Raw genomic sequence first — 111,582 nt, 5'->3', positions numbered from 1 at the left:
TTGTATTTTCAATTTGTAGCATAAAGATTCCCCTTTTCAAACGGTAAACTGATTTTCTTTGTAAATATCTGAACTTTCTCTTTAATTCTAGCATTGTTTCACATTTAAATCGAATGACTGTTGCATCAAAAAAAGACTAGGCAAGCAGCCTAGTCCTTCTCCATATTTCATGCGCTTTTTTAGTATTTCCTTATGTATTGAATTAAACACTACAACTGTGAAGAAAAATTTGTTAAAAAAGCCTTTGCGAAAACTTCCTCATCATTATATACCTCCACTGACACCGCATCTTTACTGATTATCATCTCTTCAATTTCATAAACATGCAAATCCTTTATTAAAGGAATAGGGGGCATAAAGATAAAATTATTTTTATTATCGACTTCGATGTACTCACCCTTTAAGTTAGCACTTGCACCATACACGATTTCGCTCATGCCTAATGCTGATGCAAGTCGGTCATTATGAATCGAAACCTTTACTTTGTAAACTTCTTTGCCATTTAAAATTTTTTCATTAATCTTAAACCGAAATTGCAGTTCATTATTTTTAGTCAAAAAAGCTTCTGCATGACTATTTACAATCGAATCCTGACTGCTAATTGAACAGCCCGTAATCGCAAGCGAAAATGAGATGAAGATCAATTGAAGATAGCGAACCGCTTTTCTGCTCATGTATTCTCCTCCTTTTTCCTACCTTTTCCTTTTCAGATGATAGATAAACCTGAAAATCACAAAAAAATAAACTGACTTTTATGAGTCAGTTTAAAAAGGGGGAAATTGTTAGAGCAGCTTACATGTTCAATATAAGTGCTTATTTAATCAATACCCGGTTTTTTAAATCATTAAACCTAAAAATAAACTAATTATTAAATTTTTTTCACAGCACGTAAAACCTCATCAGCTGTTTTCATTTTTAAAGCATCTGCAGCAAGCTTTTCCATCTCTTTTTTATTTAGATTCCGAATTTGCGAACGTGCCTTTAATATGGAAGTAGCGCTCATTGAAAACTCATCTAGTCCGAGTCCTAATAACAACGGGATAGCCATTTCATCACCAGCCATCTCCCCACACATACCAGCCCATTTTCCTTCCTGATGAGCAGCATCAATAACCATTTTAATTAAACGCAATATTGACGGATTGTATGGCTGATATAAATAGGAGACCCTTTCATTCATCCGATCAGCAGCCATTGTATATTGAATTAAATCATTCGTTCCAATGCTAAAGAAGTCAACTTCCTTTGCAAATTGGTCGGCTAATACAGCAGTTGAGGGAATTTCAACCATAATGCCAACCTCAATATGATCACTGACCTTCTCCCCTTCACTTACTAACTTCTGCTTCTCTTCTTCTAAAATGGATTTTCCTTCACGAAATTCTTCAAGGGTTGCAATCATCGGAAACATAATTTTTAAATTGCCATATGAACTTGCTCGTAGCAATGCTCGCAATTGGGTACGGAACATGTCCTGCTGCTCCAAGCATAAACGAATAGCACGAAAACCTAAGAAAGGATTCAGTTCTTCAGGAAGGTTTAAGTAAGGCAGTTTTTTGTCTCCGCCAATATCAAGTGTTCGAACAACTACAGGTTTTCCGGACATCCCTTCTAATACTGACTTATACGACTCAAACTGTTCTTCTTCCGTCGGCAGCTGACTTCTCCCCATATATAAAAATTCAGTTCGATAAAGTCCGATACCCTCCCCGCCATTATTAATTACACCTTCAAGATCATTAGGCGTTCCAATATTGGCGGCAAGTTCAACAAAGGATTGATCAGCCGTGAACGATTTTTCATGAATAAGTTTCGCCCACTCTGTTTTCTGAATCTCATGATTTCTTAATTCTTTCTCATATTCAACAACTGCCTCAGGTGTCGGATTAATATGAACAAGCCCTTTTAATCCATCTACTATAAGTAAGTCCCCATTTTGAATGACTTTTGTAGATTCCTTCGTACCTACTACAGCAGGGATTTCTAAAGAACGTGCCATAATAGCTGAGTGAGATGTTCTTCCTCCTATATCGGTAGCAAATCCTTTGACAAATTGTCTATTTAACTGAGCTGTATCAGATGGCGTTAGATCTTCAGCAATGATGATAACCTCCTCTGCGATCAAACTTGGATTAACTATTTGAACACCAAGTAAATGAGAAAGCACCCTCTTTGTTACATCACGAATATCTGCCGCCCGTTCCTTCATGTATTCATTTTCCATTTGTTCAAACATCATCACAAACATATCTGCCGTTTCTTTTAACGCATACTCAGCACTTACTTGCTCATTTTTTATTTTATCTTCAATTGGATGTATAAGCTCTGGGTCACTCAATACGAGTAAATGTGCGTCAAAAATTGCAGCTTTATCTGCACCTAGTTTTTTAAGTGCATTATCACGGATAACTTCCAGTTCACTTTTAGAAGCTGATAGAGCTGATTGAAAGCGTGCAATTTCCTCTGTAGAATCTTTAATGTTTTTTTTCTCAAAAGACAGATCCGGTTCGACTAATCGATAGGCTTTTGCAATGGCAATTCCACTTGAAGCAGCTATTCCATTTAAGAAGCTCATTATTCTGCCAATCCTTCTTTTTTCAATGTTTCTTCTATGCCGGCAATCGCCTCCTGCTCATCACTGCCATCAGCAGAAATCTTGATTTCTCCACCTTGACCGATACCGAGAGACATAACACCCATTATTGATTTTAAATTAACAGTTTTCCCTTTATATTCTAAATGTATATCAGCATTAAACTTACTTGCTGTCTGTACTAATAATGTTGCTGGACGAGCATGAATACCAGTATCTGCTGTTACAGTAAATTGTTTTTCAACCATTTTCGATCAAACTCCTTTTCTTCTTTATGGATACGTGTATGTACACATATATCCATACTTCACGTATTATTTTTTCCAATGATTGTTATTTCATGTATAAAAAATCTCACACGTAATACACTTCCTATGTTTATATAGGTTTCTTAGAGGTTTTTCTAATTTCTTTTAACTCGCGTTTCTTCTCTTCGATTCTCTTGAGAAAGTGTGTTTCTTCCTGCTTTGTATAATGAAAACCACCATACCTCACTTTTTCATAAACAGAAATGATGTCACTCGTATCAAGCATTCCGACTCGATTCATCCATTCCGATAGTGATTCATATGATTGCCTTCCTAAATTCAGCTTTTTAGCAAAACGTTCAAGAGCAAATATTTCTTTACGAATCGAATCTGTCGGCGGGATTCTCTTCCTATTTTGAAAAATACCTGTCCTGTCTTTCATAAAAGAACTCTCAGTAAAAAAACCAGCAACTGGACCCATGTCACCCTCGTTTATTTTCTTCCTATTCCTTTTATAAATATAGAAAAAGAAGAATAGAAGGATAGCAATAAAAAGAATGGTTGCAATAACTGTAGGATCTAGAAAAGCATTCTGCCCTAGTTCATCCAGCTCAATAGGTGTTTCTTCTGATGCTTCTTGTTCTTCGCTGTCTATCAGCTCGGCAATCTTTTTCGACCAGTCCTGTGATTCCGCCCAGTTAAAAAAAGGCTTTGCAATGAACGTAATGATATAAACTCCTAGATTTAGCACTGAAAAAAATAGTGCTTTAAATACATTTCTCCCAACGGTAATAAGTAATCCGGCTGTCCCTATAAATAAGATAATCGATAAGAAGGGGAGAAAAAATTGCTTTTTGTTTTTAATTTTCGTATCTACATCAAGCCAGCGCCTTAGAAATCCACCGATGATAATAAATAATACTTGAGTGATCATCAAACCACCAATGGCTGCTATGTTTGCAGGAGAAGACGCTCCCCCCATAAAAAGGATAAATACCCCAAGGAGAATTGAAAATAATAACCATTTTCCCTGATTTTGTTTATCTTGTTCATTCACATGGGATATTGTCCGCCAAAACACTAAGAAACTAATGAGAAGGCTAAAAAAGATGGGAACCCCCAGGGAATGCCACACGATTAACATAGCAGGTAACAAAAGAACAAAAAATAGCAGCTTTCCCCTCTCTTTAAACATTTCCAGCAAAAAGAGAAAAACAAGGCAACTGGTGATCATGATAATAAAATAGAAAAGAAGCGACACTTTATTTCCATCTAAAGCATTTAACGCAAAAAAGACAAGTGCACCAAAAATAATTTCGATAATAAGTAAGTACATTACATTCCAAATGCTCTTTATCATCTCGCCACCCCCTCATACACTAGGGATTGCTTTAACTTAAGCACCGCATCCTTGTCATTCGGATAAAGCTCTAACAGGGTTGCTCCTCTTTTTTGGATTAAGCTGAATAATTCCTCCGAACGGGGTGAACTTTCCCCCCCGTGAATATGATAAGGCTGGGGGGCCAAGTGATGATAATAAAAAGACAGCATTTTTTCATAAGGATAAATAGATGGTTGTTGATCAACTATTGCCAGCGCCTCAAGAACTTTTTGCAGCTGCTCTTTGCCTGAGCCAGCAGGAATATAGTAAAAAGGGATTGTCCCTGCGAATCGCATATTAATACAAAGAGAATACGGGATATTTTGCTTCGTAAAAAAATAAGCCAATTCTGCCACACTGCTTAATAATTGTTCGAGCTTATTCGTAATCGCGTGTTTATCTGCTAAGTTAAGCGACAAATGCCAGCCCACCTCTGCAACACTATCAAAAACTTTTGTCTGCAATGTTTGCATTTTCGCACTTGCCTTCCAATTGATTCTTTTGAAGCTATCAGAATATACATACTCTCTCGTACCAGCAGGTGATAAGTAATCCTCATATAAAGAATGTGAAACAAATGATTCCCCAGGACGAGCGGAAAGGAATGAACGCATATTTATGACCGGGATTGGCAATGGATAAATGAGAGCCTCTTGCATGACTAAGCTCTTATATTCCAAAACCGTTTCTCCAAGACCGAAAAAATGCGGGATATGCCATTCGATTCTTCTAATCTTCGCAACTCCTCTTTTTCTCGTTGTAAAAGGAATCTTAAGCGTACTAATCTGATTATAATTCAGTGAAAAAGGGATATTTAACTCAAATTGTCCGGACCTCTTCTGCCCAAATCCATCTATTGGTTCGACATTATCATCAAAATAAATACGTACATTCCCTTTCATAATTGGATATCCTTTATTTGCAAACGTTAACACCCACTCCCCTTTTTCTTCCGGGAAAAATTTATTTCTCTGTAACGTATTTTCAAAATAAAGATGTTTACCTATATGTTTTAAATAAAATGAATTAGCAAAGATGAAAATCAATATCATTACCGCGGTTAAGAAAACAAGCCAGGATTGAAAATAGAAACTAGCAAAAAATAAAATTGTGGCCAATACCCCTGTAATCGATAAAGAATTATCTTCTACTGAATATTTTTCCCATTCCATATTAAGCTCCTGCTTCAACTGGAACTGGGACTGATTCAATCACTTCTTCAAGAACTTTTTCAGGCGTTTTTGTCAGTGACCCTTCAGTCGTTAAGAAAATCCTATGGCTTAAAACATATGGAATCATCTCTTTAATGTCATTGGGTATCACATATGTCCTTCCTTCTAAAAATGCTTTTCCCTGAGCTGCCTTCATTAAGGCTAATGCTCCTCTCGGACTGACACCTAATTCAATCGAAGGATGTTCTCTCGTCTTTCTTACAATCTGAAGTAAATAGGATTCAACCTCATCATTTACGCTAATTTCTTTTACTTGGTTTCTCATTTTTTCAATGTCGACACTTGTTACTATTGCCGACACCTCTTTAGCTTGATTCCCCCTCCTAGAGATTTGGAGCATTTCCCGCTCTTCCTCAAAGGTTGGATATCTCATCGATAGCTTCATAAAGAAACGGTCCAATTGGGCGACCGGCAGTGGAAATGTCCCTTGCTGTGATTCAACGGGGTTTTGTGTTGCTATAACCATAAATGGATCAGAAACAGGGATCGTATGTCCATCAATAGTCACTTGCTTTTCCTCCATCACCTCAAGCAAACTCGATTGTGTTCTTGGAGTAGCCCGGTTGATTTCATCCGCAAGGACAACATTAGCAATAATCGGACCGGGTTTAAATTCAAATTCCTGTTTCTTTGGATTAAAAAATTGGATTCCAGTTACATCACTTGGCAATACATCTGGTGTAAATTGAATTCTTGAAAATGCCCCATTCATTGTGTTCGCAAATGTTTTAGCCAGCATTGTTTTTCCGGTTCCAGGTACACTTTCCATTAAAATATGACCGTTAAATAATAATGAAATAACAAAAAGTTCAACCTCTTTTTCTTTTCCTATCATTACCTTTCTAATTTCCGCTTGAAGATTTTCTAAGTCTTTCATAGTCCCTCCTAGTAGGATTATTTTTCCACTAACATTAATATATAGTATTTTCTCCTTTTTTGAAAATTAAAAATACAATTATTTACGATAGGAAAAAAAAGGAGAACACCTAGATAAAAATCCTAGGTGCTCTCTCCTTTTTATACTTTCCAATTCTTCATATATTTCAAACAAACGCCAATATACCTAATCTAGTTAATGTTGCACCAATTGCAGTAACAACAGCCAATGCTTCATTTCCTATAATGATCATGACGGCTAAAGATAGCATCATAATCTGCTGGCAGTGTCTTTTCCATTAGAACAACTTATTAACTCCGCGGTGTTTCCATATATCTATAGAGGACAGCTCCACCCCTTTTAGCGATTCCCCTGAAATTTTTAAAATCTGCCCGTTTAACAAGCACATTTCGAACAGGAAGAAAATCCTCCTTAGAAACATAGTATTCCGTCAGCTCACCGTTCTTTAATTTATCCAATACTTCTTGTATGTGTTCTTCTTTCATTTCTATACACCTTTACATATATATTTACACTTCATTTTATCGCAATTTCATTAACGTGTAACCCCTCTTTCTTGAAATTAATATCTTCCGTATGAGCAAAATTTTGTCAGGATTTTGAAAAATAATACAAAAAAACACATTATTCTTTACGAATGAATAAAATTAGTGCAAACTGTTAGTAATCATTTTATTGAACTAATGATGAAAAGGAGAGAGGCATTTGAAGAGAGCAGAGGTTGGCAACATCATTGAATTTCGTGAAGGTTTACAAGGGATTGTCGAGAAGGTAAACGAAAATTCTGTTATTGTCGATTTATCCTATATGGATAATTACCGCGATCTTGAACTGGAACAACGAACGGTCGTTAATCATAAAAACTATAAAGTAATTAAAGAGGCTTCTTTGTAAAATGGTTTGAAAACGCATACAAAATTCTAATAAAAAGCAGCATTACGCTGCTTTTTATTTTTTATAGCAAGCTTTGCAATCTACTCCTTATCACGAGAAAGCTCTTTTAAAGATTTTACCTTCCCATGAGGGTTTTGTTCTTGCTTTCTTACTGTCCAAGCACGTTCTTTTTCACGTTTATTTCTCGTCACGTTCTCACCCCTTTCAATTCATTAATAGGATGAACATTTTTTGACCATTTTAATGTTGGAAATTTCACGAATGACCTTTTCCCTTCCATTTCAAGTTTTCTTTTTGTTAAAATAGGAATGTTAACACAGAAAAATAGAGGTTCTAACTTGCACAGGAGGAGTATTAGAAAGGGGTTTGTACGGTTGAAGAAACTTACAACCGATTTTCGACTTATAATCGGGTTACTATTAGCACATGTATTAATGTATTTTACTTTTCAAGACAAAGCTGTATTTTGGTATATTTTCACAGCGTCACTTTTGTTTTTAATAAGTTATTCCATTTTAAATGAAGAAGTAGAGGATCAATTGTCATTTTTTTCCTATATTTTATATGGAGCCCTATCAGGAATTCTTCTATACGGTATATTTTGGGTTGGGAACAGCTTATTTGAGCTGCTGAATCTCCCTTTTACAAAAGAAATTTCTAAATTATATGGACGATATTCACCTACTTTGCTTTGGCATTACATTGTTCTCATATTAATTGCTGTACCCGGAGAGGAAATTTTTTGGCGAGGTTTTGTCCAAAAAAGACTTTTGAAATTTACATCGATTCCTGCTGGTATTTTCCTGTCATCCATACTTTATGCGTCTGTTCATTTATACTCCACACACTGGATACTCGCATTCGCAGCTTTCATTGCAGGGATTTATTGGGGCTTTCTATATTCATGGAAGAAGAGCATGCCGCTCGTTATTGTTTCCCACTTACTATTTGATTTACTATTATTTCTCATTTTTCCGTTCTATTAGTACTTATTTATGAAAATAGGTTGTTGAATAAATGCAGGAATGTTAATGTATGAATCATAGGGGGACAAGCATTGTAACTCTTTTGTTACATTTTAAGTCTACTCTTTTGAAAGATTGAATTGTCACAACGGGAGGTAAACAAGATGAAAATAATTGCAAAATGGTTTCTTTTAACAGGTATACTTGGGGTCATTCTTACTGGATGCGGGACAAGTGAGGACAATAACAACGGATCAAATGGAGCTACCTCAACCGAAGACGTTGAACAGGTTGAGCAAAATGAAAATCAAGCAACAAATAATAATGAATCAGACGAAAACCAAAATGCTGAATCAGGCTTAGATGAAAATAATGAAGGTGTAAGTTCCAGAAGCTCCGAACAAAAGCTTCAATACCAGGAGAATGGTGAAAAGAAAGAAGAAACTGCTATTCTAAAGGAAAGCGATAATCAGAATTATTCATTATATGTGCTTCCTGGATATGAACTAACTGCAGAGGAGCCTAATAAAGATAGCCTATATTTATCTGAAGATGGGCAAGTATTTATGAGAATAGAAATGCTCCCAACTGATATGCAATGGGACACAATTGTTGAAAACACAAAAGCACAGCTTGCTGCAGTCAACGAAGAAGTAGAAACCATTGAAGTGCCAAGTGAAGATTTCTTTAAGGATTCGATCGCAATGGAAACTTCAACGGATGAGGATATCGTTACAGCATATATGATTAAAAACGTAGAGAAGCCTTTTAAATTTACGATTTTCACGAAAAAAGATTCAGATTACAAAGATGCTTTCCTGCAAATGGGTAAAACAATTGCCGCAGGTAAAGCTGAATAAAGAAATGTGCAAGCACCTCGATCACACCTACGTCGGGGGTAGGCTGCTCACGCTAGACACTTTAGGATAAAGACCCGAACTATTTCGGGTCTTTATTTTCTTCAAAAGGCTTCATCCATAATAAAACAATAAAAATAATGCTTATATAACCGAAAAGAGGATACAAGTAAGATAGTAATGTCCCATAATTAATAAAACTGATGAAATAGCAAATGACAAATATAATCATAACTGTGACAATACTCGGAATTGATATATACTTTCTCACCTGCCGTTCAACCCCAAACACATTCCCAATAACCGATGTAAATATTTCCCCATATATAATTAATACATAAATCCAGAAAAATGAAGAAGCAGCCGTCCTCATTATGACTCCCATCGGAATATCGTAGCTTTCAAGATTCGGGAGCATCACTAATGTCATATGAGTTGAAATAAGAATGATCGTTAAAGCTCCCCCTCCAAGAATTCCTCCCCACTTAATGGTCCGATCATCCTTTATTTCTGCTGCTACCGGCACTAAAACAGCTTGGGCTAATGTTAAATTAAGGGCAGCATATGAAAAAGGAGCAACAACTGCTTTCCAGCCATCTTCAGCAAAGGGGATAAATAATAGCTGTTCCATAAAGTTAGGAAGCTTCATTGAGAGAATCATAAGAAAAAAACTAAACGCTATCATCATTGGAACAACAAACGTATTGACTGCAAACAAGCCTTTAATCCCAACGACCATAACAATAATGGATAATCCAATCGTTAAAAATATTCCTAGACTCTTCGTAAGTCCCAATTGCTCCTCAAATACCGCACCTGCTCCGGCTAGCATCACAGCACATACACCTAACAGCATCAACAGCATGAGTACATTTATGATTGAACCAAAGAACCTTCCAAATAAATATTCATTTAATTCCTGATAGGATGTTGCCTGAATACGAGCTGCTATTCTCATTCCCTTCGAACCGAGAAAAATAAATATATAACCACTCATTAAAATTGATATGAAACCGATAAATCCAAACCGAGAAAAAAATTCAACAATTTCCCGACCAGTTGCAAACCCGGCACCGACTACCGTCCCTACATAGACGGCAGCAATTTGACAGGCTGCACCCCAGTTTGTTTTCACTAAAATCTCCTCCTTCCCAACCAATATATGAACATAAGATCAAACTAAGACGAGCTTTTTCATTTTGAAATCATTTCCAAAACAAAATACTTGAAAGTCAAAAAAGGTCAAAGTATAATGAGTTCATAAAGTCAAATATAGTCAAAGTCAAATATTATAGGAGGGTTTTCAAATGCTTTGTCAAAAATGTCAGCAAAACGAAGCCAATATTAAATTTAGAGTAAACATGAACGGAATAGAGAATAATCTACTTCTTTGCCAAAGCTGCTATCAAGAAGAAAAAACTAAGATTGGCACCTCCTTTGGTTCTAATTTGAGCGGCTTTTCAAACTTCAATCAAATGCCATTTGAACATTTCTTTCAACAAATGATGCCTTCTCAAGGTTCAATAGAAAATCAGCGTTCAACGGAAAATAAAAAGAACAATAAGCGCTCTGGAGGTTTTATTGATCAATTTGGACGGAACTTAACTCAGCTAGCAGGTTCAGGCTTAATTGATCCTGTCATCGGGCGGAACGAGGAAGTCAGCCGTGTAATTGAAATATTAAATAGAAGAAATAAAAATAATCCTGTATTAATCGGAGAACCTGGTGTTGGGAAAACAGCAATTGCTGAAGGACTTGCTCTGCTTATTTCAGAAGGAAAAGTACCGAAAAAACTATTGAACAAGGAAGTCTATTTGCTTGATGTGGCTTCTCTAGTTGCAAATACAGGTATTCGCGGTCAATTTGAAGAAAGAATGAAACAATTAATTAGTGAATTACAAGAAAGAAAGAATATTATTCTCTTTATTGATGAAATTCATTTACTAGTAGGCGCGGGCTCTGCCGAAGGATCAATGGATGCCGGAAATATTCTTAAACCTGCCTTAGCAAGAGGAGAACTTCAAGTTGTTGGGGCAACTACCTTAAAAGAATACCGCCAAATTGAGAAAGATCCTGCGCTTGAGCGCCGATTCCAGCCAGTCTATGTACAGGAGCCAACTGAAAAGGAAGCCATAAACATTCTTAAAGGTCTTCAATCAAAATACGAAGATTATCATGAAGTAGCCTTTACAGATGAGGCCATTCGTGCCTGTGTCCAATTGTCCAGCCGCTATATTCAGGATCGGTTCCTTCCTGATAAGGCGATTGATCTAATGGATGAAGCAGGCTCTAAGCTTAATCTAATTTCTGACACTACACCATCCGAACAAATTGAAGAACGATTAAATGAAATTAGTAAGCAAAAAGAGATTGTTTTAAAAGAAGAAAAATACGAGGAAGCAGCTAAACTTCGTGAAGAAGAAATAAAGCTTGAGAAAGCCTTAAACAAAAAGGATCATTCCTCACGTCCAGTTGTTGAAGTCAAACATATTCAGGAAATCATTGAAAAGAAAACTGGAATTCCTGTTGGCAAGCTAATGGATGATGAGCAAGCGAAAATGCAAAATCTTGAGGCAAATCTGTCACAAAAGGTAATTGGACAACAAGAAGCGGTTCAAAAAGTAACAAAGGCAATCCGCAGAAGCCGTGCCGGGTTAAAAGCAAAAAATCGTCCGATTGGATCCTTCCTATTTGTTGGTCCAACAGGTGTCGGGAAAACTGAGCTGACAAAAACACTTGCAGAAGAACTATTTGGTTCAAAAGACACTATGATTCGCCTCGATATGAGTGAGTATATGGAAAAGCATAGTGTTTCAAAAATAATTGGTTCACCGCCAGGATATGTTGGACATGAAGAAGCTGGCCAATTGACAGAAAAGGTTCGCCGTAATCCTTATAGCATTATTCTTCTAGATGAAATTGAAAAGGCGCATCCAGATGTTCAGCATATGTTCCTGCAAATTCTTGAGGATGGAAGATTAACTGATAGCCAAGGCCGAACAGTCAGCTTTAAAGATACTGTCATTATCATGACAAGCAATGCAGGTGTTCAGCACAAGGAAATTCATGTCGGATTTGCGATGAACAGCGAAGTAATGAAAGAAGCTAGTATTTTAGACTCCTTAGGAAATTTCTTTAAACCAGAGTTCTTAAACCGATTTGACAGCATTATCGAGTTTAAATCGCTTGAAAAGGAACATTTACTGGAGATTGTCGAGCTGATGCTAAAAGAACTTCAAGGAACATTGGACGAACAAAACATCCAGCTTTTGGTTACAGAAGATGTGAAGGAAACGCTAGCTGAGCTTGGATATCACCCTGCCTTTGGGGCTCGCCCATTAAGAAGAGTGATTCAAGATCAATTAGAGGATAAATTAGCTGATTTTATTATCGATCATCATGGTGAACAACCGCTTCATGCCGTTCTTCAGGATGGGGAAATAAAGATTCAGTTACTTCCATAAGCATATTAAATAAGGAAAAGGTCTGGGAACACTCCCAGACCTTTTTTTATAATTCTTTATCATTCACCGAGTTTAACCAGCTTTCAATAACCCCAACAACCGACTCTACACAGCCCTCATCAAATGGAGAAATTAAGTTTGCTTCTTTTACAAGGCCTGTAAATGCTTTGCTGCCTCCTAAACTGCAAAGGTGGACATAATCTTTCCACGCCTCTTCCTGATTATCTCTTGAACGCTTCCAAAATTGGAAGGCACAAATTTGGGCCAGCGTATAATCAATATAATAGAATGGTGAATTATAAATATGTGCTTGGCGCTGCCAGAAACCGCCATTTTCCAAATATTCATTGCTATCATAATCTTTATGCGGCATATATTTCTTCTCAATTTCACGCCAAGCAGACTTTCTTTCAGATGGTGTAGCCGTATGATTTTCATACACCCAATGCTGGAATTCATCAACCGCTACCCCATATGGAAGAAATAGTAATGCACTGCTTAAATGGGAAAATTTATACTTCTCTGTGTCCTCTTTAAAGAACTTTTCCATCCAAGGCCATGTAAAGAATTCCATACTCATTGAATGAATTTCACATGCCTCATACGTTGGCCAATTGTATTCCGGGATTTCAAAATGGCGGCTGGAATATACCTGGAAGGCATGCCCTGCCTCGTGAGTAAGAACATCGATGTCTCCAGAAGTCCCATTAAAGTTCGAGAAAATAAATGGTGCTTTGTAATTTTCAATAAATGTACAATAGCCCCCGCCAGCCTTGCCCTTTTTCGCAACAAGGTCCATTAATTCCTCTTCTCTCATATAGGAGAAAAATTCTCCAGTTTCTTTAGAAAGCTCATCGTACATGGTTTGTCCATTTTCAACAATCCACTCGGGGCTTCCTTTTGGTACAGCATTCCCTGTCTTAAAGTTAAAGGCTTCATCATAATATTTCAGCTTATCTAAACCGATACGCTCTCTTTGACGTTCTTTTAGCGCTGTCGCCATTGGCACAATAAATTCTTTCACTTGATCGCGGAATTTCGCCACCATGGAAGCATCATAATCTGTGCGCATCATACGCAAATAGGCAAGCTCAACGAAATTATCATACCCTAGTTTTTGAGCAATTTCCGTACGGACTTTTACTAGCTCATCATAGATTCGGTCAAGCTCATTCTCATTTTCGGCTAAAAATCCGAAGCGTGCCTCATTTGCTCGCTTTCTTACATCACGGTCAGTAGATTCTGCAAATGGTTCCATTTGGGCAAGCGTACGTTCTTCCCCTTCAAAATCAATTTTTGCTGAGGCAATTAATTTTGTATAATCAGATGAAAGTTTATTTTCCTTTTGCAGTAAAGGCACAATTTCTGGTGAGAAAGCCTTCAATTGTGCTTCAGCCAAAGCAAATAATTGACTTCCCCACTTCTCCTCTAACTCCGAGCGAAAAGCAGATTTAACTAGTTCTTCAGCATATCTTGTTACAAACCCTTCAATAACAGGCTGAATTTCATCCATATAATCCTGTTCTGCTTTATAAAACTCATCATTGGTATCAATTGAATGGCGAATATAACAGAGGTTGAACATCGTACCTACGTCATTTCGAATATCATTGATTTCTTTCATTACTTGATTTTGCGCATCTGCTGAAGACGCTTCACTAAACTTCTTAATCGCTGCTTCAAATTGTCTGCTGATCTCATCCATATTAGGACGAGTATATGTATAATTAGTAAAACTCATTCGATTGCCCCCTTATTACTCTAATTAAAAACCTACTTAAAGCATTTCGACAGCCGCAAATAATTTCCTGCAATAGGCTGCAAAATTATAAAAATTAAAAACACAGCCATTCGATGACCGTGTTTTACTCTGGTTATTATTCAAAGTTTGACTGTGATAATCCCAGCTTTTTCAGAATCGTAATCACTGATTCCTTTTCATCCTCCGAAAGTTCAGACATAAGCATATTAATTTGCTTAGCATGATCCGGAAATACATCCTCAATAAAGGACTTGCCCTTCTCCGTAATTTGAGCATACGTAACCCGTCTATCTTTTGGACAGGCCACTCTTTTTAACAGTCCCTTTTGTTCAAGCTTATCAACTACATACGTAATACTTCCGCTTGCTAACAAAATTTTACCGCCAATTTGCTGCAGCGGCTGATCTCCCTTATGGTAAAGAAGCTCCATAACCGCAAATTCAGTTGGATTAAGTCCATATGTTTGAATAAGCTTGTTCACATTTTCATTTACTGCACGATAGGCCCGTGACAGTACAATAAATAACTTTAATGATTGGTTGACTTGTTCAGAACTCATCTTTATCCAAATCCTTTTTTTTATAATGATGAATTAAATTATCTTGAATTCTAAATAAATTATAAAAAAACAAAGCGCACATGTCAATTTATAATGCTTTTTTTGAAAAGTTATTGTTTTTTTCAATATATTGATAAAATAAAACGAAAAATTCTTATTAATGATATACTATACTGGTATTAAAATTACAATATGGGGTTATTAAATGAAAAGACATAATTATAATTTCTTTTTATACATTATCATTGTTATTATTCCAACACTTATCAGTCTTTTATATTATTTTAATGAAGCAATTGGTCTAGATAATCAAGAGAGGAAAGAGCAAGCACGTTGGGTTGCATCCATTCATCAAAAAAGCTGGGATCAATTTATTGCTGAAACCGTAACTTCATTGGATATACTCGCGATAACTGCAGAAACTGTAGCAAAAACACCAGAAAAACTCGAGCCGCTTCTGCTCAAAACCCATTGGAAGGACCCACGATATGGCGGGATCTATTTACTTAATCCGAATGGAACAGTTATTACTGGCTCTAACTCCTTTTTACAGGATACAAATTTATCTAATAATGAATACATAAAGGAAATTAACCGCACAAAGGATCTTATTATTTCTGATCATCAGGAAACGCTGACAAACGGTCAGAAAGTCATTGGAATTGGGAAGCCTGTTTTAGACAGAAGTGGTCAAGTAGTTTCCATTCTTATCGCACATTTGCGAGTAGATTATGTTCAAAATATTATGAGAGTACTAACTCCTGACACTAAGCTTTCTGTCACCAATCCAAATGGGGCTATGATCATGGATATTAATATGGATGGTAGCGGTGAACTATCCAAAGATCGCTCAATTTCAATCCCAATAGATCGGGTCGCTTGGAATATTAAAGTCGAAGTACCGGAAAGAAACTTGAATGAACTAATAAAAAATGCAATTATGGTCATTATACAAATCATTTTTGGATTTCATATTCTATTTCTTTTCATTAAGTATTTAATGCTTAAAAGGCAAGCAGCAAAAGAGAAAAAGGAAAATGAGCTTCAAAAGCTTGAACTTGTTGGAACCTTAGCGGCAAGTACAGCACATGAAATTCGAAATCCGCTAACAGGGATTAAAGGGCTTGTTCAACTTTTAAGTGAAAAATATACAAATGAGCAAGATCAATACTACTTCTCAGTTATTAATGATGAAATTAACCGAATTAATGAGATTGTAAGCGAATTCCTTATTTTAGGGAAGCCTACCGCTCAAAAAACAGAAATCATGGATTTGCGAAAAATCATCATTGATATAGAACCATTAATCATTTCTGAAGCAAATTTAAACAATATTAAATATCAGTCAATGATTCCAGATATGCCGCTTCATATTGATTGCACGAAAGATCAATTAAAGCAAGTTTTGCTTAACTTAACAAAAAATGCTTTTGAATCAATGCATGCTGGAGGCTTGTTAACAATTAAGCTGATCGAGCTTCCGAACAAGTGCCATATTAAAATAACCGACACTGGAATAGGGATACCTGATGAAGCTCTCGGAAAAATATTCCAGCCATTCTACACTTCCAAGGAGTTTGGAACAGGACTTGGTCTTGTCGTATGCAAAAGGATCATCCAGTCATTTGGCGGAGAAATTCACCTGACAAGTAAAGTGAATATAGGAACACAAGTTGATATTTTTTTACCCCTCAAAAAATAGGAATAATCATAGAAGAAGAGCCAATTCTTTTGGCTCTTCTTCTTATTTAACGATCGACTTTTATTTTATATTTATTATTTAATATTCAAAATAATATTGAAAAAGATAGTTATCCTGTATTATATATATTTAGAGACCCAAAATTTATTTAAATCTTGTTTAAAGGAGTCCTGAATAATGAGCAACACTGCAGCCATTGCCCGTACAATGGCACAAAATCGTGAAACATCCTACAAAATATTATTTATCATTGGTGTTTGTCATCTTTTAAATGATTCCATTCAAGCAATTATTCCTGCTATGTTTCCAATATTGGAAAAATCTATGGGACTTTCATTTACGCAGCTTGGATTGATCGCTTTTGCGTTAAATATGGTTTCTTCAATACTACAGCCAGTGATAGGGATGGTGACAGATAAGAAACCAATGCCCTTTGCATTACCAATTGGTTTAACATTTACATTATGCGGAGTACTTGGCCTTGCACTTGCACCAGGTTTTGAATGGATTGTCATCTCCGTTCTTTTTATTGGTCTTGGTTCTGCTATTTTCCACCCTGAGGGTTCTAGAGTTGCCTATTTAGCAGCTGGTTCACGCCGCGGACTGGCTCAATCCATATACCAAGTAGGCGGAAATAGCGGGCAAGCAATGGCTCCACTGATTACTGCATTAATTCTCGTCCCTTTAGGGCAAATTGGTGCAGCCTGGTTTACTGCTGTTGCTGCTGTCGCTGTAGGTCTGCTCCTATATATTGCTTTCTGGTATGCAAAAACTTTAGAAACACCAAATGTATTGCAAAAAAAAGCAAACAAAAAAGAACGTGCAAATCAAAAAGGGCTTTCAAAGGCAGTATGGTTTTCATTAGTATTAATCCTCTTCTTAATCTTTGCACGTTCTTGGTATATATCTGGAATGACAAACTATTATGCCTTTTATACGATTGAGACATATTCCTTCTCAATCAAACAATCTCAAATTTTTCTTTTCACATTTTTAGTTGCAGGTGCACTTGGAACATTCTTCGGTGGTCCATTGGCAGACCGGTTTGGTAAAAAGCTAATCATATTCCTGTCTATGATCATTTCTGCACCATTAACGATTCTTATCCCATTTGTTCCGCCATATGCTGCTTTTTTTCTACTCTTACTTACAGGCTTTATTTTAATGTCGAGCTTCTCTGTCACGGTAGTATACGCCCAGGAGCTAGTCCCAGGAAAAATCGGCACGATGGCAGGCTTAACTGTAGGGCTCGCGTTCGGCATGGGAGCAATAGGCTCAATAATCATTGGTTATTTAGCAGATATGATTGGTATTTCAAACACAATGATTTTAACTGGTTTCTTGCCATTATTAGGCCTACTTACATTACTTCTTCCGTCAGATCAGAAGGTAAATGAGTGGAATTCTCAATAATAATGAGGGGATCCAAAAGGGTCTCCTCTTTTTCAATCTTAAGATAAAATTTTCGAAAAATTTTAACATTTCATCCGAAATATTGACGCTTATTAACATATAATAAAGTAAGTTATAACTATTTTTAATAAAAAGGAGGGAAAATAATGAATGGGGCTAATTATAGAGATTTTTATCAAAAGGCATTAATACCAATCGGATTAAATGACCTTTACCATTATAAAGAAACCTCAGGACAAAAGCATACAATCCCTACTCATTGGCTTATCGCACTTGAAGGGCGATTAAAAGATATAGAAAATGAATTTTACACCTGGATTGTTACCATCTATCCATCTGATTCCAATGGAAGTTTTTCGTGGAATACCTCTTGCTATACATCCTCCATTTATCATTGTATTCACCAAGCATACGAACATGCAAATGAATTAGTACACTCTGGAAAGAACGGCCAATTATTCACCAAAAATAAAAATGAAGATGTTAGTTAAAAATCTTTCCCTATCCATTTAAGATTTCCTCTTTTTAGCTATCTTTGTGAAAAAACATACATATAGGACTTACTCTACCGATTTTATTCCCCCATAAAAAACATCAATGACAAAATGAAAATGAATGGAACTTTTACAATCTTCTATTCGTACAAATAAACATGGAGGTGATTTATTTATGGAGTTTAGAAAACCAAGAAAGTCAGTTAAGAAGAAAATGAAAAAATTCGATTTCATTGACATTGGCATGGATTTAGTAGAACTTATTTATTTTTTGACAAGATTTATCGTAAGATCGATAGTAAAGCTGATAGATTAAAAGGAGCATCCACACAAAAGTGAATGCTCCTTTCGTTTATCTAATCTATTTGCTTCTATGCCAACCTAAAAACAATTCCATGTCCGCCTTTTGGATATTCCCATTTTATATTTTGATATGGGCATCCAATCCGGCAGCTCCCGCATTCATGACAGCCTTCATATCCAACCTGCATCCTTAAACCTTCCCACTTGTACACCTCTGCTGGACAGAAAATTGTGCATATCTTATCTGGACATTGCGTCATGCACACGTCATGATCTAATACTGTTAAATGCGATTTCTTATCTGCCTTAAAACGAATTAAATACTGTTTTTCCTCAATCGTTTTTGTTGACATTATTTCACCGCCTTCCATGCACGATACATATCTTGTAGTACCTTTAAAGTGCCTCTTTCGCCTGTTATGCTGCGCATGATTTGTTTCTGTTTCTCCCTCTTAGGCGTTCCATCTACGGTAAAAAATTTACTTGCTGCACGGTTCATCATCGGAACATAGTCCTTAAAGTATTGTGGATGATTTTCAAACGTATGTGCGGCGTCTTTATATTTTTCAAGATCCTTTATAATAAAGCTGTCATATAGTTTTTCCCTATAAAGATTTAAACTAGATTCACTAAAATCATTTCTGCTTTTCGCTTCAACAATGGTTTCAGCTGCCATTTTTCCAGATGCCATAGCCATATTAGAACCTTCTCTATGGATTGCATTTACCAGCTGTGCTGCATCCCCCACTAATAAAACACCATTCCCTGCTACTTTAGGAACAGAATGAAATCCTCCTTCTGGTATAAGATGGGCTAAATATTCAGCAGATTCTCCACCTTCAAGAAATGGTTTAATCATGGAATGCGTCTTTAAATAATCTAATAAATCATAGGGCTTTAATTTTGCTTTAATCATACTTGATAATGTTGTTCCTACACCGATATTAATACTTTCTTTATTTGTATAAATAAAGGCTGTACCAAGGTTCCCCTTCGTAGAATCCCCAAACAGCTCGATTGTACAGCCTTGGTTATCCTCTAAATTAAAACGGTCATTGATCTTTTCCTTCGGCAGATTAATCACTTCCATAACCGTTAAGGCTACTTCATCTGGGCGGAACTCATTATGGTAGCCAAGCTGCTTGCCAAGAAGTGAATTAACCCCATCAGCAAGGACCACAACATCTGCATATACTTCTCCATCTGGACGATCTGTTCTTACACCAATTACTTTCCCATTTTCCACTATACATTCAAGAACAACTGTTTCAGTAATTAACAATACCCCTTGCTCGATTCCTTTCTTTGCAAACCACTGATCAAATGGTGCTCGAAGGACTGTGAAGTTATTATATGGCTCCACACCCCATTCAAGACCTTTATAGCCAAAAGTAACAACCGATTCTTTATCCATCATCCAAAATCTTTGCTCAACAACGGGTCTTTCAAGTGGTGCTTCTTTCCAAAACTCTGGGATAATCTCTTCCATCTGCTGTCTATATAATACGCCTCCCATCACATTCTTACTGCCAGGATACTCGCCTCTCTCTATCTGCAGCACTTTTAATCCATTTTTTGCACAAGTATAAGCACAGGAAGTTCCAGCCGGGCCAGCACCTACAACGATGACATCAAATTTTTCAGACATAACTAACTTCACCGCCCTTTTCTTTACGCAATACTTTAAATTGTTCAATCAACTTAGGAACGATTTCCATTGCATCACCTACGATCCCATAAGTAGCCACATCAAATATCGGGGCATTAGGATCTTTATTAATGGCAATGATAAATTCTGAGTTCTTCATACCGACAACATGCTGAATGGCCCCCGAAATGCCGATGGCAAAGTAGATTTTTGGAGTAATCGTTTCACCAGTTTGCCCAACCTGAAGCTCATGAGGTAGCCATCCTGCCTCCACTACATCCCTTGTTCCCCCCACACTTGCTCCAATTGTATCTGCTAGTTCATGAATAAGCTGAAACCCCTGCAGGTCACCCATTCCCTTTCCACCAGCAACAACCACATGTGCATCAGCTAAGCTAGCCTTCTTTGTGATATCCTTCACAATTTTAAGCACTTTTGTGCGCATATCTTCCTCTTTTAAATCTATTTCTTCTTCAATTATTTTCCCTGTTCTATTCATATCACGTTCTAGTGCCTTCATTACCTTTGGTCTTACAGTAGCCATTTGTGGACGGTGCTTTTTACATAAAATCGTCGCCATAATATTTCCGCCAAATGCCGGTCGGCTCGCTTCAAGCAATCTCTTTTCTAAATCGACATCGAGCATCGTTGTATCTGCTGTTAATCCCGTACTTAAATCAGTCGCAACTGCACTTGCAAGGTCCTTTCCATTCGGAGTGGCACCATAGAGAAAAATCTCAGGTTTATACTTTTCTGCAAGAAGCATAATTCCTTTCATATAGGATTCTGTGCGGTAATCCTTCATAACAGGATGATCTACTACATATACCTCATCTGCCCCATATGCAATAACTTCGGGACAAAGAGACTTCACATTATCACCTAGTAATACGCCAGCCAAAGCAACTTCGAGCTTATCAGCAAGCTTCCTTCCTGCTCCTAATAGTTCTAAGGAGACCCCTTCAATTTCTCCATCATTTTGCTCTATGAATACCCAAACCCCACGGTATTCCTCTATCATGCAGACCCCTCCTTTATATAAATGATTCTATTATCGTGCTGTAAAGAATAGTTCCTTTTTATCCTGTAACAGTTCTATTAACTGACTAACTTGTTCATCAGAATTTCCTTCTAGTCTCTTTCCGCCTTCAGGTTTCGGAGGAGTGAACATTTTTCCGACAATTGTTGGTGAGCCTTTTAGTCCTAATTGTGGCCGATTGACATTTTCAAGATCATTAACCGACCAAATGATTGGCTCATACCTTGCTGCTTTAATCATATTTGGCATCGGAGAGTATTCAATCTCATTAATTTCCTTTCCAACCGTCATTAAGCACGGATAGTCAGCCTGTATTAATTGATAGCCATTTGCTAGTTTTCTCTTTAATAGAATCGTTTTTTCTTTTTCATTTAGTTCCGTGACCTCGATAACATTTGTTACCGGAGGAATATCCATTCTCCTAGCTATTCCTGGACCAACCTGCCCAGTATCCCCATCAATTGCATGAAGCCCGCATATAACTAGATCAGCAGGTTCCTCTTTTGCTATTCTTTCAAGTGCTTTGGATAAAGCGTAGCTTGTAGCTAATGTATCTGCTCCCGCAAATGCGCGATCAGAAATTAAATAGCCTTTATCAGCGCCAATTTCAATGCTTTTTTTGATGACAGCTGTAGCTTGAGGCGGTCCCATGGATAGAACAGAAATGGTGCATTCGCCAACCATTTTTTTAATTTTTACGGCCTCTTGTACTGCATGTGCATCATACGGATTCAATATTGCTGGTGCACTTCTTCGATCAAGGGTGTTTGTCTTTGGATTTATTTTAATAATCTTTGTATCTGGCACTTGCTTTACACAGACGACAATATGCATTAATATATTCCCTCCCGATATGCAATTTGAAAAACGCCTTTAACATGCTGGTGATTGAATAGGTGTCACCTTTAATTAAAACTAAATATGTCCAAGCTAACACCACCCTTTTGAAAACGCTTTCTTCTATGTAAAATTGCTGTGTATTACGATATATGTTTCGCAACACACGCATAGTACTAACATTTAATAAAATGGCTTATCCCATATTTTCATTTAATAATTTAAAATGGTTTCAAGTTTTTCAACAGTAAACATAAATATAGATAGACTAACAGACATGAGTTTTTGTCTTGGTGTTTGAGAATACTAAAAAGGAAATGTGAAGATTTTATATGAACCCATTATTAGATTCTGTATAAAATAAATTATGTTTGTGGAAAAAACAATAAATTGTTGGAGTTAAACAAAGATGGTTTTCTTTTGGTAAAGCCTACATTTATTGTTATATTCTATTAGGAAAATTTAGAAGTCACTATGATAAAAATCACATAATACCATTCTTTTTGTTCTAAAAATGAATTTATTAATTGTCTCTCAAGGTTTTCACTCTTATAATTATCTTACAAATAGAAATGAGGGAAAAAAATGAGTGATGTAATTATCGGCAGCGTTCTCTCAGCACTTTCAACAGGTCTTGGCGCTTTAATAATTCTTTTTATGTCTGATTCCGTTACTCACCGGTGGCGGGATATATTATTAGCCTTTACTGCTGGGATCATGATGGCTGCCTCAACAATGGGACTTATACCTGAAGCCTTGAATAATGGAGGTTTCCTTCAGCTTACAATCGGCATTTTTCTTGGAGTATTAACCCTAACGCTGCTAGAAAAGAATATTCCTCATATCGATCTTCAGCATTCTAAAAAAGGGATAGAGTTTGACGAAAAAGCGATGCTTATCATTTCTGCGATTACTCTTCACAATATTCCCGAAGGTCTTTCTGTAGGGGTTAGCTATGCTTCAAGTGTAGAGGATACAGGCAATTTAATTGCATTTGCCATCGGGCTCCAGAATGCGCCAGAAGGCTTTCTCGTTGCTTTATTTTTAGTTAACCAAAAGATTAATAAATTTAAAGCATTTATTATTGCAACCTTAACAGGCGCCATTGAGATTGTGACTGGATTATTAGGCTTTTATTTAACAGCTTATGTAGACTTCCTAGTTCCATACGGATTATCCTTTGCAGCAGGTGCCATGCTCTTTATTGTTTATAAAGAATTGATTCCGGAAAGCCATGGAGATGGGAATGAACGGACCGCTACTTATTCATTCATAATTGGACTGCTATTTATGGTATTGCTTATCGATATCTTCTGAGTAAATACAATAATTTAAGACAAAAAAATCCCTAAGCCGTATTTCTTACAGCTTAGGGATTTTTTTGGGAAAACAGATGGAGATCACAAATCAATTTATGAATGAGCTTGATACCTTGCTTCTATTAATTTTTCTCGACAAGTTGTTATCATCAGCTTTAAAGAAAACTTAATCTTTTTCTTTTGTTTCTTATCATTTTGTTTTTGCTGCTGATATTCATAAATTAATTGATCAAGTTCCTCACTGCAGCGAATGGTGTATTCGCTTGTATAGCCATACTTTTTTGCTGAATCTATCATTCTTTCTCTCTTTTCCTGAATTTGGGTTAATATTTTTTGCCCGTTCTCCCCCATCTTCTTCCCCCATCCAATCCTGTTCTCTATTTCTACAAAATTATTCTACTTGAAGCATTATTACAAGAATTTGAATAAATGTAAATAGATTCGCAAAATTAGACAATCTTCTTCTGGAAATAATTTTTTCGACAAATTTCCGCTTGAAAACAACAGGTTACTCGACAAAGAACGACACTTTTCCAGGGGTTTCTCTCACTGAATTTTCTGTTTTAAAATGGTAAGTAGATATGGAATATACTCCCTACCCCCATTTCACTTTCTACTATAATTGAGCCCTTATGTTCTTCAATTATTTTGTAAGTAACCATTAACCCTAAACCAGTTCCTTTTTCCTTTGTTGTAAAAAAGGGCTGACCAAGCTTTTTAATTTTATCCTTAGAAATTCCTGCCCCTTCATCCCTTATAGAGATATGAAGAGTTTGATCTGTTGTCGATTCCATTATTACTGTGATCATTCCCCCCTTTGGCATAACCTCGATCGCATTTTTAATTAAATTGATAAATACCTTTTTCATTTGGTTCGGCTCACAAAAGATAAAAGGCAGTTCTTTATCAAAGAACGTCTGAATTTGGACATTATGTAGCATGGCTTGAGCATTTAAAAAATCAACTGTCTCCTTCATTATTTCGGTTATGTCTTTTCTAATAAATTTAACTGCTTGAGGTTTTGCCAGGATCAAAAATTCATTAATAATTGAATCGATTCTTTCTAGTTCAGAAGAAATTATATTAAAATACATTGAATGATTCTCTTGGATACTATCCTCTAACAATTGGATAAAACCTTTGAGAGCCGTCATCGGATTACGAATTTCATGTGCAATCCCAGCAGCAAGTTCCCCAACTACACTTAATGTATCTGACTTTTTGAGTTTCTCTTCCATTTCAAGCTTTTCGGTAATATCCTTAAATGAGATTAAGCTTAATTTCGAAAAAACATTATGTTTAGCTGAGAATTCAATGTTAATTTTCCGATCAGAGCTTAAATTGATTTGGAGAACACCAGTCGCATGGCCATTGTTCCTTACATTTTTAAAATGATGATACAATTCTTCCTTATTCACATTAAAATCTTCAATGATTTGAACGATGGATTGACCAATTAAAGATTTCCCCCCTGGAAGATGAAGCATACTCATACCCACTTGATTAATATCAACCACTTCATATTTCTCGTTCCAGAGGATCATTCCTTCCAAAGCTTCCTCAAATACTTTCCGAAACTTCAGTTCACTCTCACGTAGCTCTTTTTCCATCTGATGTCTATCAGTAACATTTCGAAAAATAGTCATATGATACCCATCAACTGAGTTTAGCTTGGCTGTAAATTCAAGAGATTTTATTTGCCCATTTGGCATTAAAAAATCAAGCTCATCCCTTATCGATCCCATTTCAAAAAGTTGATTCACTATCTTTAAAAACTTGGAACTCTTCGAGTAGACAAACTCCTTAAGATTCTTCGTTACTAGCTCATCTTTGCTGCATTCAAATATCCTGCATGCTGCTTCATTCACTTTAACAATTTTTCCATTTCCAGACCAAAATACAATGCCTTCTAGTGCCTCAATAAATAAATCCTTATATAAATCTTTGCTTATTTTCTCATTTATACTATTTTTTTTAATCGTTTGATTATAGCCTTTCAAACTTTTTCTTTTATTCAGAGTCATGATTTTTTCCCCTCCTACTGGGATCTGCATCATTGACTACTTCTACAAATTCAGATAAAACCCTGCCAATAAAATGCAATTATCTATGAATTTATGGTTTAAAATAGGGGTCCCCAGCAAATCGCCGGCACCCCTATAGATTAAAGTTTAAATTTAGAAATCATGGAATTCAATTGATCGGCAAACTCTGATAAGGAATTCGCATTGTCAGATATCTCTTCCATTGCATGATTGGTTTGTGTGATTGCAGCACTTGTTTGTTCAATTCCTGCAGCAGATTCCTCTGATACAGCAGCGATATTCTCAATTGATTGATTCATCAATGATGAGCTTGTCGATACTTGATCAAGACTTTCAGAAATGTCATTAATATTTTCGGACATCATATTAACTGCTTGATATATTTTTTTGAATGTTTCTCCAGTTAATTGGATCTTTTCTGTTCCTTTTTCAACTTGTGTATATCCTGTCTGCAATGAAGATACCACATTATTGGATTCTGTTTGAATTCCTTTAACAATCGTTGTAATGTCCTTAACTGACAATGATACTTGCTCTGCTAATTTACGAACTTCATCTGCTACTACTGCAAAACCCTTTCCATGTTCTCCCGCTCGTGCTGCTTCAATCGCAGCATTTAATGCAAGTAAATTAGTTTGATTAGCAATATCATGGATAACCTGTACAAGCTTGGAAATTTTTTGCGTTTGTTCATCTAGTCCATTTACTCGATTAACAGAGGTTTTCATGATTTCATTAATAACAGTCATCTGTTCTTGCGATTCTCTCATAAGTGTATCTCCAGATTTCGTCATTGTAAGAACCTCAGTTGAAGCAGATTTAATCTTATACCCGCTTTTTGTTGCTTCATCTACCTTCCCTAGGTAGTCATCCATCATTCTTGCTAATTCAGTAGCTGCACTTGCTTGATCCTCAGCTCCGCTTGAGAGCTCCTGCATAGTAGATACCCCTTGCTGACTAGCAGCCCCGACTTCATTCGCAGCAATATTTAATTCGCTGCTTTTTTCAGTAACATAACTTGAAACAGCTGAGATTTCTTGTATCATCGATTGAAGTCTTTCCTTCATAGAGTTCGTTGCCTTGCTCAATTCAGCAATTTCATCGTTCCCATCATATTCTATAGCATCAATATGTAAATTGCCTGCTGCGATTTCATTAGAAAGATGTACAATATGACCTAATTTATTTGATATGATTTTCCCAATAAATAGGATGCTAGCAATCCCTAGTCCAGCAGAAACTAAAATAGATACCCCTAATACAATTAATGTTAAAACGAGTCTTCCCTTAGCAGAGCTAATTGCTTTTTCCTGATCAGACTTTAACGAGTCACTTAAAGAGTCCAATTTTACAACTGTTTCAGTTATCTTATCATCTGCTTGAAGTTTACCTAGACGATATTCCCTTACATGGTGAAGCTTTACTTGAGGTTCTATGACCTCATAGAACAGTCGGTTTATTTCATCATCATTTTTACTAATTTCATTTAACATCTGTTTTGTTTTGTTAGATGTCAATGCTGGTGTTATTTCTTTTTTTAATTCATTAAACTTTTTCGTTAGTTCATCAAAATTCTTTAGGTGCTTAGGATTCGAATCAATTATGAAGTTACCTATTGTACTCCCTTTATAATGGAAGATTGCGGTTGCTTCGGTAATTTTAATTGCTTTCTCACCCGTCTCTTCCACAGAATCCATTTGTGAATTAGCAATACTTAATAGCACGAATGTAATAATGGTAGAAATAGAGAAAAGTCCAATTGTAATAAATAAAGCCACTCCATATTTCTGACCGAGTTTCAGTTTTTTCCAAATATTTAACTGTGTAATTGTCCAAATTGGACTTTTACTTGTTGTCCCTTTCGTCCTTTTTGACCTTTTTATAGTCTTCTTTTTTACCCCTTTCACCCGTTTGCCCTCCTTAATCACTGCTGAAGTTATAGTTCGATAGAGCTAAAATATGTAAAGATATGAAACATTTATACTATTTTATTATCTTATTATAATTCAAACAATTATACTTTTGAAGGGATTTATTGTTTTTATATTCCAATAGAAAAAAAGCAAAGTACTAGTACCCTGCTTTTTTACCTAGGAATTATAAAAATGGACTATTATTTTTTGCTAAAAGACGCTGCCATCTATTTTCGATTTCTTCTTCTAATTCATTTAGCAGCTCACTATTTTCCTCTTTTAATAAATGCTTGGTTTTCCCCATATATTTCAGCCATTCAGATAGCGGAACCCTCTTCTTCTTCTCATCTGGGTTATACGTAATCGTTGTGATTCCATCTTCCACCTCATATAGCGGGAAGAAGCACGCGTTAACGGCTGCTTCAAGGATCTTCTCTCCATAGCGATCCTCTGATTTCCAGTTCAACGGACATGTGATCAGAATTTTCCCATAGACCGTACCGACATTTTGTGCATACCATTGTGCTTTTGCTGCCTTTTTAATTAAGTCCTGAGGAAATGCTTCTGCTCCGGTAAAAACATAAGGAATATTTGTTGCAGCCATAATTTGTGCCGTGTCTTTATGGTGGAAGCTTTTCCCTTTTTGTGACTTTCCAACATTGCTTGTGCTCGTCATATGTCCTTTTGGTGTGGAATATGACATTTGCGAGCCTGTGTTCATATAGCCTTCGTTGTCATATTCCAGCATGATTAATTTATGGTTTCTTAATGCGGTGCCAATCGCAGAGCCCATGCCGATATCCATCCCGCCATCTCCTGTCACCATGACAAAGGTAGCATCATCAGACACTTCGATTTCTCCACGCTCTTTTAATTCTAAGAATGCTTCAACCGTTCCAGATAATGTTGCTGCTCCATTTTGGAAAAGGTTGTGAATCATTGTTTGCTTATGTGACGTATATGGATAAGCAGTCGTTGTCACATAAGCACAGCCTGTTTGATACAAGACAACGACATCTCCTTCGATTCCTTTAAAGAAAAGCTCTAAACCAGTAAAAATTCCACAGCCTGGACATGCACCATGTCCTGAAGCAATTCTCTTTGGTTTTGAAGTAAGTGATCGTATCGGTGGTATCTTTACCTTTAAGTTATTCGTTTCAGGATCCTTTTCTACATGGATCAATCCTGATTTATATATATCCCCATGCTGAGGTGTGATAACAGGCTTTAAAATCTTCTCCTCATTGCCAGGTATATGACCGAAATAATCAAACGGAATTTTAGCATAGCCTATTTCTATTGACTCAATGGCGTCTTTAAAGAAAAGCTCTGCATCGTCTGCATAAAAATCTTTTCCACCCAGACCAAAAACTCGGCTTAATACAATCGTTTTATTATTTTTATCATCCTGTAAGGCTGATTTTACTTCATGTGTTAAATTCGGGCCGTTTCCACCATAGGAATCCGCTCTTTCTCCGATCAGCAAGGCTTTTACATTCTTTAATGCCTCACGAATCTCCTTAGCTGGAAATGGACGAATAATATTCGGGCTAATCACTCCAGCTTTAATCCCTTTTTCTCTTAGCTGATCAACAACATCCTTTGCTGTTTCAGCAGCAGAATTTAATAAGAACAAAGCGACTTCTGCATCTTCCATCCCATATAAATCTAAAAAAGGGTATTCACGTCCTGAAATCTTGGCATATTCCGCTGCGACTTCTTTAAAGACATCCCCCGAAGCATACATCGCTTCAGACTGTTGGAAATGGTTATTCATTAAGTCTTCCCCATTCATATGGGCACCAATCGTAACGGGTACCTTCGGATCACGGGCAAAATTATAATCGGTTGGACATTCCCCAACGAACTGCTGAACAACCTCTCTTTCTTTGAAATAATATACTTTCCTTTTTTGGTGAGAGGTAAAGAAGCCATCATAAGCAACCATAACTGGAAGGCGAACCTTTGCATGCTCAGCAATTTTTAATGCCATAATGTTCATATCATAGACGGCTTGAGGTGTTCTCGCCGTTAGAATGACCCAGCCCGTATTTAAAGCATAATACAAATCTGAATGGTCACCGCGGATATCTAAAGGACCGCTGACAGCGCGTGTGACCAAGTTCATCACCATCGGGAAGCGCGTTCCAGCCTGAACAGGAAGCTGTTCAAGCATATACATAAACCCATTCGCACTTGTTGCATTAAAAACCCTTGCTCCAGTAGCTGCAGCTCCATAGCAAATACCTGCTGATCCATGCTCACCATCTGCAGGAATTAATTTAATATTATGTTCGCCACGAGCCTTCATTTGGTCTAAATATTGTGCGACCTCTGTAGAAGGAGTAATCGGAAAATACCCCATGATGTGATAATTAATTTGTGCAGCAGCCATTGCAGCCATTTCATTTCCGCTTTCAAAGGTGGTCAGCTGTTCAGCTCGATTGATTACTTTCAACTCTTTTTCTGCCATTGCCATTACGATACCCCTCCTGCTACGTAAGGAAAATTATGTTTTACACGATGGGATTCTGCATAGCCAATTGTTTCCCTTAAATCACTTAATGCAGTCGTTGGACATGCCTCCACACACTTTAAACAACCCTTACAATATTGATAATCAATTCCCTTTAGGAACATTTGCTTCCTGCCCCTTTTGTCCTCCCCTTCTTCCCAGACAAAGCATAGATCCGGACAAACAGTATCACACGCAGCACAGTTTATGCATTGCTCTATTTCAAACTTTGGCAGAAAACCTTGTCTAGAACCGCTAAGATCCTTCAATACGCTATTTGCCTGCGCCGTAATGACTCCTCCAATTTCCTGCGTTTCATATCCGAGAATGGGCATTGGCCGTGAAAAAGATTTCCCTTGAGCATCCACGGGTGTTTCATATGTTTTAAACTGAACTTCATTATATCCACGTTCAAAGGTCCGGATATTGGGTTCGACTAAATGTGGATATTTTTTCTCAAATGTCTTGCGTATAACATTTTTCATTGATTCCGGATCAAGAAATTCACAAATACGGAATAAAGCACCAAGCATCGCCGTATTCACTTTTGTTTTCTCTTCTACTGCAATTTGCAAAGCATCTATGATCGCTAATGTGCCATACTCTAATTTTAAATCTCTCTTTATTTCATCGAAATTACGTGTTGAGTTCACTAGTAATATTCCATCTGGAGCTAAACCGCTCACAACATCAATTGTTTTATACAAGGCTTCATGAAATACACCAACCACATGCGGTTGTTCAATTGGACTATGTGCACGAATCTCTACAGCAGGATCACAAAAGCGGATAAAACTTTTAACTGGAGATCCCTTCTTTTCAGATCCATATGAAGAAAAATTCGAACCATTTAATCCGAGTCCAAGAACGCCTGCTTCTGCAAGCATCTTCCCTGCTAAATTCGCTCCAAGCCCGCCTATTGATTCCAATCTAATTTCAAAAAAACCAAGTTCGTTTTTTTTAGGTAAGATTGCCATATTCTCCCTCCCATTATTCCCTTTGGTATTTTTTAGCTAAACAGAATTTAAATCCATACATTCTGAACGCATAAGAAAAACTAAGACATTCACGAAAAAGGATTAGCGAATGCTAAAATTTTTCCAATACTGGTTGACAAATAATCCCCAATTTTCATTTTAGGGGAAGGGTTCATATTAGGCTGTGACAAATATCAACAATTTCACAGAAAATTTGAAACAGATTTAATTTAAGATTAATATTCACTGTATTAACAGCATTTGAAAACGCATTCTTAATTATATAACAGCATACACAATGTACTATAACAGATTGGAGTTTCGCAAAATTGGAACGTTATGGTTTAATTTCCACTTATTAAATGGTCAAATTTTGTTTCATACGTGATAATGTGGGTAAGTAAAATAAAAGGGAATCTTTTATAGGGGGCTATAAAAGAGGTGGATTTATGAAGCAACGTGATTATTACTTCGATAATGCTAAATTTATTTTGATTTTCTTTGTGGTTTTCGGACATTTTTTGCGTTCCTATATTGGGGAAAGCGAAACGATTTATACTTTATATAAGGTGATTTATACCTTTCACATGCCTGCTTTTATTCTCGTTTCGGGTTATTTTGCAAAAGGCTTTCACAAAAAAGGCTATTTGCCAAAGATTGCAAAGAAGCTTATTTTGCCATATATCATCTTTCAATTAATCTATTCAATTTTTTACTACTTTTTGTATGATAAATCAGATTTTCAAGTGGACCCGCTTACACCGCATTGGTCTCTTTGGTTTTTAATCAGCTTGTTTTTCTGGAATCTTCTTCTTCCGCTCTTTGCAAAATATAAGGCGGTTTATTCCTTATCAGCTGCATTATTAATAGGACTAGCAGTAGGATATTTTGATTCCATTGCCAATTATTTAAGCCTATCAAGAACCTTTGTATTTTTCCCGTTATTCTTACTAGGCTATTTTATGAAAAAAGATCATTTTTACTCCTTATTAAAACCCAAAATTAAAGTGGCTGCAGGCTTTATATTAGCAGTAGTTTTTGTAGGCTTTTATCTATTTCCAGAAATTAATTATGAATGGCTGCTTGGTTCAAAGCCATATTCAGAATTAGAAGTAACATCCATAAGTGCTGTTTTTACTAGATTCGGATTTTATCTATTAAGCTTGATCATGGTGTTTACCTTCTTCACGCTTGTTCCCAGAAAACAATATTTTTTCACTAATCTTGGAAAAAACACCTTGTACGTTTATTTATTGCACGGTTTTTTCATAAGAGTGTTCAGAGAAAGCGAAGTACAAGATTACTTTACAAAGCCAGAAAACTTCCTATTGCTAGCGTGTGCATCGCTGTTACTCTCTTTGCTCTTATCAAGCAAATATATTACATCATTTGCTCAGCCGGTTATTGAATTAGAAATATCAAAATTGAAAAACCTAAGAATTAAAATCCAATCACTTTTACGCTTTTATCGCAAAAAAATGTTAAATTAAAGATTAATGGACGCATCACGCTTGCGTCCTTTTTTCCTGCAATCGAAATCATTGACTATATTGGAATAGTGGGTTTATAATAAATTTTGTTGTCTTATTATTAAGATAATACTTGTCCCAGTAGCTCAGTAGGATAGAGCGACAGCCTCCTAAGCTGTAGGTCGTAGGTTCGATTCCTATCTGGGACGCTAATAGAAGAGACGCTATGTTATCGCTATTTCAACCGTACAATCATTACGGTGACAATTACGATGACATAGCGTTTTTTCGTCGTATATAGGACGTCATTTTAGTGAACGTAGGACATAATCGGTGACATAAACGGAGGTTATAGGACGCGATGAAACGGAAGTATATTGCGGAACGAGGGGCGAAAACAGCCTCGCAAGTCTCAAAGCCTAAGGTTGACCGACAGACCCCGATTGACGAGGCGTTGGCTATTTTTGTTAGAGCGAAAGAGGCCGGAGGGGTTCGACCTGGAACTGTCGATGGGTACAACGCGACGATGCGCTACTTTTGCGAATGGCTCGGCGACGACACGAAGTACATCAATGATATTGACGCGGACACAATACGAGGTTACATAAATTATTTGCGCATCGAAAGAACTCCGTATGAAGGCGACAAGCAACGACAGCGCGAAGGTAAAAAACTATCGGTAAATACGATTAATATCCGGATTCGGACAATGCGAACTATGTTCCGATTTCTACAGACCGAAGGCATTATCGAAACGAACCCGATGGAAAACATTTCGCAAGTCCTCGACGACGAACAGGAAGAAGTGCCGGGGCTATCCGACGAGGAAGTCGACAAGATACTCGCCGCCTACGATGACAGACGCTACGCTCAATGGCGCGACAAAACGCTCGTATTGCTTCTATTAGATTGTGGCCTGCGTATTAATGAAGCGTTATCACTAACGGAGGAACAAATTGACTTTCGGCAATTAACGCTCTATGTGCCGTCACAGATTGCGAAAAATAGAAAGAATCGCGAAATCCCAATGAGTAGAGAGGTCGCGAAAAGACTGCGGCAGTTATTGGACGAAACGAGAAGTTATTTTGGAGATAGTAGCCAGTTGTTTATGAACGCATATGGCGACGATTTTAGCGCGGACGCATTTAGACGTAGACTTAACCGCCTGAAGAAAAAGCTAAATATACCGCGCTTGCATCCGCATATGTTTCGGCATACTTTTGCGAGAAACTACATATTAAATGGCGGAGATTTATTTACACTGCAACGAATCTTAGATCACGCAGATATTCAAACAACGCGAAAATATATTCAGATGGACAACGAGCATTTACGCCAACAGCACAATAAATTTTCGCCGCTTAGAAATATCGTTAAACGAAATGGTATACGTATTTAAAAATGGGACCCGCGGACAATCCGACGGGTCTTTGTTCAATCTTCGACAACCGTCACGTCAACCACGTCCGCCATGCTCACGCGCTCAATTAAACCATTCGCCAACTTAACCCGAAACTGTTGCGAAATCATATCGACGTATTTCACATGTCCGTTTACCTTCGAAAATCTGCCCGCCGTCCACACCGTAAATTCTACCGGCAAGTTGAACTCCATTGCGAAATCCACGCGCGAGTCAAATTCGATACGTTGATATTCGTCGACTACCGGCTTATCAACTTTCGCCATTTCGTCGGCAAGCCACGCCATCGCTTCGACTTGCTCCGGAAGTATGAATCCCTGCCACTTTTTCATGCCGCGTTCTTTTAACATTCGTAGTACCTCCGTTAGTTTTACGTATATTATATACGAACGAACGTTCCTTTACAACGACTTCGCAATCTCGACGAGCAAATCCATCAACAACGGAAGCATTTGCACCAATACGTAGCCCAGTCCCGCTTTTTGAATCATTCCGAAGCCACGATCCGCGTTCCCCACCATCACGAACAGCCCGCCGCCTAGCATCATTACGAGCGAAATCGGATAACTCAACGCCTTGACCAACTCGACAAGGGGCGCAAACGCACCGACCACTTTCGCGGTGACAGCCCCGTTAACTGCGCCAGCCGCAGCAAGCGAAACATCGCCGAATGTTAGAGACAGCACAATGACGCCGGCAGTTACGCAGGCTTTGACGATTGGTTTATAATTTCGCTCTTGCGGAATCCGCAAAGGCTCCTTTCGCGCCATAAACTCCTTAACGGACATCGTTTCTTTTCGCTTAAACATCGAAATCACCCCTCGTATAGATTCTCGCGTCAAGACATTCGCACATTTTCGTTAACTGTTTCCGGCGGTACTCTGTCGTCGTAATCCAAATAAACTTCGGCGACTTTTCAAATACGCCCAACTCGATCAGCCGGCGATACTTTGCTAGCTTCGCCCTGTTTTCGTTCATTTTCTGCGCGTTATCAACTTCGCAAATAAAGTAACGACCTGCCAGCGTAAACAAGGCGTCTGCGATAACCGTTACCTCATTTTTGACCGCAAGCTTAACCTCGCTTTTCCATGACGACGGGCAGCCATGCGCAAAATAAAGGCTATTTCTCATTAGATGATGCGTAATTTGATGCGTCTTCTTTAATACCTTCGTTGCTCCGACGCGCTCACGTCCGGCAGCGTTTAAATAGTAGATGTTTTCGCCCAGTCTGACCGTATTCAGATAATCGCACATATCGCTTAATATTCGATTAGCGTTGCGATCACCGCCGAGTCTGTGTAATCGTTGAATTTGCGACCGACTAAGAAATCCCAATTTCTTCAACGACAAGAGAATGCTTTCCTGGCGTTGCTCCTTTGCTATCGTTGCTTGCATTCGTATCGCCCTCCTTGCGCGCCTTGATTGTAATGTGCGGCCCGATAATGCGATCAATCGTTTTATTACTAATATAAGGCGTCTGAATTTCCGTACATTTTACCTTCTTATATATTGCACGTCCTTGAACTAACGGTAGTTTTTCCGCACCTTCTTGGTCGATAACGACCTTACTCGCTATTCCGGTATCAAGCACGAAGCACAGGCGCCCGATACAATTCCGTTTTATCTGCGAATCAATCGTTTCAGCCGTTGGGTATTGTGTCGCGTAGACCAAACGCTCTCCTGCCGCCCTTCCGCGTCTAGCAATGTCGATTATTATATCAACGCAATTTGAATCGTCAGCGATGTCGGCAGCTTCATCAATAAACGTGAAATAACGCTCTTTTATGCCTGCTTCCTTTACGTCCTCAAATCCGTTTGCTTCGAGATAGTCCATCGTTTTATTCATGCGCTGCTGAACCGATTGCAACGCTTCGAGCGCTTCCTCCGCATTCTTCGCGACAGTTTCGACTTGTTTAGCTTTGCGAAAACGAGAAAACGACAGCCCGCCCTTTAGGTCGATTAGCGTGAATTTTACTTCGTTAGGCTTTCGGTGAATTAGCGTTGTTATCCATAGTTTCAGAATGTTGGACTTTCCGAAGTCAGTCGAACCGCCAATTAAACTATGCGCGATTTTATCGAAATCGTGCCGTATTAGCCCTTGCCGACTCATGCCCGCAGGAACTTGCCAGCCTTTTAATGATGCGAAAAGTGATTCGTCAATTTCGAAAAACTCCGTCAAAGGCTCCTTATAAACGCGAAACTTTAACATGCCGTCAAACTCGACTTCAACCTCCTTATGCTCCGTTTTCTTTTTCGTCGCTAGTTCCCGCAGATGCGAAACAACGTCACGACCTCGCCAGTTAATCGCGCGTAAGTCCGCCAGCGAAATATCGAGTACACGTCGTTTTGCGTTTAGTCCGTCCTGGAATCGGTCTAGTTTATCGCGGAATTGTTGCGACGATAGCCCTTGCGGAAGCTGAAATACGTATTCAACGTAAGAGCCTTTATTAGTCCGGCGAAAAGGACGTATCTGCGTGCCGTCTTTTGCGACAAGCCCTGCGTTGGCTGCAATCCGGATAATGTTTCGCGTGTCATTGCCGCCTAGTCCGAGTTGGTGTAAGTAGGACGCGCCGACAAGCCCACCGACCACAGCCGACGAAAGCACTTCGAACAACATAAGCAACACCACCTTTTATTCGTAGAATAGTCCCAGCGAAAAGGAAGGTAACGGACAAGCTTACGACTATTGATACGTAAGAGTTTCTGCTATTCCTTTTGCAATTCTAGGCGAGAATTTTAATCGGAATAGTAAAAGGTATGGTGCGCTGATTGTCCGTTATGTTACTTTTTTGCATGTATGAAAAATTTGGCTCCTGTCGATACTTGTACTAAAAACGCAGGAGTTGATCGTTATGTTTTCATTTTTCGGATTAGGTAAAGATAGAACGAAGTTTGGACGTTGGTTAGATCGGAAGGAAATAACGCAAATCGAATTAGAGGAATTATCGGGGTTAAGTCGAAGAACAATTTCGAGGTTATGTAACGATAAAGAGTACACGCCTAAGTTTTCAACTGTCACGCGCATAAAGAAGGCGTTAAAAAAGATAGGCGAAAGCGTGCCGGATGATTATTTTGGAATGTAAACGCAAAAAAACGCCATAACCCACGGCTTGGATGACCGTAGAGTTATGGCGTTAGTGGAATTTTTATGTCGTAGTCTTTTGATTCATACGTACTATCATTAGTTAACGTCCATGTTAAACGTACTTCTTTAACGTCAGCAAAATCCTCTGGGCTATCGGCATAGTAAACGACATAACCTTCATGCTTTGTATCTCCCAGGTGCTCGCCGCCAACGTCATTGCTTCCGAACATGTTCGCTTTTATTTGCTTTTGATTAATAACTGCGGCTCCCCATTCAACATTATTGAGGAAAGTAACGTCAGAGCCATTGTATAATTCGAAGTAAACGCTCATAGTCTTATCATCAAATTTAACGCTTGTGATTTTTGTTTCATACCCTTGGAAGTTATCCGACCAAGTGACGACATGTTCCGTCGCTCCAGATTCCTCTTCTTGTGAATTGTCAACGCTCTCAGATTCGATATCTTTATTCTCCGCCCCGACCGCTATGACTGGACTATCGCTCTCTTTTTTAATGAAGATGTCCGGCAAGAGTGAACCAAATATATAAATAGAACTAAGTGCAGCAACCACTATTAATATTATTTTTGATTTCTTTTCCACCGTAAATCCCCCTCTCCTATTCCTAATTTTACCGTAGTTACCAACGTTAGACAACTACAAATATGTACGTAAGAGCAAGCGTATAAGTTTCGCCTGCCCTTGTTTTATTTATTCGTCTTTACTCCGCGCCTTCTTCGTCACGTCGTTGTTCTTCCAATATGCCCACAACGAAGCGCCCCCGAGGAATGCCAGCGAAATAAACGTGCTAACGCCTTCTTTGTCGACCGGCAATACACTGTTGCCCGACATTTCCAGTCCGCTATTAAGCAACGCGAGCAATAGAAGTATGAACCTCGTAACTGTTCCCGCGTTAATTGGTTTAGTTTGTTTCGTCATCTACTCCGCCACCTTTCCGTTTTTAACCGCTTGAATCACACCGTGTACGACGTGCCACAGGTATAATTGCGTAACCTGTCGCGTCGGGTTCTTGCCATCCGTAATGCCCCAACGTTTGAGGTCTGCGATTACCTTTTCGTCGTTTGGCGTTAGTTTGTATTCCTCGGTTTTGTTCGTCACTTGTTCCGCCTCCTTCAATTTCAACGCGAATATTTTCGCTACTCCGTCTGCGATCGCTTTAGCTTGCGCGTGTAACTTCGCCTTGTCGCGCAAAGCTCCGATATCGGTCGTGCTGTCCATGAATCCGCCTTCGGTGAGAATCGCAGGGATTCCGTACGTCTTGCCCGCGTTAAGAATATGCAAGTCGCTCCGGGGTTTGATTCCTCGATTACGCAAACACATCGCGCTCACTATCGCCGGCTGTACAGCTTCCGCAAGGGCAAGCGAAACTTTGTCCGCGCTTTGATGGACTAACGTCTCAACTCCGCCCCATGCGCCCCACTTCGAGGTGTTTGCGTTATGGTGAACGCTAATAATTACGTCTGCGCCCCACGCTTTTGCTTTGCGAGTACGCTCCGTAAGTGAGACGTCGGTCTTGCCCGTCGGGTCGTCTAGGCGCAGGACTTCGACGTTCTGATATCGCTTCAATTCGGCGATAAGCGCAAGCACGACCGTATTATTAAACGACCATTCGCGTTCACCGTCGGGCGTACGTTTGCCTGGTGTATTGAGTCCGTGACCTAACCAGCGTCTATAACGATTTTGAATGTTTTAGACATGGACATCACTCTCCTTTTCTTCACTCAAAAAGCGCCCCGTTTCCGGACAGCGCTCTCTTTTGAATTCATTTTTATGTTCTTCGGAGTGGCAATCGTAGCAAAGCACTTCCAAGTTATCTAATTCGTTATTACTTCGATTTCGGTCTTTATGGTGAACTTGTAAATTTTCATTGATACCGCATCTGTTACAACTATCTCCATAGTATCTCAACGCCTTTTTTCGATAATGCTTTACGTCAATTCCTTTGTAGTTATTGAACCTATAATCAAACAACCAAGGAACAGGCGCGTGGTTTTCGCTGATTTTCTTTTTAACTTCATCGCGCCAAGCTGGGTTGTCAGTTAAGTTTCTGTAGGTAGTCCCGCATGAAATCGAGCAAAACTTTCCTTTACCTCTTCTTATATATGACGGAAAAGTGAAAAATGTAGTTCCGCACTGTAGACAGTTCCGCTCTACACTAGCCAATTATTAATCGCCTCCTAGTTTCGATTTGATGCCGCGAAGTTCTTCGATAACCACGTCGTACTTTTCGCTGAACTTGTCGAGTAAGTCGTGAAGCCGTGACTCGCGCTCGGCGTTCGTTTGCTCCTGACGGGCTTCGCGCTCCTTGTTCGTTTTCATTACATAAATAAGGAGCCCTACGAATAATACTGCGTAAGGCCCCTGCGATAGAAGATATTTAATTACTTCGGGATTGTCCACGTTGAATCACCGCCTTTGATCGTTGTTTATTGCTCATCCTCGGCCATAAGCTTATTAAGAACTCATGGAAGCACGTTTTTCTAATTCTTTCTTTACGTCCGCCCTCAAGAAAGCAGGAACAGCAATTTCGCCCGGTTGTGGATTTTCCAACACTCTTAATCCCAATTCTACTAAGTCCGCATACAAAATTATCATTCTATAAAACTCCTTTCATTGTTAACGTTTCTACTAATTCAGCTAATGCTAGTTGATTATTGATCTTATCTATTTCCTGTTTTTCTATACTTTCTGCCAAGGCTAGTTGTAAGACTAACTTTTCTTGCTCTAAGGTTTCCAACTTTTCTTCAAAGGTAGGCAGTTGTGGCACAGAAACATCAGGCTGGTTTTCGTCTCTCCACTTTTGAGAAGGTGTTACCAATAACTTTGAAGTAACTTCACCGTCAGCATTCTTTGCAACATGCCACTCACCCCATTCATCAATAATAACTTCATACATTTACAACACCCCGAATAACTGAATTTTTGTTCCTGGCGCAAACTTGAAATTCACATCAGGTATTGATAACTCAATTGATGTTATTTTTTCTATAACAGGCGACCTCAAAAGCACTAGTGACCCAAATTTTTGGGAACTACCTGATGAGCCGGTAATGTACTGATTATGTTTAATTCGCTTAGCTTCCCCTTGCTCATTCGAGAACTCAATTTCTGCATAAGTAGCCTCATTTGTGGTATTCACCTGACTATAGAAGTGACCAATATACAACTGTGAATCATGGTTTACATTAGTAGTACTTGAACCTTGGAATGATATACCTCTAACTGTCCCTACTCCACTTTCATTTATCTTCAAACTAACTGGTGCTAGTCCTCCGTTTGTGTTGCCTGGAATAATAGATTTAATAATTAACTTTAGGTCTCTATACTTGGTCGGTATACTTGATAGAACTATCGCCGAGGTTGATACGCTAGGCTCTACTGTTGCGATTAACTCAAACCCACTAATGCCACTTCCATCTGCGTTTATTACATTCCCATCAGCATCTAACATAGCCACCCCGTTCGGTTGACCTTTCTCACTTAACGGGATTTGCTTGACGTTATCTACGTTCCCAAGTCCAACTTGAATTTTATCCACGCCGTGGGGATTCGCTTTATCAGCCAAATGCGCATCAAACTCCGCCTGCGTAACTTCACCAGCCTGCGACCCATCCGCGTTAATTACCTTTCCCTCTGCGTTCAACATCGCAAGCCCACTCGCCGAGCCAGCCTTCCCGTCGACCGCCTCCGCCAACGAGTTAAGATGCGCAACAACATCGTTCGCCATGTTTCCAGTTACAGTCGGTAAATTTAGTTTCGGTGTACTCACTGCGCTATTCCTCCGTTCTTTATTTCGTCATACGTAAGCCCGGTCGCTTTTATCTCGTCGTACGTTAACCCCGTTGCTTTAAGCATGTCATACGTAACAAAGCGAAACTTGAACGCTAACTGTAAATGCGCCGGTATAATTTCGCGCAATGCTCGCTCAACGTCGTCGAGGTTTTCTGGCACTCCGTAACTTGACGTAAACTCAACGGTCACGAGATACTGCGTCGTGTTTTGCGTAACCTCAACTTCTCCCGCGTACCACGATTCACTAACGGATTTAATCAAGTCGACCGTAACCGTACCCACTCCGCGCAACTTCGCCTTAACGACCGACCTTCGTTGACTCAACGGCTTGGATTCGTCTGTCGTTACGCCGACAAGCCGCTCCCATCGCGAAAGTCCCCACGTAGCTGTGTCGATGAAGAACTGCGAAAGCACGTCGGCTATTTGCGCGTTCAGCCGTTCAAACTCCGCCGCTTCCGATTTGATTAAGGCGTTTGACTCGCGAAAGTCCTCGTATTCGCGCGGCCCATAATCGAACATATCGCGTTCAATGTTTCGCGTTAAATCTGTGCCGAGAAACTTCACGTAAACACCACCGTCCCGACAACGCCAACTTGCTCGCTAGTCGGCTGAATGTTCGCTGTTCCGCCGTTAACCGTCAAGTTTTCGTAATCGATAATCGGGGGTACGCCGAGCAATAAGTTTGCGATTTGTGTGTAACGGATTAACTCCGGCTCGCCAGTATGTTCGTTAGTTACGAACGCGACCGACTTTAAATATGTCGCCAATGCCGCGCTAAACTCCGCTTTTACTTCGTCAAGATTCGCGCCTGGGGCAAGCGTTAATGTCGCCGACACATTAATCGTCAATTCTGTCGCACCAACGACTGTCACCGTCGCGCCAATCGGTGCAACCTCGTTAATATGCGCCGTAGCCGCTTCAACGACCGAAGGCGCTGGCGCTGTCTTTTCATCGTCGAGCAAGACGACTTTTACCGTGCCTGCGCCCGCCCATAACGGATAGACTTTCGCGTCGCCCACACCGGCAACCTCTTTCGCCCATTGTTCGTAATGATACTTGTTGCCCGACGTGACCGGCTTGCTTACCTTGTCGATGTATCGCGCGAGTAATGACGCGTCCGATTCTGTGTCGACCCCGCCATCAAAAGGTTGCGAGTTATTCACGGTAACGATACCAGTTAGGTCGCCAAGCACAAGCGTTATTCTTCCTTGCGCAACGTTTCCGTTAATGCCTCCGGCTTCCGCTTCGGCGTTGATCGTGACTACTCCGTTTGTAATCGTGCCCTCGGCTGTTGTTGCGAAATAAACCGGCTCGACTTCGTCTGTTCTAACGCGAGTGCCGACGGGTATGACCGTGCCTTCCGGACCGCTGAACGTAACTTGACCGATTGCCTTGACGGACGGCTTACGATAAACGCCCATTTCTGCGCAACGTAAATCGAGGAAATTAGATGGCGTGTCCTCGGTCGCAAATCCAAACGTCAACACTTGGTCGAGAGCGAGATATGCCTGAGCAAATTCAATCGCAGCCGGCGAAAGCAAATCGTTAGTTACCGAGCCTTGACGCTTATCAATGTCGTCGTTAATCTGCGCAAGTAAACGGGCAAGTATCGCGTCTTTCGTTTCATTTTCGTACATTATAGCCCCACCTCCATTTCGTCGAGTATTACGTCCTCGCCTTCCGTTGTGACCACGCGAAAGCTGACGAATAACTTGTCGCCGTCGCGAGTGACTTCGAAGTCGGTTACGTCGGCAACACGGTCGTCGTAAATCAGCGCCTCGGTTATCACGCGCGGAATTTCCATTTGCAAAAGTTCGAGCGACACGTCTGCGCCGATTAGTTCGTCGAGTTCCGAGCCGTATTGCTCGTCGTAAATTAAAAAACGAAATCGCGCCGTCGTAATCGCTTTTATGATGAATTGGCGCAAGGCTTCTTCACCGTCGATTAGTCCGCTGATTTCGTTTGACTCGTAGCTTAGTCGGTATGTTTTCGATGGCTCGACTGTGGTGATTTCGTCTACCGCGTCGACCCTTTCTTCGATTGGCTGAAACGGTGATAACGCCATTACACCACCGCCTTGTCGAGAACATAGTAAAGTTGCCCCTCGTTCGCGGACACGACGATCACTTGGTCGCCGGGGCTTAACGGTGATTTGACCGTCATGGCTGCGTCCGACACTGACACCGACCCGCCGGTAATTGAAACCTTTCGCGTATGTTCCGTTAAGTGTTCTGCGATAATTAAATCAGATTTATCGAGCGTTAAATTATCGCTATTTAAACGGATTTGCAACGAAGGAGGAGGCGCGACAACCGTTGCCAGTTCGACATCAACGTCGGTATTATGTCCGTGCTTTTTCATCATCTGAATCAGTTTTGCTGCTCCGCTTCCTTCCAGTCGCCCGTTATTTTGGTTTGTCGACAATGCCCAATTCCTCCTTCGATATTTCGATTGTTGGTAAGTCGTAAGTATGCGAAAGTTCCAGCGTCATCATGTGCGAGCCGTTCTGATACGTATGGCTGTCGCTGGTGACGTAGTAGCCGCCGATAATACCCGTCATTGGCTCGCGAACATAGACGGCTGTTCCGGTGATAATTTCGTCGATACCTAACGCAGTAACGGTCGCTTGATCGTCGATTACCGCCCGTTCTTTGAGTAGCGTTTTCGCACGCTGTTCGACTTGTGATTTCGTCGCATCCTCGTCCATCTTTTCGACCGCTTGCATGATGCCGTATTGCTTTTCAAGCGCCGAGTCTTTCGCTGTTGCTACGAACTTACCGTCTTTACCGCCGATAACCTTGACGCGCGTTTTCGTTTCTTCGATAGATTCGGAGTAACTGGCGCTAATGATGTTCGTGCCTGCTTCGATTAGGTATTGCGCTTTCTGCTCGACACCCGACGTTATCATGAGCCGTCCGTTTTTACTCCATATAAAAAAGCGCTTGCCCGTCTGCTTTCGCGTTAAGGTTAGCGCCATTAGTAAAATCTCGTATAACGTTTTTTCCCGGCAAATAAGCGTTGGGATTACGTAGCCCGTGTCGGCTATTTGTCCGTATTCGATGCCGAAGTCTGCGCAAAGTCGACGCGCAATATCCGACGCTTTAACTTTCGAAAACTTGCGAGTTTCGACCGATTTTAGTAGGTAAATATTTTCGTCGTAAGCCGTAATCTGCATGTCGCCCTTTTCGTTGATATCCGTTGAGAAGATTACGCCGATAAAACGCACCGTGTTGTTATTGCGAAATTCGATTCGCTTACCTTTCGCGATACTTACGGCTTGCTTGTGTCCATCAATCGTGTTTTTCAAGGTTAACGATAATTGACGATTAGGTTTTTCGCTGTGACCCGATAAATCAGCGCTAATTACTAACGGCGTGATTTCGAGGTCGTTGTCGTAAATTACTTTCAATCGCGCTTCACTCATCGCGGAATCACCAACTTTTGACCTGGATATATCAGGTTCGGATTCTTGCCGACTATCGCTTTATTTGCGTCGTACAATTTACGCCATTGATTGCCGTCTCCGTACTCGCGCGCAGCGATTTTCCAAAGCGAGTCGCCTTTCTTCACGGAGTAGTTCGTTGATTTTGACGGAGGTGGCGCCGGTCTTTCGTTGCCCTTCGAAGCTTTCGCCTTGCCATCCGACTCTTTGACCTTCTTTACGGTAAAATGGCGATATTCCTTTAGTGTCATCGAGAAGTACAAATCGCCAGGGCTTCCTGCACGTTCTGGCTCGACCGTAAAGTCCCGAATAGTTACGTCGAAATTTACGATTGTACCAGTCACAACAAAACGAATAGGCTTTCGCTCGCGTTTCCAGCGCTCAAGTAAATTGTGAATATCGGTAGGTCGTGGAAGGCGCGAATATTCGCAATAAGACGGATTATAGTCACGCGGAAAGAATGACGAAAATGTAACTTCGCGCAACATGACGTCTCCTATCACGGTAATCTCGCCAAGTTGCGCGACAGTGACGTCCTCGAATCCGAAGGGGCTACTTACGGACATTGTTTCGGGATTGACCGGTAATTGGATTCGCTTGCTCCCGTTGATTAGCCAAAATTGTACTTTTCCCATTACGGCATTTGCGCCCCTTCCATTTCGATTAGTTTCGCAAGCTCTTGCGCGACCTTTTGAATATCGGAATCTTGGCGCACGTGGAACGTATTTCCCGATATTACAACTCCACCATGATTGCCTTTACGATAAGCCGCCGCTTCTCCGCGAGATAAGACCATTTCGTCTTTGTGTAGCGAGTAGGTCGCACCGTTATAAGGCACACGGCTAAGACCTCCGTTTTTCTTCGGCGGAATAATTCTGGGCGAAGCTTTTTTAGAATCCCCTTTTTTGGCGTCTTCCCTCATCTTCATACCCATGTTATTCGCCCATTTAAATGGTGCTAACATCGGTATTTTGAACAACTTAGATTCGTTCATTTTTTGGTTTTGCCACTTTGCAAAAGTATCACTGGCACTACTTGCCATCGCGGACCCGACAGCCTCTCCGATAGTAGTAGCCGCCTTGACGATTATTTCTTGTGAGGCAATCAGACCGACAGCCATAACCTCCAGAAGTTCCTTAGTGATTCTATTAATTTTCTCCTGCCCACCATTAGCCAACCAAGTCTCAAATCTTCCCCAGATATCCTCAAACACGAAAATTACTTTCGCCGAGAGAGATTCAAGCTTTTGAAACTCCGGATTATTTGTCAGTGCTTGAATCCAATTACCGATTCCTTTCGCTGCGTTAATAAAACCCGTCATAACACTTTCAAGAATCTTCGTTCCAGTCTCCTTGAAATTTTCAATCGTCATGGCACGCTCAAGATTAGCTTTGAACTCTTCCGGCGTAAAGAAGTTTCGGTTCGCCATGACTTCGCTGACAGTCGCCATGTTATTTTTAAGCCCGTCTAAAAACGACTTAATCTTCATTAACGCTGGCTGACCCATCGTACGGAGAATTACGTTCGTCTTTTCTTTAATTTGCGCCCAAATACCGAGCGTTGTTCCACCCATCTCGTCGATAAGTTTCTGCGTCATACCTATTTTGTTAAAATATTTGTCTAGCGCCTCTAACTGGTCCGGCAACTCCATCTTCTTAATTTCGTTCATGACCTTCTTCGGCATTTCGAAACGTCGAACAATCGAAAAAGCATCTCCGGAGAACAACTCACGCAATGAGAACACGGCCCCTTCGACCCCTTGATACGGGTCAATCGCAGCCATACGTTCAGCTAACGACCACATTTTTTCGAGTTGCTTCATGTCCTTCGACTGCGTCAAGAATGACTTCGAGTTGGCGAGCATTGATTGCGAATCCATGATCGGCGAGTCTATCGCGAACTTGTCAACGAGTTTCATGTAGTCTTGACCGAGTTTTTTATCGTTTAACATGGCGCTAATAGTAATCGTAGATTGCTCGTACTTCGCCGCCTGACCAATTGTTTCTTCAAATATCTTCTTCGCTCCCGCAGCCGCAGTAAATGCGCCCACAAGTCCGTGCAAACTCGTCGTTAGACTGCCGATGGCTCGTAACGGCGACGTTAAGACGCGGTTAACACGGTTCATAGTGTTGATGAATTGACTACCATCAAGCGATAATGTTGCGCGTAAATTGAACGCCATTATGTGTTACCTCCCTTCTTTTTACGGAAGTCTTCTTCCGCATCGATTACGATTAACTCGGACGCATACATAAACTTTCGAATGCGCCATTCTTTGCGATACACTTCGTCAGGCGGTATTCCGTGATTTTGGAAAATTCGATGCAACAAGTACGCTTCTCCGCCTGACTCAATTAGTTTTTTACCTCTTCCACCTCGTCGTCGGCGTTATCGACGAAACCACTCAAGCGAAGGATTGCTTCTTGTAATGCGATAATTTCGCCGGCTAGTAACGCTTTTAGTACACAGTCACTCGCGTCTCTTGCGCCATACTTTTCGAGTAATTTCGCGTTACTGAAATCGGGATTGACACAGCCTGCGACAATCAGCGAACTATTAAACTCTTCCTCGTTAAATTGCGCCTTTCGCTTCGAACCTTTGCCGACGTAGTGCGTAGCTTCATCGCGAAGTTTATTGATCGTTTGACCGTCGATTGCCTTCACGGTAAAATGCGTATTTAATCGCTTAATAAATACCTCTTGTTCGATTTTCAAGTCTGCGCCTAATAACGCTTCTAGTGCGTCCATTTATATCATCCTCTCGGTAATTTTCGAATTTAAAAAGGCGAGCAAGCGCCCGCCATAATTTTTAGTTCAAGTATTCAAATCCGGTAAAAGTAAACGGCATTTCGTCCTCAACAATACTTCCGACTTCATATTTCAGTAACGGAATACTGTCGAACTGTACGCCCTTCAAGCGTACCCATGTCTTGCCGTCGTGGTTTTCCGGGTCAACTAGCTTCATGACTAATTCGGTCACGAATACGCCTTGGTTGTCGTCAGTAACTTGTGCAATTCTCATGGATAAATCATTAGTCACTTTATAACCCGTCATTGAACCACTACCCGTTAAACTAACCGTCTTATGTCCAACCCATCGCGTACCAGCTATACGAATCTCTTCCTTACCAATGTCAACATTTGCTTCCGCTGCGGTGATATTCGTAAGCCATTCCCCATCGTGATACATCTTTCCAAATACACCATTAAGTGCTTTACTCGGGTCCATCATGCGTTATTCACCGTCCTTATTGCGTTGATATAGTTAAGAAGATTCGTTCCATCGAATCGATTTCCGTAATTGAAATGAATAGGAATACTTGGTCGCCCTTCGACTCACGTTGAGGGTCTAGCGTTACCACGATGTCGGTAACGACGTTATTAACTTCGAGCGTTTCGAGATACGCTTTGATTGCGTTAATCAGCGCCATTTGACCATCCTCGTTGTTGTCGAGCTTTCCGATGTAATGGTCGCGTGCTGTCTTTTCGACGTCCGTCGCGATAGCTTGACGTGCGCGCACCTTGCGGATTTTCTGCTTGCCGGTCGTAATTCCTTGCTCAACGATGACCTTTTCGCCATCGTGAACGAGTACAAGTGAGCCGGTCTGCAATGCCGTCACGATTTCGCTATTACGTAGGCGTTTTGTCACGTCATCGACGCGTACTTGCGCGTAAGTAATTGAGCGATTAATTGGCGTGCCTGCGATAAGCCCTGCGATATGAGCCGAATATTCTGCGCTCGTGTAGTCCTTGTCGCCAATCGTTACGCCCGTAATTAAGTTAACGGTCGCGTCGTCGGCAAACTTCGTCGTCCTTGCGTTTCCTGTCGCCGGATCTTGGTCGGCTACTGCGTCGCCACCTGTTACGAAGAAGAAATGCTTTTTCTCCGTTTCATTTCGTTCGCGCCAAACAACAGTCGCGTCTTGTTGCGTCGCGCTGATTTCGCCGTCGTAAACGAATACATTAAACGGACGTGCTTCGAAAGCTTCGCGCGCCTCTGTGTACGCGATTTCTTCTGTTACTGCGCCGTCAATCGTCGGCATTGTGTAAACAAGTACCTCTTTCGCACCTCCAGCCAGTGCGAACACGACCGACTGAATATTCGCTTGACCAAACATTATAATCGCGTCGCCCTCGCGTTCAATCGTGTAGAACTTTTTCGCAACCGCTTGACCGGCGTGTTTCTTGAGTGGAATCGCTACAACTCCGCGCGCGCCACCGGTAATTTGCGCGATTGCCGCTTCAACAAAGTTTGTGTAAAGCCCTGGCCGTATTGGCAACGCGGTCGGGTCCCATTGCGTAATCGACATTCTATCGTCCTCCTTCTTCGATTCTTGCGTCTACGTGCATAATTTTCGGCGTGACCGGTTGTGTCCGTGGTTCACGCAAACTAGCCCGCAAGACGCCTAATATTGCCATTACCGTTCCGCTCTCCGTTTTGAATGGTTGCGAAAATGAAAAAAACTCCAATCGCAGGTAACGGTCGGAGTTTTTCAACGGTATTACTAAAAAGTCATTCAATTTTCGTTCAAGATGCTCGAACTTTTGCAGGCAAGCGAACTCGTTCTGCGCGAAATATACGATTTGATAATCGCGATCAAGCCGGTAGTGATAATTCGTCTCGGTCGCGTTGCCACTCGACAAGTAACGCACGATTAACGTGTTCGGCTTCAGCTCGACGGGTATCTGCTGATAGTGAACGTTCGCGCCCGCAAATAACGGCTCGATAAATTCGGTAATTGATTCGATTTCATTTACGACTGACGCCACGCTACCACCCCTCTCGCGTTAATTGTTCGCGTATTTCGCGTTCAAGCATTTGTTGCCAGCGTTGCTCACTTTGCTCCGCCGGCTGTTTCAAGAATTCTTCGACGGTTCCGGGCGTTCGTAAATGCTTACCATCCGCCGCAAATCCGCCTTCGTGAATGTAATAAGCGTAATTAAATTGCTTACTAGTCATCGCGTTTGCTTCGATTTCTACCATCGTATCAAGGCCGCTACCTTTGACTTTTCCATCGATTTGCTCGCGAAGGTTGGACGTGTCGAGTGGTGCTACGTCAACAGCTCCGCGCTTCCAATCGTCTTTAATGTCGCGCATGCCCCTTTGAGCCCCACGACCTGCAGCCGCCGGCGACCTTTGAATTAAATTACGCAACGGCGAAAGGTCTAAGTTAAATTCATTCCGCGCCATCTATACAAGCACCTCCGTCAACACCGCTTTACCGTTCAGCCCCCGCACACGACTTACGTTTATTGGCAGGTAAACTCGTGTGTTGCCGGATTCGTCCGTGTATAAAATTTCGTCGGTCAAACGTATGTCTGTGAATTTATCGAACAGGATTTGCGCCGAGCTGACGACTTCTTCGGACAGCGTTTGGACTGCGCCTGGCTGTTGCGAGGTACGTCGGGTTAGCTTTGCGCCTTCATCGACTCGGCATTTCAGCGTGAATTCAATGTCGGGCGTAATTTCGATTCCCCAACGGTCGGTTTCGCCTTTTCGCTTTACGGTAACGGTTTGTTTTAATGGAATGATCGCCATTTACAACACCGTCCACTTTACTTGGCGACCGCTAGGTACGCCGATTACGTCATAAACCTCTGCGGGAATTAGTGAGTCAATGTCTTTTTTCGCCCAGTCTTTGAAAGTAAATGCGATACCCTTAATCGAGAATGACGCTACCCCTTGTTGTTGTAACTTGTTCGTATCGTTAAACGCAGCTCCCAACACTGCCGCGAAAATGAACACGGCCTCATTCGGAATGTTTTTACCGGTGAATTTACGGTCAAGTGTCCGTTTACTTACGTTTAGGATTGCAGTTTTTCTATCGTCGTCTGCGTCAAGAAAATCCTCGTTATCAAGCGTATTAAGGCGAATATATTCCGTCGCCTCTGTTAAATTCCAAGCCAACGCAAGCACCTCCGTTTAGTTATTTTCCGGAGGACTTTTTCGCTGGCGCTTTCGGTTTTGTTTTCGGCGCTTCCTCCGTTTTTGCTTCGGCTTTCGCCTCTTCGACGCGAGTGGCATCGGCTAGATTGTCGAGTACCGCGATTGCTTTTGCGTCAGTAGTCGAAAAGCTACCGCTAGAAAAAGCGTGTAGCTCTCCGTCCACGTAAAACTTTAACTCGCGGTATTTTGAGTTATATACCGCCAATTACTTCGCCCCCTTGATACGTGCATGAGCCGCCTCTTGAAGGAACTCAAGCGTGTATTCGCCGACAAGCATTCCTTGTAGATAGTCGCCTTTCTTTCCAAGGTACTCGTGCGAGAACTCACGGCCAGTTAACGGCTTAACCGCGATACGGTTTTTATCAACGATTAGAACTTCATCTGACGCTAAGTTGTCGTTGATAGAAACGTCGAACTCTCCGAAATCAGTAACGATACGGCTTACCACTGTTCCGCGTGTGCGATCAGCTTGCGCAATGTCAACCAGGCTCTTGTCGAACTTACCGATAACACGTTTTTGTTTAGCAGGTACGATTACCTCATACGCACCACCTGTTGCGAAACCACCCTTCGTGTAAATCGCTTGGAAGGAGTCATTTAACGCCTCAATCGTTAAATCAGCGCCTGCTAGGTCGGTTACGTTCGTTTTGATAAGATGACGCACTCCGTCCATTTGGCGTACTGTTCCGTTTTCATACTTAATACCGTTGATTAACGCCTTTTCTAATTGCAACGCAAGTTCAAGTTGTTTCTTTTGCTTCTCGTATTCGTATAAGTCGTCAATTCCGTACTGACTTACTGCCGCCGCTGTTCCGCTGATTTCAACAGTGTCGTCGAAAATTTGCATTAAGTTGGATTTTCTTACGCGTGCCTTGTATCTAGCAGCACGAGCGTCGCGTCCTTCTTGCCCCTCTACGAATTGAACTTCGATTTTAGCACCGTCTGCAATATCAGCCGCAGTTGTACCAGCGTACCCACGCGCTACTACTAGCTTTTTCGCAACTACGTCAACGCCAGTAACCAAAATCAATTCTTCTCCGACTTTAACAACTTGGTGCGTACGGAATGGTTCTGCGTCAGCTACTACAATTTCCGTGTCGGCCGCTAGTTTTGCGCCAACTACTTTACTTTCCTCCGCGAACATTGAATCTTCAAACCACACATGCTCAACCGCTGTCGCAGGATTACTGAATCCCACCATTTGTAGAAATGGCGTTTGATACGCGTTTAATAGTAATAGTTGATCTTGTACGGACTCGCGTACTCCGATTAATTCACCTGATAGGATTTTACTCATAGTTAAATAACCTCCGAAATTTAATAGTTTTTGAAATACAAAAAGCTACCGCGTTTTATTTGCGATAGCTTTAAAGACCTAACTCACGTTTAAGTTTTGCATATGCGGCACGATCTTCATTACGTCCCGATTTACGGGCTTTTTCTGCCGCCTCTTGTAGTAACTGTTCCGCTGTCTTGTCGACTCTTTCATGCGTTCCATTTGACGGTTCGCCAATTTGCTTAATTTGTTTCTTTGCGACAAGATACGGTTTATTGTCAACGAGCGTTTTAATCGCTTCATCCATTCCGACAACTTTCCCGTCATCACCGATTGTTACGGCCGATAAATCTGCGAGACTGAAAGCGTCGTCCAGATACGCGATTTGATTGCTCGTAGCAACCTTAATAAATTCGTTGCGAATTTTCTCATGCTTAATTTGCGCCTGCATTTCTTCGAGTTGCTTAGCGAGAGTCTGCTCGACTTCGCCCTTTGCTTCTAAGTCCTTCTGCAAACGCTCAAGCTCCGTCATTTCGGCACGTTGCTTTTCTTCCGCCTGTTTCACGTAGTCCGCTAGTTTCGTTTTGAGTTCGTCGTAGTCCGAATACTTACTTTTGACTCGCCCCTTTTCGCGCCCAATTAACGCGTCCAGTTCTTCTTGCGTCATAGTAACCGTTTTTACTTCCGGCTCCTGCTTGACCTCCGGATTCGGGTTCGGATTGTCGTCGTCATCAGCGAACATTTGAATATCTAACGGTAATAATAACTTGCGTTTGATTGCGTCTTTCATTTCGTACCTCCAACCGTTTACCCGCCGTCGCGCATATTGTCCGTTTAGTTTAATGACATAACGTTCGGTCATAAGTGTTAAATTCCGTTTAGTTCACGTAAATCTTCCGGTAGATTATCCAACCGACGAAACGGCGTCACTAAATGCCGGCAATTTGGATGGAAAATATCACGTCGCGGTAAATCGCCAATGTACGGAAAATCACCAGGCGCATTAGGAACTAACGAAATAACTCGACCTTCCCAAACACGGCACATATCCTTCGCACCATGTCGCGAAATCACACCGTAGTATGCTTCGTTTGCCACACCTTCATTAATCGCCGCTTCTCGTTGAGCAGACGCCATTTTCGTTCGGACGACCATTTCGACGTATACATGCGGTTTCCATCGTCTATTAGCTGCGTCAACAATTCCGGTGTTTAGCGATTCCCCTAGTCTAGTACGCAAATCCCGCATTATACCTTGTTTAAGCGATTGGGTAGCGTTGATTCCTTGCGTTAAGTTGTAACGCAATACTTCGCCGGTTACCTGCCTAATGGCTGTTCTAACGCGCCTGTCGACGTTCTGCGTAACTTGTAATAAATCAGCCTGCGTGTCGGCAACTGCCGCCTTAACCAGTTCGCGATTGAGTCTATTAAACTTTGCGATTGCTCGTGCTTCATCAAGTGTCTCGGCTACTCCTAGCGATAGAATGGTTCGCGCAATACCGTCAGTAGCAGCCTCTGGAATATATCTTGTTATCCAATCCGATGATTTTCCGTTTAGTTCCTTAAGTATTGCTGCGACATCTGCTTGCAAGGCGAGAATATTCGCCCGTTGCATATTCGTTAGGTCAAACCGCATTAGTTCGAGATTAATAGACTGTAGTGCATCCTCGTAGTAGCGAACTAGTTTGCGAATCTCGTAATCGTAAGTTGGCGAAGGTATTTCGCGAAAGTTAGCCATTAACTCCCACCGCCGTCATTGAAAACCGAAGGCTCAACAAAACCATTAATTTGCTTTTCGTCGACTTCAATCCGATCGATAATTTCGTCAGCCTTTTCGTCGTCAAGGTTATCTTGTCGCTTGATGGCTGTCCGTACGTCGATGGTCGGCTTATTGCCTGTTCGAATCTGCATAATTTCCGCAAGTTCTTTCTCACTCTTTGGTATCCCGTCTTGCCACGCGATCGAAGGATAAACCGGCTCAAAGTCGGCGTCTCCGTGTTCAATGTCGAGTAGCTGGCACGTCCATAACGCATCCCTAATAGCCTTGTCGTAATGCGTGCGAATTCGTTTAACTTTCGAAAGTATCGGCATGAATCGCGCTTTGATTGCCGCACTGTCCGTGTGTGACGTTCCTGTTCCACCGGCGTTTTCGCCAAGCACCGAGCCAAATAGCCACTGCGGAGTTTCTGCCTGTTGGAAAGCGAGCGTTATTAGTAGTTCGAGTTCTTTAAACGCAGACGCTAATTGACCATCCCAAGTCATGTAACCTGGTGTTGCATCCTCTTTTGTAACAGGAATGTATTTACCTCCGAATCGAGCCGCGTTGCCGTCCACACCTTCTAAATCAGGGCCATACGCTGTTGGGTCGCTATGTTTCCATAGGATATAGTCGATTTGGACAACGCGGTCATTAATCGCGGCCAATAACGCTTCCATCTTCTCGATTCCGCCAATCCCTTCCCACTCGTCGTCGACCGATTTATAAGGAATGTGTTTAACGAGCAAGTGAGGAACGCCAGTTTCGATAACATCTTCTTCGCGACCAGTAGACACTCGTTCGCCTATGTTGTAAGTCTGCAACGGATAGCCAAATCTCGTATCGACTCCGCCTTCGTATTCATGTAAACGGTAGCGTTCATATTTAATAAAACCAGGCAAGTGTCGCTCGACGTTTAAGAACGGAATTTCCTCTTTCGTACTAACTACGTATTCAACAGTACAAATATTGACCGCCTTAAAACTCTTTACGTTGCCTCGCGATACCTCCGGATAAACAAATTCGGGGTTGACGTGTTCGATTATCGGTTCGGCTTTAAATGACGCCTTGTATACCTCAAAAGCTTCGGCGCTTAGTATCTTCCGCACTTCCGTTAAATCTTCGCGATAACCGTAGCGTATCTTTATCCATGCGTCGCCTCGATAGCCGTTTCCGATTGTGCTTTCGTGAATTAATTGCACGAGGTCGTTTTCCTCAACGTAACTATTAATCGCTTTTTGTTGCGGACTATCGTCTGGCTTGCCCGACTCAAAAATCGGCGGTTCGCCAACGAGCAAGTCTGCCGGTTTCGTGACGAGAATGTCCGCGAGATTAATAGCGATATATAACTTCTCTAACTGTGGTGCGTGTGGCGTATCTTTTAGTAACGCCGTTGCCCGCTCGAAAACCTCGAGTTGTTTGCCTTGAAAAATCTTCTTCAATCGTTTTTGTCGCGAAATACGCTCACGGTCGGCATACGGCGGAAATTGCTCGCCCGGCTGAAACGCGTTAAACGTATAGGTTGTCGTTGCCTCTGCGCGTTTTTCTATTTCGCGCTTGCTAAATAAACCGAACATTTCCTCGCCCCTTCCGTTTAATCATCTTCTTTCAAAAGATCGTCCAGTTCTTCAAGTTCTTTCACTAAGTCTGCGTTGCTTCGCGAGCCTGTGCTGTCCTCATTCGAGATAACTTGCTTCTCCGTTAATAGCCCGAATCGCTTCAAGTACAAGTCGATTGCTTTAACGCTTGGCTGCGAGCCATTAATAAGTTTCAGTAATTGTCCGTATACGCCACTTCGGTATTCCGCAAGGAAGTCGTCTGCTATTTCGTTTTTATAGTCGATAAAGTTGCGATTCTGCTTACGCCATGTCCAAAGCGTTTTATAAGTAACGCCGACCTCTTCCGCGATTTCTTCTTGCGTACGCTTGTCGGCGTTATCGCGCAGGTCATTTTCGACCAATAAAAAAGCCGCCTTCTGTTGCTGCGACGTGAGTTTCGATTCTAATTCTCTTTGTCGTTTTGACGCCATTGTTGCGCCTCCTTTCGCTATAAATAAGTTGGTTTCGTTGCTATTCGTGCTTTCGGTTTAAAAACACTATCAACCGCCATTTGTAAGGCGTCTAAAGAATCGTCATGGTCTGCGAATGGGTATTGCGACATTTGATCGATTAGAATCGTATGCCTTTCGTTTAGCACTAACGTTTTGTTGTGCAGCATTGGCTCCAACGATTCAATACGCGACTCTTTGCTCGACCCCTGCCGTCTAATATCGTTAATCCGGCATGTGTACAAGCCTGCTGTTCGCGCTGCCTCTTGTAATTGGCGATAAAACTCATGATAGGCGTTGATTGTCTCTACGTTAAACGCTCGATGCTTAAACTGACGTATTTTCGCGAGTATTAACTCAATGAAAACATGTGCAGGCTCTTTCGACGCGTATTCATCAAGAACGAAAATTAAGCCGGTAGGCTGATGCTTACCGACAGTAATTACTGCGTTATAATCCGATCGCTTATTCTTGCCCATCGCGATGTCCCATGCGCCAACAATAAAGAGATCGCTAACTGGAATCTTTAAATCTTCGTAGACAACATACGCTCTTTCATTTTCGTAGTAATAGTGATACTTCGCGTATGTATCCGGTAAGAAAAATTGCTCGTCCTCACTAAACGCTAGATTTCGGTATTCCGAATTATATGCGCGAGTACCCATGTTGACTTTCTCGTGCATTAGCGCGCGATAAGACCAACGCCAAGGCCATGCGAGTACAATTCCGCTTTCTAACGCTTCTTTGTTCGCTTCATAAAACTCGTTTGCTTCCTCAATCGATTCCGCACGTGCATACACTTCGCAATACTGCTCCCAAAGTTTCGGGTTTGACGGTTCGCTGACCACCGCGCCATGAAACGACGACTTGAAGTCCTTTCGTTTTAACACGTGATTCAGTAGCCCGGTCGCGCTAACCATTGTTCCGACGAGTACGATTGCGGTAGACGCCGAACCGATCGGCACAACGACCGAGTTAAACCAGTGAATCAACTTTTCGCGCGCTTCCTTCGTACCTTCGTTATTTTGCGAAGAAGGGTCGTCAACGATTACGAGGTCAGGTCTGTATGCTCCGTGTCTTTTACCCCGCAACTGCTTGCCGGAAGATGACGCTTCAATGAGCGTGCCTGATAACGTTATAAACGCCTCTTCGTTGTCTTTCTCGTTACGACTCGACGATTCGTGCATGAGGACGCCAAAGTCCTCGATAAACTTGCGGTTAAATTTTAGCTGCTTGTTTATCCAGCCGACTAGCTTTTTCGATAACGAGTCCGTTTCGGAAATAATAAGAATGTATTTACGTTTGCGGAACGCTACTTGGTGCAACGGAAATGCGTTCGAAAACATGCCGGACTTTGAGTGTCCACGTGCTGCTGCGATGGCAAGACGCGCGTTTCGTTCATTTACGTTAACATGGTCGCACAGGTCGAAAAACTCGCGATGAATTGAGGCTATTGCGCCAATGTCATCGTGTAACTTACCGTTTTCCCCGTGGCGAATAACATTATCGTCGTTGGTCGCGTTGTGAAGGTCGGACAGGTATTCGTAAGTAAAGTACGCCACATCAACTTCCGCTCGGTGGACGCGTTTTAACTTAGCAAGCTCCGCCTTGTCCTTGCGAAAAGTATCTATGTGGTAGTCGCTTGCTTTGCCGGCTTTTATGACCGCAGCAAGCTTCGATAGCCGCGCTGATAATATGTTAATGCGTGCTTGGCGTTGGTCACGATCGAGCCATTCTCCGTTAATATGCGCCAATTAGCGTTCCTCCTTTCCTTTTATGTATCCGAAAAGCCCGACGCTAGGCATCCGTCAGGCTTTCGGGCTTGATTGCGATAGTTTTACCGCTTGCTCTTTCGTTAATATGACTTCACCTTTGCGAAGATTTTCGATTTTACCGTCGTAAGGTATACGTTTCTGCATTCCGCTAAACACCTCCGTTAAATTGACGCCCCGAGTTCGAAAAATATTGCGCAAATTTCAACCGTCTATTTTCTTGAAATACGAACGGCTGTTTGGGGGTTTAAATTATTTCAATTGTATGAACAATTCAAACAACGACGACAATTATCTTTATACATTTCGTTGTATAAACGTTCGCATAACGCTGTATTGTATATGCATACCTAGTTGACATAATCGTGGTTATAGGGAATTCATACGATGCATAAACCGCGTCATATCAACGTTTGTCAATTTCGCGATTTACCCGTTTATGCACTATCCTATACACTCCGCTATCCATGCGGTGTCCCACCGTTTGGTAGATCGTTATTTCCCGCAATCTACGAATAAACGTTGGCGTTTTGCGTGTATATAAATACGCATAAAATTGGCGATAAATCATCGGAATTGTTTGCGAAACAGGCACAACTCGCTGACCCCGTGAGTTTTCGAAGGGCTTCTGTCCTGGCAGCTCCGCGCGGATGATATCACCGACTTGCATTACGCATGTTTACCGCAGCCCCTCCGCCATTTACCGCGTTCCTTCTTATTAATATAAGCCGCGAAATGGTTAGCGTAATGTCTAACGGTTAACCAACAATCGAAAACACGAAGTAGTGCTTACCGGTTGCCTCTCCGTACTTCCTTCCGTCCTCTATCGTTGCAAACGACATTAGATCGCCGCTATCGTCTACTACGGCATCCCATACGCCATAACCCGTACTTCCTACGAAAATTGACCTCGGTAAAACAACGTAATACATTCGATTAACGCACTCCTTTCCGTTTAGATAAAAGATTAAAACCGCTGCAGGCCGGCCTCGCTTACGCTCGACCGTCTGCTACTATTATTACTTTTCGCGATAATGTATTTAAATAAAGAATCGTGGCGGCAAGCCGTTAGGCGAAGGCGCAAGGTTTTAACGCTACTAAAGATTAAGATATAATATCGCCATTTCTGCCCCTTAAAACGGCTGAATCCCTTGCGGCTCTAATCGTACAGCGTTTCGAAAGTTGTCCGCGAATTTACCGATAGACCCCCGATTTTGTCCGCAAATTTACCGATAGCTTTTGGCTGACCGACTATTTACCGCTAAATCCAAGCCGGAACATCTCGCGCAACGTGGCGTCAGGTCGTCCGTTTTTGCGATAAAAGATGAACGGATTCAACTTGTAATAACGCTCGTTCCCGCGTCGTATCTCCGCGAACACAAACTCGTCGCCTAGCTTCATGTTGCGTAGGTACGAATACACGGTCTTTTCGCTGACGCCCGTTAAGGCTGTGATTTCCCCTTTCGACAGTTGCGCGATATGCTCGACGTCCTTTACGTAAGGGTTGGCGCAAATCGTGTTCGTTTCCTGGTGAACGTACGGTAGCAGCTTGTAAATAAAGCCGAGTTTGTTGGCGTTGCGCCCCGTATATAACTCGCGCACCTTTGTCGTAAATGAGCGAATCACGTTCGGATTGTTGATCGTGCCTTTGAAGTGATACGCCGGATTGACGCTGTACTTGCCGTCCTCATTTTCGCGAATGATATCGTTAGCAAGCATGCTCGATAGAAACGCGTAGAAGGCCGTTTTCTTGAGGCCAACTACTCGTTGAATGTCCGCCTTGGTCATCGCCGTTTTCTCGTTGTCGGCGTTAACCAGGACGCCATCAAACGAAATAAAGCACTGCAAGTATAGCAAGTACCCGCAATGCTTATCGTCTATTTTTCCGATGATCTCGTGAATATTGTCCATGTCCGTAAAGGTAAAGTCGTGCTTGCGACCTTCTTGACGTTGTCTGTAACCGTCGGCTTGACGTTGGCGTGCGGCTTGGAACTCCGCAAAGTCGCGTATCTCGCCTGTTTCCTTGTGAACCACGCTCCACTTACTCAATCGCGATTCACCACGATTCTAGCCGGACCTTCGACCGTAAAATTGCTTCCTTCTGCACCGTTATCAATGCTGATTTTTGCAGAACCGCCGTGCGCATTAACGAAATACTCTTCGACACCCTCTCGTTGCACCAACGCTTCATGTAGCGATTTAGTAGAATGTGCCGCCTCTAGCTCCCGTAATGCTTGCGTAGCTTTCTTTGCCTCGCGCTGGATCGCCTTTAAGCCCGTGAGTGCTTCGGATACGTCTACCTTTACTGCGATTGATAATTCGCGTGACTGATTGTCCGCCATTTACATCGTCTCCTTTTCGGTGAGTAATTTGCGTGCCGTTTATATTTAACGTCCTAGTCACGCTATTAGGACAAAATAAAAAGCCCGCCGATATGGCGAGCATAAAAGTAACCAAAATCCGGAATTATCATCTAATAAGATAACTAATCATCACAAAGTAAGCGCCTTTCTCTTTTTAAGTGATTTTATTTCACTTTCAATTGCGCGCAGCCTTTCTTCATTTAGGAAGTAAATACCTGTTATTAATTGCAAATCATCTTCAAAATCCTCGTCAATCATACCGTCACTGCACATATCTTCACGAATTGACGAAGCTTCTTCCTCTAACTCCCTAATCCGTTCTTCAATTTCGAATAATTCTTCTGATTTATCGTCGTAATAAGTTTTCGACTTGTTGAACGTTGGAATAAAGGTATTAATAGCGTAAGTTTCATATAGTTCTCGCTCATAGTTATCATCTACAAAATAAACTTTAACAGAATCTATTAATCTATAAAACGGTTTAGATACGTCTCTGCCACGGAAATGACTAAGTAACCGACTGCGAAAGTTATTAGTTTTTCCTACGTAAAGCAACTCTCCATTCACGTCATACAGAAAATATACACCCGAAGGCTTAATTTTAAGTGTGTCCTTTACTTGTTTATACTCGACCCGATTAAAAGTTAATTTATCGTCAGGTAGTGTAATACTAATCGCCAATATAAGACACCTCCACTATTCCGGGCTTGATGAATTCATTGTATTTACGTCGTCTCTCTTTATTTCTCGTTAGTTTCGCGTCTGCACGCGACGCCTCATCAGTAGAAAGTGGGCGTCTTTTTGGTGTACGATAATTCTTACCGTCCGTACCATAGTCAAACGCAGCATTTAAAGGTATCTCTGTCTTATTCGGTAACAATTTACCGTCTTTACCGTGCCGCCTTACGTGCTTTCCCTCTGTTCTTCTCGCGTATTGCTCATCGCTCATAATCGGGTATTCTTCTAACGTCATTTTGTCAGGTCTATCGTCCGTCACTTCCTCGTACAAGCACAGCGTCGCCAATCGGTCGAGCTGCGATGGATCCGGTCGTTTGCCTGTTGCGGTGATATATCTGTCCGTCAGTCGTTCGATTGCGACGAACCTTTCTTCGCGCGGTAGGTTGCCCGCTTTTGTTTGCGACCATAGTTCGTCTATTTTTGCGTTGAATTCGTTTGATGTCATGCGATGTCCTCCAATCGTCTACGTGCAATTTCGTTATATTCTTCGCTAATGTCGGTGTGGATAAATTGACGACCGTTTATCTTCGCCATTTTCGCTGTTGTACCGGAACCCCCGAACGGATCCAATACAATACCGCCGGGATCCGACCAACTTAATATATGATCTTCCGCTAATGATTCCGGAAAGATTGCAGGATGGTCATACGCAATTACGTCTTTCGAAGATTTCATGTACCCGGTCGAGACTTGCCATATGTTATACCTAACACCAAACTCTTTTACAGGATTCCCTTTCCGACGACCTGCCAAGGATCCATCTACCTGTCGTTCCCGTCCTCTAATCCGATGACCGACCCATTTGTTTTTCCGGTCGGATATTAAATTAACTGTTTTCGGGGATCCCTTACTGAAAATAAACATGTATTCAAATATCTGATAATATCGAGTAGTTTCCGGAAAACTGATAGAATCTTTCATATAAATCATCGTATCGTGTAAACGAAAACCAGTGTCCATGAAAGTTAATGCTTGTTTAAAACTGCTGCCCGTCTCGGATCCTTTTACTGTCCTGTCACCGACTATCCAAACAACGACGCCACCGTCTTTCGTAACACGATACAGTTCATTTGCTAAAAGTTCGGGATCCCATGTGTACCCGTTATATGCGCGTAAATCGTCATATGGAGGACTTGTAACCGTCAAGTCTACGAAATTATCGTCAATTAAACGTAAGATCTCCACGTTATCGCCCGTCAATATTTCGTTAATGAATTTCGTCATTCTGTCGCTCCCCTTCCGTCTCATTTACGTCTAAACTGTAACCTTCGCCTTGCCTCGCCCAACTCTCGAACACTCTCGCCACTTTCGCCAGTCCCACGCTTACCAACCGATTGACCGTCTGCTTACTCACGCCAAGCATGTCCGCTGTATCTACCTGCGATAAGTCATCCTCGAACACCAACCGCAGGGCCTCACGCTGCCTATCCGTAAGCCCAGCCCGCTCGATCGCCGTTGCCAGGTCGACGAGTATTACGACCGCGTCATAGTCGCCGGCATACTGGCGTTCTTTCAACGCGTGGTAATCGCCGAGGAGCATGCGGACGCCCGCCGGATTGTCTAGCGCGGGATATTTCGATTCGAGCCGTCGTTCCTTTTCGCTAATTGCGCCCATTAGTCCGCCTCCGTTTCCATTAGTCTCCTAATCCGTTAATCTATCGAAATTGTTATAATTAAAGCGAGGTGATTTACGTGTTTGTTTCGCCAATGTTATTGCACAAATCGGACGAGCCGTTCGACGATTCGGATTATATTGCCGAATTGAAGCTCGACGGCATCCGTTTAATATATTCCGTTGATTCTGCGGGCAAAGTCCGCATGTACTCGCGCCATAACAACGAATTGACCGCAAAGTTTCCCGAATTGCACTCGCTTGCCCTTCCGCCTAGCACAACGCTCGACGGCGAGTTAATCGTAAGTGACAGCGCAGGCAAGCCGGACTTCGAGGCGGTCATGAGCCGTTTTCAAGCTGGCGCTAAGCAAGCCGGGGAAACGCCTGTTACTTTCGTTGCGTTTGACGTTATTCAACTCGAAGGTAAACGCGTGACTAGCCGACCGCTGTTCGAGCGCAAGGAAATGCTCGCCGACCTCGTGCCGACCGATTCTACACAACTAGCAAAATCGCAATTTATCGAAGGCAACGGCGTGGCTTATTACGAAGCAGTCAAGGAGCAGGCTCTCGAAGGCATCGTTTTAAAGCGTAAGGATTCACGTTACCAAGTCGGCAAACGGTCGCACGACTGGCTCAAGGTGATTAACTACCAATTTGCGGACGTTTACGTAATTGGTTACGCGAAAAAGGACTTCGGCTGGCTGCTCGCTGACGAGGACGGTCGTTACCTTGGCGTCATGGAACTCGGCGTGCCAGCGAAGGAAAAGCCGAAGGTTTACCGTGCGCAAGTTACCCGCGAAAACGACAAGTTTGCGTATATCTCGCCGATCAAATGTCGCGTCAAATATCGTAATTTAACAAAGGCTGGTTTGTTGCGCTTGCCGAGTTTCGTCGGCTGGTTGTGATAGCCGGCTTTTTTATTGCGTTTATGCGCTCTTTTGCGTTATACTAGCGTTAAATAAACGTGAATGGACGTGTTAAGATGGCTTTTGAACCGTTAAATTTGTCGTCTCGTGGCGACGCTTCCCTTACAATCGATAAGTTTTACCGCCTGCGCGTGTCTGCGTCGGCACTACGCGACCTTGCGATTACTCAATTTACACCCGTTGTCGTCAGCGTTGACGTTGAGAACAAACGTGTCGGGCTGGTGAAACAGGACCTTGCGAAAGTACCGAACGCGAAAACTGTACGCCCTGACAAGCGTGGCTACCTCGGCGTGAAAGCCGGCAAGATGGTTGCGGACAAGCTTGCGTTGAGTGCCGACGACTTGCCAGCGCGATTTGAACATGTAGGCCGCGTCGATGAAGGTGCGGTATTTTGGAATGCGTTCGAGTTGGCGAAAGACTGACGTTGTTTTAGCGATTGCCTATTTCGCTAAATACGGTAATAGACGCCTGCCTATCGCGTCTATTACGTTTACAGTGACGGCGTTGCCCGCCATTTTATATCGCTGCGAGTTCGATATACCTGCGTCGACTAACGCTTGGTGCGCCACGTCCGGAAAGCCTTGAAGGCGGAAACACTCTAACGGTGTTAGTTTGCGGATGCGGTAACGTGGATGCTTGCCGACAGCCACGCCGTGTTTATCTTGCGCCGTAAGCGTGAACGCTTCTTCTCCATCGTCTTTAAATCTCCGTCCATTTTACCGTTTTTCTAAACGATCGGGCGTAAGGACGGGGCGGACTTCCGCTATTGGTCGGAGTTGTTTATAATCGGTAGCGTTAAGCGTCCTTGCTACCCCGTTAGCACTCCAAACATCGTCACGCTGACCTATGCGAGTACATGTGGGAGGTTTAAGGTTGCCCGCGACGTCGATTCCGTCCGTATCTTTTAAGCCTCTTTCTTCCAACTGCGCCACCAGTTTCGCCGTCTTTTCCTCCGATAAATAAAACTTTTCATCTACGTCCGATTCGAGAATATCCCGTAACCTTGTCGCAACCTCATTTTGCGAAGGATAATCGAAGTTAAACGTCTTGACACCCGCCAAAGAGCCAATTCTTTGTTTACCTTTCTCTACAACGTCCGTGCGTTTGCCTATTACCCACGGTTCTTGTTCGACTAAGTCGACGCGAACTGCCACGATAAATATTCGCTCTCGATTCTGCGGAACTCCGAAATACTTCGAATTTAATACTTCGAAATCGACCGTGTAGCCGATGTCATTTAACGTTTGAACGATTGAGTCAAGCGTACGCCCTTTGTCGTGCTAAACGAGTCCTTTTACGTTTTCGAGCAGTAGCGCCTTCGGTTTCTTTTCCGATGCTATTCTCGCAATCTCGAAAAATAGTGTTCCGCGCGTGTCGTCGAATCCCAATCGCTTGCCGGCGACTGAGAACGCTTGGCACGGAAAACCACCGACAAGTAAGTCGTGGTCGGGGACGTCCGCGGCCTCGACTTTTGTCACGTCGCCTACCGTCGGATGTCCGTAGAGCACCTCGTACGCTTGATTTGCGTACTTGTCAATTTCGGACGCCATCATGCAAGTGCCACCGAGTTTGTTTAGTGCTTGCTCGAATCCGCCAATACCGCTGAATAAGGATACGTATGTGAACGGATTACCTTCGAAAACTTCGTGTATATTCGTCAATTTATCGCTCCCTTTCGGCTCACTAACGCCATGAATTTCGATTAGCAAATTGTCTTTTAACACGGTTGACAATGTATTCGACAGTTCGTCAGGTCTAATTGCATGTACCGTCATGTTGTGACGACTATCCCAAAATTCGCCCGATTCGTACTGTCCTCGCATCCTTTTTCCGTAGTCAGTTCGCTCCTTACGCAACATTCTGCGAATCAATTTACCGCCCCTTTCGCGTTAATCTCCGCCATAATCGCATCCACTTTCGCTTTTAATTCCACGACCGTCCCGTCGTTAACCACTTCGAAATCGACCGTGAACCCATCGACATGCTGCTCGGTATCGTGCGCTAAGTCCTCGGCGGCAAAGTCGTCGCCTGCTCGTTGCGCTCGTGCTAGCCGGTCAGCTTCCGGCGCATTGACGCGAATGATCGTGAACCCATTAGATCGCGCCCACTCGTATTCGTTCGGCTGGCGTAAATCCGTGATTATCACGCCGACGTGATCGCACATGTCCTTGTTGACGTTGATAATCGCGTCGACTTGACGTTCGACATGGCGAATCCAAACGTCCGGCTCAATTTCACGCATAAGCTGTCCGACTTGCTGATACAGCGCGCGTGGCTTCGAAAACTCGCTGACCCATGGAAAAGTGTCGTGCGCCACTCGCTTGAGCGCGTCACCGAACGCGACCTTGTGGAAGCTATTGCGAATGAACAGGTGGTGCGCGACGGTGTCCTTGCCCGTCCGTAGCTTGCCGGTCAGGGCGATTTTGGTGACGGTGACTTTTCGCGAAACTTCTAGCGTGTGGTTCATCGGCTGACACCTCCGTCGATTTCATCGAGTAATTCAGCGAGTTTGTCGGCGATTTCTCCCACTTCCGATTTTATCGCGCTCACCTTAATCTCAATGTTCGGAATTCGACCCGGCCCCATCTGTTTCCAACCGAGATCATTCGTAATTATTTGGTCTACGCGTTTTTCTAGTTTCGCAAGTTCCTCCGCCTGTCGCTCGACGTTGGCTTGCGTGTCGCGTAATTGTTGTTCAATCGTGGTGAGTTTGCGGTGAGAACGGTCGACTAAGTCGTCGAGTTGTCCTTCGAGATTTTTTACGTGCTGTTCAAGAGTAGTTAAGCGAGAAGCAAGATTGGCTAGTAGGTCGAGGACTTGTGGACTGGCTTGCGAGTGGTCTACACCTACTAGTCCTTCGTCAACGGTGAGAAGTTCTTTATCTGCTGGAACAAGTACGCGGTATTCATAGTGTTCTACGTGATTTATTCCCCCTCCGATATCTATAATCCGAATAGTTTTCGCAAAGATTGCCAGTGCCTCAAAATCGTCTCCAACGCCGTACCCGTCAACCTCGGAGTGCACAATCAATACATTCTCGCCGACTTCCGCCTTCCGCTCGACCATTCGATACCTTGCGCCGTCAATATGGACGATGTCGGTCGGTTCTAGCGTTTGGTATTCGTAATCGCGAATTCTAACATCCGTCTCCTTAGCATCGACCCCTATTGCTTTTGAGGAAGTTAAGGATTCATCATACCTGCCTATGACCGTGAATACATCGCCATTTTCATAGTTTCCGAAATCTTTATTGTTAATTATAATTTTATCTCCAACGTCCGCCTTCCGATCAACTTCGACATACTCGCGCTCGATTCCGCCCAAACTCTCGTCTTTAATAACGTGTATTTTCGTCATTATTCCGCCTCCTTACGACATTTTTGAGTCATCGAGAATTTTCCTTGAGGTACGTTCCAAGCTTGCCTGTTTGGTAAGTAGTAGTTGCAATTCAATTCATTATCGTAAATACGTCCGTAGTCGTTTAATTGCGTTAATTTACCTTCGACTTTATAGCCGATTAGCGTCGACACGTTCAACTTTCGCAAGATACTAACGCATATATTCGCGATTAGACTTTTCACTTACTTCGCCCCTCTTTCGATAATTTTTACGTCGACCTTCTGCCGACCAAATCGTACCGCTGCGCTGTGACTACCGATTAAATAGTCGAGCTTGCGCCCCTTGATTGCGCCGCCTTTGTCTATCGCGATAGCCTGTTCGACCCGTCCGTCGGCAAAGCGTAGTTCCACCGTTGACCACATCGGTAAAACGCTTGGGTCGGCGGCTATTACACGTTTGCCTTCGTAATGTGAACGCTGTGTAACGTCAATGCCTGTCGCGGTGACACCCGTGCAACCTTCGGCGCAGTCCGCCGTGTATGCCGTGATTTCAAACGGTTGCCATGCCGTCGCGTTTAGACGTTCAATTTCGTCGCGTAGGCGTTGATTAATTTCGCGTTGCTTGTCGAGTTCACCGTCCAGCCACGCCGCTTGCTGACGCCACATTTGCGTATCGGGCGTCAATTCTGCGTGGACTGCCGATGGCGTGCCGGTTAGTAAATGCATCGTTATGATTGCGTTCGTGAGAATACCGATAGAATCACCCTTTCGTTACTTACTTTCGAAGAATTGTCGCGTCCACGGCTCAACCGCGATAACTGCGTTCTTTAATTCCTCCGCTAGTTGTGCTATTTCAGCTTGCGCTCCTTTACCCGACTTACGTTTCGCATAGAACTCTAGCAGACTACGTAAATTTGCTGTCATTACGAGATTAGTTGCGGCTGCTTGCGGTAGAACTGCGCGGGCATCTTCGGCAGGAATACCGGCTTTTCTTAAACGATCATATACGTACTGTAATTGCGTCATAGCATCCTCGAAATATTCTTGCGCGGTAAATGTTACGTAAATGCCCTCGTCGTCATTGGACGGCGCTGTCCCTCCGTTTTTAATAGATTCCGGCACAACGTAATCAAATCCGCCTGACCGATCGCCCGAACCGAATCGGACATATCGCTGACTTTGTACGCTAAATGAAAATCCCACGCGATGGCGTGTGAGTTGCGCTAATAACGCACGGCTTACACCTTCTATCGCGAAAGTGAACGATAGATGCTCGAGGGTCGACGTGTGACCCGACCGGACAATCATACGGAACAGGCGGTCGGCTTCCGTACCTTGTTCGCCGTCGGACGCTTTCTTGCCGAAATATTTAGCGCCTTCTAACGTGACGATTTCCGACGGCTTGTTCGGTGAGTAGCACGTTCGAATTGCGGACAAGGCGACCGCTTGACCGTCCGTTGCTTCGTTGTCGATGTGATAATCGTGAAAGTCCGTGCCAACTAAATCCCCTTCGTAAAAATCCTCGCTTAATTGGGTATGCGCCAGTAATTTTACGTTCATTTTAGTTTCCGCCATTATTTCATAACACCGTCCCTTATCTCTACGTCTTTCGCAAGCCCCTGCTTAACGTGTGACCACCATTTCGCGATAGACTCGTCATCAACTTTGTCTAATTCGCGATACTTTGTCCGATTAACGACGACATTAATCCGACTTCCTTTGAATACTCTGCCGTGTACTACTTCACCAATCCGTACAAAATCAACTCGGACATTTTCCGATATAATCGGCGTGAGAAGGTATCGAGGCATTTCGTCAACGATAACTATTACGTACGATTTCACGCCTTCACCCCGCTACTTCCGAAGCCGCCTTCGCCCCTGTCCGTTTCGCCCAACGTGTCAACTTCGATAAATGCCGCTTGCTCGATCGGCTTAATTACGGCTTGCGCGATACGGTCGCCTTTTCGAATGATGTACGTTCCATCTTCGGTGATTTCTCCGATAGCTTCGTATTGTTCTCCGATATTTTTAACGACTGCCAGCGCTTGCCCCGACATTATCACTCGTTCAAGATTTCCATCTTTGCCGAAATGTTTTATAACTTCGCGCGATATATTATCGACAATTACTCCAACCTCGCCCCTAAATCCGCTGTCAACCGTGCCGAGCTGCACGCGTAACTTCGTTTTCAACGTCACACCCGACCGTGGGCGGACTTGCATTTCGTAGCCTTGCGGAAGTTCGAACGCCAGCCCCGTCTTGACTAGCGCCGTTTCGCCAGGCTCGATAATTACGTCCTTCACCGCGACCAAGTCGAAGCCTGCGTCGCCTTCACGGGCATATTGCGGAATAACTGCGTCCACGTGTAATCGTTTGATTTTTACGGGTAACTCGTTTGCTGGCGACTTTCTTGCGGGTGATTTGCGTTCATCTTGTTCGTTAGCCCAACGCCAGACATCGTCCAATGTCTTTTCCTGTTCTTCGTTTGATAACATTAGACCGCCTCCTACCATGATAATTCGTCCGCGTGCTGCGCTAATCTGCCGCGGAAGTTCTTCGTTAATTCCAATACGTTTGCATACGGTTCATCGCGAAAATGTTCGATATAAGGCGCAAAGCCGCTTTTCTTAGGGTCTTTTAGGTCGATTTGCTTATCGTGACCAATTACGATGACCTTCGTTGTATCATGAACGCGTGTTAACAACTTCTTCAGTTCGCCGCGAGTGAAGTTCTGCGCCTCGTCCACGATCAACACCGAATCTTTAATATTCGTACCGCGAACGAACGTATGTGACTTCGCAATTATCCACGCCCCTTCGTTAATCATATCGGGGTTCTTTTCGCTCTTAATCGCAAAGCGCGGGTCCTCGCGAATCTCAATCAACGCGTCAAGCAACGGCTGGGTATACTTCGATTCCTTTTCCTCGACCGTGCCTGGCGTAAATCCGAGCGAACCTTCTTCGACTGGCGAAAACGTGTAGATTAAGGGCTTTCCGAGCAACTTAGCGCAAGCAACCGCAAGCGTCGTCTTGCCCGTTCCACTTTTCGCGTTAACGATCGTCAGTTGATTATCGAAAATCGAATCGACATAGGCGCGTTGTTCCTCGGTTAATAACGGTTCAAATCCGAATAGCATATTATTTGACGGTAATGGCATTCGTCACACCTCCGTTTAATTTGCGGGCGCCCATGCTGGCTCGCCCTGTCTCCGACTAACTTACGCTTATCTGATCGGACAAACTCCACCCTCGCAACCGTCCATTCCGTCAAGGTCGCTGTCGCTACCCGTTTCGAATCGTTGCAAGATTTCCGGCTTGAACTCCGCCATTTTCACCGACAATTCCTCGTATTGTTCGCGGGTAATTGCCTCGTACGGCGCAAGCTGATACGAACCACCGTCATAAGCGAGGAATGATACGCCCACGAAATCGTCCCAATTCTCGTAAACTATCGATTCGACTTCGCCCCATTCATTCGGGCGGACGTGAATTGTATTGCTCGAATTATGTTCGGTGTAATCACGCTGGAATCGGAAGTATGTTTCGAATTGTTCCGCTGCGAAAACGTCGTCCTTCGTCTTAGTTGCGCCACTTGCGATAGGAAAGTCGATAACTAGCGTTCGCGCATTGGCGATGCGTTCAGCTTCCGTTTCGCCGGGCGTACCGACTTCTGCGTGAACCGGCCAACCGATGTCCTGTACTGCTTTCGCTAACGGGTCGGCAGCGTTGATTCTGATTCGGCGAATATAATACGGTGAATGTGACCAATGCAAACCGCTTGATACTCCGCCAGCCACTTGCGAAATAGTACCTTCCGGCTTGACCGTCGTGACTAATAACGGCGAAATTACACGCAACTCTTTCGCATATCTGTCCGCCTCTTCTCTCGCGGCTTTACCGAGAAGTTCAAGTAATTGCGATTCCTCTTCTTCCGTGTAATCGATCATTGCGAATGCATCTTTAACGCCTGTAAGCGATGTTCCTAGTAATCTATCGCGTTGTTGAACGTCATTCCAATGTGACAATTCTAGTTCCGCGAGTGTCATACGCAAGCCAGCTCGTGCTGAATGCCGTTGCGCTTCGAGTAGTCCCTTTACGTCGATATAATATTCGCCGTTTATTTCCTTGACGAACTGAACGAGATTGACTGTCGTTAAGTTGCACACGCCATAACTGTCGAGAATTATTTCTACACATGGGTTTAAGCCTTCCGCATTAGGTCGTCGCCTACGTGCTTCTTCGAGATTTACGAAGCCAGGCTCGCCTTCCGACTGCATCATTTCGAATAGCAAGTTTAATAGTTCGCTAGAAGGCTTTTCGGTAAACGCCACGGAGTTGTTCGACATTCTGCGATGATGCAATGGCCGAGCATTCGGGTCATTAAGCGCAAGCCCTTCGAGCATTGTCGCCACTTCCGTTATACCTAGTGCTTTGACTTGCTCGATAATTTTGCGGTGCTGCGCTTCATTCCAAACGCCGTTGATTCCGTATTTCGCGAAAATTGATTCGTAGTCATCTGCGTCACAAAGGAATATTTCCGCCGTTCTTCGCACGCCTCCGACCACGACGTTGTTGCCGATAAGATTGCCGATGTCGAGAATGTGAATTGGGCGGACTCGTTGGTATGCGGTAGGAACACTTGCAGGACCGTTAGAAATCCAAACACGATCTAACGGAGCAAGCGACGGGTCAATTTCGTTCTTTAACACTCGCTCGATTCCCGCGAACATTTCCATTAACGGTTCGGGTCCCGACGCTGTGCCACCGAAAGTGTTCAAGCGTTCGCCATTCGGACGTACCGAATCGTAGTTAATAATGATATGCGTATAATCCTCGCTGCCTTTGTCTGTCAGAATGTCGAAGAAGTATCGCAGTGACTCGACCCATCCTTCCTTTGAATCTCCGACCACAATTTCGATAGTAGTCTCGTTGATTTCGCGCAGCTCCGTATGTTCTAACCGCTCTGATTTCGCAACAGGGTCGTAAGACTCGTTATGCAACGTAAAATTAGTCCGAATCGGCGCTAGTTCATCCGCGAAAGCCTTCGTACATTTAAAGCCGACGCCTGTGCCGACGAGCAATAGGTAGAAAAGGTCGCCAAGGTCGCTCCAACTGCGGATATTCAAGAACGAGCAGTTAAAATTCGCAAGTGGGTACTTGTCGGCCACTCCGTTTTCTGAACCGCCTACCCACAACGTACGCCCCGAAAGGAATTGGCGAAGGTTAAACATGCTGTCGAAAAATTCCTCGGCTTCGGCGCGATGCTTATCGTAATCGACCGCGTAGCCAATCTTTTCAAGGTGCTTGACCGCCAAGCCGACGTTGTATTCTGTCGCACGCCTGCACGTTTCCTTCCACGTTTCGCGACGTCCTTTATTCGGTAGAAAGCGCGAGTAAGTCCTGAAGTAAACGAATTTTCCTAGCGCGTTCATGTGCGATGGAAAATCGGGGTATTTCGATATAAAACTATCCGTTAATAATTCCGTCATTCAATCCGTCCTTTCTTCCTCCGTAATCACTTTTCGTAGTCCGTCAATACCGGCGACAACCTCCGCCCGTCGCACTTGTAGCGCTGTCCGCCGTGCTGTTACACGCTCAATGTCGTAGTCCAGTTCGGCTAGCTCGCGCTCAAGTGCGTAGATTAGCTTGCGGTTGATTTGCGCTACGCTCATTTCGCGATCGTTACGAATTTATTGTTGAATCGCTCGTAACCGACTCCGTAATATTCCTCGTAAGATTGCGGTGCTTTTCCGTTATACTGCGGCACGAATGCCGTTTTATTTTTGCGCGCTTCTGCTCTGCGTTCTCTACGTGAAAGTTTCATTCTAGTTCCTCCCTTATTCCAAGTCGATATTAAATTCGGTCGTTATCGTATTTTTTGGTACGTGAATCTCGTATGAGTAACTTCCGCTATATTCTCCGTACATAAAGCGCGCAAATGCGGAATTGAATCGATGTTTATAGGTCAGAATATACGGTTGGTCGTTTGCATCCTCTTTAATTTTCGACTTGCTAACTTTCGTCTTTTCAATCGATTTAAATCCTTCGACGTCCTCAATTACGTAGTAGTAATATTGCTCCTCGTCAACTGAACCGAATCCTAATGCAAAATTTCCATGTACTTCATTATTATCTTTGATTGCGTGAATTTCTTGTTTACTGGGTGTCGCCGGTGACGTATCGTAAACAAATGACGGTAAAATCCCTAATAGTAGTGTCAATAAACCGATCATAAATCCGAGCATCGCCGAGACAAACCATTCGCCGAAACTATCGGCGTGAATTTCAATCGCAAGTAATACCGCTGCGGCAGTTCCTACAATAACCGCCAAGATTATTAAACCCATCATACCGCCCCCTTAATTAGTCCTTCGTTAATTAAATACGCCAGTCCCACCGCACATGCATCCGATTCATCGTCCTTCGCGAACTCTCCCGCGTATCCCGTCAACTTTCGCACGGCTTCGGCTACTTCCGGCTTGTCTGCGTTCCCCTTACCGACTACCAACAACTTGACCTGCGACTGCGGCACGCCGAGCAACGTCTTTCTCCGCCCGTTCTTTTGCATATACGTATACTTGTCGAACTTGAAGCCGAACTTCTCGACAGCCCTTTCGCAACCACTCCACGCAGCCATGACCGGATAATTTTGTGCGCTCGATTGTCCGTGGAAATCTTCGCGAGTGATAAAATCGAAGCCTTTTTTCGCGTGATTGGCGAGGAATAGCGTCGCCCAACTTTCGACTATGTCAGCGCGCAGTCCGTGCGTTTGCGTTTTCGAGTCGGTCGTGATGTGCGACAGGTCGATGATGCGTGGGATGCCGCGAACAACTTCGATGATGGAGACTCCTGGCGCTGAAAGACTGGTGTCAAACGAGAGGATCCTCATCAGCCCGCCTCCTTTTCGCGCACCTCGCGAATGAACTCCAACGCATCATAATACTGATTCTTTTTCCATTGCGGTAAATTCGATCGCTGCGATCGTCTGACTTGCGCTTTAAGTAGTTCGAATTCATCGTCGCTAAAGCCCTTCGCAATCGCCGTCTTATAGTCGTTATATTTCCATCCGTCGAGGTCAATCGCTGGCGGCGTTTTAGTTCGCCACGCCTTCGTCACTCGCGCAAACTTGTCGAGCAATTCAATGCGTGCTTCTTTCGGGAAATATCGACCATACGCTTTGCTACGTCCGAAATCCCGTTCCCACTCCGCGCCGTACGTTAAGTGATAGAGAATGATCGTGTAGTCTAAGTCGTACATTTCGTTATATACATGCGTTTGCAATTCGTGGTCGAGCTTCGGCTTGTCTTGCTTTTTAAAATCCGTGTAGCTTTTTTGGAACGACTTCACTTCGAGCCCAACGCGCAACACTTCGCCATCATCCGTTATATAAAGAAGGATTCCGTCGGGCAGTCCGTTCAGTCCGAACTTTTCGCCATTATGTTCGACTTCGTGAATCTTTTTAACGAAGTGTTCAAACGCAGGCTCACCGCGCTCTGTTCGCTCAAATCGGAATCTCGGCGCTTTGCCGGTCAAGCGTTCGAAATGTCGTTCGGCCAGCATTACTTCGCGTTGAATATACGCACCTACTTGCGAACCCAACCCCGTCCAGTCACGTTGATTGCGATTAGGTGGGCGTCCGTCTTGTTTCGATCGCATCGCCTTTTCGTAAAGCTGGCGCTCATCCTTTCCTGCGCTGCTTGGCGCGAATGTTGGGCGTGGAGTGCCGTCAGGTGCCGTTTTCCAATTAAAGTAACCCCATTTCGATTGTTCGCGCAGCACTCGCGCATATTGTTCGTAAAATTCAGCGTCCATTGCGTCATCGTACGGCTGAGGGTATCGGTGAAACTCGTCGAGAAATTCGATAAAATCTTGCGCTATTCGCTCCGCTAGTAGTTGACTCAATTAATCGCCTCCTTTAACTGCGCAAGAACTGTGCGCAATTCAACCGCAAACTTATTCTTCGCGCCCTCACCGTACCAATAATCATCAACACCGAGACTACCTTCGTTCAAACGATGCTCTAGTACATCAATTGTCGTTTCTTCCGGCTCCCACTGTCCTTCAAGACCATAACAGGAACAGTGACTGCCGTTTACTTCATATAATTGGCTATCATTGCGAAATAGAACGAATGCGTCACCGGAGTAGTCCTCGTAGGTATAAAACGCGAGCATTATCTCAACGCCTTCAAGCGTTTGATCGTCTATTTCAAAATCTGATTTCAAATGAGCTAACGGTCCCGTTTCATCGCTGTTCCACGGCTGCTGCTGCGTATTTTCTTCCGCCCAATCACCTAGAAATATCGGTTTCATTTAATCTTCTCCTTTCGTCTGCTTGCGTGTGTTCCCGCCGCGAAATAACATGCCTACAACGGTGATTAATAGCGCTAATATAAACGCTTGATGGAATGTAATGTCAACGCCTAACACCGGTAAGCCAAAGTAGATTACAGCGCCGAACGCTCCGTAAATGATTGCGTCAAGTACGACCGCGAAAATAAACGCGAGTAGTACGTAAAGTAAGTCGAGTGTGAATTGTTTCATCAGACCGCCTCCTCTAAGATGCGCTTAATTTTCGATAAAACTCGGTAAGAACCACGCGTTTCGCCGTCCTCTTCCCCTAAGGAATAAGCGTCGTCGAAATTACCTCCGGACCAATCCATCGGGTCAAATCCCTCTTCAAATCTCTCGTCGATTTCGTCAATTTCCGAACTTAACTCGTCCAGCTTTTCTTCGATATATGTCTTTATTTTCGCTAACTTATCGCTCATTCCGATTCCTCCTTCGATTTAAACCACTCTTCAACCGGTATTCCTTCGCCCCATCTGCGCATAACTTCGATGTCTGTACCGTTCGGCACATCGTCGCCCCATCGGTACGAATTAAGCATGATGTTGCGAATGTCTTGCGCTTCTTCTCGCGTAAAGTCCTCCGGCACTTCGAAAATTAATTCGTCATGAACCGTAGCCCAAAGCGACCAGCCTGGCTTTTTTACGCAATATTCGTGCGCTCGAATCATCGTTACTTTCGTTTGAATTGACGACGAACCTTGTACGCGAGCATTCGTCGTTTGGCGTAGCGCCCTACCAATACGCGAGTTGTGCTTTTTCGCATCCTCATATTTCGGGTCGTTCCATTTGCCATACGGTATGTGCTTGCGTTTCAATTTCGCGTCAGGTACTCGGCGCTTTCTCGCTTGCTTGTCGGCCCAAACAAATCCGTGTTTCTTAGCGAATTCATCGTTCGCCGCTAACCACGCGGATAATTTCGGCATACTTCCGAATAATTCTCCCTTGAACTCGGTCGCCTCTTTCTTACTTACGCCGAGCATTTCTGCGAGCGAATAATCGCTCATTCCGTAGAGTGTCGCCAACCATACGACCTTCATTTGCTTACGCTCTTTTGTGTCGCTGCCGTCCGGATTTTTGTTAACTTCCTCGTACGGTCGCTTGTAAAAGTTCGACGCCATCATTGCGTACGGATCGCGTTCCTCTAGGAAAGCGTCGATTAAAACTGGCTCGCCTGACAAGTACGCTACGCAACGAATTTCCTGCGCTTTAAAGTCGGCGCCCACAAGGACTTTGCCTGGTGGCGCAACGAACATCGGACGCGCTTCCTGCGGTTGATTCTGCGCATTGAATCCTTGATCTGTCTTATCCTCTTCGTCCTTGCCGGAACTAAATCGCCCCGTAACGGTTCCCATCGGATTGAATCGTGAATGCCATCGCTTAGTCGTTGGATTCTGTTTCAACGGTAAAGCGTCGATATACGTGCTACTTAACTTCGTAATGTTTTTATATTCGAGCAGTTTCGCGATAACGTCATGCTCGCCTTTCAACGGTTTCAACGTTTTCTTAGCGTCCATGTTCGGAAGTTCTTTGCCGATTGCTTTCGATAATGCCGGTCGCATCTGTTGCGTTGAATTTAAGTTAATTAGATCTTCGCCGTCATGATACGGAGTAAGGGTCGCGATTAATTCGGCGCTTAATTCTTTCGCACGTTTATGCAACTGTTCTCCGTATTCTTTCGCGAAATCTAAGTCGAGGATATAGCCGTTTGCCTCCAAATCAACGATTACGTATAGCAACGGAACCTCGACCGACTGATAGTATTCGAGTATCGTAGGCATTTTCGCCATGTGTTCGCGTTGAAATTGATACAAACGCCACGTTAAATGCGTATCTTTCGCTGCGTAAACTAGCGCCAAGTCCAACGGCACTTCGCGAAATTGTGCATTCTTACCGAACAAGGCGTCGAAGGTATCGGATGCCACTCCGAGATACTTCGGCGCTAAATCCTTCAACTTGAACGAACCTACACCGCCCAATGCTCGGTCATTTTCGTTTTCATTAAGCAAATGCATCGACGTCATCGTGTCCCAAACAACGCCTTTTAGGTCGGAGCCGTGGCGCCTGAACATCGCAATATCGAACATCGCGTTATGCAAAACCTTGCCGATTGCTTCGTGTTGTAAAAACGGTCGCAACGTATTCAGTACGTACTCTAACGATAATTGCGGAGTTTCAGCCGAGTGGTCGACCGGAATATACACGTGCCTGTCCGCGTTCGGAAGGCTGAACGACATTCCGACAATTACGTCCGTGTAAACGTCAACGCCCGTCGTTTCCGTATCAACTGCGACAATATCCTCTGCCATCAAATGCGCCGATAAATCGACCAACTGTTCTCGCGTTAATATGAGTTCGTAATTGTCCGGTGTTTCCTCGACCATTCTGCGCAAAGTTTCCTCGCGTTGCCGTTCCGCAAGTTCCCTGTGCATTCGTAACGCTTCCGCTTTGCTAAACCTTTTCGAAGCATCGGCGGGGAACCTGCCTATCGTCCCCGCCTGCATCGCCGCTTTTACTTCGTATAACTTCGCTTGGTCTGCGTCGCTGTTCTTCATCGTCAGTATTCGCGCCCAAGCTTCCTCGATCGTTTCCGTCGCTGCCTTCTTGCGGTTGCCAGCCGCTTTGACACGCTCGGACGTTTCGGTATCACTCGTTGGATTTCGCAAATTTAACTGAATGTTTAGCGTCAAATCAATCGCCCCTTTCGCGTTACTCTATGCCGACGATTGCCTTCGCTTCTTCTAATGTTTCGCACAGCCATAGCGATTGTTCCTTGCGCTTGAACTCCGCTTTAACTGCGGCAATTTTCTTATCGGTGCCAGCAGCCTGTGCTTTCGCAAGCATTTCATTATATTGACTACGGGTATTCCCGTAATTGTAACCGTGGGTAATTTTATAATAGCCACCGGTTTTAGGCGTGATAAATTCGTTAAGTTCCTCGATTCGTTTCTCCATCGCAACAATTTCGGTTACGTACTCCTTAATACCTAACTCGGAGCTAACAATCAACTCCGCCTTCCCATGCGAAAGTTGCTCTTTCTTGATTTCCGCAATTGCTGCCGCCTCTTGCTCCTTTAGAATTTCCGTAAGCGCCTTGACGCGTTGTGCGCCGAGTAAATTTAATTGAGCCATTCGCTATCCCTCCGATTATTCTATTAGATTTAATTTCGCGTAAAACGCCAGCACTGCGCCCTCTCCTGCCCCAACCGCCCATTCTCGCCAGCATTGCGAGTCGCAGAACGTCAGCTCCGCATGGTCGTCGTAAAGGTGCGGTTTGTTGGGCGAAAGATCGCCGGAACAGTTTGCGCAAGTGTTACTCACCAGATTGCTCCGTTAGGTCGAAACGTTGTTCAACTGGCGTAATTAGCGTTAGGTTCTTCGTGCGTTCCGTAGTTGTTCCATACCTTATAACGTGAAGATGCTTGAACTTGACCGTCGACCCCTCTTGCGCGCTTGAAATTTCGCCAAAGTAAATCGAACCGTCCGATGTGATAAGTTTTGCAATATCGCCCGCCTTGAACTCGTTAGGCCTGCGTCCGATTGCGGCCCAGCGTGAGAGTTCGGCTTGCTCGGCGCGATGCTGCTCGACTTCTTCCTCGCTTAACTTTTCGAGGTCTTTTGCGACATAATATCCGTCGGCGTCCTCGTCGTCTAATGGAACGACCAGATGTTCTCCGTCAGAATCAATTTTCGTTATTTTGCCGATTGTCCCTGACGATAACTTTCCGTATATGCTTGCGGTTAGTGTTCGGACATAGTCGCCAACTTGTAACGTAGCTTTGGCTTTCGCCACTTCTTCGTCTGTTGCTTTTACGATATGGTCCGCTTTTGCCCATCGTATCTTTCCGTTTACTAATGATTTCATTCGGTAAGGTATGTCGGTACTATCTTTTCCGACGATTTCTACGATTGTATCTTTCGGGATAGTCCCAGCATTCTGCACCGTGTCATCGTTAACAACCTTCGCATAATCTCCGACTTGTAACGGCTTCTCCGTCGCAACCGGCGCGACCTGCGGTTCGTAAACCTTAACGTTGGCTGGCGTGCGGTTAAAGTCTTCGCGATATATGATAACCCTGCTAGTTGAAGCCATTCCGTCGTTATACCCAGTAACTTCGTAAGGTACGCCGTTACGTACATATCTACTCGTATTCTCCGTAAACACCACGACATCGCCCGGCTGTGCTTTGCGGTCAACTAACGTGTAGGTTGCGCCGTTGTGCGTTAAGGTTTCCGTAGGAGTTGCGCCAACCTTTTCGTAAACTTCTACGCCATCATGCTTCGGATTTTTTACCCGTTCGTCGTTTTCGTCATCGTCAAAATAAACGTAGTCGCCTCTAACCCTCGTAATTTCGTAGTACTTGCCCGCAGTTAAATCCGTGTCGTCATCGACGAACTCCTGCAAAAACTTTACGAAGTCGCCCGCTTTCGGCTCGCGGTCGGTCACAAGTGCGTAAGGGGCTGCGTTGACTTTGCGGAAAATAAAGCAATCGTAGAGGATATTCATATGAAGCGCGCCAACATCGTCATATACACTTCCTTGCTCTGTAACTTCGTAATAGTTCCCGGCAGGTGCGTCCGCCTTATCCGTCTTATTAAGCAGAATGTCGCACGGTTTTATAGAGCCTCGTCCGCCGTCCACTTTCGCGTAAACCTCTCCGTTATACTCAACTTTCGTGACTTCGCCGTTCGTCATGTCCAACGTTTTAACACCTTGTAATTTAGCCAATTAACATCGCTCCATTTCGTGCCTTTTCGGCTGTAATATTTTCCGTTGACCTTCCGACAGAAATCAACGAAGGCTTATTCCGTCTTAAATTCAATTGTTGCGATATTCTTGATGATTAAATGAACCGGCTGCGTTAGAGTAATAGTCATCGGCTGGTCGGCGTCAGTTACTTTTCGGTAAGGAACGAAATCCCGATCATTAGTATCTCGTTCTCTATCGTCACTGTCATCGTCTATTACAGTAAAATCATCGTAACTATTGACTTGGATAACTTCGTAAAAACCACCGGCAGCGTTGACGCCTAGATCCTCGTTATCTAGGACGATATCTCCCGTTTGAATTGGGTGACTAGCCTTTGCGTAAATTACTCCGTTATATTCGATTTGTTTGTCCGATAATTTCTTTACATTTAATCTCGCCATTAATTATCCGCCCCGCTTTCGATTGTTTTAAGTGATTCGATGCCCGTCGATAAACGCGTCCACTTCGTATCTATCAAGTCGACACCGACCCAATACTCGGTTATTTCTCGGTTCTCAAACATAAATACTTCGCCGTTTAACACAGCGATAAACAAGTCGCAGTCGCTTATTTCGTAAGGCTTGCCGTTATTCTTCCGTGCATTGCAGACTACTTGATCTTTACGATCGTCGCGAACCCGTGCGCTTTTGATTTGAATGCGTCGCCACTCCGTAGTGCCTGGCGCCCTTGCCACGAGGTCGAACGGCTCGGGAGCGATAGGCTCCGCGACCGACCAACCGTTAGCAAGTAGCGCAGTTTGTGCGAGTAGTTCGGAATGGCGACCTTTGGTTATCGTTTCATGTGCGATAATTACCGTCCCCTTTCCGCTTAGAAGTCGTAATTTTGCCCGCCTTGTTGCGTTTGGTCTGCGTCGGCTTGCACGCCTAACACGCTCTTATCGACAGCACCTTCGTCCGCAGCTTGTAAAATTTCAATGATGTCGGCTTCTTCGCGGAAGTTAGCGAGATCAGCGAAGCCAAAGTCGAATCCGAGGAACGTTTTCGCTTCTTCGATAACCGCGTCGTCCAGTTCCGCCGATTCCAACGCGTAAGTCTTATCGGACTGCTTAATGAACACAGCGTCGCCAACGAGCGAATAGTCCTTGTTGAACTTTTTCGCAGGCTTTTCGGCTTTGTCGTAGTCAGCGATTAAATTGTTCGCGTGAAACTCGGCGACATCGATAACGCGAAATGTCTTGTATTGCGGGTCGTATACCGGAATCATGAAGAACATTTTTCGCTTGGCGCCCGCTTTGCACGAGATACACTCCGCCTTGCCCGGCTTGAAGTATGCGAGAATGTCATCGTCAGCCGCTTTCGGCGAATGTAAACACGTATGCTTGCGGAACTTGTGATGCGTCTTGCCGTCGAACACTTTGTCCTCATGCACGAAATACACGTACCAATCGTCAGGTTGCGCGAGAATAACAAACGTGCGTCCGTCGGCGTTTACCTCGCCGTGTTTACCCATGCGGACGTAACGTGTCACTCCGTCAGGAAATTCCGAATCCCCTTTCGACGCCTGATCGCGTTGTTGCTCACGCTGTTTTAAAATGTCGCGAATACTCATTCAATCGACTCCTTTTCGTTTTCTTCGAACGCCGGATTGTTCCCGCGCCCGCTACACCGCCAAACTCTGCGCAGTAACCTCGATAATCAGCCCTGCATTTCTCGGTCGCGGGGAAAATTACCGAAGTAGTTTGACGATGTAGCCGGCGCAGGCTGACCGCCTAACAGCTTGTGTTAGCCCATTGCCAGTCAGTCCGCACAGCCGAGCGTTGTAACGGGTCCGAACGTAGTCCCTTGTCGGCACAAGTGGCGCGTATAGTTGCGCCAAAAACCACGACCGTTTACGCCCGTCGCAAAACGCGAATATCTACAATCGAAACTAAAACGGCGGCTTACGTAACTGCGCTGCGTTTTAGCGACAACTTTACTTAACGACTGTCTTCACGTTCTCCGGCGGGCGCCGGCTTATTTCGCCGCCTTCGCCCAGCTATTTCCGTAAAATGCTACGTACATTGCTTCGATTTGCTTGCGTCGCTTGTTGCGTTTGATTGCGTTTATATCGACGACCTGCGCCTTCTTACTCATTCCGTTTCACCTGCCGCTCTCCACGTGGTTATTACGCAAAGGACGAAGGCGAGCGATGAGAATGCGATTAATAGTTCGTTCATAGGTACGCAGCAGCTCCTCTCGCATATCGCGTTAACTCGCGCTTAAGTTCGTGTGCTTCTTCCGGTAGTTCATTAACCCGTTCCTCGACCGCTTTGATTCGTCCTTTTATCGCGAGTTTTTTCGGCAAGGAGCGAGTACGTTTTAAACAGTCGTTCAGATACTCGATTTCTTCTATTAATTCGTCAACGAACGTTTGTATCGATTCTATTTGTTGCGAAATAGTGTCGTTAACTCTCGCTAATTCCTCGGCGATTACTCGAGTTACCGCATCCCTATACCTTTTGCGGTCACTTTTCCTCGGCGGTATAACGCTTTTAACGACGTCAGCCTTTATCGCTAGAAAGAAGGATGCTCCGCGAAAACTATAAACTCGGGATTCATTGCCGTCATCATCAACGCCTACTCCGCAATACATAGCTTTTGATAGCATGTTTTCCACCCACTGCTCAGGCGTTTGGTTTCCTATTTTAAATCGCTCTTTAATCCGCTGTTTAGCGTGACCGCTTAACGTTACTTTCATCCGAGCCGCACCGCCTTTATAATAGGTAGTAAGTCGGCGATTGGTTGCGATTGGCTGGCGTCGTAGTTCCGGACGCCGTCGTGCTTCAATCGGTCAACTTTTCGCTCAAATGCGGTTTTATTTTCCGTGATTGGGGCATAATATTTATTAACAGCGCAATTTTGGCGCATAACCATCGACCTCCACTTGCTAAATTTGTCGAATTGCGTTAATATTACAGTTGTATTAATCGCTATACGAAAAAGCGTATAACGTTTATAATGAGAACGAGGGAATAGGGCGCAATGCCTAAGGGTCCTATTCCGCTCATATATTAAAGCGCAACTAAATAGTCTTGGTGAGAACCAAACTGTTTGGAATCGAATTTGCCCGCCAGGCGTTCGAATTTGCGTTTGACTGTCCGTTTATCTATTCCGAGTTGTGTTGCTACGAATTTTTCGAGCTTCATCGGTCTGCCAACCGAATTACTCGGCTCATAGGTGAGTGCGATCTGGACTATTGCCGTAGTCTCAGATTCGCCATCGGATAGGAAATGGTCGATCAGTGCCAACTGGTCGGCCTTTCTCTTTGCCAGGACATCTTCTTCTAAATTATAGTTCGAAGCGATATCGTACTCCTTGCCGTCCTCTTCGCCAAAATCAGACGACAAGTCATTGAAAAACATTTCGTGGTCATGCAGCGACTTTCTATCGCGTATCATCCTCGCTCTCGCTCTCTTTACGCAAAACTGGAAAAAGTTTCGGAAATCTCCGACTGGATTCCATTTGTTTATGCAATGTAAGAGTGTGTCCTCGTAAAGAGCTATGACGTCCTCCTGTGATACTCCCATTGACTTTGCGATTTTAGAACTTGCGTATTTGATGCCGGACAATAATTCGTTGTAAATGTCCTCAAATACTAGATCACATCCATTGTCTTGGAATTTGATTACTAAACTATTTAATTGTTGTTCTCTCAAGTTATTTACCTCCATTTTTTCTTATACTAGATATAATCCAAGTGACTTTAATTTCGAACATGTTTTTTGAAAAAAGTTTTATTGAATTTATCTGATAATTAAATTGTACTAAATTACCAAGGTTTTATTTGGAAACGTACATGATTTGGACAAGGTAAAAATGTGTACTTCTGTAAACAAAAAAAGACACCCGATTTGGGTGCCTTCGCTTGTCTATTTCGTGAATATAAATCCGCCGCGAGGAAGATCGGCGACATTAACTCCTCCACCCACAGATACAAACAGTACTAAACTAACTAAGACTACTCCGATACTAGCGATGATTTTCTTTTTGATATTCATTGACTAATTCCTCCTAATTTATAAATTGTGTGTAAAGCATTTCCGCCATTGTGCGCATATTAGTATTTGACGATCTACGAAGTTGATTTAGAGGGAATTGCGCGAAAAAATTATCTCCTATTTTCAGAAATTGCGTTAGTGATTTAAAAAGAGCTTCTTCGTTTTCTTCAGCCATTCCTTTATAATACAGCCGATACATTGTCTCTCCGGAATCTTCTATTAACTTATTTATTATTTTTTTCGATTTTTGCTTATCCCCCCATTTCGCTTCATAATGCGCAATTTCCGAAAGGTCTTTTGTTTCCTCGTCGTATTTCACTCCAAAATGCGCTTTGATCAACGGAACGGCGCTTCTTTCCAGGTCGTTAGCGTACTTATCGTGCCCAGCTACTCTATAGGTGTCAATTGCTTTTTTTGTGTATTGTAAGCAAATTTCGTAGCTCTCGAACATGTTAGAAACACCTATTAGATATAATGCGTTCGCTTTGAATAACGGACATATATTTTGATAAATATTTTTCTTTGCGTATTGTCTAGCCTTATTTACATCTGATTTTACGTATAACAAATTTTTACTCATCAAGTCATTCAACCTACAACTAAAGGCTTCATATAGGAAATCTTTAGTGTTGCCAATATGGTCTTTTATCTCAAATAATAATCTAGACATTTCATGTAAGTAAGATGAATTATCCGCTACTATTCTATAAAATATATTAGCCTCTACTAGCTTCAAAAGGATTTCAAGCTCTTTGTCAGAACCTGATATTCCGCGAATTTTTTTAAGTGTTTTTAAGTGGTCGGTAGGATTTCTTTCGTACTCGGAAATAATTGAATAGACCTTTGCCCACTTTTTGGCACTTTTGTTGTCCCATTTACTTACTTTTGTCCTTATGTATTTATCAAGGTCATCGAGTTTATTTTTAAGTAGCATAAATTCCATAGCTGCTTTCATATTATTAGGTAACTCAAAAGAATAAGACCACCTAATTAATGTGTCATCGTCGAATAAAATATTGCAAATTAAATATAAATTTAAAAAATTCGTTTCATGATTGCGCTTAAGAATACGTCTTATTGTTGCTTCTGCAACGCCTGACATTTCTGAAAGGGTTTTTATATTGATTTTCGTTTCGAATGTGTCTAATTGGGACTCAATATCGTTTGCAATCATACAAAAACCTCATTTCTTTATTTAATCCGCTGCATTCTTGTGATATACTCATTTTTGTAGTTAGCTAGATTATACTCAAAATGTTTACAAATGTAAACATTTTTGATTTCGGAGGTGAATAAAATTGTTAAATTATAGACCACTTAAAGAAACTTTAAAACAGAAAGGTTTAGTTCTTAGTGATTTGCGGGACACTATCGGTCTTAACTCCAGAACACAAGCTATTATTAGTAGAAATGAACCGGTTAGTCTGGCTACAATACATAAAATTTGTACACACTTAAACGTGCCTATCGAAAAAGTAATTGAATTAGAATTAGGAGATATGAATACCGAGGAATAAAACGAGGTGAGATACGACGCCACAAGTCGGAAAGTGTCTGCTTCGAGAGCGCCGATTAGCGCAAGGATTAACGCAGCAACAATTATCCGAGCGTTCAAACGTCGACAAAGGGTTAATTGGCGATTATGAAAATAAGCGATACATAATGAAAGTGACAACCGCAAAAGTCTTCGCGGACATACTCCATTGTTCCATCGAAGACCTTTACGAATGGCACTACGACTAACTCTCGAATGTCAGAACGTTACGTAACGGGTAAGAGGCGTTACTTACCCAGCGACAGACTCCGTGGTTTCACGGACAACAACGGCCTTACTTCCGACTTATCCACCGCATTCCTCAACGCATACTCCCCATATCTCACCAAAGCCTCGTTTGCGTCCTTAAACTCCGCATCTACATACGCCTGCCTAACGCGCACATGTCCGCTCATTACTCGCTCAACTTGCTCTCGTAATTTTTCGCCTGCCTTATCGTTGTCTGTTGCGATAACTAATTCCTCGATCGGCGACCGCTTGATGATGTCCGCTTGCACACCGTTAAAATTCGCCCCGCCAACCGCTATCGCTGCGTAACCTGCTTGCCGCCAGCTTAACGCATCAATTTCCGCTTCACACAAGATTGCCGTCTTATGCTTCGCCGATTCAATTCCGTAAACCAATTCGCGCACAGGCGTCGCCCCTCGATGATACCAAAACATTTTTCCGCGAACCGTGCGAAATTTCACACTACGAAGGCGCCCGTTTGCGTCGAGCCACGGGATAACGACCGCCCGACTTTTCGCGTCGAATAGCACGCCCGCCTCCGCCTGGACTTCCTTGCTTATCCCGCGAGATTCCAAGTACGTATAGTCCGTTGTGAATTCGCTTAGTTCCGCTTCTGCCAACGGCTGCCTAGCCTGCTGAACTTTTAATCGCGGCGGTATAAGTTTTATATCGGTCGTGTCTTGCGAGAATCCATAGGTGTTTAGCAGGTATTCTTCCGTTTCGCCGTAGGTCTCATTGCGTAAAAATGAAAGCAGTTTCACGAGGCCGCCGCTTGCCCACTCCGAATCGTAAGCTCCGCTATCTGACCAAGTGCCCGCCGGATAGTCTCCGTATGGTTCGAGCCGGACGAAGAAACTCGGCGTCTGATCGTAGCGAAACGGGCTTGCTGCGAGTAACTTGTCGCCTGTCCAACGTGGGCGCGTCCAGTTGAATTCGCGCAGCTCCGCTTCGACGTCGACTTCTACCGGTTGATTACGTATATGAATCGTTGCCATTTGCGCCTCCTTATTTCGTAGTATACTTCGCTTGTCTATTTCTCGTAAAACGTCAAATTCCGCCGTTTTTTATACGTTCGGTCTAGATCAACTGTGGATTTTACTCATTCGCACGCCGTTTTTCGCAGTTTCTTAAAATCCGAACTGCCCCGCAACTGCTGCGCCCGATTCCGGCTGCTTGACGATGCCTACTTGCGGAATATACAGTATTTCTACGCTGTCGCCTTCGCCACCGTCGCGCCCTTTATTTACGCCGACCAATCCGCGACCCTGCTTGTAGTCCGTATCGACTCCGATCAGCAAATACGCGTCCTCCATTAATTGCGTAGTTTTCTTTACGTCGTCACGGTCGGGCAACTTTAATTCGCGGTTTCCTTCATCGTCCGATTCGCCCTTCTTTACGTCAGCCTGCGTAATGGCAACGATAACAGTCGACGTTCGCCCCGCCAATGCTCGCAACTTCATCGAGGTATTCGCCGCATCGCCGCCCGTTGTTTTTGACGTATTCTTCTCGTAGTGCAAATAGTAGAAAGGGTCGACGACCACGAAATCCGCTTTTGTCGCGAGTATATCGGATTCAAGCGCCTTTAAACTACGGTTCGAAAAATCTTCGTCATCGACTGCACGCACCGTAATATTGCCGGCGATTCGTTCGTTCATAGTTGCGATAAACTGTTTAAACGCCGACTCGAATTCCTCCGATAATTTGCCGAGCCGAACGTCGCGACTTTCGAAGCCAGCGTTAAGATTAATGCCGTTAATTTTCGCTTGTGTTATGCCTTCATCGCCGGAAATGCTAACGTAAATACGGACGAGTAACTCAAACCAGCCCATTTCCATCGCCCATATTAAAACATTCGCGCCCTGCATGGCGGCATATATCGCATCCTCTAGTGTAATAACGGACTTTCCGCGACCTGACTCGCCGTATACCGTGTATAAATTCGACGATACATACTCGCCGATCGCGCTAAACTTCGACTGCCAAATGCGGAACGACTCGCCAGCCTTGCGCCGTTCGTATTCCGCGAGAAACTTGTCGCCGTCGTGTTTGACGTCTGTTCCTATTTTACTCAGAACACTTGTTCTTAGTTTAATCGAATTTATGTCGGAAATCAAGCCGTCAAGAAACGAAAATATGTCCGCGTGACCGTCCGTCTCGAATTTCTTGCCGAGTTCTTCGTTAACATATTTCGCGAACTGGACTTGCGCCGAATGCTTTTTGATTTCGCGCGCTAGGAATTCGTAGCTGTCGCCGACCTGTGGCTGATAATCAAACGCTGGGCATTCGGCTGTGAGTGTCGCATAGCTTGGCGCCTGGCCTCGATTGCGCTCGGCGTAGTCGGTGATAAAGCGATAGATTTGACGCTCGCCATCCGTGGGCATGTCGCCTTCGGTTACGTTGAAGCGTGCGAGTGCTTGCGGATTGTTCTCGTCGACTATTTTCGAAAATAATAGATTCGGATAGTGCATGCGTCGACCTCCTTTGATATTCGTTATTGTATACGGAATGATATGGGAATAGAAAGAGAGACTTATCGACATTGTTGCGTAATAATTTCGAAATGTTCATTACTATTGTCGTACTTTTACTTTTCGTATCTTTGCCTTCGGATTGTTTGCCGTAAACTTTTTTATTGCAATTTCTTCATCAACCGCATAAACCCCATGACGATAAATCGCCCTTAATGGTGGTATCTCATATTCAATTTCATATATCACCATAATCATTTCCCCCTTCGTATCATTAGTCAATTTTCTTAACTAGGTAACGTTTGAAGCCATTCATCCTTTGTTAACGGATTATCAGTTTTCTTGCGATACTCTTGATACTCGTACTCAATCATGCCTTTATTGTGTTCTTCCTCTGACATATTACACACCCAACAATCACACATTTGGACAATCCCCTTTACTTCACATTTTATTTCAAAAGCGCAGCATCACTTTATTTTTCGCCAAGCCTCCGCAACTCCGCCAACCTCTCGCAATATTCCGCATCGCCAAACGTATCAGCCAACGCCTTGTAATCACGATACTCGTCCAATAAGGCGTCAATTTGCTCTGCTTGCGTCGGCTCATACGGAAACACTACGCTAATTCTCTCCGTCAAATACACCGCTGGAAACAGCCACGCTTCGTTATACCACGCGCCGTCACCGCCCTCGAATTGATACGCGAAAACGCCGAGGTTCGGAATAAACGCGCTCTGCTTGACGGTTTCATAACGTGGCTCGCGAACCTCGTGCGCATCCATGCCGTCGAGGACGTACGGGTCATATACGATAACTAGGTCGCCAGGCTCGTATGCCGGACCGTCTGCGAAATATACTTCGTCATCCTTCCGTTTGAATAGCCGTTTTAGCCAGTTCATTCGGACGCCTTCCGTTTATTAATATAGTCACGGTACTCCCTTTCAACTTCCGTATGTGTCTTGCCGATTTGTTTCAGTAAATATGCGAGAATATCCTCTTGGGCAATTTCTTCTCCGGTACAGAATGGGCAATACTTTGGTTGGATTGACGTATCGTCGATAACTTCCCCGATCGTTACCCATCCTTTTTCCTCCCAATCTTCCTCAATTCCGTACTCATTCTTCTGCGCTTCTGACCCGTCGTATATAACCCCATATTCGTATGCGTAATCAGACCCAATATCGTCGTTTACCACGCAACATGTGCCTAGCGTTTTACCGCAAGTAGTACAGCTTCCTACGTATTCTTCGTACCGGCTTTCACCACAACATTTACACGCATAATATGAAACTCCCATTACCTCAGCCCCCTTTTTGATTCGCCTGAGAAACTCAGCGTCAAGCACATGTCTAAAATCCTGTCCGCAAGCCTTTCCTCGCTGAATACGTCAACTAGGTCGTAAGGCTTGAACGCTTCAACTTTCGGCTCTTTGCCAACGTATTTAATCGGAAGATTGCTCGTATAAATAGTCGGCATCTTATTCGTAACGCGACGGTTGATAATCGAATGCAAATCCGCCCTAAAATTATCCGTGCAATCTCGAACACCAATATCGTCAATAATCGCTAATGGCGCAGTTTTTGCTCGTTCCATTGCGTTATAATATCGCTTGGCTGCCGGTTCAGCTATTGCGTCAGGAACTTTCGGTCGATTGAAGTTGTTATAATCCGTCTGCCAATTATTGCAATCGAGGAAGTAAGCCGGCTGCTGTAACGGTTGCAGTCCGCGTATTTTTGAACCGATGTAATGTGCGATAAGCCATTCGTTCAGCAAAGCGCTGGCTGTCGTTGTCTTGCCCGTTCCGGGGCTTTCGCTGAAAAGGTAAAGGCTTTTCACGCGCTCACCTTCCGTATCAAACTGGCGCTCAAATGTCGCGATATATTTGTCAACCGCGCGATAAACTGCCGCTTGGTTCTGACGAACGGGCGAATTGCTTGCGTTCACAAGCCGATAGTCATTCGGCACGCCAGCCGTTGCCACGCGTCCACTTACAGCGTTCAGTCCGTGGAGGGCGATGAAGTGCGGACAGTGTGCGTTGCAAGATTCGGAGTTTGCGAGTTTACACTGATTCGCGAGAATACAAGATTTAGCGTGCATTATACCGCCTCCGTTCCGTCATAAATTCGAAAGTCCACAACGTTTATAGGCGCTTTACAGCATCGCGATCGGTAAAGGTGCGGATATTTAAATACGCGTTGGCGCTCCGTCTCGTATTCCTTTCCACACTTCGTACAGTAATATTCGATATATTTCCCGACCTTAACGGGCGTGTTCGTACTACTGACGCCATGCTTTCGCAACTCATTTTCGAACTCAACGCGACCGTCTTGATACGGCTTTCCTTGCGTAAATAACGCGTAATGAATTAGTTCGTGATAAAGCGTATCGAGTACGACTTCGGTTGCGCCGTAGTCCATTAAATAGCCGGCTATTTCGATACACTCCGCCTGTTGCTTTACGGTGATAAAACAGCCCAACGTTCGTTTTAATCGACTATTTTTACGTATAGGAATCGCCAATTCCATATCGTAATGTTTTCGCAAAAAATCCTCGGCGTGCAGCGTAAGTTCTTCGATTGACATAGCGTCACTCCTTTCGGTATTTATCAATCACGTTCAATACGAGAAAACTGCCGTTCTCTTTTTCGAGTAATATGACGGTTATCCCGTCGTCTTGAATAACTCGTAGCGTGCCTTGCGTCCAATCTAAATCGCATTTATTCGTATAAATTTCTAACGGATTATACAACTCGCCACTCCCCTTTCCGTTCAGCTTCCGTCATACCCACGTTGTTATAAACGCAAGCATTTTCGCCAATCATCTTCGGAGCAAGCTCCGCAATTGTATAACGTCTGCCTATCACGCTTACAATTGCGGTGTCTCCGGTGGTTAATGCGCGGATTGCTTCTACTAGGTTCATTCGACTATTACCATCCGTTCCTTAAATTCCGCCTCGAATTCCTCGCGTGGTTTGCCGATTTTCTCTACTAGGAAGGTTACGAATTCGCCTAGATCAAGCTTTGTTCCGTCACATAAGTCGCAACAGTTCGGCGCTTCCTCTCCATACCAACTAGCCCGATGATGCCCTTCGCCAAGCTCTCCGTTCTTCTCGCGCATTTCATCGAAACAACTACCGCAAAGCGTCGATTCGCAATTTCCGCAATGTCCGTAGTGAACAACATCAGGAAATGCTTCGTTACATATTTCGCAAGAATAATAATCGATTCCCATTATTTCGTCACCGCCTTCGGTTCATTTTCGCGTGTGTCGTCGATGATTCTTACGACATTCTCCTCGTCAGTACCGCCGGGACCCTCTGCCGTTCTATAAAACTTATCGCCATTTTTGCGAGTTTCGATCTTGGTGATAGTCCGCAACCCTCGACTACATTCAAATAACCCTGTACGCTCGATAACGTCGCCTACTCGCACTTCCGTCGGCTGTGGCACGTTGAGATATTCGCTCGGCACTTCGAGGCCCAGCGCTCGGCGAAGGCTGATTGCGCGTCCGATATGGGCGTTAAAGCAGTCGGTCGGGGCGCATTTGGCGATTCCGCGTTCTAGTAACACTTGAAGATCACGAGAGTAAACTAAAGCGACGACCGTCCTTTTCTCACGGTTTACAACGAAATTGACCACTGTCCGCCAATTACGAAAAGCATTATTACCTTCGTCTCCTACTTTCGGGGAAATCATTAAGCCTTCCAGTTTCGCCACGTCGCGCTTTGCCTGTTCAATAATGCGCTCACGCGTAAGCACGTCGCGAATTTCCTGCGGAGTGCGGACGGCTAGGTGTCCGACTGGAGTGACCGCTGTCAAATCTCGTCTAGCATCCTCGTATCCTTTCGCTAATGACGCGAGTCTTAGCTCCTCGATTGCCTCCCGCGCTTGCTCGACTGCCTTTTCGTAACGTGCTTCGATTGTGTACACTTCGCTCGCCTCCGTTTTGTTTTCGACTATAACTTCATATTCGTAGTCAAATATTAATACGTCCGGTTTCCCGTTTATTATTGCAATCACGTTACTGGCGGAACTTTGGACGACGCCGATATCTCCGGTTTTGTATCGACCACTCTCACTTGGCGAAACCTTAGTAATCAAAATACGCTCCCCTACGTTTGCTTTGCGTTTTACCGTTTTAAATTTCGTCATAATTCCGATTCCTCCCCGTTTATAATTTTCGCCTACAACCATCCGATTTCTTCTTCCGTAATTGGCGCCGCTGTTGCCTGCGCTTTTGTCTTTCGCGCCTGTTCCGCTAACACTCTCGGCAACACTCGCCCGCGCTGATACGTAAACATGAACGCGAAATTTAAGCCGGGGTATTGCGGCGTTGGGCGATACTCCGCGAAACATGCATCGATAAACTTTCGCACAACCTCGGCGCCATGCTCGGCGATTAGCGTTTTGAGCCAGCGCCCTTCTAAGCCGTATGATCGCGTTGTGTAGGCGATGCCATAGCGTTCCTCGTGCGCATCCTTGAGATACTGCTGAAATGTGGCGATAGTCCAGTCGGCTTGCTCGCGATTGCGCCAGTCCTTAGCTGCGACTTTCTTCGGCATATTCTATCGCCTCCCTCGCTAGTTCAGCCGCTTGCCCTTCTACCCGATCGTAGATCAATTCGAGCGATGATTTAAGCGCGCCAACAACTCCGTTCATATATTCAATCTCCGCAATCAACGCATACACATCGTTAGGCATATCGGGCGTCACTGTCCACCGGTAAAATTCTTCGCCAGTTCTCATCGCGCGCTTAGTGTCCTCGTCGATTGTCCGCCATTTGGCTCGAAGCTTTTCTACGTTAATCATTCGCCATCACCTCCGTTGAAATACCGACTGATCGCTTCGTACGTTTCCGTTTCGTAACAGTGAACGTCGTCGAGCAAGTCGTGCGCCTCCGAAAGTAGACCGTTCGCTTGCGAAAGTTGTCTCTCTAACCGCTCAATCTCCGCTAATAACATTGGCACATCTTCGCGAGCTGATGAAATAAATTCTGCGTCGTTAGGGTTTGGGGGCGTTCCCTCCGTAGGATAATACGTTTCGCAATCGCCAAAATCCATTATGGCTGAACCCTCCGTGGTCACTAACATGGGCATTTCCGTATCCCATTCGTCCTCTACGTCGGTAAGCTTCTCCCATAACCACGGACCCGGCGTCGACCTTTTCGCTCGTTCGCGTATTGCGTTTAGTTGTTCGTTTGTTAATCGTTTCATTACGACCACCCCATCCGTATGCTGAATTTTTCACGTTCTGCTGACGCGATTTCGTACGTTTTTCGCGCTTCAACTACATTACCCGCGGCCTCAGTAAGTTCCCGTACCAATTCTTCGATGACTAACGTACGAGTCCATACGCTATCACCAAGGTAATACGTGTCTACGCACTCCCTTCGACGATTGTCTTGCGTAGTTATTGCCACATGAATATCGCCAATTATCCGATTGTACTTCGACTCCGCATCGTACTTTTCGGAGTGTGCTTTCTGTGCCGAAGTCTCTATTTGAACATACTCGTCAGTCAGCCCTTCTTCGATTACTTCTAAAGGCACTCTTACGTTCATCTGTTCCGCCTCCCAGCTTCGCTTAGTTTTCGCTTGATTTCCGGCGTTTTACCTCCGCCGAGGGTATTTCTATTACTTCGCTGTTATCGCGTTAATTTCGCGCCGAATCGCTTGTATTTCGCCTAGCAATTCCGCTATCGACTCCGCATTGCTATCGCGCTGTGTCTGTTCCGCAATCCAATTCAACGCTTGCTCGACCGTTCGGCAATACGCAACCTCGCGCCATTCTATACGAGGCTCGCCGGACTTGCCCTCCGCTTTCATGCGTTCCCAATTCGGTGACTTCGTTGGGTCTACGATGTGCTTGCGATTAACAATGACTTGCATCGGGTCTGACGTTAGTTTATACGTGGAATTTACCGTGATATTTAGCGACATTTAACTTCTCCTACCTTTCGTATTAGTTCGTGCTTAAAGCGTCTAATTTGCCGGAAAAATCATGCGTTGAGCTTACGCATTTATGCCTTCGATTTGGATGCCAAGTAGGTTAAGCGTTACTATGACGCCCTCTGTTCGACCTCTAAAAAACTGGTAGTGCGAAGACGTATCTGCATTCACGCGACACCGCTCCGTCTCGTTCAAATATTCTCGCACCTTTTCTTCGGGCGACTTTTCGATTTCGTAGCCGTTGACAAGTGCGGACATTAACGTGTCTAAATCTAACTTATGGAATGCGCTGTATTTCGGCGTCCAGCCAAATGTTTTCGGATTACAGAACGTGTATAGCAACGTCTTTTTACCGAACTCCCCTAAATACATTTCGATTGCCTCCGCGACTTCGCGAGGTAGCGTTACCTTTTTCGTCATATTAACGATTCCCCTTTCTAATAAGGTGCCGAAAGTATGTTGTAATGTTTAAACTTCACAACGTCACCATGTTTTACACTGCGTAGCCCTACTGGCTGATTGTGCAAAACGCCGTTAAAATTTTCCCCATCTGCAAATGTTACTAACACCCACATTCTTTCAGACTGCTTTCCTACTTCTTCAAAACATAGTTTTACATAAGTGTCTATTTTTATCTTCGCGATATCAGATTTAGTGGGTATTTCAAATGTATTAGGGTGTAGCTTATTTTGCACAACAGCGTTCATTAATTTATACATATCGCACCATCCTTTTTCGCGTTATCTTTTAAATTTAATATCGTAGCGACAATAGGTGCTTTTTCTATTGGCGCAATGTATTTATTCTTTTTAAAAGATTCTTTTTAAATAATTCTTTTTCATTAACGCTAGCGTAGAGTTAAATCTCCGCCAACGTAGAGCATATCAACACACCGATAGATTAACGCCTTTCTCCTTGCCGAGTAACTTGCCGATCGAGCCGCCCTGCCTAACGACGACCTGTCGTAATTCCTCCGCTATCTGCGTCTCATGTTCGCGAAATTGCGCGCGCTCTAACGGGTCGTGAACGATGTAATAAATCTTGTCCTTGCCGCGACCGCTCGGCTTGCGTTCGATTGTTACCAGTCCGCTCGCTTCGAGAATTTCGTCGAGAATGGGCAGCGTCGAAAACGAAAGCTGAAACTTTTCCGTCACCTTGCTGCGCCCGTTCCACGCCTTGCCTTGGTCGAAACTTGTGACGTCGTTGTTCCGGTAGCGCAACAAGTACAGATAGTACAGCGTTGCCTTATCGCCAATGTACGGATGGTACAAGTCGAATAGTTCGTGGAACATTAGCGAGAAGCCGGTGCGTGTGTTGCCTGTGCGGATATATGCGTTAGATTGCGTCATAGTTGCGCGTGACCTCCTTTTACTTACGTTGGATTCTACGGATTTCTGAAAGTTTCATCGCGTTTAGTTTACGAGTGCCTCCGTATTTATCTAATAAGCTATCAATATACGAAACGCCTTTAGCAGTAACGTAAGTCTGTACGTTGTTAAAATCACCGTAGTTCGAGGGCGTCTGTTTGACCACGAAATATCCGCTATTAATATACTGTTGATACGGAACTGGTGATGCTCCTTTTTGCGTAAATACTTCGATTGCTTTCAGTAACGCGGATAATTTGTTACGCCCTAATCCAACTGATTTACCTGCTTGTTCGAGCGTTTGGTAATTCTCGCCGGATATGAACCTATCGTGCTGCTCGGCTTTCGGACGCATAACTGCTATAACTTCGTTTTGTTTACGCACAGTTTCGAGTGTGGCGCTAAACATCAGCTTTGTTGAGTCGTCCGCGAACGGCAAGTACGTTTGAATGAATAACTCGTCATTCGCAACATATCCGCCTGTTTTTCTGATGGACGGGAGGACTTCGTTCGTAACCCAACGCTTGAATACTTTTGCTTCGGGCTTGTTACTCTTTAAAACTAAACTATACAGTCCGGATTCGTTTATAATAGTAGTTTCACGGTTTTGACCTCCTACACATAAAGTGTGTAGCAGTTTATCATCCTCATCTAAGCCTCTAGTTGCTGCGTAAGGATCACGAAATCCCAATATATTAGAAACATCTTTCGCAACAAACCACGGATTTCCTTTGATTTCTACGATTCGCACCTCGCTACTTTCAAAAACTTTCGTAATCTGATTCATTCGCTTTTCCTCCTTACTAAATTTAGATTTAATTGCGTAAGTTATATATGCGTTGGTGTAGATTACTCGGTAAATAAAAACGCCTCATACTTTAATAATCGTTCGAAGTTGATCGAGTGGGTCATTTTCTCCGCCTTCACATAAGATATTCGCTCACCCTTTCGCGAAAATAATTTCGCTTATATTTATTAGGACGCCAATCGAAATTACCTTCGCGCACTTTTTCGCAAATTTTTTCACCGCTTATTATATCTAATACAAGGCGCACTAATTTCGAGCATTAATTCGCAAAACTTTTTTCGCCTTCACAATATAATAGGAATGACGAGAAGGAATCGCGCAATTTTACACGAAACTTTTCCGCCCTCACTTATAATACGCAGCGAAAATTAATGTCGCGCACTTTTCCGCAAAAAAAAAATCGCCCGCAAAGGCGACTTCTTGACATATCGGGAAAAATTCGCAATAATTGCGTATGTAAGAACAAATAATTTACACCGTTGGACATACGTTGACACTGTCGGACATAAATATACGACAATCGCCGTAATGACAATGCGTTGACATATCGATGACATACCGAAGAGCCTCCTAAGCTGTAGGTCGTAGGTTCGATTCCTATCTGGGACGCTTGATACTAAAGGATTTATGGCAGTACATTTTATTTTTAAAAATTGGTTCGCCGAAAATCTGCCGAAAACGAAGAGACCTCATGGGTCTCTTTTTTCTCTACTTAACTTGAGGAGATAAATATGCAAAAACACTCATTGAAAAAGTTGAATATGAACAATTAAAACAACTGGAACCTCACTAGCGTTTATTGGACCAAGAAAGATCTTGAAGTACGAATTAAAAAGAAGAGTGAATGGATTAAAGAAAATATCCTTTATCCTTCAAGATTTAGAAAAGTGTACTAGATAGTGAAAATGGCGGATTTTTATACTATCAAAAATTGAGTGGACAATTATAGGCTTTCCAAGCGAGTAAGATGGCTATTTTCTTTGATAAAATTTTGCTGATATTTTTAATTGAACCTTCTCTGATCCGTTTTCTTTAATCACCGTTGCTTCATCTCGACAAATATTTTTTGTCTAGCTGCACATTTTATTTCACTAAACTAATGAATCTTGTAACTTTCTCCACTTCCACCAAATCATCTGTATCAATCCGACTTAGCAGCTGTTCTTGAAGTTTTTTGACATTTACCGCCATCATATCCCCCCTTACATGAAAAAAGCTTATAAATCTGGAATTTCGAGGCCCCTGCGGTCTAAATAGAATTTGAAAAAAATCAATTTTTTTGACCAAGGAAGTATTACCATTTTTCATCGTTCCATTTTGGTTTTTCTGAAACTCTACCGTGTATTTCGTTATGATGCTGCAAGCAAAATGTAATTGGATTATCCAGCTTCAAAGCTAACTCTGGATAGTCTTGGATTTATCTTTATTCTTGAATTTATACATATGATGTAATTCTGTGCCAAAAGTAATCTAGGGAAAACTTTTTTAACAGATGAACAAAGGATAAAAATAAGATACTATAATACAATTCTTTTTTCTCTTTTAATGGGATTTGGAATTACATACTTTCATATGCCATAAAAGTAAAACTTGATAATTTCGACTTTACTACCCAAAATATTATTTTTGGTTTAGTACTTTTCTTTATTTACTTCTTAATATTCCTTATCATTGCCACTCCAGTAGTAAAATAGATTGATAACTTCTTCATGAAATATCACTTTAAAATTAAAATAAAACTATCGGAACAATCTGATGTGTTATACATAATTGGTATGCTGCATTTGCTCTGAAAATCTTAACTCCCCCTTTAATCAAAACAATGATGAATACGTATTAATTCCTATGGAAGAAATAATGAAAAAGAAACTTATACTAGAGACAATCCCCAACCTCACCGAAGTGTATGGAACAAGTTATTTGATTTGTAAAATCTATACTATAAAAAGCCCTTGAATTTCTAAGGGCTTTTATTTAACTTTTTCTATCTTTTGCTTCCTAATTTAATTAATGCACCTGCTGAAGAAGTAGTTTTTATTATAAAGGAGAAGGAAACCTTGCTGCAGCAAAGAAATTTACTCTAGCTAAATTTGATATAATTCCAGAGTCCCCGAAATAGTTAGCAAAGACCTCTACCTCATCCCCAGCATCTAACCGTTCAATCGTGCTAGCAGTTGTCCCCGTAAAGTTAACAGCTGGCATAGCTGCCCGATAGTTATCAACTCTCTCTATAGTAGATCCATTAACGGATATAACAAGTGTAAATCTTTGACTTATATCAGAATTATTAGGATCTGCGACTACACCTGCTACAATAGAGTAAACCCCTGATTGCTTTGGAATAAATGTAGAGGTCCCTGCATTATATTCAGCATTTAAATCAAATACCAGTTCAGGAAACAGAAGTTTTGTATTGCCTTCTACTGGTTGACCAGTAGTATTCTCAGCTCTAAATGCAGATTGCGGCACTGGTCCTGGTATACCCTGTGGACCCGGTATTCCCTGTGGTCCCGGTATTCCCTGTGGACCTTGGGGACCTGGAGGACCGATTAATCTTGGTAGCTTTGGCGGTTTTGAACCCGGACTAAGTGGACAGCATCCCTGAAAAGGTTGGTTATTATTATCCATTGAAAATCACCTCATAAACTTTTCATCTTATAAAATATGTTTGTGAGTATGATAAGGATTGGACGCCTATTACATTTATAAAGAACCTACATTTGATTAACTAATAGTAATAAATTACTATTTTCTGATAATAACCAAAATTCCATTTATCGAGCTTCCTTTTTCTGTTAATATATTTTCAGATTCATGTAAAGTGAGGTGATAAAACATGAAAAAAATGCTTATAAGGCTTGGGTTGATAAGTGCCCTAATTTTAACCGTTTCACCCTCTGTATCAGCTGCAACAATTGAGCCACAAGGATGCTCTTTAATGGGTCCACCAAGATGGTGTGAAGGCGCTCAATAACACCTACCTTTGGCTGACTTCTTCTTTCCTCATACACTTCCAAGCAAAGTCAGCCTTTTCAAAATGAATTAACACTCCTATCATTAAGTTCACTTAAATTTCGTACTGTGAACAACTCGTAAGTTCTTATCACATTTTCATTACCCTCATACTTTTATTCGATATTTTTAGTGATATTTACCCAAGTTTTTTTATGTTATAATACAAATGTCCTAATGTTTAAAGGCAAGGAGTTTGTTATGAAAAAACTAGTTGATCCAATTGAGCATTTTGAAAAAATGTTACAAAAATATCCAGATGAAAAAAAGAATACATATGAATTTTATTCCTTTTTTAAAGATTTACCTTTAGCTAATCAAAGTTTTGACTATGTTCCAATCATTGAGTTAGGTACAATCTTCAAGTATAAAAAGCCTAAAATCTTCTTCGAAATGCGGAAATTTTCTAGCAAAAGTTATGTTATTGATCTTATAACTTCTTCTGAAACGGATCTACAGAGAGCGATAGACATAATTAACAAAATGAAAAATCAATAATTTTCTTTTATGTCACATTTTTTATCGTAAATACATTACTAAAATTGCATTTAATTCTTAAGTCAGGGATAGACATTTAGTGCTTACTGTGTTTCCATTGAAACTTTCACTGTTTTTATTCGTATATTTCATTGAAAATAATTCTAGGGAGATTACGATGAAAACTTTAAAAATACTATTTTTAATAACTGATATTGGCTTTATTATCTATTGGTTAGTTACATTTCTTGAATTAATTCCAAACGAGTATTTATTTAACGACTACAATAATCCTATTCTAGTCGCCTGGAATTGGTCATTTTTCCCTTTAGATATACTAGTATCAATTACTGGTCTAACAAGCTTATATTTATATAAAAAAGGGAATAATAATTGGAGCAAAATGGCACTAATATCACTAGTCCTTACATTCTGTGCTGGACTTCAAGCAATTTCTTTTTGGGCTTTCAGTAGTGATTTTGATATTACTTGGTGGATCCCTAATTTGTTCTTACTGATCTATCCATTATTTTTTATTCCAAATCTTTTAAGAAAAGTTATATAATCTTATTTTTAGCTCATCAGCCTTGGATGAGCTTTTTTAATTAGCGCAATGTACGAGTAATTAAACTAAGCTACCCTACTGTTTCCTTATCAACTATTGATACCTGTTAACTTAAAAAGTAAAATATTCATGTAATCAACTATCAAGCAATTCTGATAGACGAATTACTGAATTTAAAAATCATTAATTAATAAAAGGCTGGGATGTCCACATGGAATTTAATGTATCTCAATTAATTGAAGCAAAACGTCAAATTGATTCAACTTTACACAAACTAAGAGAAACAGTAAAAACCTTTGAAGCTAAAGAAAATCCAAATAAATATAAATCTCAAATTACCTTAGCTACAAGACGCATCGAAGCATTCGAAATTTCAGTATCTCTAATTGAAAGAGAATTAAATAACCTTGAAATAAAAAGCTAAAGATACTTGGTATTAACGAAAAGGAAATTTTTTCAAAAGGAACCTTAGTAGGTTCTTTTTCTAATTTTATCTTTCTCTAATCCCTAAAAGGTTTTTTTTTGCAGTTTTAGAAATATAGTCGTCATTACTTTTGCGCATGCCTCCCTTGCTCTATTGAATTACGGATTTCAAAAATACACCGAGAAGGCAACTGAAAACATGCAAAGATCATTTTTACCTTCTCTATTATTTGTGAAAAGATAAAAAATATATATGCGAGTTTCAAACTACTTCAATTCACCAAAGGAGCAAATAATTTTAATGTAAATCCGATAAATATTACAGGTGAAATTAAAATATTCAGAAAAAATGATTACTTCAGAATTCAAAGGAGATTAACACATCCAGAAACGATAACTTAAAAAATATTAATTCTAGCTTTTTATTTTTTTTACCAGTCCACACCAAATGTATATTTCTATATTTAAATGGAAGGGTAGTTAATACCAAGCAAGTCCAATCCTCAAGAAACCACAGCTAACAAGATTAGGTCCTTGCTCGCAACACACTGCTTTTCGTGTTTCATTCTTCATACAAACAAACCAACGAGTCTTGCTCCTGCGATTTCCAAATAACGGACGGTAGATTTAATTGCTTCATGTCATCACCTTCCTATGAAACTCAATAATCCTTTCTCGGCATTTCTAAAACTCAGTCATGCACCGAATCCTTCTCTGTTCATAATACGATTTGAAGGAGTGATAACTATGCCTTGGCAAAATAAAATTAGATATTTACTTGGCCAGTCTATTGGAATTTCGTTGTCTAATGGTCAAGGAACTTCTGGAGTACTCTGTGGTACTTCACAAGGAAAACTACTCGTAATCGAATATTTGTATCAGTCTCAATTCGCTTTAAAACAATACGATTTTCATATGATTCAAGATATTAATGGATTTCCTCCTTGCCAAAACCAACAGCCACGATACTAGCAATAACTACACTTTCATTCTCTTTATTTAATACTTCACCAAAAAACCATTCATCCCATATATTCATCAAATAATCACGAGTACCAAAACGCATAATGACAGACATTTAGAAATACAAGCTATAAATAGAAACATAGAAAACAACCTTTTATCGAGTTCGTTCTTATTTTTTTGGTATTATGTATAAATTGAATTTGATTACGATATTCTAATATCATGAAAAAATACTTACTACTCATACTTGGTTTTATATTTTGGTGGTTACTAATTGGTCTTGATCTTTATTATGACGGTGTCCTTAAATATCTTGATTGAGTAGGATAAGCGCCCAGCGCCTTGTCATATTACTATGATAGGTTTCCAAACGCTCTCCTCCGAACCGTACGTACACCTCTCAATGTATACGGCTCTCCACTTGTCTATCAATTTGAAGTGTTTAATACTTATTAAAGATTTTTATAATGCCTCACGCATTAACCTTTGTTGTATTAAACTAGACAAGCTGTTTCCCTTTGCCATGTAATAGGCTTTCCCTATCTCGGACTAATACGGAAACTCCGTTACCCTATTGGATATTCAGATACAACTATCATAGCCTCAAAAGGCTTTCCAACTTAGGTAATCCCCATTTAGACAGATAAAAACATAGCTTTTGTAATGTCGGAAGCGACTTTCGTCTGTTTCTGCTTATGGCAGTTGAGTGGATAAAATTCACTTGGCTCCATACCGAGTTTCATTATTTCGCCTTTACCCATATAGCGTTTCAGTATCCTTTCGCTACACGCAAGCATCATCGCTCTTAGACTATCGTTCAAGCAGTTTAGCTTTCTTCCTTGTTTACAATTTTCATCTAGCCATTCAGTCGTGACTTAGACACTAGTCAACTTACGGCTTTCCACACCATGCTACACTCCCCGTCCAGTTTCCTTTTCGGATAAGGTGGGTGATGATAGGTTTTAAACTGTGAATTTTAACCTACACTGTTGCCAAACAGTGAATTTTTAGCTGCCCTTATGGGCGCACAACTCGCTGCTTAATGTAGTTATTGAACAAGCACATTTTTTATTCACCTTGTACCGATCTAAAAAATTTGAATACTTTGTATCACACCCCTAGCTCCAGTTTGATACTTATTCTTAACTCCCTCTTTGCAGGCAATAGATGTAGTAGTGCCTGCAAAATTTATTAAATTGCAATTATTACTTTTCCCAGTCATTATTCAAAATGCTACATACAATAAACTTGTACAAACAATTCTTTTGCCATACAGTTTGCTTCTGAGCCATAATGGCTCCTTTTTTATACATAATTACTTTTTTGTTTCATATAAAAAAGAAATTATTTGCTATCGCATTAGGAATATTGACTTCTTCTACTGCTTTTGCTTCTGATGCATCTGCTGCATGTGGATGTACTTGGGGCAATAATAATCAGGTTTGTGAACCTTGATACTTAGGAGCGCTAACTTTCTTAGCGCTTCTTATTTATTCGAAAATTCAATAAACCAAATGCAAATTATGACTACTAGCTAATTATTGACAAAATATTTTGGATCCCCTATTTTTCCTTCTGTTAGCCTATTTTTTACGAGTATTTCGTATACTTCATGCAAATTTGCTCTTTATCGTGCAGGCACCTATTGAATATCCTCATTTTTTAATACTGCAAGTTTAATTTCATTCCCTATGTATTTGCCATCCTTTTCCCTCCTAATTACTTAATACTAAATTTGTTGCTTATTTTTTTACAATATTTAACATTATTACTTGTATACTTGTGCAAGATAACACTATGACTAAATGAAGGATGGTTAAAATGCATTCTATTATTGGAATATTTTTTTTAATTGCATCCCTTTTTTGGGGAGACTGGAAAAATTGGAGAAAATATTATTCGACTATCCTTTTTTTCATTATTGGTGACCTTTTATATAACTTCTTACTTAACCATTATTTATTATGGGAATACGTTCCTTCCTTTGATAAACGCTGGCTGCCTAACCATACATTTATTAATTTGTTTGCTATGTTAATTCTTTATCCAAGCACTGTGGTCATGTACCTAGGTAACTTTCCCGAAGGTAAATCACTCCTCAAGAAAATTTTATATATTTCTTTATGGGTTTTTATATATTTTTCAAAGGAAGTGGTAAACCTTCTGATTTTTGGCCATTTTTCACATAGTTATGACTGGAATTTACTCTGGTCATTATGTTTTGATGTAATTATCTTTTTAATATTATTGATTCATTATAGGTACCCTAGAATTGCAATCGTTCTTTCTGTAATTATCATTATTAGTTTTTGGAAATTGTTTGATGTGCCTATTTCAGGAATGAATTAAATACCATGAGGAAAGGACCTCTGGACTGGGTAACATCAAGACAATAACCCAATTCGGGTTCTTTTTAATGAAAATACATAATTCTTTTGTAAAATTATATTTTTTGTTGAAACTCACGTAGCGTCGTATTCTATACTCCTTATTAGGAGGCGATAGTAATGAAAAAATATTTTCAATGGAAAAATATTCTTTTACTTCTGTTGGCGAAATGATAAATGAGATAAAACCATATACTGACTACAAATGTAATTAACCATATTTATTTGCGGGCACTTACTGGTGCCCTTTTTTTAAAGGAAACATACTATAAAGTCTATTTCCTACTCTCCTCCTTTCACCTATCCTCTAGCTATCCGTTCCTGAACGAAAATTCAATTTAGAAAAGAGAACAACTTATTAACACATCTTTTTCTAATCTCACTGTTACTGCCTTAACTGGTTTGCCATCACTATCTAACGGATCTAAATTTAGCACCTGTAAACATTCTTATATATTATCGTTCCCTCATCCTTATTTCACATGGAAAACGCATATACCTCAAGTAAAGTGGGCATTGTATCAATACCGAGCAAGACCAATCCTCCACATATTTGACTACACACAAGATTCAGGTCTTTGCTCGGAAACTAGAATTTAGTATGGTTGGGGTGTCTATGAAAACTTCTGAAATACATATAGATATTCTAAAAATATATTCAAACTATAATCACGCTCATCATTCATTTATAGAGACATGGCAGCAAATGATACTTTTCACACCAAGATGGTGGTTAGCATTTATTTTAAGCACGCTGCCTTGGATTTTATGGTGGAAATTACACAACCCCAAATATACTGGTGATCTAATTCGAGCAGGTTTTTTTATGGCGATCATTACTTTAACACTTGATTCTGTTGGATTACAATTTGGTCTGTGGATTTATCCGTATATCATGTTTCCTTTCATTACGGGATATTTGCCATGGGATCTTACTTTATTACCAGTTTCTATCATGTTTATGATAGAAATTATGCCCCAACGGTCCCCCTTATTAAAAGGATTCATTTATGCAGGATTAGCAGCATTTGTAGGTGAACCATTAGCGATTGCCTTGGATTTATATAAGCCTATTCATTGGAGTAGCCTTTACTCTTTCCCGATATATATTTTATTGTTTCTTCTATCAAACAAAGTAGCGAAAAGCAAAACGTTCAATTCAAGGCTCTAATCGTTATTTCTCCATATATAAAAATAAATTATCGTACTTACATAAATAATAATATTCTATGATCCAACATAAGAAACACATTATAGTCATGTTTCACTTTAAAATTGGTCATGCTATTAACAAAGTAACTTTAGAAAGGCTGATAGCATGATATTTATTTATAATGATTACGGTGGTACTCATACTACTTCTTTAGCCGCTGCACTTCATTTGAAAATTATTAGTCCATCATCCTTCCCCTTAACTAAAGAAGAAATCCTGGCTGTCCCTTATTTCAATAAATTGACAAAGAAAGATTTTGGAAAATTAATATTTCATGGCAAAGATCAAGACGGACATCTTGTATATACGATAGGCAGAAAATCTCAAAAACTTGTGGTCCCTTCGCTTGAAAGCCTAGGACTCATGTTTTTTGAACATTTTAATATCAAAGAGCGATTGGTTTTTTCAAACACCTCGCCAACAGTGCCTACTATCATGTCTTTTGGTGGTTTTTTCTCCCGAGGATTAGGAATGGATGCCATTGGCGTACCCTTATTAGTTCAAGGGGCAAAAAAATGCTTAAATAATATTTATGAATTGGTCGAAACTACTAAGCAAGCAGCACTTATTTCAACAGAAGACCAGATTGTAGTGTTGGACAATAAACAATTTCAAAAGTAATTGGAGGAAGTTACTATGTATTTTTATAGAGAAGATCTAATCAATATGATCGTTCCAGATAAACCAGATCCACATGCAGCTAAAGTTCTTCAGGAAGCTCTCGGAGGGCAATTTGGTGAGATGCGAACATTGATGCAGTTCTCTTTCCAAAGTGCCAATTTTAGAGGGAAAGAAAAGAAATATCGCGACCTTATTAGAGGGGTATTCATAGAAGAACTAAGTCATGTAGAACTTGTCCAGACAACAATTAATCAACTCTTAAATGAGTCTGGCGGGGAGATGCCAGGTAATCAAGCTGCTGACGGTGCCCCTTTAAATGGTGTGATAGAAAATGGTGCAAATCCTCATCATTACATCATGGGTGCTAAAGCATCCCTTCCGGTTGACGCTGGCGGGAATCCTTGGAATGGCTCTTGGGTCTATGACCATGGCAATTTAGCAGCTAATTTACTTAATAATGTCGTCTTAGAATCAACTGGTGTACTCCAAAAATCTAGAATATATGAAATGAGCAGCAACAAAACCCTGCGAGAAACAATAGCATTTTTAATAGTGAGAGACAATGCTCACCAAAATGCATTCGCAAAGGCTCTTGAAACGTTAGGGGTAGATTGGGGGAAACTTTTTCCAATCCCTAACTATGATTTGAATAAATACCCTGAATGTCGAAAGTATGTCGAAATGGGCTTCCACAATGCTCAATTCAATTTTAGATTGGACAATACTTTAATCGGAGAGATTTTCTCAGGTAATACACCAAGCAGGAATGGCGGAGAGCTTATGGTCACTGAACCGCCAAAAGGATATCCTGTACCAGAAATGCCGGATATGCCAAATGAACATGCACCTGGACTTTATGACCTAAACAATTAAGAGCCTGTATAGGCTCCTTTTTATTGCTTTAAAAGTGTCACTTCATTTAATTGGTATTTCTTTGCAGCCATGTGCCCAACACATCTAATAATTCTTTATCCATTGGCTGATTTAGCTGTGATTTATATTCTTTCAATAACCCAAGCATCGTGTGCTGCCCTTCATACTTGCGGAAAATATGATTCATATCAGGTATGATATGCCACTCAGCTTCACCTTTAACCATTTCAGCCATCAATTTAGCATGTTCTGGAGGTACTTGAATATCTTTTTCACCAGTTATTGCCAAAACTGGACACGTCACTTCTTTTAAATAATCACAGACATTATAAGCATAAATCTCCCGTAACCATTTTGCATTCAGTTTAACACCCTGCAGTCTCATTACTGCCTTATCAGAATGTATAATTTTCGTAAGGATTTTGCTGTTTTGCTTTCTTGCTTTTTCTGTTACTTTTAATGTTCGAATAAGCCAGCCTTTTATCCCGTTTTTCCGATTTAATTCAGCGTATGCCAGTTCATTTTGCCTAGGAAGCAAATCTTTGGACGGTTCAGCTGCACCAGCAAGTAAAACAAGGCCGGAAACAGGGATTTTATTAAAGACAGCAGGCGCAATGAGTGCTCCCTCACTATGGCCTAAGATAAGGATTCTATTATTATCTACTTTCGGGTGAGATTGTAAGAATTTAATACACTCTACAGCGTCGTCAATTAAATCTGCTAGCCCTGTTTCAAGAAAGTTCCCTCCACTTTGAGAAGTTCCTCTTTTATCATAACGCAAAGTCACAAATCCTCTTAATGTTAAAAAATCTGCTAGATCTTTGTAGATATTCATCTTCATTTTCTTTAGATTCCCATTTCGATCTCCCTTACCTGAACCAGTAATGATTAAAATGGCTGGGAATGTAGAGTTGGATTCGTCAGGAATTGTTAATGTTCCACTTAGCGGATAAGTCGCTTGGATAATTACTTCATTGCTCTTATTCATGTTTTGCCTTCCCTTCCTTTTTAGGCATAGTAATCGTTGAAATAATCCTCTTTGTTCTTTCTGATGAAGGAGTATTTTGCGTATATTTTTCATACACCTTTCTTAAATCTTTTGCATAATCAAGGAACTCTGTATCTGAGAGATGTAAGGCAACTTGTCTATAGCCAACCCCATCTCGAAGAAAATCAATATCGCCAATATCAAGGTATGTCTCAAAATCAGAAGTTATTTGTGCAGTAAAGAATAGAAAATACTGCAAATGTTCTTCTTTAGTCAGTTCTTTTACATCATCATTTGTCATGTTTACTGAAGGTACATTTAATGAATAAACCTTTTCAATTGCACCGCGAATTTGATTTTCTTCCGTTATGATTAAAACCCCTGCTTTAACTAGTGCATCCAATTGCCTATATAAAGAAGCTTGAGAAACATCCTTCAATTCTGTTGCGACCTTTTTTGCTGTTTTACTCAATCCATCAAGGAACACTTGGATAATTTTGAAACGTACTGGATGCATGATGATTTCTACCTTATTCATAAACGCTCGTCTCCTTTATTATCACTTTATATAATATTATCAATATTGATAATAAATAACAATCATTTTTTCGTATTTCTTTTTGCTTGGCTGCCAGGTAATAAAAAAGCGATTGCTCTTTAATCAGCAATCGCACCATCAAGTGGAACTATTTTTTTAATTTGTATGCTATATCCATCAACTATGTAAGGGGGTTGATAATCCAATATATCTATTACACGTCGTGCAGCCTACAAATAATCCAGGCTATTGAAAATTAAGATGATCCCGACGATACAAACGATCCATGAAAGCGCCGATCCAGAGTGCTCCGCAATTTTCAGCCTTATCTTCTCGAGAGGCTTTTGCATTTTCTTACCTATCATAAGATAGAGAATAAACAATATTAATGGGGGCAAAACCATGATGAAATTGTATCCGACTAAAATGGCAGACCATTCCACCCATGAAAGACTTGAAGTAGTCATGATTCCGATAGCTGCAAAATAAGGAAATGCAGTTCCTACTTCTATTATTGAAGTAGTGATGCCTAATGCAACCATTGATAGAATGCTTCTAGACTTAGGTGCAGGCAGTTCTGAATTTTTCTTCGCTGGTATATAAAAACTGACAATGAATAATATCGCTCCAATAATGAAGACCGTCCAGCTCACGATACGATTTTGAATGATGCCAGAAAATGTATCAAACAAATAGTCCAAGCCTAGCATAAGAAGGACACCAACAGTAAAATAAAATCCCGCTACCGTTAATAAATAAATGAATAAACGCTGTTTCAACTTCCATTTATCCGTTAAAAGCAAATATACAGTTACCCCCAATGTTGATGGACTTAACGTATCTAATAGAGCTAATCCCCCTATGAGAACAAGCAGTTCTGCATTCACCTATTTATCCTCCTTATTCCCTTTGAGCTTTACCTCTCTTTAAATAAATGGCATATGCCTGATTCATAAACTCAAGAACATCTTCACCGATCGGGTATAATCCCAGTTTCTCTGATTGCTCTGAAGACATCCTTACCTTCCAAAGCTTATCTAAAAATTCATCCTCTCCATCAAATTCCTCTAAACGCTTTTCATCCATTCTTCTAATGATGTTTTGAACATTAGATGCTTCCGGACCATTCTTCATGTTGCGTTTTAACTGTCCTAATAGCGCAATCCATTCTAATACTTCAGAGCTTTCACTAGTCATACTAGGAACCTTATCCAATAATTCCTTGTCTTTTCCTTTAAATATAGATTCGCGAAAAGATTTCTGATTTTCCTTATCATTATTAGAAAGTCGCATGATTTTATGAATGGCTATCCATTCATCGTCCCCTTCTATTGCAATTCCATGGATCATTTCTCTTAATGCACGTTCTGTTTTCTTTAAATTTTCCTGTTCATTTATAACATAAGACAATTGTCTCTTTAAGCTTTTCGACCAATCCCAATCGGGGGAAGCAAGCATATTCTTAATTTCATCTAATGTAAATCCAACTTTTTTTAAAAATTGAACCTGCTGCAGTTTTTTTACTTCTTCATTTGTATATAAACGATGACCGCCTTCTGTTTTGGATGCTGGTTTTAATAAACCAATTTCATCGTAGTAACGGAGTGTTCTCACTGTAACACCTGTCAGATCTCTAACTTTATTAATGTGAATCAACGAGTATCCCCCTCTACTTTGTTTTAAAAATGTTCAACGGATTAATACTTTATACAATTTAATCATTCTATATCTTATTTTTCTTTAGAAAAAAAACTTTGAAGCAGATAGCCTGCGCCTAGTCCTACTAATACAGCTGGAAAGGGATGATCAATAATCAGCCCAATTCCTGCACCTATGATTACACAGCCATAAATAATTATATCTTTCTTCTTCATCAAAAAACCTCCACATCTTTTTAAATCTCCATTCACGAAAGAATGCAGCTTAGTCGTTACTAAAAACAGTATATAAAATGACGTCGCGTAACTTTCAAGTCTTATTTAATTATTTATTAATTTTCTACATATGCCTTGTAATTGACGTCGCGTAACGCTTTATCATGATATCCAATAAAAGGAGTGATGTGTAATGAGGAAAACCTGTTTGATCATACTTGTTATTCCTGCAGTCATTTTCTTAAGTGCCTGTATGGGAGAAAATGAAAGAGAAGACCTTCAAATAGCTTCTCTTAAGGATATTGATACCATACTAATTGATTATGGGAGTACAAATGTCAACATAGTTTCAGCAGATATAGATCATTTGGAGGTTTCTATGTTATTACATGATAATGGTCCGAGTATAGCAATAGATAAGGAAAAACATAAAGTAACCATTCAACAGAAAAAGGATCTAATCCGATTATTTAAGATCGGTAAAAAACCTCAATTGGAAGTTCGTATTCCTATTGAATTTACAGGAGAAATCATACTTGATGGCTCTTCAGGTGACGTATTGGGGGAAAATTTGCAAGCTCATAACATTCGAGTAAATGGAAGCAGCGGCAAGGTAGAACTTGATTTTCTTCAATTTAAAAGTAATATCAATGTTAAAACAACAAGTGGGAATATAAATATTTTTTTAAATGAGGATGAACCCGATGCCACACTACACCTTAAATCCAGCAGCGGAAGACATTCTGTCGGTTATGCATTGGAAAATGTTCAACAAAGCAGGAAAGAAACACGCGGAACAATTGGGAACGCAAATTATGAGATAAAGCTAGAAACCTCTTCAGGTAATATCTCATTAAATTAGAGCAGTAGACAAACATTATGCGATTGAATATCATTTGATTATCTTTTTTAGTCATATTTCATAACACACAAAAAGAAACTATTTTGAACAGATTGATCGAAATAGTTTCTTTCTCTTGTATTTTGAATATAGATATATAAAATTTGATCATATTTAGTAGCCCATCTTCACAAACTCTATTCCAGGAATACCCAAAACCAACTTAAATTGATGATAACTGAGAATATTGTTTAATTAAATTTTTTATAAGGGGATTAAGTTCCTCTGGTAATTCATTAACCTTAAAAAATCCTACTTCAGTTGTTCCTCTATATATCCCATAATTACCTCCGGAAAATGAATGATTTACTAAATTAGCCAATTCTATATTTTATTCCATTCAACTTCCACTAAACTATAAAAAAAGAGATTGCTGATTCGTACCTTGGGATTTCACTCGATCGTGTCAAACAGTTCTACATTTACTTTTTCGGTATTCTTCCAATCATAAAACTTTTCAATATGCCATTTATTTTTCAATCTTGTATATTTGTTCTGTTCAATCCAATTATGTAAAAGATCATACGTTTCCATTATTTTGAAATTAGGACCACTATGCCTAGCAACAGCATATCTTTGAGGTGGGACTGTTATTGTTACCATATCAGTAGGTATATCCTCAAACTCTTTTACTTCAACACCAACCCAATACCCATCTTCATCAGGCGTTTTATTTTCTACAAAAAATGCACCAAATTGCTGTAATGGATTGATAATATGTTTGACCTCATTAATCCGCTTGCTTAAATGAAATGATGCTTTAGGAATTTCAACTATATATTGGTCACCAGAACACAAAACTCGAAACCCTACTAGCTTTAATTCATCAAGTTCTTCAATAGTCATATCCTGCTTTGTTATTTCCGACACTTTCATTCCCCCTTCATTACCGATATTTTACAGTTTCTACATATGAAACTTGATTACCTTCTTTTTTTACAAATCTGCTTCACTTGCGAAATAAAAAAAGGTGACCTGGTCACCTTACTCTAAAAATCTTGTACTCTTTCTCTAAAATACGTTGCTTCGCAATTCACATGTATTTCTTGACCTTTTAAACATTCACTAAGATACTCCACCTATTCATAGAATTTCACCATGGAATAACGGTCAATTCCGGCCACTTTTTATGCCATTTAATCGCTTTATTTTCATAGATTTCACGTGTGATCATACGCTTATTAGGTCTGACTATCATGGAAAACAAATCATCCAG

The 111,582-nt window shown here is 42.0% G+C and carries 141 protein-coding genes, 1 tRNA gene and 2 pseudogenes (2 of these 144 only partly in view); 28 read left to right on the top strand and 116 right to left on the bottom strand.

All coding sequences use genetic code 11. The features are described 5' to 3' along the window. The 8 genes from AN957_RS10190 to AN957_RS10155 all read right to left on the bottom strand — a co-directional run. A protein-coding gene (locus tag AN957_RS10190; RefSeq protein WP_075209124.1) for an NAD(P)-dependent oxidoreductase crosses the window boundary here: on the bottom strand, nt 1-94 show its 5' portion. 857 nt of this gene lie to the left of the window's left edge; 94 of the gene's 951 nt are visible here — the first part of the coding sequence; it begins with the start codon at nt 92-94; its stop codon lies beyond the left edge, outside the window. Between the two features lie 115 nt (nt 95-209). Then, on the bottom strand, nt 210-674 hold the full coding sequence (locus AN957_RS10185; protein ID WP_056683964.1) for a hypothetical protein: 465 nt from the start codon (nt 672-674) through the stop codon (nt 210-212). A gap of 194 nt (nt 675-868) precedes the next feature. After that, nucleotides 869-2,575, bottom strand: coding sequence for a phosphoenolpyruvate--protein phosphotransferase (gene ptsP / locus AN957_RS10180; protein WP_056683961.1), 1,707 nt, complete (start codon nt 2,573-2,575; stop codon nt 869-871). After that, entirely contained in the window at nt 2,575-2,841 is a 267-nt protein-coding gene (locus AN957_RS10175; protein ID WP_053475408.1) for a phosphocarrier protein HPr, read from the bottom strand. Before AN957_RS10175 ends, ptsP begins: the two co-directional genes overlap by 1 nt. Before the next feature lie 130 nt (nt 2,842-2,971). Further along, nucleotides 2,972-4,201, bottom strand: coding sequence for a hypothetical protein (locus AN957_RS28075; protein ID WP_053475407.1), 1,230 nt, complete (start codon nt 4,199-4,201; stop codon nt 2,972-2,974). Next, a complete protein-coding gene (locus AN957_RS10165; protein ID WP_053475406.1) occupies nt 4,198-5,394 on the bottom strand; it encodes a DUF58 domain-containing protein in 1,197 nt (398 codons plus the stop codon). Before AN957_RS10165 ends, AN957_RS28075 begins: the two co-directional genes overlap by 4 nt. A gap of 1 nt (nt 5,395) precedes the next feature. Continuing rightward, the gene (locus AN957_RS10160) at nt 5,396-6,331 is read right to left on the bottom strand and encodes an AAA family ATPase (protein ID WP_056683958.1); all 936 of its coding nucleotides are present in this window, start codon (nt 6,329-6,331) and stop codon (nt 5,396-5,398) included. A gap of 311 nt (nt 6,332-6,642) precedes the next feature. After that, the gene (locus AN957_RS10155) at nt 6,643-6,837 is read right to left on the bottom strand and encodes a hypothetical protein (protein ID WP_053475404.1); all 195 of its coding nucleotides are present in this window, start codon (nt 6,835-6,837) and stop codon (nt 6,643-6,645) included. Nucleotides 6,838-7,057: 220 nt separating this feature from the next. Between AN957_RS10155 and AN957_RS10150 the strand changes: the two genes are divergently transcribed. Further along, on the top strand, nt 7,058-7,246 hold the full coding sequence (locus AN957_RS10150; protein WP_053475403.1) for a YkvS family protein: 189 nt from the start codon (nt 7,058-7,060) through the stop codon (nt 7,244-7,246). Between the two features lie 80 nt (nt 7,247-7,326). On the opposite strand, the gene AN957_RS28475 is transcribed toward AN957_RS10150, so the two are convergent. Further along, nucleotides 7,327-7,437, bottom strand: a complete 111-nt coding sequence (locus AN957_RS28475) for a DUF6254 family protein (RefSeq protein ID WP_231690046.1) — start codon at nt 7,435-7,437, stop codon at nt 7,327-7,329. 183 nt (nt 7,438-7,620) lie between these two features. On the opposite strand from AN957_RS28475, the gene AN957_RS10145 reads away from it, so the two are divergent. Beyond that, entirely contained in the window at nt 7,621-8,232 is a 612-nt protein-coding gene (locus AN957_RS10145; RefSeq protein WP_053475402.1) for a CPBP family intramembrane glutamic endopeptidase, read from the top strand. Nucleotides 8,233-8,375: 143 nt separating this feature from the next. After that, a complete protein-coding gene (locus AN957_RS10140) occupies nt 8,376-9,071 on the top strand; it encodes a hypothetical protein (RefSeq protein ID WP_056683955.1) in 696 nt (231 codons plus the stop codon). Between the two features lie 79 nt (nt 9,072-9,150). Here the strand turns inward: AN957_RS10140 and AN957_RS10135 are convergent, their stop codons facing one another. Further along, nucleotides 9,151-10,203, bottom strand: coding sequence for a YkvI family membrane protein (locus tag AN957_RS10135; protein WP_053475400.1), 1,053 nt, complete (start codon nt 10,201-10,203; stop codon nt 9,151-9,153). Between the two features lie 172 nt (nt 10,204-10,375). Between AN957_RS10135 and AN957_RS10130 the strand changes: the two genes are divergently transcribed. Then, nucleotides 10,376-12,532 (top strand): ATP-dependent Clp protease ATP-binding subunit, encoded by a 2,157-nt coding sequence (locus AN957_RS10130; RefSeq protein ID WP_056683952.1) that lies wholly within the window; start codon nt 10,376-10,378, stop codon nt 12,530-12,532. A gap of 46 nt (nt 12,533-12,578) precedes the next feature. Here the strand turns inward: AN957_RS10130 and AN957_RS10125 are convergent, their stop codons facing one another. Both AN957_RS10125 and AN957_RS10120 read right to left on the bottom strand, forming a co-directional pair. Then, nucleotides 12,579-14,273, bottom strand: a complete 1,695-nt coding sequence (locus AN957_RS10125; RefSeq protein ID WP_056683949.1) for a M3 family oligoendopeptidase — start codon at nt 14,271-14,273, stop codon at nt 12,579-12,581. 136 nt (nt 14,274-14,409) lie between these two features. After that, nucleotides 14,410-14,853 (bottom strand): MarR family winged helix-turn-helix transcriptional regulator, encoded by a 444-nt coding sequence (locus tag AN957_RS10120; protein ID WP_053475397.1) that lies wholly within the window; start codon nt 14,851-14,853, stop codon nt 14,410-14,412. Between the two features lie 205 nt (nt 14,854-15,058). Between AN957_RS10120 and AN957_RS10115 the strand changes: the two genes are divergently transcribed. The 4 genes from AN957_RS10115 (at nt 15,059) to AN957_RS27655 (ending at nt 18,778) form a co-directional block, all read left to right on the top strand. Then, nucleotides 15,059-16,555: an ATP-binding protein gene (locus AN957_RS10115; RefSeq protein ID WP_053475396.1), complete on the top strand. Its 1,497-nt coding sequence runs from the start codon at nt 15,059-15,061 to the stop codon at nt 16,553-16,555. Nucleotides 16,556-16,732: 177 nt separating this feature from the next. Beyond that, entirely contained in the window at nt 16,733-17,968 is a 1,236-nt protein-coding gene (locus tag AN957_RS10110; protein ID WP_053475395.1) for an MFS transporter, read from the top strand. 146 nt (nt 17,969-18,114) lie between these two features. Further along, nucleotides 18,115-18,459, top strand: a complete 345-nt coding sequence (locus AN957_RS10105; protein WP_053475394.1) for a hypothetical protein — start codon at nt 18,115-18,117, stop codon at nt 18,457-18,459. A gap of 178 nt (nt 18,460-18,637) precedes the next feature. Continuing rightward, the gene (locus AN957_RS27655) at nt 18,638-18,778 is read left to right on the top strand and encodes a hypothetical protein (protein WP_156319098.1); all 141 of its coding nucleotides are present in this window, start codon (nt 18,638-18,640) and stop codon (nt 18,776-18,778) included. Nucleotides 18,779-18,833: 55 nt separating this feature from the next. On the opposite strand, the gene AN957_RS10100 is transcribed toward AN957_RS27655, so the two are convergent. From AN957_RS10100 to AN957_RS10085, 4 genes are read right to left on the bottom strand one after another with little or no spacing between them, the layout of a single operon-like run. Next, entirely contained in the window at nt 18,834-19,118 is a 285-nt protein-coding gene (locus tag AN957_RS10100) for a ferredoxin family protein (RefSeq protein ID WP_053475393.1), read from the bottom strand. Beyond that, nucleotides 19,118-20,413 (bottom strand): FAD-dependent oxidoreductase, encoded by a 1,296-nt coding sequence (locus tag AN957_RS10095; RefSeq protein ID WP_053475392.1) that lies wholly within the window; start codon nt 20,411-20,413, stop codon nt 19,118-19,120. Before AN957_RS10095 ends, AN957_RS10100 begins: the two co-directional genes overlap by 1 nt. Next, the gene (locus tag AN957_RS10090) at nt 20,406-21,434 is read right to left on the bottom strand and encodes an electron transfer flavoprotein subunit alpha/FixB family protein (RefSeq protein ID WP_053475391.1); all 1,029 of its coding nucleotides are present in this window, start codon (nt 21,432-21,434) and stop codon (nt 20,406-20,408) included. Before AN957_RS10090 ends, AN957_RS10095 begins: the two co-directional genes overlap by 8 nt. A gap of 30 nt (nt 21,435-21,464) precedes the next feature. Further along, entirely contained in the window at nt 21,465-22,286 is an 822-nt protein-coding gene (locus tag AN957_RS10085; RefSeq protein ID WP_056683946.1) for an electron transfer flavoprotein subunit beta/FixA family protein, read from the bottom strand. 588 nt (nt 22,287-22,874) lie between these two features. Here AN957_RS10085 and AN957_RS10080 point away from each other — a divergent pair. Then, nucleotides 22,875-23,606: a ZIP family metal transporter gene (locus AN957_RS10080; protein ID WP_053475389.1), complete on the top strand. Its 732-nt coding sequence runs from the start codon at nt 22,875-22,877 to the stop codon at nt 23,604-23,606. Between the two features lie 95 nt (nt 23,607-23,701). Here AN957_RS10080 and AN957_RS10075 read toward each other — a convergent pair whose 3' ends face one another. The 5 genes from AN957_RS10075 to AN957_RS10055 form a co-directional block, all read right to left on the bottom strand. Next, on the bottom strand, nt 23,702-23,959 hold the full coding sequence (locus AN957_RS10075; protein ID WP_053475388.1) for an aspartyl-phosphate phosphatase Spo0E family protein: 258 nt from the start codon (nt 23,957-23,959) through the stop codon (nt 23,702-23,704). A gap of 212 nt (nt 23,960-24,171) precedes the next feature. Beyond that, nucleotides 24,172-25,632, bottom strand: coding sequence for a PAS domain-containing sensor histidine kinase (locus tag AN957_RS10070; RefSeq protein ID WP_231690045.1), 1,461 nt, complete (start codon nt 25,630-25,632; stop codon nt 24,172-24,174). Nucleotides 25,633-25,772: 140 nt separating this feature from the next. Next, nucleotides 25,773-27,560, bottom strand: coding sequence for a methyl-accepting chemotaxis protein (locus AN957_RS10065; protein ID WP_056683943.1), 1,788 nt, complete (start codon nt 27,558-27,560; stop codon nt 25,773-25,775). A 190-nt stretch (nt 27,561-27,750) separates the two neighbouring features. After that, nucleotides 27,751-30,045, bottom strand: coding sequence for a thiamine pyrophosphate-dependent enzyme (locus AN957_RS10060; RefSeq protein ID WP_056683939.1), 2,295 nt, complete (start codon nt 30,043-30,045; stop codon nt 27,751-27,753). Then, a complete protein-coding gene (locus AN957_RS10055; RefSeq protein ID WP_053475384.1) occupies nt 30,045-31,058 on the bottom strand; it encodes a 2-oxoacid:acceptor oxidoreductase family protein in 1,014 nt (337 codons plus the stop codon). Before AN957_RS10055 ends, AN957_RS10060 begins: the two co-directional genes overlap by 1 nt. Nucleotides 31,059-31,507: 449 nt before the next feature. Here AN957_RS10055 and AN957_RS10050 point away from each other — a divergent pair, with 449 nt between their 5' ends. The 3 genes from AN957_RS10050 (at nt 31,508) to AN957_RS10040 (ending at nt 33,926) form a co-directional block, all read left to right on the top strand. Beyond that, nucleotides 31,508-32,548, top strand: coding sequence for an acyltransferase family protein (locus AN957_RS10050; RefSeq protein WP_053475383.1), 1,041 nt, complete (start codon nt 31,508-31,510; stop codon nt 32,546-32,548). Between the two features lie 114 nt (nt 32,549-32,662). Further along, a tRNA-Arg gene (locus AN957_RS10045) sits at nt 32,663-32,736 on the top strand. A gap of 152 nt (nt 32,737-32,888) precedes the next feature. After that, a complete protein-coding gene (locus AN957_RS10040) occupies nt 32,889-33,926 on the top strand; it encodes a tyrosine-type recombinase/integrase (RefSeq protein WP_056683936.1) in 1,038 nt (345 codons plus the stop codon). Between the two features lie 35 nt (nt 33,927-33,961). Here the strand turns inward: AN957_RS10040 and AN957_RS10035 are convergent, their stop codons facing one another. Genes AN957_RS10035 through AN957_RS10020 form a run of 4 tightly spaced genes read right to left on the bottom strand, consistent with a single transcriptional unit; the run spans nt 33,962 to nt 36,564 of the window. After that, complete coding sequence (locus AN957_RS10035) at nt 33,962-34,297, bottom strand: YolD-like family protein (protein ID WP_056683934.1); 336 nt, start codon at nt 34,295-34,297, stop codon at nt 33,962-33,964. A gap of 51 nt (nt 34,298-34,348) precedes the next feature. After that, a complete protein-coding gene (locus AN957_RS10030) occupies nt 34,349-34,756 on the bottom strand; it encodes a hypothetical protein (protein WP_056683932.1) in 408 nt (135 codons plus the stop codon). Beyond that, nucleotides 34,749-35,342 (bottom strand): replication-relaxation family protein, encoded by a 594-nt coding sequence (locus AN957_RS10025; protein WP_075209123.1) that lies wholly within the window; start codon nt 35,340-35,342, stop codon nt 34,749-34,751. Before AN957_RS10025 ends, AN957_RS10030 begins: the two co-directional genes overlap by 8 nt. Further along, nucleotides 35,269-36,564 (bottom strand): FtsK/SpoIIIE domain-containing protein, encoded by a 1,296-nt coding sequence (locus tag AN957_RS10020; RefSeq protein ID WP_056683925.1) that lies wholly within the window; start codon nt 36,562-36,564, stop codon nt 35,269-35,271. The genes AN957_RS10025 and AN957_RS10020 overlap by 74 nt, the downstream gene beginning before the upstream one ends. 235 nt (nt 36,565-36,799) lie before the next feature. Between AN957_RS10020 and AN957_RS10015 the strand changes: the two genes are divergently transcribed. Further along, nucleotides 36,800-37,030 carry a helix-turn-helix domain-containing protein gene (locus tag AN957_RS10015; protein WP_056683921.1) on the top strand — a complete coding sequence of 77 codons (231 nt, stop codon included), beginning with the start codon at nt 36,800-36,802 and terminating at the stop codon, nt 37,028-37,030. A 43-nt stretch (nt 37,031-37,073) separates the two neighbouring features. On the opposite strand, the gene AN957_RS10010 is transcribed toward AN957_RS10015, so the two are convergent. The 36 genes from AN957_RS10010 to AN957_RS09840 form a co-directional block, all read right to left on the bottom strand. Next, nucleotides 37,074-37,634 (bottom strand): hypothetical protein, encoded by a 561-nt coding sequence (locus AN957_RS10010; RefSeq protein WP_056683918.1) that lies wholly within the window; start codon nt 37,632-37,634, stop codon nt 37,074-37,076. Nucleotides 37,635-37,742: 108 nt separating this feature from the next. Continuing rightward, nucleotides 37,743-37,970, bottom strand: a complete 228-nt coding sequence (locus AN957_RS10005) for a phage holin (RefSeq protein WP_056683916.1) — start codon at nt 37,968-37,970, stop codon at nt 37,743-37,745. Then, a complete protein-coding gene (locus AN957_RS10000) occupies nt 37,971-38,738 on the bottom strand; it encodes an N-acetylmuramoyl-L-alanine amidase (protein ID WP_082446529.1) in 768 nt (255 codons plus the stop codon). It lies immediately after the preceding gene. Between the two features lie 3 nt (nt 38,739-38,741). After that, the gene (locus AN957_RS09995) at nt 38,742-39,215 is read right to left on the bottom strand and encodes an HNH endonuclease (protein WP_056683909.1); all 474 of its coding nucleotides are present in this window, start codon (nt 39,213-39,215) and stop codon (nt 38,742-38,744) included. A 3-nt stretch (nt 39,216-39,218) separates the two neighbouring features. After that, complete coding sequence (locus AN957_RS09990) at nt 39,219-39,452, bottom strand: BhlA/UviB family holin-like peptide (protein ID WP_056683908.1); 234 nt, start codon at nt 39,450-39,452, stop codon at nt 39,219-39,221. A 54-nt stretch (nt 39,453-39,506) separates the two neighbouring features. Next, complete coding sequence (locus AN957_RS28070) at nt 39,507-39,647, bottom strand: CD1375 family protein (protein WP_172797632.1); 141 nt, start codon at nt 39,645-39,647, stop codon at nt 39,507-39,509. A 1-nt stretch (nt 39,648) separates the two neighbouring features. Then, entirely contained in the window at nt 39,649-39,948 is a 300-nt protein-coding gene (locus tag AN957_RS09985) for a hypothetical protein (RefSeq protein WP_056683905.1), read from the bottom strand. Further along, nucleotides 39,949-40,698, bottom strand: coding sequence for a hypothetical protein (locus tag AN957_RS09980; protein ID WP_156341136.1), 750 nt, complete (start codon nt 40,696-40,698; stop codon nt 39,949-39,951). Between the two features lie 119 nt (nt 40,699-40,817). Then, entirely contained in the window at nt 40,818-41,408 is a 591-nt protein-coding gene (locus AN957_RS09975) for a YmfQ family protein (protein WP_056683899.1), read from the bottom strand. Then, nucleotides 41,405-42,481, bottom strand: coding sequence for a baseplate J/gp47 family protein (locus tag AN957_RS09970; RefSeq protein ID WP_056683896.1), 1,077 nt, complete (start codon nt 42,479-42,481; stop codon nt 41,405-41,407). Before AN957_RS09970 ends, AN957_RS09975 begins: the two co-directional genes overlap by 4 nt. After that, on the bottom strand, nt 42,481-42,909 hold the full coding sequence (locus AN957_RS09965; RefSeq protein ID WP_056683893.1) for a DUF2634 domain-containing protein: 429 nt from the start codon (nt 42,907-42,909) through the stop codon (nt 42,481-42,483). Before AN957_RS09965 ends, AN957_RS09970 begins: the two co-directional genes overlap by 1 nt. Then, on the bottom strand, nt 42,909-43,268 hold the full coding sequence (locus AN957_RS09960) for a DUF2577 domain-containing protein (RefSeq protein WP_056683890.1): 360 nt from the start codon (nt 43,266-43,268) through the stop codon (nt 42,909-42,911). Before AN957_RS09960 ends, AN957_RS09965 begins: the two co-directional genes overlap by 1 nt. Beyond that, nucleotides 43,249-44,268, bottom strand: coding sequence for an XkdQ/YqbQ family protein (locus AN957_RS09955; RefSeq protein WP_056683887.1), 1,020 nt, complete (start codon nt 44,266-44,268; stop codon nt 43,249-43,251). The genes AN957_RS09960 and AN957_RS09955 overlap by 20 nt, the downstream gene beginning before the upstream one ends. Then, nucleotides 44,265-44,921, bottom strand: a complete 657-nt coding sequence (locus tag AN957_RS09950) for a LysM peptidoglycan-binding domain-containing protein (RefSeq protein WP_056683884.1) — start codon at nt 44,919-44,921, stop codon at nt 44,265-44,267. The genes AN957_RS09955 and AN957_RS09950 overlap by 4 nt, the downstream gene beginning before the upstream one ends. Beyond that, the gene (locus AN957_RS09945; protein ID WP_056683881.1) at nt 44,921-46,468 is read right to left on the bottom strand and encodes a hypothetical protein; all 1,548 of its coding nucleotides are present in this window, start codon (nt 46,466-46,468) and stop codon (nt 44,921-44,923) included. The genes AN957_RS09950 and AN957_RS09945 overlap by 1 nt, the downstream gene beginning before the upstream one ends. Beyond that, nucleotides 46,468-46,617: a hypothetical protein gene (locus tag AN957_RS28065; protein ID WP_172797631.1), complete on the bottom strand. Its 150-nt coding sequence runs from the start codon at nt 46,615-46,617 to the stop codon at nt 46,468-46,470. The genes AN957_RS09945 and AN957_RS28065 overlap by 1 nt, the downstream gene beginning before the upstream one ends. 23 nt (nt 46,618-46,640) lie before the next feature. Next, complete coding sequence (locus AN957_RS09940; protein WP_056683873.1) at nt 46,641-47,033, bottom strand: phage tail assembly chaperone; 393 nt, start codon at nt 47,031-47,033, stop codon at nt 46,641-46,643. A gap of 61 nt (nt 47,034-47,094) precedes the next feature. Continuing rightward, nucleotides 47,095-47,517 carry a phage tail tube protein gene (locus tag AN957_RS09935; protein WP_056683872.1) on the bottom strand — a complete coding sequence of 141 codons (423 nt, stop codon included), beginning with the start codon at nt 47,515-47,517 and terminating at the stop codon, nt 47,095-47,097. 16 nt (nt 47,518-47,533) lie between these two features. After that, the gene (locus tag AN957_RS09930; protein WP_056683868.1) at nt 47,534-48,595 is read right to left on the bottom strand and encodes a phage tail sheath subtilisin-like domain-containing protein; all 1,062 of its coding nucleotides are present in this window, start codon (nt 48,593-48,595) and stop codon (nt 47,534-47,536) included. A 1-nt stretch (nt 48,596) separates the two neighbouring features. Then, nucleotides 48,597-49,055: a hypothetical protein gene (locus tag AN957_RS09925; RefSeq protein WP_056683863.1), complete on the bottom strand. Its 459-nt coding sequence runs from the start codon at nt 49,053-49,055 to the stop codon at nt 48,597-48,599. Nucleotide 49,056: 1 nt separating this feature from the next. Next, nucleotides 49,057-49,476 (bottom strand): hypothetical protein, encoded by a 420-nt coding sequence (locus tag AN957_RS09920; RefSeq protein WP_056683862.1) that lies wholly within the window; start codon nt 49,474-49,476, stop codon nt 49,057-49,059. Further along, nucleotides 49,477-49,824 (bottom strand): hypothetical protein, encoded by a 348-nt coding sequence (locus AN957_RS09915; RefSeq protein WP_056683861.1) that lies wholly within the window; start codon nt 49,822-49,824, stop codon nt 49,477-49,479. After that, nucleotides 49,825-50,202, bottom strand: coding sequence for a hypothetical protein (locus tag AN957_RS09910; protein WP_245637774.1), 378 nt, complete (start codon nt 50,200-50,202; stop codon nt 49,825-49,827). A 10-nt stretch (nt 50,203-50,212) separates the two neighbouring features. After that, nucleotides 50,213-50,437 carry a hypothetical protein gene (locus AN957_RS09905; protein WP_056683852.1) on the bottom strand — a complete coding sequence of 75 codons (225 nt, stop codon included), beginning with the start codon at nt 50,435-50,437 and terminating at the stop codon, nt 50,213-50,215. Continuing rightward, on the bottom strand, nt 50,438-51,529 hold the full coding sequence (locus tag AN957_RS09900) for an SU10 major capsid protein (protein ID WP_056683849.1): 1,092 nt from the start codon (nt 51,527-51,529) through the stop codon (nt 50,438-50,440). 70 nt (nt 51,530-51,599) lie between these two features. Then, nucleotides 51,600-52,298, bottom strand: coding sequence for a phage scaffolding protein (locus AN957_RS09895; RefSeq protein ID WP_056683846.1), 699 nt, complete (start codon nt 52,296-52,298; stop codon nt 51,600-51,602). Nucleotides 52,299-52,375: 77 nt separating this feature from the next. Then, entirely contained in the window at nt 52,376-53,245 is an 870-nt protein-coding gene (locus AN957_RS09890; protein ID WP_056683844.1) for a phage minor capsid protein, read from the bottom strand. Further along, nucleotides 53,245-54,840, bottom strand: a complete 1,596-nt coding sequence (locus AN957_RS09885) for a phage portal protein (protein ID WP_056683841.1) — start codon at nt 54,838-54,840, stop codon at nt 53,245-53,247. The genes AN957_RS09890 and AN957_RS09885 overlap by 1 nt, the downstream gene beginning before the upstream one ends. Before the next feature lie 17 nt (nt 54,841-54,857). Continuing rightward, nucleotides 54,858-55,292, bottom strand: coding sequence for a phBC6A51 family helix-turn-helix protein (locus AN957_RS09880; protein ID WP_056683839.1), 435 nt, complete (start codon nt 55,290-55,292; stop codon nt 54,858-54,860). 17 nt (nt 55,293-55,309) lie between these two features. Then, complete coding sequence (gene terL / locus AN957_RS09875) at nt 55,310-57,064, bottom strand: phage terminase large subunit (RefSeq protein ID WP_056683838.1); 1,755 nt, start codon at nt 57,062-57,064, stop codon at nt 55,310-55,312. 1,269 nt (nt 57,065-58,333) lie between these two features. After that, entirely contained in the window at nt 58,334-59,131 is a 798-nt protein-coding gene (locus AN957_RS09865; protein WP_056683836.1) for a hypothetical protein, read from the bottom strand. Continuing rightward, complete coding sequence (locus tag AN957_RS09860) at nt 59,128-59,424, bottom strand: BC1881 family protein (protein WP_056683831.1); 297 nt, start codon at nt 59,422-59,424, stop codon at nt 59,128-59,130. Before AN957_RS09860 ends, AN957_RS09865 begins: the two co-directional genes overlap by 4 nt. 150 nt (nt 59,425-59,574) lie before the next feature. Further along, a complete protein-coding gene (locus AN957_RS09855; protein ID WP_056683830.1) occupies nt 59,575-60,126 on the bottom strand; it encodes a nucleotide excision repair endonuclease in 552 nt (183 codons plus the stop codon). After that, on the bottom strand, nt 60,116-60,628 hold the full coding sequence (locus AN957_RS09850; RefSeq protein WP_056683829.1) for a hypothetical protein: 513 nt from the start codon (nt 60,626-60,628) through the stop codon (nt 60,116-60,118). The genes AN957_RS09855 and AN957_RS09850 overlap by 11 nt, the downstream gene beginning before the upstream one ends. Further along, a complete protein-coding gene (locus AN957_RS09845; protein WP_056683826.1) occupies nt 60,625-61,407 on the bottom strand; it encodes a DNA-methyltransferase in 783 nt (260 codons plus the stop codon). Before AN957_RS09845 ends, AN957_RS09850 begins: the two co-directional genes overlap by 4 nt. Continuing rightward, nucleotides 61,391-61,798 (bottom strand): sigma factor-like helix-turn-helix DNA-binding protein, encoded by a 408-nt coding sequence (locus tag AN957_RS09840; protein ID WP_056683818.1) that lies wholly within the window; start codon nt 61,796-61,798, stop codon nt 61,391-61,393. Before AN957_RS09840 ends, AN957_RS09845 begins: the two co-directional genes overlap by 17 nt. A gap of 77 nt (nt 61,799-61,875) precedes the next feature. Between AN957_RS09840 and AN957_RS09835 the strand changes: the two genes are divergently transcribed. Together AN957_RS09835 and AN957_RS09830 are read left to right on the top strand one after the other, a co-directional pair. Further along, complete coding sequence (locus tag AN957_RS09835) at nt 61,876-62,700, top strand: ATP-dependent DNA ligase (protein ID WP_075209122.1); 825 nt, start codon at nt 61,876-61,878, stop codon at nt 62,698-62,700. Between the two features lie 77 nt (nt 62,701-62,777). After that, entirely contained in the window at nt 62,778-63,143 is a 366-nt protein-coding gene (locus AN957_RS09830; protein ID WP_056683816.1) for a hypothetical protein, read from the top strand. Between the two features lie 18 nt (nt 63,144-63,161). Here AN957_RS09830 and dcm read toward each other — a convergent pair. The 27 genes and pseudogenes from dcm to AN957_RS09700 all read right to left on the bottom strand — a co-directional run bounded on the left by dcm (nt 63,162) and on the right by AN957_RS09700 (nt 84,328). Further along, nucleotides 63,162-64,373 (bottom strand): annotated as a pseudogene (gene dcm, locus AN957_RS28290) (DNA (cytosine-5-)-methyltransferase). A 215-nt stretch (nt 64,374-64,588) separates the two neighbouring features. Next, entirely contained in the window at nt 64,589-65,188 is a 600-nt protein-coding gene (locus AN957_RS09820; protein WP_056683815.1) for an AAA family ATPase, read from the bottom strand. Beyond that, nucleotides 65,185-66,078 carry a hypothetical protein gene (locus tag AN957_RS09815; RefSeq protein ID WP_056683814.1) on the bottom strand — a complete coding sequence of 298 codons (894 nt, stop codon included), beginning with the start codon at nt 66,076-66,078 and terminating at the stop codon, nt 65,185-65,187. The genes AN957_RS09820 and AN957_RS09815 overlap by 4 nt, the downstream gene beginning before the upstream one ends. Nucleotides 66,079-66,302: 224 nt before the next feature. Further along, nucleotides 66,303-66,743, bottom strand: coding sequence for a 3D domain-containing protein (locus AN957_RS09805; RefSeq protein ID WP_245637773.1), 441 nt, complete (start codon nt 66,741-66,743; stop codon nt 66,303-66,305). A gap of 87 nt (nt 66,744-66,830) precedes the next feature. Continuing rightward, complete coding sequence (gene thyX / locus AN957_RS09800; protein ID WP_056687132.1) at nt 66,831-67,619, bottom strand: FAD-dependent thymidylate synthase; 789 nt, start codon at nt 67,617-67,619, stop codon at nt 66,831-66,833. Nucleotides 67,620-67,633: 14 nt separating this feature from the next. Then, entirely contained in the window at nt 67,634-67,903 is a 270-nt protein-coding gene (locus AN957_RS09795) for a hypothetical protein (protein ID WP_056683807.1), read from the bottom strand. Beyond that, entirely contained in the window at nt 67,900-68,556 is a 657-nt protein-coding gene (locus AN957_RS09790) for a dUTP diphosphatase (RefSeq protein WP_082446525.1), read from the bottom strand. The genes AN957_RS09795 and AN957_RS09790 overlap by 4 nt, the downstream gene beginning before the upstream one ends. Before the next feature lie 11 nt (nt 68,557-68,567). After that, a complete protein-coding gene (locus AN957_RS09785) occupies nt 68,568-69,218 on the bottom strand; it encodes a PhoH family protein (RefSeq protein ID WP_056683804.1) in 651 nt (216 codons plus the stop codon). A 66-nt stretch (nt 69,219-69,284) separates the two neighbouring features. Next, on the bottom strand, nt 69,285-71,549 hold the full coding sequence (nrdJ, locus tag AN957_RS09780; RefSeq protein WP_056683800.1) for a ribonucleoside-triphosphate reductase, adenosylcobalamin-dependent: 2,265 nt from the start codon (nt 71,547-71,549) through the stop codon (nt 69,285-69,287). 179 nt (nt 71,550-71,728) lie between these two features. Next, nucleotides 71,729-71,884, bottom strand: coding sequence for a hypothetical protein (locus AN957_RS27640; protein WP_156341134.1), 156 nt, complete (start codon nt 71,882-71,884; stop codon nt 71,729-71,731). Between the two features lie 13 nt (nt 71,885-71,897). After that, nucleotides 71,898-72,407 (bottom strand): hypothetical protein, encoded by a 510-nt coding sequence (locus tag AN957_RS09770; protein WP_056683793.1) that lies wholly within the window; start codon nt 72,405-72,407, stop codon nt 71,898-71,900. Then, entirely contained in the window at nt 72,407-72,949 is a 543-nt protein-coding gene (locus tag AN957_RS09765; RefSeq protein WP_056683790.1) for a RuvC family protein, read from the bottom strand. Before AN957_RS09765 ends, AN957_RS09770 begins: the two co-directional genes overlap by 1 nt. Then, nucleotides 72,949-73,962, bottom strand: coding sequence for a hypothetical protein (locus AN957_RS09760; RefSeq protein WP_056683787.1), 1,014 nt, complete (start codon nt 73,960-73,962; stop codon nt 72,949-72,951). Before AN957_RS09760 ends, AN957_RS09765 begins: the two co-directional genes overlap by 1 nt. After that, nucleotides 73,959-74,372: a hypothetical protein gene (locus AN957_RS09755; RefSeq protein WP_056683784.1), complete on the bottom strand. Its 414-nt coding sequence runs from the start codon at nt 74,370-74,372 to the stop codon at nt 73,959-73,961. The genes AN957_RS09760 and AN957_RS09755 overlap by 4 nt, the downstream gene beginning before the upstream one ends. Further along, complete coding sequence (locus AN957_RS09750) at nt 74,373-74,603, bottom strand: hypothetical protein (RefSeq protein ID WP_056683781.1); 231 nt, start codon at nt 74,601-74,603, stop codon at nt 74,373-74,375. It abuts the gene before it with no gap. Then, nucleotides 74,603-74,830 (bottom strand): hypothetical protein, encoded by a 228-nt coding sequence (locus tag AN957_RS09745; protein ID WP_056683778.1) that lies wholly within the window; start codon nt 74,828-74,830, stop codon nt 74,603-74,605. The genes AN957_RS09750 and AN957_RS09745 overlap by 1 nt, the downstream gene beginning before the upstream one ends. After that, nucleotides 74,827-77,097: a DNA polymerase gene (locus AN957_RS09740; protein ID WP_082446523.1), complete on the bottom strand. Its 2,271-nt coding sequence runs from the start codon at nt 77,095-77,097 to the stop codon at nt 74,827-74,829. The genes AN957_RS09745 and AN957_RS09740 overlap by 4 nt, the downstream gene beginning before the upstream one ends. 19 nt (nt 77,098-77,116) lie before the next feature. Continuing rightward, entirely contained in the window at nt 77,117-77,539 is a 423-nt protein-coding gene (locus AN957_RS09735; RefSeq protein ID WP_056683772.1) for a hypothetical protein, read from the bottom strand. Nucleotides 77,540-77,554: 15 nt separating this feature from the next. Beyond that, nucleotides 77,555-77,728 carry a hypothetical protein gene (locus tag AN957_RS29130; protein ID WP_425388882.1) on the bottom strand — a complete coding sequence of 58 codons (174 nt, stop codon included), beginning with the start codon at nt 77,726-77,728 and terminating at the stop codon, nt 77,555-77,557. Continuing rightward, nucleotides 77,721-79,136, bottom strand: coding sequence for a hypothetical protein (locus tag AN957_RS09730; protein WP_056683769.1), 1,416 nt, complete (start codon nt 79,134-79,136; stop codon nt 77,721-77,723). Before AN957_RS09730 ends, AN957_RS29130 begins: the two co-directional genes overlap by 8 nt. A 74-nt stretch (nt 79,137-79,210) precedes the next feature. Then, a complete protein-coding gene (locus AN957_RS09725; RefSeq protein WP_056683766.1) occupies nt 79,211-79,558 on the bottom strand; it encodes a hypothetical protein in 348 nt (115 codons plus the stop codon). Further along, a complete protein-coding gene (locus AN957_RS29125) occupies nt 79,558-79,950 on the bottom strand; it encodes a group I intron-associated PD-(D/E)XK endonuclease (RefSeq protein WP_425388941.1) in 393 nt (130 codons plus the stop codon). Before AN957_RS29125 ends, AN957_RS09725 begins: the two co-directional genes overlap by 1 nt. Nucleotides 79,951-79,985: 35 nt before the next feature. Then, nucleotides 79,986-80,726 (bottom strand): hypothetical protein, encoded by a 741-nt coding sequence (locus AN957_RS09715; RefSeq protein ID WP_056683760.1) that lies wholly within the window; start codon nt 80,724-80,726, stop codon nt 79,986-79,988. A gap of 603 nt (nt 80,727-81,329) precedes the next feature. After that, nucleotides 81,330-81,854: a hypothetical protein gene (locus AN957_RS09710; RefSeq protein WP_056683757.1), complete on the bottom strand. Its 525-nt coding sequence runs from the start codon at nt 81,852-81,854 to the stop codon at nt 81,330-81,332. Between the two features lie 313 nt (nt 81,855-82,167). Beyond that, nucleotides 82,168-82,812 (bottom strand): hypothetical protein, encoded by a 645-nt coding sequence (locus AN957_RS09705; RefSeq protein WP_056683754.1) that lies wholly within the window; start codon nt 82,810-82,812, stop codon nt 82,168-82,170. A gap of 213 nt (nt 82,813-83,025) precedes the next feature. Then, nucleotides 83,026-83,154 carry a hypothetical protein gene (locus AN957_RS28805; protein ID WP_281176494.1) on the bottom strand — a complete coding sequence of 43 codons (129 nt, stop codon included), beginning with the start codon at nt 83,152-83,154 and terminating at the stop codon, nt 83,026-83,028. Nucleotides 83,155-83,167: 13 nt separating this feature from the next. Beyond that, on the bottom strand, nt 83,168-84,328 hold the full coding sequence (locus AN957_RS09700) for an AimR family lysis-lysogeny pheromone receptor (protein ID WP_056683751.1): 1,161 nt from the start codon (nt 84,326-84,328) through the stop codon (nt 83,168-83,170). A gap of 124 nt (nt 84,329-84,452) precedes the next feature. On the opposite strand from AN957_RS09700, the gene AN957_RS09695 reads away from it, so the two are divergent. Next, entirely contained in the window at nt 84,453-84,671 is a 219-nt protein-coding gene (locus AN957_RS09695; protein WP_056683747.1) for a helix-turn-helix domain-containing protein, read from the top strand. 37 nt (nt 84,672-84,708) lie between these two features. After that, a complete protein-coding gene (locus AN957_RS29120; protein ID WP_075209119.1) occupies nt 84,709-84,897 on the top strand; it encodes a helix-turn-helix transcriptional regulator in 189 nt (62 codons plus the stop codon). Nucleotides 84,898-84,936: 39 nt separating this feature from the next. Here AN957_RS29120 and AN957_RS09690 read toward each other — a convergent pair whose 3' ends face one another. The 19 genes from AN957_RS09690 to AN957_RS26785 all read right to left on the bottom strand — a co-directional run bounded on the left by AN957_RS09690 (nt 84,937) and on the right by AN957_RS26785 (nt 95,507). Next, nucleotides 84,937-85,932: a toprim domain-containing protein gene (locus AN957_RS09690; RefSeq protein ID WP_056683745.1), complete on the bottom strand. Its 996-nt coding sequence runs from the start codon at nt 85,930-85,932 to the stop codon at nt 84,937-84,939. Between the two features lie 132 nt (nt 85,933-86,064). After that, a complete protein-coding gene (locus AN957_RS09685; RefSeq protein WP_056683741.1) occupies nt 86,065-87,405 on the bottom strand; it encodes a P-loop NTPase family protein in 1,341 nt (446 codons plus the stop codon). A gap of 102 nt (nt 87,406-87,507) precedes the next feature. Continuing rightward, nucleotides 87,508-87,657 carry a hypothetical protein gene (locus tag AN957_RS27635; RefSeq protein ID WP_156341133.1) on the bottom strand — a complete coding sequence of 50 codons (150 nt, stop codon included), beginning with the start codon at nt 87,655-87,657 and terminating at the stop codon, nt 87,508-87,510. A gap of 223 nt (nt 87,658-87,880) precedes the next feature. Next, nucleotides 87,881-88,306 (bottom strand): hypothetical protein, encoded by a 426-nt coding sequence (locus AN957_RS09680; RefSeq protein WP_056683739.1) that lies wholly within the window; start codon nt 88,304-88,306, stop codon nt 87,881-87,883. Next, nucleotides 88,303-88,704: a hypothetical protein gene (locus tag AN957_RS09675; RefSeq protein ID WP_056683736.1), complete on the bottom strand. Its 402-nt coding sequence runs from the start codon at nt 88,702-88,704 to the stop codon at nt 88,303-88,305. Before AN957_RS09675 ends, AN957_RS09680 begins: the two co-directional genes overlap by 4 nt. Further along, nucleotides 88,704-89,504 carry a P-loop NTPase family protein gene (locus AN957_RS09670; protein WP_425388881.1) on the bottom strand — a complete coding sequence of 267 codons (801 nt, stop codon included), beginning with the start codon at nt 89,502-89,504 and terminating at the stop codon, nt 88,704-88,706. Before AN957_RS09670 ends, AN957_RS09675 begins: the two co-directional genes overlap by 1 nt. Beyond that, a complete protein-coding gene (locus AN957_RS09665) occupies nt 89,504-89,989 on the bottom strand; it encodes a SprT-like domain-containing protein (protein WP_056683728.1) in 486 nt (161 codons plus the stop codon). Before AN957_RS09665 ends, AN957_RS09670 begins: the two co-directional genes overlap by 1 nt. A gap of 4 nt (nt 89,990-89,993) precedes the next feature. After that, nucleotides 89,994-90,155: a hypothetical protein gene (locus AN957_RS27630; protein ID WP_156341132.1), complete on the bottom strand. Its 162-nt coding sequence runs from the start codon at nt 90,153-90,155 to the stop codon at nt 89,994-89,996. A gap of 168 nt (nt 90,156-90,323) precedes the next feature. Next, nucleotides 90,324-90,524, bottom strand: coding sequence for a hypothetical protein (locus tag AN957_RS27625; protein ID WP_156341131.1), 201 nt, complete (start codon nt 90,522-90,524; stop codon nt 90,324-90,326). Between the two features lie 113 nt (nt 90,525-90,637). Continuing rightward, nucleotides 90,638-91,558 carry a hypothetical protein gene (locus tag AN957_RS09650; protein WP_156341130.1) on the bottom strand — a complete coding sequence of 307 codons (921 nt, stop codon included), beginning with the start codon at nt 91,556-91,558 and terminating at the stop codon, nt 90,638-90,640. A 32-nt stretch (nt 91,559-91,590) separates the two neighbouring features. Beyond that, nucleotides 91,591-91,968 (bottom strand): hypothetical protein, encoded by a 378-nt coding sequence (locus AN957_RS09645; protein ID WP_056683717.1) that lies wholly within the window; start codon nt 91,966-91,968, stop codon nt 91,591-91,593. Continuing rightward, nucleotides 91,946-92,215: a hypothetical protein gene (locus AN957_RS09640; protein WP_056683714.1), complete on the bottom strand. Its 270-nt coding sequence runs from the start codon at nt 92,213-92,215 to the stop codon at nt 91,946-91,948. The genes AN957_RS09645 and AN957_RS09640 overlap by 23 nt, the downstream gene beginning before the upstream one ends. After that, the gene (locus AN957_RS09635; protein ID WP_056683711.1) at nt 92,212-92,619 is read right to left on the bottom strand and encodes a hypothetical protein; all 408 of its coding nucleotides are present in this window, start codon (nt 92,617-92,619) and stop codon (nt 92,212-92,214) included. The genes AN957_RS09640 and AN957_RS09635 overlap by 4 nt, the downstream gene beginning before the upstream one ends. Beyond that, entirely contained in the window at nt 92,619-92,966 is a 348-nt protein-coding gene (locus AN957_RS09630) for a hypothetical protein (protein WP_056683709.1), read from the bottom strand. Before AN957_RS09630 ends, AN957_RS09635 begins: the two co-directional genes overlap by 1 nt. 72 nt (nt 92,967-93,038) lie before the next feature. Further along, entirely contained in the window at nt 93,039-93,344 is a 306-nt protein-coding gene (locus AN957_RS09625; RefSeq protein ID WP_056683705.1) for a hypothetical protein, read from the bottom strand. A 72-nt stretch (nt 93,345-93,416) separates the two neighbouring features. Beyond that, entirely contained in the window at nt 93,417-93,773 is a 357-nt protein-coding gene (locus tag AN957_RS09620) for a hypothetical protein (RefSeq protein ID WP_056683702.1), read from the bottom strand. Between the two features lie 17 nt (nt 93,774-93,790). Continuing rightward, a complete protein-coding gene (locus AN957_RS09615; protein WP_056683699.1) occupies nt 93,791-94,072 on the bottom strand; it encodes a DUF2314 domain-containing protein in 282 nt (93 codons plus the stop codon). 165 nt (nt 94,073-94,237) lie between these two features. Next, nucleotides 94,238-94,702 carry a hypothetical protein gene (locus AN957_RS09610; RefSeq protein ID WP_056683695.1) on the bottom strand — a complete coding sequence of 155 codons (465 nt, stop codon included), beginning with the start codon at nt 94,700-94,702 and terminating at the stop codon, nt 94,238-94,240. A gap of 19 nt (nt 94,703-94,721) precedes the next feature. Then, nucleotides 94,722-95,507, bottom strand: a complete 786-nt coding sequence (locus AN957_RS26785; protein WP_075209118.1) for a phage antirepressor KilAC domain-containing protein — start codon at nt 95,505-95,507, stop codon at nt 94,722-94,724. A 766-nt stretch (nt 95,508-96,273) separates the two neighbouring features. Here AN957_RS26785 and AN957_RS29115 point away from each other — a divergent pair. Beyond that, a pseudogene (locus AN957_RS29115) lies at nt 96,274-96,539 on the top strand (DUF771 domain-containing protein). Between the two features lie 1,026 nt (nt 96,540-97,565). Here the strand turns inward: AN957_RS29115 and AN957_RS09600 are convergent. Beyond that, a complete protein-coding gene (locus tag AN957_RS09600) occupies nt 97,566-98,156 on the bottom strand; it encodes a hypothetical protein (protein ID WP_056683692.1) in 591 nt (196 codons plus the stop codon). Between the two features lie 208 nt (nt 98,157-98,364). Here AN957_RS09600 and AN957_RS27615 point away from each other — a divergent pair, with 208 nt between their 5' ends. From AN957_RS27615 to AN957_RS28465, 5 genes are all read left to right on the top strand, one after another. Beyond that, nucleotides 98,365-98,502 (top strand): hypothetical protein, encoded by a 138-nt coding sequence (locus AN957_RS27615; protein ID WP_156341129.1) that lies wholly within the window; start codon nt 98,365-98,367, stop codon nt 98,500-98,502. Nucleotides 98,503-98,741: 239 nt separating this feature from the next. Beyond that, entirely contained in the window at nt 98,742-99,038 is a 297-nt protein-coding gene (locus AN957_RS09595) for a hypothetical protein (RefSeq protein WP_053475381.1), read from the top strand. A 157-nt stretch (nt 99,039-99,195) separates the two neighbouring features. Further along, nucleotides 99,196-99,582 carry a YvaD family protein gene (locus tag AN957_RS09590; RefSeq protein WP_053475380.1) on the top strand — a complete coding sequence of 129 codons (387 nt, stop codon included), beginning with the start codon at nt 99,196-99,198 and terminating at the stop codon, nt 99,580-99,582. 211 nt (nt 99,583-99,793) lie between these two features. Further along, nucleotides 99,794-100,006, top strand: a complete 213-nt coding sequence (locus AN957_RS09585) for a hypothetical protein (RefSeq protein WP_056683689.1) — start codon at nt 99,794-99,796, stop codon at nt 100,004-100,006. A 746-nt stretch (nt 100,007-100,752) separates the two neighbouring features. Continuing rightward, nucleotides 100,753-100,977, top strand: a complete 225-nt coding sequence (locus AN957_RS28465) for a hypothetical protein (RefSeq protein WP_056683686.1) — start codon at nt 100,753-100,755, stop codon at nt 100,975-100,977. Here the strand turns inward: AN957_RS28465 and AN957_RS28045 are convergent. Beyond that, a complete protein-coding gene (locus tag AN957_RS28045; RefSeq protein WP_172797630.1) occupies nt 100,934-101,083 on the bottom strand; it encodes a hypothetical protein in 150 nt (49 codons plus the stop codon). The genes AN957_RS28465 and AN957_RS28045 overlap by 44 nt on opposite strands. Nucleotides 101,084-102,792: 1,709 nt before the next feature. Between AN957_RS28045 and AN957_RS09570 the strand changes: the two genes are divergently transcribed. The 4 genes from AN957_RS09570 (at nt 102,793) to AN957_RS09555 (ending at nt 106,065) form a co-directional block, all read left to right on the top strand. Then, the gene (locus tag AN957_RS09570; protein WP_056683680.1) at nt 102,793-103,320 is read left to right on the top strand and encodes a CBO0543 family protein; all 528 of its coding nucleotides are present in this window, start codon (nt 102,793-102,795) and stop codon (nt 103,318-103,320) included. Between the two features lie 654 nt (nt 103,321-103,974). Further along, nucleotides 103,975-104,529 carry a CBO0543 family protein gene (locus AN957_RS09565; RefSeq protein ID WP_053475375.1) on the top strand — a complete coding sequence of 185 codons (555 nt, stop codon included), beginning with the start codon at nt 103,975-103,977 and terminating at the stop codon, nt 104,527-104,529. Nucleotides 104,530-104,676: 147 nt separating this feature from the next. Next, the gene (locus AN957_RS09560; protein WP_056683676.1) at nt 104,677-105,192 is read left to right on the top strand and encodes a DUF3189 family protein; all 516 of its coding nucleotides are present in this window, start codon (nt 104,677-104,679) and stop codon (nt 105,190-105,192) included. Nucleotides 105,193-105,207: 15 nt separating this feature from the next. Beyond that, a complete protein-coding gene (locus AN957_RS09555) occupies nt 105,208-106,065 on the top strand; it encodes a manganese catalase family protein (protein WP_056683670.1) in 858 nt (285 codons plus the stop codon). 46 nt (nt 106,066-106,111) lie between these two features. Here AN957_RS09555 and AN957_RS09550 read toward each other — a convergent pair whose 3' ends face one another. The 5 genes from AN957_RS09550 to AN957_RS28040 all read right to left on the bottom strand — a co-directional run bounded on the left by AN957_RS09550 (nt 106,112) and on the right by AN957_RS28040 (nt 109,465). Beyond that, entirely contained in the window at nt 106,112-107,053 is a 942-nt protein-coding gene (locus tag AN957_RS09550) for an alpha/beta hydrolase family protein (RefSeq protein ID WP_053475372.1), read from the bottom strand. Then, nucleotides 107,046-107,591 (bottom strand): helix-turn-helix domain-containing protein, encoded by a 546-nt coding sequence (locus tag AN957_RS09545; RefSeq protein WP_056683667.1) that lies wholly within the window; start codon nt 107,589-107,591, stop codon nt 107,046-107,048. The genes AN957_RS09550 and AN957_RS09545 overlap by 8 nt, the downstream gene beginning before the upstream one ends. 230 nt (nt 107,592-107,821) lie before the next feature. Next, the gene (locus AN957_RS09540; RefSeq protein ID WP_053475370.1) at nt 107,822-108,478 is read right to left on the bottom strand and encodes a GAP family protein; all 657 of its coding nucleotides are present in this window, start codon (nt 108,476-108,478) and stop codon (nt 107,822-107,824) included. Between the two features lie 13 nt (nt 108,479-108,491). Continuing rightward, nucleotides 108,492-109,247 carry a MerR family transcriptional regulator gene (locus AN957_RS09535; protein ID WP_053475369.1) on the bottom strand — a complete coding sequence of 252 codons (756 nt, stop codon included), beginning with the start codon at nt 109,245-109,247 and terminating at the stop codon, nt 108,492-108,494. Nucleotides 109,248-109,321: 74 nt separating this feature from the next. After that, nucleotides 109,322-109,465 (bottom strand): hypothetical protein, encoded by a 144-nt coding sequence (locus AN957_RS28040; protein ID WP_053475368.1) that lies wholly within the window; start codon nt 109,463-109,465, stop codon nt 109,322-109,324. Nucleotides 109,466-109,658: 193 nt separating this feature from the next. Here AN957_RS28040 and AN957_RS09525 point away from each other — a divergent pair, with 193 nt between their 5' ends. Beyond that, complete coding sequence (locus AN957_RS09525; RefSeq protein ID WP_056683664.1) at nt 109,659-110,327, top strand: DUF4097 family beta strand repeat-containing protein; 669 nt, start codon at nt 109,659-109,661, stop codon at nt 110,325-110,327. A gap of 432 nt (nt 110,328-110,759) precedes the next feature. Here AN957_RS09525 and AN957_RS09520 read toward each other — a convergent pair whose 3' ends face one another. Both AN957_RS09520 and AN957_RS29110 read right to left on the bottom strand, forming a co-directional pair. Further along, on the bottom strand, nt 110,760-111,242 hold the full coding sequence (locus AN957_RS09520) for a GyrI-like domain-containing protein (RefSeq protein WP_245637772.1): 483 nt from the start codon (nt 111,240-111,242) through the stop codon (nt 110,760-110,762). A gap of 217 nt (nt 111,243-111,459) precedes the next feature. Continuing rightward, nucleotides 111,460-111,582, bottom strand: partial view of a nucleotidyltransferase family protein gene (locus AN957_RS29110; RefSeq protein WP_425388940.1) — the end only. It continues 144 nt past the right edge of the window; only the last 123 of its 267 coding nucleotides appear in the window; its start codon lies beyond the right edge, outside the window; its stop codon occupies nt 111,460-111,462.

This window comes from Cytobacillus solani, from assembly GCF_001420595.1.
In the GTDB taxonomy this organism is placed as follows: Bacteria; Bacillota; Bacilli; order Bacillales; family Cytobacillaceae; genus Cytobacillus; species Cytobacillus solani.
The sequence above is the reverse complement of the archived record's forward strand: the minus strand, read 5'-3'. Positions and strand labels throughout refer to the sequence as shown.

Excerpts from the sequence above, each read along its gene's own strand:
- AN957_RS10185 (WP_056683964.1), bottom strand. The coding sequence starts at position 674 with ATGAGCAGAAAAGCGGTTCGCTATCTTCAATTGATCTTCATCTCATTT.
- ptsP (WP_056683961.1), bottom strand. The coding sequence starts at position 2,575 with ATGAGCTTCTTAAATGGAATAGCTGCTTCAAGTGGAATTGCCATTGCA.
- AN957_RS10175 (WP_053475408.1), bottom strand. The coding sequence starts at position 2,841 with ATGGTTGAAAAACAATTTACTGTAACAGCAGATACTGGTATTCATGCT.
- AN957_RS28075 (WP_053475407.1), bottom strand. The coding sequence starts at position 4,201 with ATGATAAAGAGCATTTGGAATGTAATGTACTTACTTATTATCGAAATT.
- AN957_RS10165 (WP_053475406.1), bottom strand. The coding sequence starts at position 5,394 with ATGGAATGGGAAAAATATTCAGTAGAAGATAATTCTTTATCGATTACA.
- AN957_RS10160 (WP_056683958.1), bottom strand. The coding sequence starts at position 6,331 with ATGAAAGACTTAGAAAATCTTCAAGCGGAAATTAGAAAGGTAATGATA.
- AN957_RS10155 (WP_053475404.1), bottom strand. The coding sequence starts at position 6,837 with ATGAAAGAAGAACACATACAAGAAGTATTGGATAAATTAAAGAACGGT.
- AN957_RS10140 (WP_056683955.1), top strand. The coding sequence starts at position 8,376 with ATGAAAATAATTGCAAAATGGTTTCTTTTAACAGGTATACTTGGGGTC.
- AN957_RS10130 (WP_056683952.1), top strand. The coding sequence starts at position 10,376 with ATGCTTTGTCAAAAATGTCAGCAAAACGAAGCCAATATTAAATTTAGA.
- AN957_RS10125 (WP_056683949.1), bottom strand. The coding sequence starts at position 14,273 with ATGAGTTTTACTAATTATACATATACTCGTCCTAATATGGATGAGATC.
- AN957_RS10120 (WP_053475397.1), bottom strand. The coding sequence starts at position 14,853 with ATGAGTTCTGAACAAGTCAACCAATCATTAAAGTTATTTATTGTACTG.
- AN957_RS10115 (WP_053475396.1), top strand. The coding sequence starts at position 15,059 with ATGAAAAGACATAATTATAATTTCTTTTTATACATTATCATTGTTATT.
- AN957_RS10110 (WP_053475395.1), top strand. The coding sequence starts at position 16,733 with ATGAGCAACACTGCAGCCATTGCCCGTACAATGGCACAAAATCGTGAA.
- AN957_RS10105 (WP_053475394.1), top strand. The coding sequence starts at position 18,115 with ATGAATGGGGCTAATTATAGAGATTTTTATCAAAAGGCATTAATACCA.
- AN957_RS27655 (WP_156319098.1), top strand. The coding sequence starts at position 18,638 with ATGGAGTTTAGAAAACCAAGAAAGTCAGTTAAGAAGAAAATGAAAAAA.
- AN957_RS10100 (WP_053475393.1), bottom strand. The coding sequence starts at position 19,118 with ATGTCAACAAAAACGATTGAGGAAAAACAGTATTTAATTCGTTTTAAG.
- AN957_RS10095 (WP_053475392.1), bottom strand. The coding sequence starts at position 20,413 with ATGTCTGAAAAATTTGATGTCATCGTTGTAGGTGCTGGCCCGGCTGGA.
- AN957_RS10090 (WP_053475391.1), bottom strand. The coding sequence starts at position 21,434 with ATGATAGAGGAATACCGTGGGGTTTGGGTATTCATAGAGCAAAATGAT.
- AN957_RS10085 (WP_056683946.1), bottom strand. The coding sequence starts at position 22,286 with ATGCATATTGTCGTCTGTGTAAAGCAAGTGCCAGATACAAAGATTATT.
- AN957_RS10080 (WP_053475389.1), top strand. The coding sequence starts at position 22,875 with ATGAGTGATGTAATTATCGGCAGCGTTCTCTCAGCACTTTCAACAGGT.
- AN957_RS10075 (WP_053475388.1), bottom strand. The coding sequence starts at position 23,959 with ATGGGGGAGAACGGGCAAAAAATATTAACCCAAATTCAGGAAAAGAGA.
- AN957_RS10070 (WP_231690045.1), bottom strand. The coding sequence starts at position 25,632 with ATGACTCTGAATAAAAGAAAAAGTTTGAAAGGCTATAATCAAACGATT.
- AN957_RS10060 (WP_056683939.1), bottom strand. The coding sequence starts at position 30,045 with ATGGCAATGGCAGAAAAAGAGTTGAAAGTAATCAATCGAGCTGAACAG.
- AN957_RS10055 (WP_053475384.1), bottom strand. The coding sequence starts at position 31,058 with ATGGCAATCTTACCTAAAAAAAACGAACTTGGTTTTTTTGAAATTAGA.
- AN957_RS10050 (WP_053475383.1), top strand. The coding sequence starts at position 31,508 with ATGAAGCAACGTGATTATTACTTCGATAATGCTAAATTTATTTTGATT.
- AN957_RS10040 (WP_056683936.1), top strand. The coding sequence starts at position 32,889 with ATGAAACGGAAGTATATTGCGGAACGAGGGGCGAAAACAGCCTCGCAA.
- AN957_RS10035 (WP_056683934.1), bottom strand. The coding sequence starts at position 34,297 with ATGTTAAAAGAACGCGGCATGAAAAAGTGGCAGGGATTCATACTTCCG.
- AN957_RS10030 (WP_056683932.1), bottom strand. The coding sequence starts at position 34,756 with ATGTTTAAGCGAAAAGAAACGATGTCCGTTAAGGAGTTTATGGCGCGA.
- AN957_RS10025 (WP_075209123.1), bottom strand. The coding sequence starts at position 35,342 with ATGCAAGCAACGATAGCAAAGGAGCAACGCCAGGAAAGCATTCTCTTG.
- AN957_RS10020 (WP_056683925.1), bottom strand. The coding sequence starts at position 36,564 with ATGTTGTTCGAAGTGCTTTCGTCGGCTGTGGTCGGTGGGCTTGTCGGC.
- AN957_RS10015 (WP_056683921.1), top strand. The coding sequence starts at position 36,800 with ATGTTTTCATTTTTCGGATTAGGTAAAGATAGAACGAAGTTTGGACGT.
- AN957_RS10005 (WP_056683916.1), bottom strand. The coding sequence starts at position 37,970 with ATGACGAAACAAACTAAACCAATTAACGCGGGAACAGTTACGAGGTTC.
- AN957_RS28070 (WP_172797632.1), bottom strand. The coding sequence starts at position 39,647 with ATGATAATTTTGTATGCGGACTTAGTAGAATTGGGATTAAGAGTGTTG.
- AN957_RS09985 (WP_056683905.1), bottom strand. The coding sequence starts at position 39,948 with ATGTATGAAGTTATTATTGATGAATGGGGTGAGTGGCATGTTGCAAAG.
- AN957_RS09980 (WP_156341136.1), bottom strand. The coding sequence starts at position 40,698 with ATGTTGAACGCAGAGGGAAAGGTAATTAACGCGGATGGGTCGCAGGCT.
- AN957_RS09970 (WP_056683896.1), bottom strand. The coding sequence starts at position 42,481 with ATGTACGAAAATGAAACGAAAGACGCGATACTTGCCCGTTTACTTGCG.
- AN957_RS09965 (WP_056683893.1), bottom strand. The coding sequence starts at position 42,909 with ATGGCGTTATCACCGTTTCAGCCAATCGAAGAAAGGGTCGACGCGGTA.
- AN957_RS09955 (WP_056683887.1), bottom strand. The coding sequence starts at position 44,268 with ATGAGTGAAGCGCGATTGAAAGTAATTTACGACAACGACCTCGAAATC.
- AN957_RS09950 (WP_056683884.1), bottom strand. The coding sequence starts at position 44,921 with ATGGGAAAAGTACAATTTTGGCTAATCAACGGGAGCAAGCGAATCCAA.
- AN957_RS09945 (WP_056683881.1), bottom strand. The coding sequence starts at position 46,468 with ATGGCGTTCAATTTACGCGCAACATTATCGCTTGATGGTAGTCAATTC.
- AN957_RS09940 (WP_056683873.1), bottom strand. The coding sequence starts at position 47,033 with ATGGACGCACTAGAAGCGTTATTAGGCGCAGACTTGAAAATCGAACAA.
- AN957_RS09935 (WP_056683872.1), bottom strand. The coding sequence starts at position 47,517 with ATGATGGACCCGAGTAAAGCACTTAATGGTGTATTTGGAAAGATGTAT.
- AN957_RS09930 (WP_056683868.1), bottom strand. The coding sequence starts at position 48,595 with ATGTCGATTACGCAATGGGACCCGACCGCGTTGCCAATACGGCCAGGG.
- AN957_RS09920 (WP_056683862.1), bottom strand. The coding sequence starts at position 49,476 with ATGGCGCGGAATGAATTTAACTTAGACCTTTCGCCGTTGCGTAATTTA.
- AN957_RS09915 (WP_056683861.1), bottom strand. The coding sequence starts at position 49,824 with ATGGCGATCATTCCATTAAAACAAACCGTTACCGTAAAGCGAAAAGGC.
- AN957_RS09900 (WP_056683849.1), bottom strand. The coding sequence starts at position 51,529 with ATGAGTAAAATCCTATCAGGTGAATTAATCGGAGTACGCGAGTCCGTA.
- AN957_RS09895 (WP_056683846.1), bottom strand. The coding sequence starts at position 52,298 with ATGAAAGACGCAATCAAACGCAAGTTATTATTACCGTTAGATATTCAA.
- AN957_RS09890 (WP_056683844.1), bottom strand. The coding sequence starts at position 53,245 with ATGGCTAACTTTCGCGAAATACCTTCGCCAACTTACGATTACGAGATT.
- AN957_RS09885 (WP_056683841.1), bottom strand. The coding sequence starts at position 54,840 with ATGTTCGGTTTATTTAGCAAGCGCGAAATAGAAAAACGCGCAGAGGCA.
- AN957_RS09880 (WP_056683839.1), bottom strand. The coding sequence starts at position 55,292 with ATGGCGTCAAAACGACAAAGAGAATTAGAATCGAAACTCACGTCGCAG.
- AN957_RS09860 (WP_056683831.1), bottom strand. The coding sequence starts at position 59,424 with ATGGCGGACAATCAGTCACGCGAATTATCAATCGCAGTAAAGGTAGAC.
- AN957_RS09850 (WP_056683829.1), bottom strand. The coding sequence starts at position 60,628 with ATGACATCAAACGAATTCAACGCAAAAATAGACGAACTATGGTCGCAA.
- AN957_RS09845 (WP_056683826.1), bottom strand. The coding sequence starts at position 61,407 with ATGACGAAATTCATTAACGAAATATTGACGGGCGATAACGTGGAGATC.
- AN957_RS09840 (WP_056683818.1), bottom strand. The coding sequence starts at position 61,798 with ATGGGCGCAATTAGCGAAAAGGAACGACGGCTCGAATCGAAATATCCC.
- AN957_RS09830 (WP_056683816.1), top strand. The coding sequence starts at position 62,778 with ATGGCTTTTGAACCGTTAAATTTGTCGTCTCGTGGCGACGCTTCCCTT.
- AN957_RS09820 (WP_056683815.1), bottom strand. The coding sequence starts at position 65,188 with ATGAACCACACGCTAGAAGTTTCGCGAAAAGTCACCGTCACCAAAATC.
- AN957_RS09815 (WP_056683814.1), bottom strand. The coding sequence starts at position 66,078 with ATGACGAAAATACACGTTATTAAAGACGAGAGTTTGGGCGGAATCGAG.
- thyX (WP_056687132.1), bottom strand. The coding sequence starts at position 67,619 with ATGAACGTAAAATTACTGGCGCATACCCAATTAAGCGAGGATTTTTAC.
- AN957_RS09790 (WP_082446525.1), bottom strand. The coding sequence starts at position 68,556 with ATGTTATCAAACGAAGAACAGGAAAAGACATTGGACGATGTCTGGCGT.
- AN957_RS09785 (WP_056683804.1), bottom strand. The coding sequence starts at position 69,218 with ATGCCATTACCGTCAAATAATATGCTATTCGGATTTGAACCGTTATTA.
- nrdJ (WP_056683800.1), bottom strand. The coding sequence starts at position 71,549 with ATGACGGAATTATTAACGGATAGTTTTATATCGAAATACCCCGATTTT.
- AN957_RS27640 (WP_156341134.1), bottom strand. The coding sequence starts at position 71,884 with ATGAAACTTTCACGTAGAGAACGCAGAGCAGAAGCGCGCAAAAATAAA.
- AN957_RS09770 (WP_056683793.1), bottom strand. The coding sequence starts at position 72,407 with ATGGGTTTAATAATCTTGGCGGTTATTGTAGGAACTGCCGCAGCGGTA.
- AN957_RS09765 (WP_056683790.1), bottom strand. The coding sequence starts at position 72,949 with ATGAGGATCCTCTCGTTTGACACCAGTCTTTCAGCGCCAGGAGTCTCC.
- AN957_RS09755 (WP_056683784.1), bottom strand. The coding sequence starts at position 74,372 with ATGAAACCGATATTTCTAGGTGATTGGGCGGAAGAAAATACGCAGCAG.
- AN957_RS09750 (WP_056683781.1), bottom strand. The coding sequence starts at position 74,603 with ATGAAACAATTCACACTCGACTTACTTTACGTACTACTCGCGTTTATT.
- AN957_RS09745 (WP_056683778.1), bottom strand. The coding sequence starts at position 74,830 with ATGAGCGATAAGTTAGCGAAAATAAAGACATATATCGAAGAAAAGCTG.
- AN957_RS09735 (WP_056683772.1), bottom strand. The coding sequence starts at position 77,539 with ATGGCTCAATTAAATTTACTCGGCGCACAACGCGTCAAGGCGCTTACG.
- AN957_RS09725 (WP_056683766.1), bottom strand. The coding sequence starts at position 79,558 with ATGGCGAGATTAAATGTAAAGAAATTATCGGACAAACAAATCGAATAT.
- AN957_RS09715 (WP_056683760.1), bottom strand. The coding sequence starts at position 80,726 with ATGAGTATTCGCGACATTTTAAAACAGCGTGAGCAACAACGCGATCAG.
- AN957_RS09710 (WP_056683757.1), bottom strand. The coding sequence starts at position 81,854 with ATGAAAGTAACGTTAAGCGGTCACGCTAAACAGCGGATTAAAGAGCGA.
- AN957_RS28805 (WP_281176494.1), bottom strand. The coding sequence starts at position 83,154 with ATGAATATCAAAAAGAAAATCATCGCTAGTATCGGAGTAGTCTTAGTT.
- AN957_RS09700 (WP_056683751.1), bottom strand. The coding sequence starts at position 84,328 with ATGATTGCAAACGATATTGAGTCCCAATTAGACACATTCGAAACGAAA.
- AN957_RS09690 (WP_056683745.1), bottom strand. The coding sequence starts at position 85,932 with ATGGCAACGATTCATATACGTAATCAACCGGTAGAAGTCGACGTCGAA.
- AN957_RS09685 (WP_056683741.1), bottom strand. The coding sequence starts at position 87,405 with ATGCACTATCCGAATCTATTATTTTCGAAAATAGTCGACGAGAACAAT.
- AN957_RS27635 (WP_156341133.1), bottom strand. The coding sequence starts at position 87,657 with ATGGTGATATATGAAATTGAATATGAGATACCACCATTAAGGGCGATT.
- AN957_RS09680 (WP_056683739.1), bottom strand. The coding sequence starts at position 88,306 with ATGAACTGGCTAAAACGGCTATTCAAACGGAAGGATGACGAAGTATAT.
- AN957_RS09675 (WP_056683736.1), bottom strand. The coding sequence starts at position 88,704 with ATGGGAGTTTCATATTATGCGTGTAAATGTTGTGGTGAAAGCCGGTAC.
- AN957_RS09670 (WP_425388881.1), bottom strand. The coding sequence starts at position 89,504 with ATGCACGCTAAATCTTGTATTCTCGCGAATCAGTGTAAACTCGCAAAC.
- AN957_RS09665 (WP_056683728.1), bottom strand. The coding sequence starts at position 89,989 with ATGTCAATCGAAGAACTTACGCTGCACGCCGAGGATTTTTTGCGAAAA.
- AN957_RS27625 (WP_156341131.1), bottom strand. The coding sequence starts at position 90,524 with ATGCGCGAGAAGAACGGAGAGCTTGGCGAAGGGCATCATCGGGCTAGT.
- AN957_RS09650 (WP_156341130.1), bottom strand. The coding sequence starts at position 91,558 with ATGACGAAATTTAAAACGGTAAAACGCAAAGCAAACGTAGGGGAGCGT.
- AN957_RS09645 (WP_056683717.1), bottom strand. The coding sequence starts at position 91,968 with ATGCCGAAGAAAGTCGCAGCTAAGGACTGGCGCAATCGCGAGCAAGCC.
- AN957_RS09640 (WP_056683714.1), bottom strand. The coding sequence starts at position 92,215 with ATGATTAACGTAGAAAAGCTTCGAGCCAAATGGCGGACAATCGACGAG.
- AN957_RS09635 (WP_056683711.1), bottom strand. The coding sequence starts at position 92,619 with ATGAAACGATTAACAAACGAACAACTAAACGCAATACGCGAACGAGCG.
- AN957_RS09630 (WP_056683709.1), bottom strand. The coding sequence starts at position 92,966 with ATGAACGTAAGAGTGCCTTTAGAAGTAATCGAAGAAGGGCTGACTGAC.
- AN957_RS09625 (WP_056683705.1), bottom strand. The coding sequence starts at position 93,344 with ATGTCGCTAAATATCACGGTAAATTCCACGTATAAACTAACGTCAGAC.
- AN957_RS09620 (WP_056683702.1), bottom strand. The coding sequence starts at position 93,773 with ATGACGAAAAAGGTAACGCTACCTCGCGAAGTCGCGGAGGCAATCGAA.
- AN957_RS09615 (WP_056683699.1), bottom strand. The coding sequence starts at position 94,072 with ATGTATAAATTAATGAACGCTGTTGTGCAAAATAAGCTACACCCTAAT.
- AN957_RS09610 (WP_056683695.1), bottom strand. The coding sequence starts at position 94,702 with ATGACGCAATCTAACGCATATATCCGCACAGGCAACACACGCACCGGC.
- AN957_RS26785 (WP_075209118.1), bottom strand. The coding sequence starts at position 95,507 with ATGAATCAGATTACGAAAGTTTTTGAAAGTAGCGAGGTGCGAATCGTA.
- AN957_RS09600 (WP_056683692.1), bottom strand. The coding sequence starts at position 98,156 with ATGGATAATAATAACCAACCTTTTCAGGGATGCTGTCCACTTAGTCCG.
- AN957_RS27615 (WP_156341129.1), top strand. The coding sequence starts at position 98,365 with ATGAAAAAAATGCTTATAAGGCTTGGGTTGATAAGTGCCCTAATTTTA.
- AN957_RS09595 (WP_053475381.1), top strand. The coding sequence starts at position 98,742 with ATGAAAAAACTAGTTGATCCAATTGAGCATTTTGAAAAAATGTTACAA.
- AN957_RS09590 (WP_053475380.1), top strand. The coding sequence starts at position 99,196 with ATGAAAACTTTAAAAATACTATTTTTAATAACTGATATTGGCTTTATT.
- AN957_RS09585 (WP_056683689.1), top strand. The coding sequence starts at position 99,794 with ATGGAATTTAATGTATCTCAATTAATTGAAGCAAAACGTCAAATTGAT.
- AN957_RS28465 (WP_056683686.1), top strand. The coding sequence starts at position 100,753 with ATGCCTTGGCAAAATAAAATTAGATATTTACTTGGCCAGTCTATTGGA.
- AN957_RS28045 (WP_172797630.1), bottom strand. The coding sequence starts at position 101,083 with ATGTCTGTCATTATGCGTTTTGGTACTCGTGATTATTTGATGAATATA.
- AN957_RS09570 (WP_056683680.1), top strand. The coding sequence starts at position 102,793 with ATGCATTCTATTATTGGAATATTTTTTTTAATTGCATCCCTTTTTTGG.
- AN957_RS09565 (WP_053475375.1), top strand. The coding sequence starts at position 103,975 with ATGAAAACTTCTGAAATACATATAGATATTCTAAAAATATATTCAAAC.
- AN957_RS09560 (WP_056683676.1), top strand. The coding sequence starts at position 104,677 with ATGATATTTATTTATAATGATTACGGTGGTACTCATACTACTTCTTTA.
- AN957_RS09555 (WP_056683670.1), top strand. The coding sequence starts at position 105,208 with ATGTATTTTTATAGAGAAGATCTAATCAATATGATCGTTCCAGATAAA.
- AN957_RS09550 (WP_053475372.1), bottom strand. The coding sequence starts at position 107,053 with ATGAATAAGAGCAATGAAGTAATTATCCAAGCGACTTATCCGCTAAGT.
- AN957_RS09545 (WP_056683667.1), bottom strand. The coding sequence starts at position 107,591 with ATGAATAAGGTAGAAATCATCATGCATCCAGTACGTTTCAAAATTATC.
- AN957_RS28040 (WP_053475368.1), bottom strand. The coding sequence starts at position 109,465 with ATGAAGAAGAAAGATATAATTATTTATGGCTGTGTAATCATAGGTGCA.
- AN957_RS09525 (WP_056683664.1), top strand. The coding sequence starts at position 109,659 with ATGAGGAAAACCTGTTTGATCATACTTGTTATTCCTGCAGTCATTTTC.
- AN957_RS09520 (WP_245637772.1), bottom strand. The coding sequence starts at position 111,242 with ATGAAAGTGTCGGAAATAACAAAGCAGGATATGACTATTGAAGAACTT.